General features: G+C 41.6%; 100 protein-coding genes (2 of these 100 only partly in view). 78 read left to right on the forward strand and 22 right to left on the reverse strand.

All coding sequences use genetic code 11. The annotated features are described in order from the left end of the window. The 3 genes in view from ACXAD1_RS08750 to ACXAD1_RS08760 are tightly spaced (at most 19 nt apart) and all read left to right on the forward strand, a layout consistent with a single transcriptional unit that may run on beyond the window. On the forward strand, positions 1–371 hold the final stretch of the coding sequence (locus tag ACXAD1_RS08750) for a GRP family sugar transporter (protein ID WP_206836823.1). The gene continues 484 nt to the left of window position 1, outside the view; the window shows 371 of its 855 coding nt (coding positions 485–855); its start codon lies beyond the left edge, outside the window; it ends in the stop codon at positions 369–371. Positions 372–390: 19 nt separating this feature from the next. Then, a complete protein-coding gene (locus ACXAD1_RS08755) occupies positions 391–1,176 on the forward strand; it encodes a glucose-1-dehydrogenase (protein ID WP_206836826.1) in 786 nt (261 codons plus the stop codon). Continuing rightward, positions 1,173–1,295 carry a hypothetical protein gene (locus ACXAD1_RS08760; protein ID WP_280516057.1) on the forward strand — a complete coding sequence of 41 codons (123 nt, stop codon included), beginning with the start codon at positions 1,173–1,175 and terminating at the stop codon, positions 1,293–1,295. Before ACXAD1_RS08755 ends, ACXAD1_RS08760 begins: the two co-directional genes overlap by 4 nt. A gap of 334 nt (positions 1,296–1,629) precedes the next feature. Here ACXAD1_RS08760 and ACXAD1_RS08765 read toward each other — a convergent pair whose 3' ends face one another. Beyond that, complete coding sequence (locus ACXAD1_RS08765) at positions 1,630–1,755, reverse strand: hypothetical protein (RefSeq protein WP_258549827.1); 126 nt, start codon at positions 1,753–1,755, stop codon at positions 1,630–1,632. A 236-nt stretch (positions 1,756–1,991) separates the two neighbouring features. Here ACXAD1_RS08765 and ACXAD1_RS08770 point away from each other — a divergent pair, with 236 nt between their 5' ends. Together ACXAD1_RS08770 and ACXAD1_RS08775 are read left to right on the forward strand one after the other, a co-directional pair. Continuing rightward, the gene (locus ACXAD1_RS08770; RefSeq protein ID WP_474909834.1) at positions 1,992–3,641 is read left to right on the forward strand and encodes a catalase; all 1,650 of its coding nucleotides are present in this window, start codon (positions 1,992–1,994) and stop codon (positions 3,639–3,641) included. Between the two features lie 149 nt (positions 3,642–3,790). Beyond that, the gene (locus tag ACXAD1_RS08775; RefSeq protein WP_474909835.1) at positions 3,791–4,495 is read left to right on the forward strand and encodes a gamma-glutamyl-gamma-aminobutyrate hydrolase family protein; all 705 of its coding nucleotides are present in this window, start codon (positions 3,791–3,793) and stop codon (positions 4,493–4,495) included. Positions 4,496–4,543: 48 nt separating this feature from the next. On the opposite strand, the gene ACXAD1_RS08780 is transcribed toward ACXAD1_RS08775, so the two are convergent. Continuing rightward, positions 4,544–5,437: a LysR family transcriptional regulator gene (locus tag ACXAD1_RS08780; protein WP_474909836.1), complete on the reverse strand. Its 894-nt coding sequence runs from the start codon at positions 5,435–5,437 to the stop codon at positions 4,544–4,546. Between the two features lie 143 nt (positions 5,438–5,580). On the opposite strand from ACXAD1_RS08780, the gene ystJ reads away from it, so the two are divergent. The 4 genes from ystJ (at position 5,581) to opuFB (ending at position 9,865) form a co-directional block, all read left to right on the forward strand. After that, on the forward strand, positions 5,581–6,786 hold the full coding sequence (ystJ, locus tag ACXAD1_RS08785) for an NADP-dependent malic enzyme (protein ID WP_474909837.1): 1,206 nt from the start codon (positions 5,581–5,583) through the stop codon (positions 6,784–6,786). A 138-nt stretch (positions 6,787–6,924) separates the two neighbouring features. Beyond that, a complete protein-coding gene (locus ACXAD1_RS08790) occupies positions 6,925–7,221 on the forward strand; it encodes a hypothetical protein (RefSeq protein WP_206836841.1) in 297 nt (98 codons plus the stop codon). A 176-nt stretch (positions 7,222–7,397) separates the two neighbouring features. After that, positions 7,398–8,351 (forward strand): ABC transporter ATP-binding protein, encoded by a 954-nt coding sequence (locus ACXAD1_RS08795; RefSeq protein ID WP_474909838.1) that lies wholly within the window; start codon positions 7,398–7,400, stop codon positions 8,349–8,351. Further along, positions 8,348–9,865 (forward strand): ABC transporter permease/substrate-binding protein, encoded by a 1,518-nt coding sequence (opuFB, locus tag ACXAD1_RS08800; protein ID WP_206836846.1) that lies wholly within the window; start codon positions 8,348–8,350, stop codon positions 9,863–9,865. Before ACXAD1_RS08795 ends, opuFB begins: the two co-directional genes overlap by 4 nt. 70 nt (positions 9,866–9,935) lie before the next feature. On the opposite strand, the gene ACXAD1_RS08805 is transcribed toward opuFB, so the two are convergent. The 4 genes from ACXAD1_RS08805 to bglX form a co-directional block, all read right to left on the reverse strand. After that, a complete protein-coding gene (locus ACXAD1_RS08805; protein WP_474909839.1) occupies positions 9,936–10,901 on the reverse strand; it encodes a LacI family DNA-binding transcriptional regulator in 966 nt (321 codons plus the stop codon). A 67-nt stretch (positions 10,902–10,968) separates the two neighbouring features. Next, positions 10,969–12,585 (reverse strand): glycoside hydrolase family 13 protein, encoded by a 1,617-nt coding sequence (locus ACXAD1_RS08810; RefSeq protein ID WP_474909840.1) that lies wholly within the window; start codon positions 12,583–12,585, stop codon positions 10,969–10,971. A gap of 53 nt (positions 12,586–12,638) precedes the next feature. Next, on the reverse strand, positions 12,639–15,977 hold the full coding sequence (locus ACXAD1_RS08815) for a GH36-type glycosyl hydrolase domain-containing protein (RefSeq protein WP_474909841.1): 3,339 nt from the start codon (positions 15,975–15,977) through the stop codon (positions 12,639–12,641). A 91-nt stretch (positions 15,978–16,068) separates the two neighbouring features. Beyond that, positions 16,069–18,240 (reverse strand): beta-glucosidase BglX, encoded by a 2,172-nt coding sequence (gene bglX, locus ACXAD1_RS08820; RefSeq protein ID WP_206837670.1) that lies wholly within the window; start codon positions 18,238–18,240, stop codon positions 16,069–16,071. A 465-nt stretch (positions 18,241–18,705) separates the two neighbouring features. On the opposite strand from bglX, the gene ACXAD1_RS08825 reads away from it, so the two are divergent. The 5 genes from ACXAD1_RS08825 to ACXAD1_RS08845 all read left to right on the forward strand — a co-directional run bounded on the left by ACXAD1_RS08825 (position 18,706) and on the right by ACXAD1_RS08845 (position 23,703). Beyond that, the gene (locus ACXAD1_RS08825) at positions 18,706–19,974 is read left to right on the forward strand and encodes a sugar ABC transporter substrate-binding protein (protein WP_206836856.1); all 1,269 of its coding nucleotides are present in this window, start codon (positions 18,706–18,708) and stop codon (positions 19,972–19,974) included. 87 nt (positions 19,975–20,061) lie between these two features. Further along, on the forward strand, positions 20,062–20,949 hold the full coding sequence (locus ACXAD1_RS08830) for a carbohydrate ABC transporter permease (RefSeq protein ID WP_370224571.1): 888 nt from the start codon (positions 20,062–20,064) through the stop codon (positions 20,947–20,949). A 23-nt stretch (positions 20,950–20,972) separates the two neighbouring features. Next, on the forward strand, positions 20,973–21,833 hold the full coding sequence (locus tag ACXAD1_RS08835) for a carbohydrate ABC transporter permease (protein ID WP_206836861.1): 861 nt from the start codon (positions 20,973–20,975) through the stop codon (positions 21,831–21,833). Between the two features lie 109 nt (positions 21,834–21,942). Next, positions 21,943–22,290, forward strand: coding sequence for a hypothetical protein (locus ACXAD1_RS08840; protein ID WP_474909842.1), 348 nt, complete (start codon positions 21,943–21,945; stop codon positions 22,288–22,290). A 138-nt stretch (positions 22,291–22,428) separates the two neighbouring features. After that, positions 22,429–23,703 carry an L-cysteine desulfidase family protein gene (locus ACXAD1_RS08845; protein ID WP_474909843.1) on the forward strand — a complete coding sequence of 425 codons (1,275 nt, stop codon included), beginning with the start codon at positions 22,429–22,431 and terminating at the stop codon, positions 23,701–23,703. A gap of 64 nt (positions 23,704–23,767) precedes the next feature. Here ACXAD1_RS08845 and ACXAD1_RS08850 read toward each other — a convergent pair whose 3' ends face one another. After that, positions 23,768–24,463, reverse strand: a complete 696-nt coding sequence (locus ACXAD1_RS08850; protein WP_474909844.1) for a response regulator transcription factor — start codon at positions 24,461–24,463, stop codon at positions 23,768–23,770. A 172-nt stretch (positions 24,464–24,635) separates the two neighbouring features. Between ACXAD1_RS08850 and ACXAD1_RS08855 the strand changes: the two genes are divergently transcribed. From ACXAD1_RS08855 to ACXAD1_RS08870, 4 genes are all read left to right on the forward strand, one after another. After that, complete coding sequence (locus ACXAD1_RS08855; RefSeq protein WP_370224568.1) at positions 24,636–26,282, forward strand: flavin-containing monooxygenase; 1,647 nt, start codon at positions 24,636–24,638, stop codon at positions 26,280–26,282. A 66-nt stretch (positions 26,283–26,348) separates the two neighbouring features. Beyond that, positions 26,349–27,293: an alpha/beta hydrolase gene (locus ACXAD1_RS08860; RefSeq protein ID WP_474909845.1), complete on the forward strand. Its 945-nt coding sequence runs from the start codon at positions 26,349–26,351 to the stop codon at positions 27,291–27,293. 469 nt (positions 27,294–27,762) lie between these two features. Further along, positions 27,763–31,947: a S8 family serine peptidase gene (locus ACXAD1_RS08865; RefSeq protein WP_474909846.1), complete on the forward strand. Its 4,185-nt coding sequence runs from the start codon at positions 27,763–27,765 to the stop codon at positions 31,945–31,947. Between the two features lie 110 nt (positions 31,948–32,057). Next, a complete protein-coding gene (locus tag ACXAD1_RS08870) occupies positions 32,058–33,305 on the forward strand; it encodes a helix-turn-helix domain-containing protein (protein ID WP_474909847.1) in 1,248 nt (415 codons plus the stop codon). 34 nt (positions 33,306–33,339) lie between these two features. Here ACXAD1_RS08870 and ACXAD1_RS08875 read toward each other — a convergent pair whose 3' ends face one another. Further along, complete coding sequence (locus ACXAD1_RS08875; protein ID WP_206837672.1) at positions 33,340–34,245, reverse strand: DMT family transporter; 906 nt, start codon at positions 34,243–34,245, stop codon at positions 33,340–33,342. 353 nt (positions 34,246–34,598) lie between these two features. Here ACXAD1_RS08875 and yyaC point away from each other — a divergent pair, with 353 nt between their 5' ends. Together yyaC and ACXAD1_RS08885 are read left to right on the forward strand one after the other, a co-directional pair. Then, complete coding sequence (yyaC, locus tag ACXAD1_RS08880) at positions 34,599–35,219, forward strand: spore protease YyaC (protein WP_370224563.1); 621 nt, start codon at positions 34,599–34,601, stop codon at positions 35,217–35,219. Between the two features lie 91 nt (positions 35,220–35,310). Further along, complete coding sequence (locus tag ACXAD1_RS08885; protein WP_206836886.1) at positions 35,311–35,985, forward strand: GntR family transcriptional regulator; 675 nt, start codon at positions 35,311–35,313, stop codon at positions 35,983–35,985. A gap of 29 nt (positions 35,986–36,014) precedes the next feature. Here the strand turns inward: ACXAD1_RS08885 and nadX are convergent, their stop codons facing one another. Then, positions 36,015–36,821, reverse strand: coding sequence for an aspartate dehydrogenase (nadX, locus tag ACXAD1_RS08890; RefSeq protein ID WP_474909848.1), 807 nt, complete (start codon positions 36,819–36,821; stop codon positions 36,015–36,017). Between the two features lie 557 nt (positions 36,822–37,378). Between nadX and ACXAD1_RS08895 the strand changes: the two genes are divergently transcribed. Next, complete coding sequence (locus tag ACXAD1_RS08895; RefSeq protein WP_474909849.1) at positions 37,379–38,824, forward strand: hypothetical protein; 1,446 nt, start codon at positions 37,379–37,381, stop codon at positions 38,822–38,824. Between the two features lie 95 nt (positions 38,825–38,919). Beyond that, positions 38,920–39,600 carry an NAD(P)-binding domain-containing protein gene (locus ACXAD1_RS08900; RefSeq protein ID WP_474909850.1) on the forward strand — a complete coding sequence of 227 codons (681 nt, stop codon included), beginning with the start codon at positions 38,920–38,922 and terminating at the stop codon, positions 39,598–39,600. A 25-nt stretch (positions 39,601–39,625) separates the two neighbouring features. On the opposite strand, the gene ACXAD1_RS08905 is transcribed toward ACXAD1_RS08900, so the two are convergent. Together ACXAD1_RS08905 and ACXAD1_RS08910 are read right to left on the reverse strand one after the other, a co-directional pair. Next, positions 39,626–41,008 carry a hypothetical protein gene (locus tag ACXAD1_RS08905; RefSeq protein WP_370224560.1) on the reverse strand — a complete coding sequence of 461 codons (1,383 nt, stop codon included), beginning with the start codon at positions 41,006–41,008 and terminating at the stop codon, positions 39,626–39,628. Positions 41,009–41,566: 558 nt separating this feature from the next. Beyond that, positions 41,567–41,902 (reverse strand): hypothetical protein, encoded by a 336-nt coding sequence (locus tag ACXAD1_RS08910; RefSeq protein WP_206836899.1) that lies wholly within the window; start codon positions 41,900–41,902, stop codon positions 41,567–41,569. Positions 41,903–42,525: 623 nt separating this feature from the next. On the opposite strand from ACXAD1_RS08910, the gene ACXAD1_RS08915 reads away from it, so the two are divergent. From ACXAD1_RS08915 to ltaS, 22 genes are all read left to right on the forward strand, one after another. Beyond that, entirely contained in the window at positions 42,526–42,858 is a 333-nt protein-coding gene (locus ACXAD1_RS08915; RefSeq protein ID WP_206836903.1) for a 2Fe-2S iron-sulfur cluster-binding protein, read from the forward strand. 61 nt (positions 42,859–42,919) lie between these two features. After that, on the forward strand, positions 42,920–43,690 hold the full coding sequence (locus ACXAD1_RS08920; protein ID WP_206836905.1) for a creatininase family protein: 771 nt from the start codon (positions 42,920–42,922) through the stop codon (positions 43,688–43,690). Positions 43,691–43,916: 226 nt separating this feature from the next. After that, on the forward strand, positions 43,917–44,648 hold the full coding sequence (locus ACXAD1_RS08925) for a TenA family transcriptional regulator (RefSeq protein WP_474909851.1): 732 nt from the start codon (positions 43,917–43,919) through the stop codon (positions 44,646–44,648). 112 nt (positions 44,649–44,760) lie between these two features. Then, positions 44,761–46,233: an aldehyde dehydrogenase family protein gene (locus tag ACXAD1_RS08930; protein WP_474909852.1), complete on the forward strand. Its 1,473-nt coding sequence runs from the start codon at positions 44,761–44,763 to the stop codon at positions 46,231–46,233. An 18-nt stretch (positions 46,234–46,251) separates the two neighbouring features. Beyond that, positions 46,252–46,731: a GlcG/HbpS family heme-binding protein gene (locus ACXAD1_RS08935; protein ID WP_206836914.1), complete on the forward strand. Its 480-nt coding sequence runs from the start codon at positions 46,252–46,254 to the stop codon at positions 46,729–46,731. 84 nt (positions 46,732–46,815) lie between these two features. Further along, positions 46,816–47,412 carry a chromate transporter gene (locus tag ACXAD1_RS08940; protein ID WP_474909853.1) on the forward strand — a complete coding sequence of 199 codons (597 nt, stop codon included), beginning with the start codon at positions 46,816–46,818 and terminating at the stop codon, positions 47,410–47,412. Continuing rightward, a complete protein-coding gene (locus tag ACXAD1_RS08945) occupies positions 47,409–47,939 on the forward strand; it encodes a chromate transporter (RefSeq protein WP_474909854.1) in 531 nt (176 codons plus the stop codon). Before ACXAD1_RS08940 ends, ACXAD1_RS08945 begins: the two co-directional genes overlap by 4 nt. A gap of 24 nt (positions 47,940–47,963) precedes the next feature. After that, a complete protein-coding gene (locus ACXAD1_RS08950) occupies positions 47,964–48,650 on the forward strand; it encodes a GntR family transcriptional regulator (protein ID WP_206836923.1) in 687 nt (228 codons plus the stop codon). A gap of 93 nt (positions 48,651–48,743) precedes the next feature. Further along, positions 48,744–49,094, forward strand: coding sequence for a 2Fe-2S iron-sulfur cluster-binding protein (locus ACXAD1_RS08955; RefSeq protein WP_206836926.1), 351 nt, complete (start codon positions 48,744–48,746; stop codon positions 49,092–49,094). Between the two features lie 307 nt (positions 49,095–49,401). Further along, positions 49,402–49,875, forward strand: coding sequence for a RidA family protein (locus ACXAD1_RS08960; RefSeq protein WP_206836929.1), 474 nt, complete (start codon positions 49,402–49,404; stop codon positions 49,873–49,875). A gap of 196 nt (positions 49,876–50,071) precedes the next feature. Then, on the forward strand, positions 50,072–51,856 hold the full coding sequence (locus ACXAD1_RS08965; RefSeq protein ID WP_474909855.1) for a sensor histidine kinase: 1,785 nt from the start codon (positions 50,072–50,074) through the stop codon (positions 51,854–51,856). Next, positions 51,825–52,616 carry a response regulator transcription factor gene (locus ACXAD1_RS08970; protein WP_370224553.1) on the forward strand — a complete coding sequence of 264 codons (792 nt, stop codon included), beginning with the start codon at positions 51,825–51,827 and terminating at the stop codon, positions 52,614–52,616. The genes ACXAD1_RS08965 and ACXAD1_RS08970 overlap by 32 nt, the downstream gene beginning before the upstream one ends. A gap of 100 nt (positions 52,617–52,716) precedes the next feature. Next, a complete protein-coding gene (locus ACXAD1_RS08975) occupies positions 52,717–54,030 on the forward strand; it encodes an extracellular solute-binding protein (RefSeq protein ID WP_370224552.1) in 1,314 nt (437 codons plus the stop codon). Between the two features lie 76 nt (positions 54,031–54,106). Beyond that, entirely contained in the window at positions 54,107–54,982 is an 876-nt protein-coding gene (locus ACXAD1_RS08980; protein WP_474909856.1) for a carbohydrate ABC transporter permease, read from the forward strand. 18 nt (positions 54,983–55,000) lie between these two features. Continuing rightward, on the forward strand, positions 55,001–55,900 hold the full coding sequence (locus ACXAD1_RS08985) for a carbohydrate ABC transporter permease (RefSeq protein ID WP_370224550.1): 900 nt from the start codon (positions 55,001–55,003) through the stop codon (positions 55,898–55,900). A 27-nt stretch (positions 55,901–55,927) separates the two neighbouring features. After that, positions 55,928–56,590: a YesL family protein gene (locus ACXAD1_RS08990; protein WP_474909857.1), complete on the forward strand. Its 663-nt coding sequence runs from the start codon at positions 55,928–55,930 to the stop codon at positions 56,588–56,590. A 28-nt stretch (positions 56,591–56,618) separates the two neighbouring features. Next, positions 56,619–58,229, forward strand: a complete 1,611-nt coding sequence (locus ACXAD1_RS08995) for a glycoside hydrolase family 43 protein (RefSeq protein ID WP_474909858.1) — start codon at positions 56,619–56,621, stop codon at positions 58,227–58,229. 109 nt (positions 58,230–58,338) lie between these two features. Beyond that, positions 58,339–59,208, forward strand: coding sequence for an MBL fold metallo-hydrolase (locus ACXAD1_RS09000; RefSeq protein WP_474909859.1), 870 nt, complete (start codon positions 58,339–58,341; stop codon positions 59,206–59,208). Positions 59,209–59,244: 36 nt separating this feature from the next. Further along, positions 59,245–60,006, forward strand: coding sequence for a hydroxypyruvate isomerase family protein (locus tag ACXAD1_RS09005; RefSeq protein ID WP_474909860.1), 762 nt, complete (start codon positions 59,245–59,247; stop codon positions 60,004–60,006). After that, positions 60,003–60,923 (forward strand): NAD(P)-dependent oxidoreductase, encoded by a 921-nt coding sequence (locus ACXAD1_RS09010; protein WP_474909861.1) that lies wholly within the window; start codon positions 60,003–60,005, stop codon positions 60,921–60,923. Before ACXAD1_RS09005 ends, ACXAD1_RS09010 begins: the two co-directional genes overlap by 4 nt. Positions 60,924–61,137: 214 nt before the next feature. Further along, positions 61,138–61,812, forward strand: a complete 675-nt coding sequence (locus tag ACXAD1_RS09015; protein ID WP_474909862.1) for a lysozyme family protein — start codon at positions 61,138–61,140, stop codon at positions 61,810–61,812. Between the two features lie 647 nt (positions 61,813–62,459). After that, complete coding sequence (gene ltaS / locus ACXAD1_RS09020) at positions 62,460–64,466, forward strand: lipoteichoic acid synthase (RefSeq protein WP_206836966.1); 2,007 nt, start codon at positions 62,460–62,462, stop codon at positions 64,464–64,466. Between the two features lie 55 nt (positions 64,467–64,521). On the opposite strand, the gene ACXAD1_RS09025 is transcribed toward ltaS, so the two are convergent. After that, a complete protein-coding gene (locus tag ACXAD1_RS09025; protein ID WP_474909863.1) occupies positions 64,522–66,033 on the reverse strand; it encodes a NarK family nitrate/nitrite MFS transporter in 1,512 nt (503 codons plus the stop codon). A gap of 322 nt (positions 66,034–66,355) precedes the next feature. Here ACXAD1_RS09025 and nirB (ACXAD1_RS09030) point away from each other — a divergent pair, with 322 nt between their 5' ends. The 9 genes from nirB (ACXAD1_RS09030) to ACXAD1_RS09070 all read left to right on the forward strand — a co-directional run bounded on the left by nirB (ACXAD1_RS09030) (position 66,356) and on the right by ACXAD1_RS09070 (position 80,791). Then, a complete protein-coding gene (nirB, locus tag ACXAD1_RS09030; protein ID WP_474909864.1) occupies positions 66,356–68,728 on the forward strand; it encodes a nitrite reductase large subunit NirB in 2,373 nt (790 codons plus the stop codon). Between the two features lie 22 nt (positions 68,729–68,750). Next, positions 68,751–70,886, forward strand: a complete 2,136-nt coding sequence (nasC, locus tag ACXAD1_RS09035; protein WP_474909865.1) for an assimilatory nitrate reductase catalytic subunit NasC — start codon at positions 68,751–68,753, stop codon at positions 70,884–70,886. A gap of 56 nt (positions 70,887–70,942) precedes the next feature. Then, complete coding sequence (nirB, locus tag ACXAD1_RS09040) at positions 70,943–73,357, forward strand: nitrite reductase large subunit NirB (RefSeq protein ID WP_474909866.1); 2,415 nt, start codon at positions 70,943–70,945, stop codon at positions 73,355–73,357. A 15-nt stretch (positions 73,358–73,372) separates the two neighbouring features. Further along, positions 73,373–73,699: a nitrite reductase small subunit NirD gene (nirD, locus tag ACXAD1_RS09045; protein WP_206836978.1), complete on the forward strand. Its 327-nt coding sequence runs from the start codon at positions 73,373–73,375 to the stop codon at positions 73,697–73,699. 24 nt (positions 73,700–73,723) lie between these two features. Further along, the gene (locus tag ACXAD1_RS09050) at positions 73,724–74,539 is read left to right on the forward strand and encodes a uroporphyrinogen-III synthase (RefSeq protein WP_474909867.1); all 816 of its coding nucleotides are present in this window, start codon (positions 73,724–73,726) and stop codon (positions 74,537–74,539) included. 22 nt (positions 74,540–74,561) lie between these two features. After that, on the forward strand, positions 74,562–76,043 hold the full coding sequence (gene cobA, locus ACXAD1_RS09055) for a uroporphyrinogen-III C-methyltransferase (protein WP_474909868.1): 1,482 nt from the start codon (positions 74,562–74,564) through the stop codon (positions 76,041–76,043). 164 nt (positions 76,044–76,207) lie between these two features. Further along, complete coding sequence (locus tag ACXAD1_RS09060; RefSeq protein WP_474909869.1) at positions 76,208–77,215, forward strand: LacI family DNA-binding transcriptional regulator; 1,008 nt, start codon at positions 76,208–76,210, stop codon at positions 77,213–77,215. Between the two features lie 297 nt (positions 77,216–77,512). Next, the gene (locus tag ACXAD1_RS09065) at positions 77,513–79,198 is read left to right on the forward strand and encodes a glycoside hydrolase family 13 protein (RefSeq protein ID WP_474909870.1); all 1,686 of its coding nucleotides are present in this window, start codon (positions 77,513–77,515) and stop codon (positions 79,196–79,198) included. Between the two features lie 507 nt (positions 79,199–79,705). Next, positions 79,706–80,791, forward strand: a complete 1,086-nt coding sequence (locus tag ACXAD1_RS09070) for a nitric oxide synthase oxygenase (RefSeq protein ID WP_474909871.1) — start codon at positions 79,706–79,708, stop codon at positions 80,789–80,791. 35 nt (positions 80,792–80,826) lie between these two features. Here the strand turns inward: ACXAD1_RS09070 and ACXAD1_RS09075 are convergent, their stop codons facing one another. Then, positions 80,827–80,985 carry a hypothetical protein gene (locus ACXAD1_RS09075; protein ID WP_206837721.1) on the reverse strand — a complete coding sequence of 53 codons (159 nt, stop codon included), beginning with the start codon at positions 80,983–80,985 and terminating at the stop codon, positions 80,827–80,829. Between the two features lie 130 nt (positions 80,986–81,115). On the opposite strand from ACXAD1_RS09075, the gene ACXAD1_RS09080 reads away from it, so the two are divergent. Further along, positions 81,116–82,531, forward strand: a complete 1,416-nt coding sequence (locus tag ACXAD1_RS09080; protein WP_206836994.1) for an FMN-binding glutamate synthase family protein — start codon at positions 81,116–81,118, stop codon at positions 82,529–82,531. 25 nt (positions 82,532–82,556) lie between these two features. Here the strand turns inward: ACXAD1_RS09080 and ACXAD1_RS09085 are convergent, their stop codons facing one another. Next, positions 82,557–84,047 (reverse strand): spore germination protein, encoded by a 1,491-nt coding sequence (locus tag ACXAD1_RS09085; protein WP_370224945.1) that lies wholly within the window; start codon positions 84,045–84,047, stop codon positions 82,557–82,559. A 115-nt stretch (positions 84,048–84,162) separates the two neighbouring features. Next, positions 84,163–85,053, reverse strand: coding sequence for a TetR/AcrR family transcriptional regulator (locus tag ACXAD1_RS09090; RefSeq protein WP_206837000.1), 891 nt, complete (start codon positions 85,051–85,053; stop codon positions 84,163–84,165). 188 nt (positions 85,054–85,241) lie between these two features. Here ACXAD1_RS09090 and ACXAD1_RS09095 point away from each other — a divergent pair, with 188 nt between their 5' ends. After that, the gene (locus tag ACXAD1_RS09095) at positions 85,242–86,783 is read left to right on the forward strand and encodes a DHA2 family efflux MFS transporter permease subunit (RefSeq protein WP_206837003.1); all 1,542 of its coding nucleotides are present in this window, start codon (positions 85,242–85,244) and stop codon (positions 86,781–86,783) included. A gap of 94 nt (positions 86,784–86,877) precedes the next feature. Here the strand turns inward: ACXAD1_RS09095 and ACXAD1_RS09100 are convergent, their stop codons facing one another. Then, entirely contained in the window at positions 86,878–87,060 is a 183-nt protein-coding gene (locus tag ACXAD1_RS09100; RefSeq protein WP_076256156.1) for a hypothetical protein, read from the reverse strand. 499 nt (positions 87,061–87,559) lie between these two features. On the opposite strand from ACXAD1_RS09100, the gene ACXAD1_RS09105 reads away from it, so the two are divergent. The 6 genes from ACXAD1_RS09105 (at position 87,560) to ACXAD1_RS09130 (ending at position 91,777) form a co-directional block, all read left to right on the forward strand. Beyond that, the gene (locus ACXAD1_RS09105) at positions 87,560–88,036 is read left to right on the forward strand and encodes a PaaI family thioesterase (protein ID WP_206837006.1); all 477 of its coding nucleotides are present in this window, start codon (positions 87,560–87,562) and stop codon (positions 88,034–88,036) included. Next, positions 88,036–88,416 (forward strand): 4-carboxymuconolactone decarboxylase, encoded by a 381-nt coding sequence (pcaC, locus tag ACXAD1_RS09110; protein WP_474909872.1) that lies wholly within the window; start codon positions 88,036–88,038, stop codon positions 88,414–88,416. Before ACXAD1_RS09105 ends, pcaC begins: the two co-directional genes overlap by 1 nt. Positions 88,417–88,590: 174 nt before the next feature. Next, positions 88,591–89,265 carry a GntR family transcriptional regulator gene (locus ACXAD1_RS09115; protein ID WP_474909873.1) on the forward strand — a complete coding sequence of 225 codons (675 nt, stop codon included), beginning with the start codon at positions 88,591–88,593 and terminating at the stop codon, positions 89,263–89,265. Beyond that, complete coding sequence (locus ACXAD1_RS09120) at positions 89,262–90,104, forward strand: fumarate hydratase (RefSeq protein ID WP_035330509.1); 843 nt, start codon at positions 89,262–89,264, stop codon at positions 90,102–90,104. The genes ACXAD1_RS09115 and ACXAD1_RS09120 overlap by 4 nt, the downstream gene beginning before the upstream one ends. Positions 90,105–90,125: 21 nt before the next feature. Next, positions 90,126–90,707, forward strand: a complete 582-nt coding sequence (locus ACXAD1_RS09125; RefSeq protein WP_474909874.1) for a FumA C-terminus/TtdB family hydratase beta subunit — start codon at positions 90,126–90,128, stop codon at positions 90,705–90,707. Further along, positions 90,704–91,777, forward strand: coding sequence for a tartrate dehydrogenase (locus tag ACXAD1_RS09130; RefSeq protein WP_474909875.1), 1,074 nt, complete (start codon positions 90,704–90,706; stop codon positions 91,775–91,777). The genes ACXAD1_RS09125 and ACXAD1_RS09130 overlap by 4 nt, the downstream gene beginning before the upstream one ends. A 260-nt stretch (positions 91,778–92,037) precedes the next feature. Here the strand turns inward: ACXAD1_RS09130 and ACXAD1_RS09135 are convergent, their stop codons facing one another. From ACXAD1_RS09135 to ACXAD1_RS09145, 3 genes are read right to left on the reverse strand one after another with little or no spacing between them, the layout of a single operon-like run. Further along, positions 92,038–93,075: a DctP family TRAP transporter solute-binding subunit gene (locus tag ACXAD1_RS09135; RefSeq protein WP_206837012.1), complete on the reverse strand. Its 1,038-nt coding sequence runs from the start codon at positions 93,073–93,075 to the stop codon at positions 92,038–92,040. Continuing rightward, entirely contained in the window at positions 92,996–93,976 is a 981-nt protein-coding gene (locus tag ACXAD1_RS09140; RefSeq protein ID WP_474909876.1) for an NAD(P)-dependent oxidoreductase, read from the reverse strand. The genes ACXAD1_RS09135 and ACXAD1_RS09140 overlap by 80 nt, the downstream gene beginning before the upstream one ends. Next, the gene (locus ACXAD1_RS09145) at positions 93,973–94,113 is read right to left on the reverse strand and encodes a hypothetical protein (protein WP_206837017.1); all 141 of its coding nucleotides are present in this window, start codon (positions 94,111–94,113) and stop codon (positions 93,973–93,975) included. The genes ACXAD1_RS09140 and ACXAD1_RS09145 overlap by 4 nt, the downstream gene beginning before the upstream one ends. 215 nt (positions 94,114–94,328) lie before the next feature. Here ACXAD1_RS09145 and ACXAD1_RS09150 point away from each other — a divergent pair, with 215 nt between their 5' ends. The 17 genes from ACXAD1_RS09150 (at position 94,329) to ACXAD1_RS09230 (ending at position 111,559) form a co-directional block, all read left to right on the forward strand. Continuing rightward, entirely contained in the window at positions 94,329–94,886 is a 558-nt protein-coding gene (locus ACXAD1_RS09150) for a TRAP transporter small permease (RefSeq protein ID WP_206837020.1), read from the forward strand. Then, positions 94,883–96,151 carry a TRAP transporter large permease gene (locus ACXAD1_RS09155; RefSeq protein WP_206837024.1) on the forward strand — a complete coding sequence of 423 codons (1,269 nt, stop codon included), beginning with the start codon at positions 94,883–94,885 and terminating at the stop codon, positions 96,149–96,151. Before ACXAD1_RS09150 ends, ACXAD1_RS09155 begins: the two co-directional genes overlap by 4 nt. Before the next feature lie 37 nt (positions 96,152–96,188). Further along, positions 96,189–96,833: a GntR family transcriptional regulator gene (locus tag ACXAD1_RS09160; RefSeq protein ID WP_206837027.1), complete on the forward strand. Its 645-nt coding sequence runs from the start codon at positions 96,189–96,191 to the stop codon at positions 96,831–96,833. Between the two features lie 50 nt (positions 96,834–96,883). Further along, the gene (locus ACXAD1_RS09165) at positions 96,884–97,744 is read left to right on the forward strand and encodes an HpcH/HpaI aldolase/citrate lyase family protein (RefSeq protein ID WP_474909877.1); all 861 of its coding nucleotides are present in this window, start codon (positions 96,884–96,886) and stop codon (positions 97,742–97,744) included. 13 nt (positions 97,745–97,757) lie between these two features. Then, positions 97,758–99,110, forward strand: a complete 1,353-nt coding sequence (locus ACXAD1_RS09170) for an MmgE/PrpD family protein (protein ID WP_474909878.1) — start codon at positions 97,758–97,760, stop codon at positions 99,108–99,110. 23 nt (positions 99,111–99,133) lie between these two features. Next, positions 99,134–100,597, forward strand: coding sequence for an SLC13 family permease (locus ACXAD1_RS09175; protein ID WP_474909879.1), 1,464 nt, complete (start codon positions 99,134–99,136; stop codon positions 100,595–100,597). 89 nt (positions 100,598–100,686) lie between these two features. Next, a complete protein-coding gene (locus tag ACXAD1_RS09180) occupies positions 100,687–101,349 on the forward strand; it encodes a GntR family transcriptional regulator (protein WP_206837038.1) in 663 nt (220 codons plus the stop codon). 51 nt (positions 101,350–101,400) lie between these two features. Further along, a complete protein-coding gene (locus ACXAD1_RS09185; RefSeq protein WP_474909880.1) occupies positions 101,401–102,600 on the forward strand; it encodes an ATP-grasp domain-containing protein in 1,200 nt (399 codons plus the stop codon). Further along, positions 102,601–103,518, forward strand: coding sequence for a succinate--CoA ligase subunit alpha (locus ACXAD1_RS09190; protein ID WP_474909881.1), 918 nt, complete (start codon positions 102,601–102,603; stop codon positions 103,516–103,518). It begins immediately after the preceding gene. Next, positions 103,515–104,873 (forward strand): MmgE/PrpD family protein, encoded by a 1,359-nt coding sequence (locus ACXAD1_RS09195; protein ID WP_474909882.1) that lies wholly within the window; start codon positions 103,515–103,517, stop codon positions 104,871–104,873. Before ACXAD1_RS09190 ends, ACXAD1_RS09195 begins: the two co-directional genes overlap by 4 nt. Further along, positions 104,855–105,493: a succinate dehydrogenase/fumarate reductase transmembrane subunit gene (locus ACXAD1_RS09200; RefSeq protein WP_206837049.1), complete on the forward strand. Its 639-nt coding sequence runs from the start codon at positions 104,855–104,857 to the stop codon at positions 105,491–105,493. The genes ACXAD1_RS09195 and ACXAD1_RS09200 overlap by 19 nt, the downstream gene beginning before the upstream one ends. Before the next feature lie 50 nt (positions 105,494–105,543). After that, positions 105,544–107,319, forward strand: a complete 1,776-nt coding sequence (gene sdhA / locus ACXAD1_RS09205) for a succinate dehydrogenase flavoprotein subunit (RefSeq protein ID WP_206837052.1) — start codon at positions 105,544–105,546, stop codon at positions 107,317–107,319. 18 nt (positions 107,320–107,337) lie between these two features. Then, a complete protein-coding gene (sdhB, locus tag ACXAD1_RS09210) occupies positions 107,338–108,090 on the forward strand; it encodes a succinate dehydrogenase iron-sulfur subunit (protein WP_474909883.1) in 753 nt (250 codons plus the stop codon). Continuing rightward, positions 108,087–109,628, forward strand: a complete 1,542-nt coding sequence (locus tag ACXAD1_RS09215; RefSeq protein WP_206837058.1) for an FAD-dependent oxidoreductase — start codon at positions 108,087–108,089, stop codon at positions 109,626–109,628. Before sdhB ends, ACXAD1_RS09215 begins: the two co-directional genes overlap by 4 nt. A 22-nt stretch (positions 109,629–109,650) precedes the next feature. Continuing rightward, positions 109,651–110,496 (forward strand): fumarate hydratase, encoded by an 846-nt coding sequence (locus ACXAD1_RS09220; protein WP_206837061.1) that lies wholly within the window; start codon positions 109,651–109,653, stop codon positions 110,494–110,496. 11 nt (positions 110,497–110,507) lie between these two features. Next, the gene (locus tag ACXAD1_RS09225; protein WP_206837064.1) at positions 110,508–111,071 is read left to right on the forward strand and encodes a Fe-S-containing hydro-lyase; all 564 of its coding nucleotides are present in this window, start codon (positions 110,508–110,510) and stop codon (positions 111,069–111,071) included. 107 nt (positions 111,072–111,178) lie between these two features. Beyond that, positions 111,179–111,559 (forward strand): VOC family protein, encoded by a 381-nt coding sequence (locus tag ACXAD1_RS09230; protein WP_206837066.1) that lies wholly within the window; start codon positions 111,179–111,181, stop codon positions 111,557–111,559. A gap of 61 nt (positions 111,560–111,620) precedes the next feature. Here ACXAD1_RS09230 and ACXAD1_RS09235 read toward each other — a convergent pair whose 3' ends face one another. The 3 genes in view from ACXAD1_RS09235 to ACXAD1_RS09245 are tightly spaced (at most 28 nt apart) and all read right to left on the reverse strand, a layout consistent with a single transcriptional unit that may run on beyond the window. Beyond that, entirely contained in the window at positions 111,621–113,069 is a 1,449-nt protein-coding gene (locus tag ACXAD1_RS09235) for an NAD-dependent succinate-semialdehyde dehydrogenase (RefSeq protein ID WP_474909884.1), read from the reverse strand. A gap of 18 nt (positions 113,070–113,087) precedes the next feature. Then, positions 113,088–114,194, reverse strand: a complete 1,107-nt coding sequence (locus tag ACXAD1_RS09240) for a zinc-binding dehydrogenase (RefSeq protein WP_206837070.1) — start codon at positions 114,192–114,194, stop codon at positions 113,088–113,090. Positions 114,195–114,222: 28 nt separating this feature from the next. After that, positions 114,223–115,343, reverse strand: partial view of a sodium:solute symporter family protein gene (locus ACXAD1_RS09245; RefSeq protein ID WP_474909885.1) — the 3' portion only. Its footprint extends 394 nt past the window's final position; 1,121 of the gene's 1,515 nt are visible here — the last part of the coding sequence; the start codon falls outside the window, past its right edge; the stop codon is at positions 114,223–114,225.

Genomic DNA, 115,343 nt, shown 5'->3' on the forward strand with positions numbered 1-115,343 from the left:
TTGTAGGGTATGTCGTATTAATCCGCTGGTTTGAAATTGACGGCTGGTCTGCGATTCTGCCGCAAGCGATTGGGATGGTAACAGGAGCCTTCCTCATTACTTTGCGCCACAAGCCATATAACAAATTTGCTGTCCGGAATATCATTACGGGGCTTATTTGGAGTACGGGGAATCTGGGATTGCTGCTTTCACTTCCAAAGATCGGAGTGGCCACCAGTTTTTCACTCTCTCAGACCGGAATTGTGATATCGACCATTGGCGGTCTTTTCTTTTTAAATGAACGCAAAAGCAAAAAGCAGGTGTTTATGGTTCTCCTTGGCTGTTTGTTTATTATCGCAGGGGGAGTTTTGCTGGGATTTACGAAAAAATAAAAATAAGGGAGCGGATTTTATGTATCCAAGTCTTGAAGGAAAAGTTGTCGTTATTACAGGCGGAGCGACCGGGCTCGGGAAGGCGATGGCTGAGCGATTCGGTGCTGAAAAAGCGAAGGTAGTCATCAATTATTTCAATGAGGATCAGGAACTGCAGGGGATTATTGAAACAATTGAAAGAGCAGGCGGAAGTGCCTCAGCCATCAAGGGGGATGTTACAAAGGAAGAGGATATTAAAAGAATGATCGCCCATGCTATTAAAACGTTCGGGTCTCTCGACGTCATGATCAATAACGCGGGAATCGAAAATGAAGTCCCATCTGAAGAACTCACCCTGGAGGATTGGAACAAGGTCATTTCGACGAATTTGACGGGACAATTTTTAGGCTGCCGGGAAGCCATTGATTATATGCTGGAAAACAAAATAAAAGGCTCGATCATTAATATGTCATCTGTTCATCAGGAAATTCCGTGGCCGCATTTTGTTCACTATGCAGCAAGCAAAGGCGGGGTCAAATTGATGACCGAGACTCTTGCTCTTGAATTTGCCCCGCACGGGATCCGCGTGAACTGCATTGCCCCAGGTGCTATTGATACACCGATTAATGCTGAAAAGTTCTCAGATCCTGAATTGAAAAAAGGTGTCCTTGAGCTCATTCCTATGGGCTACATCGGCAAGCCCGAAGAAATCGCAGCTTGTGCAGTGTGGCTGGCTTCCACAGAAGCGAGCTATGTCACCGGACTGACATTATACGCTGACGGGGGCATGACACAATATCCCGGATTCCAGGCGGGAAAAGGATGATGGAAAAGGCCCTTCTCGATTATGAGAGGGGCTTTGAAGTTTTAATTCAAATCAAAAAACACTGTATTACCGACCGGGGAATCATATTCCATTTTGGCATCGTCGCCGGTTTTTACTAAACCGGCTATATACCCTTCCTTCTCGTTTACTTATACATTTCAATAAAAAAATCCGGCACTTAATATGGGCCGGACCTGAAGGGGTAAAGAAAAAGGGCTGTATGATGTTTCGGTACAATTATATTGTAATGCGTAAATATTAACAAACTATGAACAGGATGCAGACAAATTATTAAATATGCAATGTCGCATTTCAGTTGGTCTCACAGGCGGTGCAGTTTGCTTAAAGCAATACCAGAGATTACTTATAGTGATAAAAAGATATACAGCCCAGAATTCTGCCTTTTCCCGGCTAAGCTAAAAAGGCAGGCGAATATTCCTGCCTCTCAGTCATTTATTTTCTTTTTTGAGCTTTCATTTTGTTCGCTTCCAGTTCTGCAGCATACTCTTCGTATGTTTTACCCTGCTTCTGGCTTTCGGATTGAATTTTCTTGAACTTGTTATCATTTAGATTCGGCACGTCTACACCTCCCTTTGGACATGAGTATTTTTTTACAAAGGGAAGAACTTTATTCGAACAAATCAATGAGGGACTTTTTCCGAAAAAAGGTTTAATTTCCATTTAATGGGGTATCGTAACACCGGCAGTATTTTTGTTTTGGAAGAATATCCAGTACATAACATTGCAGGTAAATTCGGGTATAGATTTCTGAAGCAGAGGTAAAATATGGTCATAAAAATTAAGGAGGTTCGATCTTGGAAGAGAACAAAGATCTGAATTCTGCAAATGAGCAAGATGTGAAGCGGGAGACACTGACGACTCGGCAGGGGCATCCTGTTGCTGATAACCAAAACATCCGCACGATTGGCAACCGGGGACCAGCGACCTTGGAGAATTACCATTTCATTGAAAAGATCTCCCATTTTGACAGGGAAGAAGTACCGGAGCGTGTGGTGCACGCAAGAGGAGCCGGGGCATTCGGTTACTTTGAGACTTACGGAAAAGTTGGGGATGAGCCGGCCGAAAAGTATACCCGCGCAAAGGTTTTTTCCGGTGCAGGAAAGAGGACTCCCCTAATGGTTCGTTTTTCTACCGTTGCAGGGGCAAAAGACTCACCGGAAACTGCTCGTGATCCGCGCGGCTTTGCAGTAAAAATGTACACCGAGGATGGAAACTGGGATTTAGTCGGCAATAACCTGAAAATCTTCTTTATCCGGGATGCGATGAAATTCCCAGATATGATTCACGCCTTCAAGCCTGATCCGGTTTCAAACGTGTCAAATCCCGAGCGGATGTTTGATTTTGTCTCCAGGACACCTGAGGCCACACACATGATAACATTCCTGTTTTCACCATGGGGAATACCCGCTACATACCGTCACATGCAGGGATCCGGTGTCAACACGTATAAATGGGTGAATGAAAAAGGAGAAGCGGTACTGGTGAAATATCACTGGGAGCCGAAGCAGGGAATTCGCAATCTGACACAGGAAGAGGCAAGCATTATTCAGGCGAAAAATGTCGGTCATGCCACCCAGGATTTATTTGAGTCGATTAAACGGGGAGATTATCCTGAATGGGAGCTATTTGTACAAATTATGGAGGATGATTACCATCCTGAACTGGATTTTGATCCCCTTGATGATACTAAGCTTTGGCCGGAAGATAAGTTCCCTTGGCTGCCTGTTGGCCGTATGGTTCTTGATCGCAATCCAGAAGATTACCATGCAGAGATTGAGCAGGCTGCCTTTGGTACAGGGGTACTTGTTGACGGAATGGATTTTTCCGATGATAAGATGCTGCAGGGCCGGACTTTCTCATATTCCGATACGCAGCGCTATCGCGTAGGGGCGAACTATCTGAAATTGCCGGTGAACGCACCGAAAGCACCTGTGCGCACAAACCAGCAGCGCGGGCAAATGGATACTCGTGACCCGAAAGAGTCTGGAGAAAATCCGCATATTAACTACGAGCCATCGATGAAGGGCGGCTTCAAGGAAGCACCTGAAGAAGGGCGCACACCGCATCGGCCAACTTATAATGCGGCAGCCATGAGCGCACCTATCGATCGTCCAAACAATTATGGCCAGGCCGGCCATACCTACCGGAGTTTTGAAGACTGGGAGCGCGATGAACTGATCAAAAACCTTTCTGAAGCACTGGCGGTATGTGACAAACGGATTCAGGATGCCATGTTTGAGCATTTTACACAGGCTGATGAAGAATATGGCCGCCGCGTGAAGGTAGGAACCGAGAAAGTCATGAAAGAATTGCTGGCAATGAACGGTGAAGAGCAAGTTCCTGGCCGTGACGCCGGAAGGTCTAAATATGGCCAGGGTTCGATCGCTGAGAACCAGGCAGCAAAAGAAGCCGTTGAGAAAAGCCGTGAAACGGATCCATATTAATTATTAACAAGGGCTGTCCAGAAAGTTAGTGATCCTGACTGCTGGACAGTTTTTTTGTCTTCGCTCTATCATTTTTCTAATGCAGGCAGGTAGGACTTCTTCCCGGCAGTGTAGAATAATCTCCTAAACTATATAGCCAGAGGTGCCAAATGAAACCAATTATAGGGGTTACATCAAATTTAGATGAAAATCAGCTTTCTGTTTCAATGGATAATATCTATTCATTATTAAGCGCTGGGGCCGTTCCGATTGTTGTACCTAATCTGCTGGAAGATGACAAAATTGAAAATTTAGCTGAAGAACTGGATGGGCTTCTTCTTACGGGTGGAGGGGACATCGATCCCACCCTATTTGGTGAAGAACCTCATAAAAACCTGGGAAGCATCTGTCCGGAAAGAGACACGTTTGAAATCAGCATTATTCAAAAAATGCTGGCTCTTGATAAACCAATTTTAGCCATATGCAGAGGGTGCCAAATCCTCAATATTGCTGCTGGAGGCGATATGTATCAGGATATCTATTCCCAGATGAGCGTCCCTCTTTTGCAGCATGGCCAAAAAGCACCCCGGTGGCATGCGTCCCACTTTGTGAATGTAAAAAGAAATTCTCTTCTGCACAGAGCCACTGGAGCGGAAAATTTTAAAGTAAACAGCTATCATCATCAGGCTGTCCGCAAGATGCCTGAAAACTTTGACGTATGTGCTGAAGCAAATGATGGAGTCATTGAGGCTTTTGAGAGTAGGAAGCATAGCTTTGTATTAGGGGTACAGTGGCACCCTGAATGCATGACACAAAAGAATGATGACCCATCTATTGCTATTTTTGAAGCATTTACAAAGGCTTGCAAACAATAAAATTAGAAGGTAAAATCCCATCGCATTCTTTAAATTGCGGCGGTCTTTTCATAGCCCTTTCTCCAAATAAGTCTCTGCACCGGCGATAAACTCCCGGACGGCATACGATAAGTACTTATCCTTTTTCCAGATCATCCCGAGCTCCAAATTTACAGCAGATTCAGAGATTGGCAGAACCACCAGGTCTTTGCAGTTTATATTTTGACAGATTTTGCTTGGGAGCATAGTGATCCCAAGTTTTCCTTCAACCATTCCAAGGAGGAAGTCCTTTTGTGAGCTTTCACAGACGATCTTGGGCTGAAAGCCGTTTTTCGAGCACTCTTCAATAATCAGGTCGTAAAGGGTGAAATCTTTCCGATACAGGATAAAGGGCTCATTACCCAATTGTGAAAAGTGCACCACACTTTTTGAAGCAAGAGGATGTTCACGGTGGACAATAAGCATTAAGGGGTCCTTTAAAACATTAATAATTTCAAAGCTGCTGCCTTGTGCAGGAACTGTGCAAATAAGGCCAATATCCAATGTGCCATCGTCTACTCCCTTTTTTATCTTTTTCGTGCCAACCTCTGTCAATTTAATTTCGATCAATGGAAACTTCTCTTTATATTGGCTGATGAGCTTCGAAAAAAAAGCGGCTCCTACAATAGGAGGGATGCCAATTTTGATTTCGCCGCTCTTTAGCTCCGTCACATCTGTTAACTCCAAAGTCAGGTTTTTAAATGCGTCCAGGACTTTATTTGCATTGATCAGCACCGCTTTTCCCGCGTCTGTTAATTCCAGCTGTTTTGAGGACCGGTAAAAAAGCGGCACTCCCAGTTCGCCTTCGAGGTTTTTTATGGCTTTGCTTATGGAAGGCTGGGTGACATGCAGTGTCTGGGACGCTTTTGTGAAGCTTAAGTGCTGGGCTACTTCAGCAAAATATTCTAAATGCCTTATATCCAAAGATCTCACTCCTGTTATATAACCAAAAGGCATAATGATTATAGATTATATGTATTTCATTTATAGATACCACTCATTATATAATATTCTACAACAGTATAATACTGAAAATTAACAATATTCAATAAGGGGAGATGGTTAGGATGGATTTGCAGAAAGAATCTTTATTGCTTCATGAGAAGTTTCAAGGGAAGTTAACAGTCGATGTGAAAATGCCGCTGAACAGCATGAAAGATTTAAGCTTAGCCTATTCCCCCGGAGTGGCAGAGCCCTGCCGGAAAATTCATGACCAGCCTGAAAAAGTCTATGATTATACGATAAAAGGTAATTTAATCGCCGTTGTTTCTGATGGGACATCGGTGCTCGGTCTTGGCGATATTGGTCCTGAAGCCTCCATGCCCGTCATGGAGGGGAAGGCAGCCCTGTTTAAAGCTTTTGCAGGGATTGATGCTGTTCCGATTTGCCTTGATACGAAGGATCCCGAAGAAATTATTAAAACAGTCAGGCTGCTGCAGCCTTCGTTTGGCGGCATCAACCTGGAAGATATCGCAGCACCGAATTGCTTCTACATTGAAGAACGACTGAAGCAGGAAATGAACATCCCCGTCTTTCATGATGATCAGCATGGAACAGCAATCGTAACGGCTGCCGGTTTAATAAACGCTCTAAAGCTTGTGGATAAAAAAATGAATGATATAAAAGTCGTTATTAACGGCGCTGGTGCCGCAGGAATCGCGATTATTAAGCTGCTCCTTAATATGGGTGTAAAAGATATCATCATGTGTGATACAAAAGGAGCGATTTACGAAGGAAGGCAGGAGCGGATGAACCCTGTCAAAGAGTCTGTGGCGAAGATCACCAATTCAGCCAAACGCCAGGGTCCGCTTGAAGATGCTATCATCGGCGCTGATGTATTTATAGGGGTATCATCTGCAGGAGCCTTAACAAAGGAAATGGTCCAGACAATGAGTCAGGATTCCATTATTTTTGCCATGGCCAATCCGGTTCCTGAAATCATGCCGGAAGAGGCGAAAGCGGCAGGTGCCAAGGTGGTTGGAACAGGCCGTTCCGATTTGCCGAATCAGGTGAATAATGTCCTCGCATTCCCGGGGATTTTCAGAGGAGCTTTGGACGTAAGGGCTACTGAAATTAATGAAGAAATGAAGATGGCAGCTGTCAAGGCCATCGCCGGATTAATCGATGCTACAGACTTATCACCGGATTATGTAATTCCAGGACCGCTTGACAGCAGAGTTGTCCCGGCTGTAAGAGATGCAGTAGTAAAAGCCGCCCAGGAAACCGGTGCTGCCCGGATCGAAATCATAAAGAGCGAGACCATAAGCCAATAGAATAAAATTTTGCATGCGGAGGCATGTTCAAGCAAAGTTAATCATAGTATCCAAAATATAAAGCTGCTGGTTTTGCCATGGGGATTGATTTTATCACTTTCGTCACTCTGAATTCATTAAAAAAGGAGATTGATACCGATGAAAGTATACGAAGTAATTGAGGCGCTGGAAATGTTCCGTGGTGAAATCATTGAAGACTATTACATTATTTATGAGCAAACAGAAAAGAAGGTCTTTGAAAATCGAAATAATCATCTGTTTCAGCAGGAAAGGTTTTTAGAAGAGTCAGTTAATGTCTTTCAAGGCAACCCGCATTCTACCCTGAAAAAAGTAAAAGCCTATCCTGTTTGTCATCTTGCATATGGAGATATCCGCGAAACGATCAGAAAAGACTTTCCTTACCTATTTAAGAACTTGAACCGATCTCTTGCATAATAACAGGCAGCCTCTATTTTTAATGGAGGCTGCCTTTTTTAAGGACCTCATAATGGAAAAGTATCCTATCTATCTGTATGATGGTATAACGGTAAAAAGAAAACTTCGGCATCGCCGTTTTTCAGTAAAATAATTAGGGAATAATCCAGATGTGAACTTATTAGAGGGGTGGAGCAATGATCCAATTTGACAATGTGTCAAAACAGTATGGGGATGGAACAAAGGCTGTTAATTCAATTAACTTACATATAAATGAAGGCGAGTTCTTCGTTATTATTGGTCCGAGCGGCTCTGGAAAAACTACGGTTCTGAAAATGATTAATAGACTGATTCCTTTGACTTCAGGAACGATATCTATTAAAGGCAAACGGATAAGTGACTATGATATTCATGAGCTTCGCTGGGATATTGGTTATGTCCTCCAGCAGATTGCCCTTTTTCCTCACATGACAATTGGGGAAAATATCGCGATCGTACCGGAGCTAAAGAACTGGGAACAGGGGAAAATCAAAGAACGGATTGATGAGTTATTGGAAATGGTCGGTTTGGAGCCTGACATCTACCGCAGCCGAAAGCCGCATGAACTCTCAGGGGGACAGCAGCAAAGAGTGGGTGTAACAAGAGCGCTGGCAGCCAATCCGCCCATCATCCTGATGGACGAGCCTTTTAGTGCGCTGGATCCCCTTAGCAGGGAAAAGCTTCAGGATGACCTAATCCATCTTCAGAAAAAAATAAAGAAAACAATCGTCTTTGTCACACATGATATGAAGGAAGCTTTAAAGCTCGGTGACCGCATTTGCGTCATGAAGTGCGGGGAAATCATCCAAATTGGCACCCCAGAGGAGCTGCTGGCTAACCCGGAGAACGAATTTGTCCGGCAGTTTGTCGGGGAAGACCAGGGACCGTACATAGAGGGATTCAGCCTTCATGATATCCTCCTGCAGAATTCAGAAACCGAACAGAACGGTGTAATCATCTCCGTCTCGGCTTCGCTGGAAGAAACGCTTAGCTTATTGGCTTCTCATGATGAGCTTGCTGTGGAAGAAGGCGGAAGTATCATTGGAATGGTTAACAGGCAGGCTGTTATTCGTAAGCTGGCTGGAAGCAAACAGAAAGAGGTGAGGTCATGAACACCTTCAGCTCTGTTTTTAATGAAAGGAAAGGTCAATTATTAAGTGTACTTATTGAGCATATACAGATTTCGCTTATTGCATTGTTTTTTTCAGTACTGATTGCGATTCCGCTTGGGATTTATTTGACAAAAAAACAAAGAATCGCAGAAGGGATCATTGGAGTGACGGCCGTATTGCAGACTGTTCCGTCATTAGCTTTGCTTGGACTTTTGATTCCTTTATTCGGCATTGGGAAAGTTCCGGCTATTATCGCATTAGTCGTGTATGCACTTTTGCCCATTCTAAGAAATACATATACAGGCATTAAGGAAGTGGATGATTCCATTATCGAAGCGGCTCGGGCGATGGGAATGAACAGGCGGAAAAGGCTCATGAAGGTAGAGCTTCCTCTCGCCATGCCGGTTATTATGGCCGGTATCCGCACGGCTATGGTGTTAATTGTTGGAACGGCTACTCTTGCTGCATTAATTGGAGCAGGAGGCTTGGGAGACCTGATTCTGCTTGGAATTGACCGGAACAACACGGCCTTGATTGTTCTGGGGGCCATACCTGCGGCCTTATTGGCGATCCTTTTTGATATGCTGCTGCGCCGCTTCGAGAATATGTCATTTAAAAGATCCCTCACTGCGCTGGGGGTATTCATCGGGGCGATGATATTGGTTATGGCGCTTCCATTACTGACAAATAAATCGGATGAAAATCTTGTTATTGGAGGAAAGCTTGGTTCAGAACCGGAGATCCTAATCAATATGTACAAATTGCTAATTGAAAATGAAACGGATCTTAATGTGGAATTACAGCCTGGATTAGGGAAAACATCGTTTGTCTTCAATGCGCTGAAGTCAGGTAGTATTGATGTGTATCCTGAGTTTACCGGTACAGCTATTGCGGAGTTTTTAAAAGAGACAGCGGTAAGCACAGACAGTGGAGAGGTTTATGAGCAAGCGAGAAAAGGGATGAAGGACCAATTCAATATGAAGCTGTTAGAACCGATGGCTTACAACAATACGTATGCTTTGGCAGTGCCAGAACAATTGGCTGAGGAATATAGCCTGCAAACCATTTCAGATCTAAAAGCAGTCGAGCAAAACATAAAAGCAGGCTTCACCCTTGAATTCTCTGACCGGGAAGATGGCTATCGAGGCATTCAAAAGCTTTATGGCGTGGATTTTCCAACTGTTTTAACCATGGAGCCAAAGCTGCGCTATGGAGCAATTGAAAATGGTGAAATCAACTTAGTGGACGCATATTCTACTGATAGTGAAATCGCAAGGTACAATCTCACTGTCCTGGAGGATGACAAGAATCTGTTTCCTCCGTATCAGGGTGCCCCATTGCTAAGAGCTGAAACAGCAGAAGAACACCCCGAATTGGTCAAAGTCTTAAACAAACTGAGCGGTAAAATTAGTGACGATGAAATGCGTGAAATGAATTATAAAGTCAATGTTGAAGGAACAAGTGCTGAAGAAACAGCCCGGGACTATTTGCAGAAGGAAGGATTGCTGAAGTAAAGATTAACAAAAATATCAGAACAGCGCCTGAACGAATTCGTGCAGGCGCTGTTCTGATTTACATATGAATCTAAATGGATTGGACTGAATCACCCGAAATGAGTGTTACATAGATACGCTCATTTTCCACTGGTTCGCCAGTAATCAGCTTCAGGAGATGTTCAGCAGACACAGCTCCCCATTTTCGCTCCGAATAATCGATAGTTGCCAATCTGGGCTGGGTGTAGTGAGAAAGCTCAATATTATCGAAACCGATGATGTGAATATGCTTCCCAATCTGATACTGTGTTTTTGCCAAATAATTGTACATACCGATGGCCATTTCATCATTCAGGCAGAAAACCGCAGCGGGATCTGTAAATTCTTTTACGATTTGCGCAGCTGCCTTCTCGCCTGCATGTTTATTAAAATTACCCGGGAGTTCGTGGTAATCGATATACTGATATCTTTTGACTGCCTGCCGGACTGCTTCAATCCGCTGAGCAGCATCATACGAGCCATCCGGCCCATTTACAGCATAAATTTTGCGATGCCCTTTTTCAATCAGAAAATCAATAGCAAGTGTTGCCCCGGAAGTATTATGCAATAAAACCTGGTTAATATTAGGATGGTTTAATTCTCTATCCATCACGACTATCTTATGTCCTGCGTCTGCGTGCTTCAGCAGTTCCTCACTCGAGAAGGAGAAATCCAAAACGATGGCCCCGTCAATCATGCGTTCTGGTATAAAGCGGTGTGACTCTTTACCTCCGCAAACAATCATCTCGTATCCTTTACTGTTAAGGGCGTCCTGAATGCCCTGCAGGAGCTGTCCATAAAAAGCACCGCCAAAATTAGTTAAGAAGACGCCAATTATTTTCGTTTCTCTCTTCTTTAATGATCGTGCTGCAGCATTCGGCACGTAGTTTAGCTCCTTGGCAATGGCCAGGATTTTTGCAGCAGTCTCCTCTGTAACCTTGGGGTTTCCGTTCAGAGCATAGGAAACAGTTGATATGGAGACACCCGCTTTTTTTGCTATGTCTTTAATACTTGTCACGATTCTCTCTCCAGTCTCTGCAGTAGGCTCTCCTTTTATTATACATTGTGAGCGCTTCCAGCTATAGTCAATTTTTCATTTTATAAACAACTGCTTCATAAGGGCGCAGCTTCTGATCGCGGGGAGGGGAAAGATAATTATGGATAAGCAGTTTGCCACTCATACTGCTGAGGAGGAGAGACCTCACTTCTTTTTTTGTAAAATTGCAGATTATCAACCATTTTTCACCCTTATATCTTCTTTCATACGCATAGATTCCCGGCTCACTTTCCAGCAGCCGATAGTCGCCATATAAGATAATGTCATTTGATTTTCTCAATTCTATCAGTTTTTTATAGAAGCGGAAAATCGATTGACGCGCATCTAAATCGCAAGCTGCATTAATTGAAATATAATTTGGATTCACATCAATCCAAGGAACACCGTATGTAAAGCCGGCATTCTTGTCTGCATTCCACTGCATTGGTGTTCTGGCATTATCCCGGCCTTTCACATAGATGGAATTCATTATAGAATCATGAGGATAGCCCGCTGAAATTCGCTCATTATACATATTGAGTGTTTCAATATCGCTGTAAGAGTCCAAATCCGGGAATTTGATATTTGTCATCCCGATTTCTTCCCCCTGGTAAATGTAAGGAGTGCCTTTCATGAGATGTAAAAGGGCGGCAAGCATGGTGGCACTTTCATAGCGGAAGTCAACATCATTGCCCCACCTGGAAACAATGCGCGGCTGATCATGATTGCTCCAGAACAGGCTATTCCATCCTTTATCTGAAAGACCGGTCTGCCAGTTTGATAAAACACGTTTCAGATCTCCTAATTCGAGCGGTTTTAAATCCCATTTCTGCTTTCCTGGCAGCTCATCCAATGCAATATGTTCGAAGGAAAAAACCATATCCAGTTCTTTTCGCGAAGGATCAGTATATAACATTGCCTGATTGAGATCTGCCCCGCCGGTTTCCCCGACAGTAACAACGTTTGTTCCCTCCAGTACTTCCCGATGCATTTCCTGAAGATACTCGTGGAGGAGGGGACCATTTGCTATTACATGTTGATCCAGATCCTTTGCAATCAGATCAATGACATCAAATCGGAATCCTTTAATGCCTTTCTTAATCCAGAAACGCATCACATCATAAATGGCCTGACGGACAGGGGGATGATGCCAATTCAAATCAGGCTGTTTTTTACTGAACATGTGCAGGTAATACTGTGCTGTCGCAGGATCATATTCCCACGCGCTTCCGCTGAAGATCGACTGCAGGCCGCTAGGCGGGCCATCTTCAAGAGCATCTTTCCAAACATAAAAATCCCTGAAAGAATTTTCTTTACTGCTTTTGGATTCAATAAACCAGGGGTGTTCATCCGAGGTATGGTTGGCGACAATATCCATCATGATGCCTATTCCGAGGCTGGCAGCCTCGGAAATAAGCCGATCCATATCATCCATAGAACCATATTCAGTGTTTATGCTGTAATAATCGCTGATGTCATACCCATTATCATCGTTTGGTGAAGCATAGACAGGACAGAGCCAGATTAGATCCGCTCCCAATTCCGCAATATAATCGAGCCTCGTAATAAGCCCTTTTAAATCACCAATGCCATCTCCATCAGAATCTTTGAAACTGCGAGGGTACACCTGATAAATTACACTCTTATGCCACCATTTCATTTCCATATTCAGCCCTCCAGGATAAAAAGGAAGCGGCCAAAGTGGCCGCCGCTCCTTTATTACAAGTAAATTTCGATCGAATTATTGTTTTCTTTCAAATGCTTTTTAAGTTCAGGACTGCTGATTCGATACCCGCCTGTGCGGTAAAGGTTGGATATTTGTTCTGCATCCGCCTTGCTGCCGTTAATCATGACTCCGGCTTTTCCATGATTGCCGAGATGATAGATAAAAGTCACTTCTTTTCCATCTATCCTGAATTGGAAATCCATACCGTCGTTTTCTTCAGGCAGGACCGGATCAATAATTAAATTCTGTCCATCACGCCGGATTCCCAGGGCATTTGAAATCAGCTGATTCATATAAATTCCTGGACCGCTGGAGTAGATTCTCCACCCGCCTTTTACAGGGGCAGAGCCATCGCGCAGCTTATCAAAATCTTCGGCTGCTTCATAGCGGGTATTGAATTTTCCGTCCGAGCTGCTGAAGTAAGAATTGCTTTGACGGAGCTCTGCATTCGGCACCACTTTTTGTATGCCAATCGGATTTATTTTCTGCAGGCCAGTCCAAACCTCGTCTGATTTCCCGAGCTTGGCCATCGCCTCAACAAACCGAATATGGGCATGAACATATTGGAGGCCAATTTCGCGTCCGAAATTAGCTGCCTGCTCGGCACGTTTGAAGTTTGCGCTGACTCCTCCTCTATAGGAAGCAGGGCGGTCCATTAAGCGGACTCCATCTGGGTGATACAGTTTTTGTCTGATAATCTTATAGTGTTCTTCTGCCTGTTCCGGAGTCAGAAGCTCGCCAATCATGCTTCTTGTCATCGGGAGAAGGCGGTATTGTATGCCTGTCTTCGTATCGGAAGGGTGTAACATTAATTCAGGTTTTTCAGGATTTTCCATGTACACAAAACCAGGAATCGTTTCGGAAGAAAGCATGTAAGTGTTGAAATCTTTTTTAATACCCTCAGCCATTTCATTAAGTTCAAGAGACAGCTTTTTATCGCTGTGCTTTAATAATGAGGAGAATTGGCCGATTACCTGGTATGTCAGTGCCACTGTCCAGCTGCTTGCCATATACTGCTTTAATTGCGCGTTTGCCGGCTGAAGTGTATCATCCCAGTCCCCGTCTCCATATGAAGATAAATACGTGTCGTGTAAAAAATGATCCTTCATGTACTGAATCTGTTTTTTAACATGATCCAAAAGAGAGGCTTTCTCTTTCGTAAATTCAAAGCTGCCTTTTTCTGTGAAAGGGAGTGATTCGTTTAATATAGAAAAATCATTCGTTGCCTTCAGATATTCAGCAATCACCTTTAATGGCCAGACAATGATATCCCCATGGCTTTCTTCCTGCTGGAATCTGAAATAGTCATCAAACATAAACCATTGCGGCCAGTTTCCATCATCTGCGTATTGGTGTGAATAGACAGTCAGGATAATATTTTTTACAGAATCATATTTTTGTGTTGCTATAAAATATTCAGTTGGCCCCTGGCAGACATCGCGTGTTCCCCAGGCTGCCCCGCCGTACTGCTCAAGTCCATGCGGTGCAGAGTAGTGGACGAGCATGTTGTGGGTATACCACCATGCAAGAGCATTAATTTTATTTAATTCTTCTGTCGCTGCTCCATTTTTGGCAAGGCGGAAGCCGTTCATTGTTGAAGCTAGAAATCCGTGATACTTTTTCTTTTCAGTTTCAAGATTGGTTTGCTTTATGGCAAGTTCCTTTCCATCAAGCAAACCTTGAATTGCCATACTCCATTCGCTAGTTGTATCCATTTCTAAAACTGCAAGTGAAGCGGCATCATCTTCCAGGTTTTCTCCGAAGAAACTGGAGTCCTTCAATTTGAAATCAGCACCGTTTATCTGCATTCGGTACGTAAGGTCAGGAAAAACCCTTGAACTGTCTGAGTTTTCGCCTGCCTTGAAGATAAGCTCATTTCCTTCATGCTCTATTTTGAATGGCTGAGCGTACTCATTATTATTCATAGATACTTGGTTAGTAACGAGATAGCGGTAAGCTTTTCCTTTATCCGAGCGGACCTGAAGCTCCAACTGGGAAGCATCCGCACAGGTATAAGAAGTTATAACAAGCAAGTCATCTGCTGTTTTATAGTACCATCTGCCGTAATTAAATCCCATTTCAAACATGGAAGGCATAGTCAGCAGCCGGTACTGACCGTCTACTTCCACATAAATCCTTTGTCCCGAGGTTTTCATGATATTTAAAGCATTTCTTGCGTTGGTAAGCATTTTATTAAAGGATGTATTGCCCATAACAATATGAGAGTTAAAAATTCCGTACATATATAAAGTAGAAGTAAGCACGTTTTTGATATTCTCAACATTTTCCCCAGTCATGATGATGTGCCCATGGGGACGTTCAACCAGCAGTTCTTTCTCCTTTAAGACTACATGCTCATGCTGTTCTGTAAAGAAAGATAACAGTGTATCTCCAGAAATCTCTTCCTGATGGCGGCGAGGGAAGAGCACATTGATTTCTGCTTTGGTCATCGAAACCGTTTCAAGCGGCTTTCCGAAAGTAGGGGAGAAGCGGACTGATTCTAACTTCTTTGCTTGTATTTCTGCTGCGTTTGGAACCTTCTCCCAGGCTTCCAATATCTCATTCTCAAATTCCAAATCTGTAATTGCCTCTTGATGATTTTCTTTGAATATACCATAGAATATTACTTGTGCCTTGCCAGTCAGTTCGATTTTTTCTGATTGAAGTGCAGTATAGGCGAATTCGTATTGATAGATCTCGTTTGCAAGGGAGACTCTGTCCAACGCTTCAGGGATGTCTGTTTCTTTGTAGGACAATCCAAAAAATTGGAATCCATCGGTGGAGTAACCAATAGATTTCGTAAGTGACCCCTGCTGTATATAAGGGAAGCGGCCGCCGCTCGTTGGCTGGTTTTGCCTTGAGCAAACGGCATACCCATTTTTTGTGCCGTTATATACTTTATGGTCAATGTATTGAGACATGTAAGCTTCATTCGTTCGGACGGCACCTTTGTCAGCAAGACCTAAATCCTGTCCGTAGATTACGTCAGCCAAATATCCATCTCCATGTAATTCAATATTCCAGAACCAGGTTGCTTTTTCAGTCAATGTAAACGTAACCTGGTAGGAAATCCCGCCGGCTTCACCTTCCCAGACAACCTGGTTATCTGCAGTTCGCATCCTGCTTTGGGACTTGACTCCAAGCAGGGGGAAGGCCCTGATGCCAGTATCGTCGTGAACGCGTAAAAACAAATTATTTAATGAACCATCTATAGGATTGGAAAGCCACTGGTTGATCATAGTAGAATGATGGGCGATTTCGAATATATCGCCGCTATTCAAAAACGTAAATGATAAATCATTAGCCTGAATGGTGAACTTTGACCGGGTCATCGTTGTCAACTCTTTCCTTTTTAGGTTTATTAAAACCTCATACACTGGTTTTAGTTAGCTTAGGAGCATGTTAATAGTTATTATAAGTATTTCAGTCTTTCAACAATTCAAATGGCAGCGAGATAACGTCTCTGCTGTTTGCGCCGACATACGCGATGAATTTCCCGCTATCACTCTTGTATGATAAATCGGTATGATAATAACGCAATTGCTGTTCCTTAATTTCAAAGGTTACAGCTGCCTTTTCGCCTGAATCCAAGGCAATCTTTTTGAAGCCCTTTAGTTCCTTTAAAGGACGGACGACTTCTCCTGAAACGTCCCGGATATAGAGCTGGACAACCTCTTCTCCCGGATAGCTTCCGGTATTGGTTACCTGTACAGAAAGCGAAATCGGCTTTGAAGGGGACAGCATGGAATCTGAAAGTTTCGCTTCAGCATAAGCAAAGGTTGTGTAGCTTAATCCGTACCCAAACGGCAGCAAAGGGTCATTTGGACTATCTAAATATTGGGATACGTATCTTTCCTGTGCATCCGGAGCTCCTTTAGGGCGTCCGGTATTAAAATGATTGTAATAAACAGGCACCTGGCCAACAGAATAAGGGAAAGACATAGTCAGTTTTCCTGATGGATTTGCATCGCCCAGCAATAGATCCGCAATAGCATTTCCGCCTTCCGTACCTGGATACCATGCTTCCAGAATGGCGTCAGCTTCATCCCAGATACCATGTAAATCAAGCGGGCGGCCATTGAAGAGGACGGCGATGAGGGGTTTGCCAAGCTGTTTCACCTTGGCTGCCAGTTTAAGCTGGGCTTCAGGAAGCCGGATATCGGTGCGGCAGCCTGCTTCTCCGCTCATTTCAGAATCTTCCCCAAGTGCCAGGATGATAATGTCTGCATCCTCAGCTGTTTTAAGAGCTTCATTTATTTGTTCTTCTGTGCCGGACTCAATGTCACACCCCTTTGCGGCTGCAAGAAGAGAGGAACCCACTTTTGCTTTTATGCCATCATAAAGCTGAACAGCTTTTTCCTTTGATCCAAGAAACGACCATGGGCCAAGGATATCGCCGCTTTGTGCGAATGGTCCGATCAACGCCAATTTCTTTTCCTTTTGTATAGGAAGTACGCCGTTGTTTTTTAATAATACGGAGGATTTTACTGCAAGCTCTCTGGATGCTTCTCGGTGGGCTTCGCTGAGGACAAGTTCCTTTTCAAGAGCTTCATCAGCACCACGCGTTGGATCTTCAAATAACCCCAGTTTATCCTTCAGACTTAAGATTCTAAGTACCGCTTCATCAATCAGTTCTTCATCCACTTTTCCATTCTGCACGAGTTCTTTTAAGTGATCGATATAGCAGGAAGTCATCATTTCAATGTCCACACCAGCCTGGATGGCTTTTAGTGCAGCCTCTGCTTCGTCCTCGGCAACCCCGTGAGGGATCAGTTCCTTCACTGCACCCCAGTCGGAAATTAGAACTCCATCAAATTTCCATTCGTCTCTAAGCAGTCCGCGCATCAGTGTACGATTGCCGGTTGCGGGGATTCCATCGACCGTGTTGAAAGCTGTCATAACCATTTCGCAGCCTTCATCAAGAGCGGCTTTATAGGCTGGCAGATAGGATTCCCTCAGCTGCCGTTCCGACATATTCACTGTGTTATAATCCCTGCCGCCTTCTGGAGCTCCATACGCTGCAAAATGCTTCACACATGCTGCTACAGATTCCTTATTATTTTTTAAGTCTTTACCCTGGAAACCGCGGACAAAGGACCTGGCAAATTCACTGTTCAAGTATGGATCCTCACCTGTAGATTCCATGACCCGGCCCCATCGTGGGTCACGGACAAGATCAACCATGGGGGCAAAGGTTACATGTACCCCGGATGCAGCCGCTTCTTTAGCGGCAATTTCGGCACTCAATTGTGCACCATCCAGATCCCAAGAACAGCCAATTGCAAGAGGGACTGGAAAAATAGTTTTATATCCGTGAATAATGTCTGCCATGAATAATAAAGGGATGCCCAATCGATTATTTTTTAAGTGAGCCTTCTGTATGCTTATTGCTTCTTTCGCGCCGCCGGAGGCTCCGAGAACCGATCCGGAGCTGCGGATGCTATTTTCAGTGACTTTCATTGAGGCAAGAGGGCCTGTAATTTGCCCTTCATCCTTTGAACCTTCAAAAAATGGCGTGGCCAGCTGCATTAATTGGGCAATTTTTTCATCAAGTGTCATTTCTTCAAGTAATGATTGTAGCTTTTGATTCATTATCAGGGTGACCTCCCCAGTTTTTTATAGTAAAATCATAAAAATTATAGAAACGTTTCGAATTAGGATACAACTGCATTATAAGCGCTTTCTTTTTTTGAGTCAATTTAAAATCGAAACGTTTCTATTTCTGGTTATTCACTTTTGTAAGTTCTATAAGGAATTTTAAATATTTACTGAAAAATTTTACTTGAAAACGATTACACATTGAAATATAATAGCCCTATCGAAACGTTTCAATCAATTTAATTAGGAGATTTGTTATTCTGATTTAATAATGTTGAATCGTTTCTATAGTTTCAGATTAATATTTTTTTATCAAATATCGAAACGTTTCACTGCAAGGGGGAATTCGTTAGCCATTTACCAGATGGCAGATTTTTTGCGTTTGTTCTTAAGGTAGTAATGTTGCAGCACAATAGCGGGAAACTTAAAGCAAAGCCTATTAAATTATTGGGGGTTTTACGTATGAGTCAAAAGTTGTTAAATGTTTTCAGTAAAAAATTTGCAGCAGCTGCAATGGTAGGTACAATGGTGGTTTCAGGGGCATTGGCAGGCTGTTCTTCTGATTCCGGATCTTCTGCGAAGGAAGGGCAAAAAACGATAACGGTTTGGGGCATGGGAGAAGAGGCAAAAACACTTCCAAAGATTGCAGATGAATTTGAAAAAGAAAACCCGGAAATTGATGTGAAAGTTCAAGCCATCCCTTGGGATCAGGCGCATGATAAGCTATTGACAGCAGTCGCTTCTAAAAAAGGTCCTGATGTTGTGCAAATGGGTACGACTTGGATTCCTGAGTTTGCATCTGCGAATGCGTTGCTTGATTTAGCTGAGCATACTGAAGAATACCCTGAGCTTAAAGCCGATAATTTCTTCGAGGGGTCAGTGGAAACAACAAAATATGAAGACAAAGTGGTTGGCGTGCCTTGGTATGTTGATACACGTGTACTTTTTTACCGTACAGATTTATTGGAAGAAGCTGGCTATAAGGAAGCACCTAAGACTTGGGATGAATTAAAGGATGCAGCCAAAAAGTTGGCTGACCGCGGTGATGATAAATATGGAATCAGCATCGATACAAATGAGCAAAGCTTATCATTTATGTTAGCTCGTCAAAACGGATCCAAATTATTAGAAGGCAATCAGTCTTATTTCAATGAACCGGAATTTGTTGAAGCAGTCGAGTATTTAAATGGATTCTTCAAAGATGGATCTGCTCCTGTAGATCTTGGACTTGATATCGTCCAGGCATTCAGAGGCGATGGAATCCTGCCGATGTTTATCAGCGGACCTTGGATGGTCAAGCTAATCAATGACCAGGCACCGGAACTTGAAGGCAAGTGGGCAACAGCAGTCCTTCCGGCTAAGGAAACAAACACATCTACACTGGGCGGATCCAATTTATCCGTATTCCAGCATACTGAAAATAAAGAAGAGGCACTTAAATTTCTTTCTTATATGAGTAAACCTGAAACTCAGGTTAAATGGCTTGAATTGACAAACTCTTTACCAGCAAGCAAAGAGGCTTGGAATGATGATCAGCTTCAGCAAAATGAGTATTATAAAGTATTTGGAGAACAATTAGAAAATGCACAGCCAATGCCTGTCATCAAACCTTTTGAGAAAATTGCACAGGATTTCTTAAGCAGATTTGAAAAGATTTATCGTGGCGGAGCTGATATTCAGGCCGAAATGGACGACTTTGATAAAAAGTCTGAAGAAATTTTAGCCAAGTAATTTTTAACAACAGGTACTGGCCGGCGGGTGTCTGCCAGTTGCCTGCAATAGTCCGGAATAATTGGACTAAGAAGGAAGGGACCTACAATGAAAAGCTTTATGGCAAACAAAACTCCATACTTTTTTATAGCTCCTGCACTTATCTTACTTACATTATTCTCCATTCTTCCTATATTTGTGGCGCTGATCATCAGTTTTACTGACCTGGATCTGGTTGGGATAGCAGACTGGTCATCCATTAGTTTTGTTGGTTTAGAGAATTATAAAGAAGTTGTAAGTGATCCGATATTTGTAAAATCCATTTTTAATACACTGTTTTATGTGGTCTTTGGTGTCCCGCTGGTTATCGTTTGTTCCCTGGGAATTGCGCTCCTGATCAATTTTGGGAAAGCCCGCATCTTTAAAGCTTTCCGGGTTGTTTTCTATATGCCTTCCATCACAAACGTGGTTGCGGTTGCTGTTGTTTGGAGCTATCTTTATAACCCTCAGTTAGGCTTGTTTAACCATCTGCTGGAGTTTCTTAACTTGCCGCCTGTTCCATGGCTGCAGGATCCAACAATGGCAAAGGTTTCGTTAATAGCCCTTGCGCTTTGGAGAGCTATTGGCCTTAATATGATTATTTTTCTTGCTGCGCTTCAGGGGATTCCAAAAACTTACTATGAAGCAGCACAGCTTGATGGAGCCAACAACTGGCAGCAGATGTTCAAGATTACGATTCCTCTTTTGAGATACGCAATCTTTTTTGTTTCAATCACGACTATGATCGGCTGGCTGCAATTTTTCGAAGAACCATTTGTCATGACAAATGGCGGTCCATTAGACAGTACGACTTCAGTTGCACTGTTTATTTACCGGAATGGATTCCAATTCAGCAACTTTGGTTATGCAGCAGCAGGATCTTTCATATTGTTCATTGCCATCATATTCATAACAATGATTCAATTTAGGCTTCAGAAAAAAGGGCAGGATTATTGATGAAAGCTGAGGTGAAAAACAAAATGAAATCCAATGCAGTTCAAAAACAGTCATTAAGCAGCAGTGTTAAGCAGGAAAGAGCTCAGCAATTGGCAGCAGCTATTATTCTTACAATTGGAGGAGTGCTGGTTTCCATTCCATTTATTTGGATGATCCTTTCTGCCTTTAAGCCTGAAAGTGAAGTTATGCAGCTGACACCAACTTTGCTGCCGCAAGATTTCACATTGGAAAACTTCCAGAACCTCTTTGTGAATATGAACTTCGCTCTCTATTTGAAAAATACTCTTATCATCGTTCTTTGGTCGTTTGTAGGCTTATTCTTAAATGCGATGGCCGGTTATGCCTTTGCCAAATTTGAATTTAAAGGACGCAATAAATTGTTCTTTCTCGTACTTGCAACCATGATGATCCCCGGGCAAGTAACCATGATTCCGGTATATCTGATTCTGAATCAGATGCAATTGACAAACACGATGGCGGGCATTGTGCTTCCTGGCCTGGTGGGTGCATTCGGGATTTTCCTGTTCCGGCAATTTATGACTACCATACCGGATGAATTGCTGGAAGCAGCAAGACTGGATGGTGCCAGTGAGTTAAGGGTGTTCTGGCAGATTGTCTTGCCGATGGCTAAACCGGTCATGGCGGTGCAGGGGATTTTAACCTTTATTGCAGGATGGAACAGTTTCCTGTGGCCGCTGATCATTGCCAACGATGAAAGCCTTTATACTCTGTCGGTAGGACTCCAATTATTAAAAGGCCAATATGGCGGAAACTTTGCCCTTCAGATGGCCGGATCAACCTTCATGGTTGTTCCAATTATCATCATCTTCATTCTCTTCCAGCGATATATTATTGATGGTTATACCATTTCGGGGATGAAGTAAATCGCAAAAGGCCAGGAATTTCAGTTTCCTGGCCTTTTGTGGTGTTAAGATAATACTCTCTCTCATAGATTCTTTGTAAGCAGAACTATCTATGAAGGGGAGTATAAATGTGAAACCTGAAATGCAGAAAGCAACTTTACTCGCTGAAAATATTCGGGATTTTCTAACCTTTCTGAATAAGAATCTTGAAAACAATATTTTCTATTTGGACACTGACAAATTAAAACAAATAAAATTGATTGCTGAAGACTATAAATTTCATATCCTCTCAGATGAGCTGTTCAGAATCAATCGTTTTGTCTGGGACCCAAAATACACAAATTATTTGGTGGACCGGTTTGCAAAAGGGCTTACTATTATTGATGAGTATGTACAAAGAAACTATAACAGCCTTTTTATGGTGACTGGAAGGCTATATACATTGAAGAATCTCAGTGCATTATTCAGCAAAGATTAACAGTCAGAACTGCGCCTATTTTCATGATTCCAAAGAGTTTTCGTATCGAAAGGAAATATTGCCTCTCTTCATTTTTCACTATATGAATTATAATAGTTAAAGTTCATTCATTTATTTTAAACAATTAGGGGTATGAAAATGGAGAAGCACAAGATCTTAAGAGTTCTGGAAAAAGAATTAGTGGTTGCCCTTGGATGTACGGAACCTGTTGCAATAGCACTTGCTGCAGCAATGGCAAAGAGCCATGTAAAAGGGGAAATAAAAGAGCTTTGCTTAAAAGCGAGCGGAAACATCATCAAAAATGCAAAATCAGTCGGAATTCCCGGCATGAATTCCTATGGTCTTGATTTCGCAGCTGCAATCGGCGCTGTGGCAGGGAACCCTGCAAGAAAGCTCGAAGTATTAGAGGGAGTGGAGCCAGAAGATGAGCTCCTGGCTCTGAAACTTATTGAAGAAGGAAAAGTAACTTCCCTTCAGGCGGAGACACCAAAAAGGCTTTATATCGAAGCGGTATTAAAAACAGATATGCAGACTGCCAGAGTGGTAATCTCTGATAACCACAGCAATATTACTTTAATAGAGGTTGATGGAGAGATTATCTACCAGGGCGGATTTGAAAATTTAGGAATCCAATCTGAAGAAGATGAATTAATTGCACTCACCATTGAGGAGATATATGAATGGGTGCTTAGTGTGGAAGTCAGCTCCTTATCACTGATAAAAAAGAGTATTGAGCTCAATCGGGTCATTGGAATGGAAGGCCTATCGGGCGAGTATGGCCTAAAGGTAGGGAAAACGATAAAGAGGAATGTGGAAATGGGCATCTTATCGGATGATATTGCTACTGCGGCTATGTCTTTGGCTGCAGCCGGATCAGATGCGAGAATGGCAGGATCTACACTTCCAGTTATGGCAAACACCGGAAGCGGCAACCAGGGAATCGCAGTCACACTTCCAGTTGTTGCAGCTGCAGAAAGACTTAAGGTTGCAGAGGAAAAAATGATTCGGGCAGTTGCACTCAGTCATCTGATAACCATTCATATAAAATCCAAATTTGGCCGGCTCTCGGCTTTATGCGGTGTAACTGCTGCAGGTATGGGCGCAAGTGCAGCCATCGTATATTTGCTGGATGGACAGCTTCAGCAAATCAAAGCAGCCATTCAAAACACAATCGGGAATGTTTCCGGAATGATCTGTGACGGAGCAAAAGCCGGGTGTGCCATGAAAGTATCTACCTGCTCCAATGTAGCAGTGCAGTCTGCCCTCCTTGCTCTCAACGATCAGGAAATCAAATCAACCGATGGATTTATTCACGATGACGTTGAAAAGAGCATCGAGAGTTTCTGTAAACTAGGAAATGAAGGAACCCGTCATACGGATGAGCTCATTTTAAAATTAATGATGGAAAAATAAACTGAAAAAAGGTCCTTTCTTTATGAAAAGGGCCTTTTTGGCGTGCAATATGAATAGGTGAAAATTACGAAATCATTCCTCGTCGAAACATCTCCGCAATTGCCTGTGACCGGTTTTGAGCTCCCACTTTCCTAATAGCTGTTTTAATATACTGGTTGATGGTGACTTCACTGATATACATGGAATCAGCCATTTCTTTAATGCTTTCCCCCCAGGAAATCCTCTTCATGACCTCCATTTCTCTTTTGCTTAATAGCCGGGTATCTTCTTTTCCTTCCGTTTTTTCAAGGGTTTTTCCTACCTGTTGACCAAATTGAGTATAAGAAGAAAGCTGCTGATCAGAAATTTTTATATGATCATCAAATTCGTTCGTGCAAATATAACCGATGGGAACAGCGCCAAAGCAGATGGGGATAGCCAGGAAGGAGTTGACATTGGAAGTTGTAATGTATTTGATGTTTATTTGCTTCAGGTATTCGATCCCCGAACAATATTTTGCTTTCCTTTCATAAAGGGCAGAATAAATAAGCGGCAATGAACGAATATCATCCCTGATATCTCTGATATGTATTAATCCTTGGCCCGTAATAGCGATGATTCCTTCACCAATAAAGCCTAAGGGTGAATACCGGAATAAATAGGCGTTTTGAACAGGAAAAATGTTCATATAAACCTCTAGAATTTTATACAGTTTTTCTTCATGACTCTCGATATCTTCTATATTCTGGATATTATCCAAAATGGTAGATTCTATTGCCATATTAACACCTTCCTTATAGGGATATTATATATAGAAAATTGTGAATATTCAATATAAACGAATGATAGTAAGCTTAAAATAGATTAAAATATATGTCCTGGAGAGGAGGTACTTTTAACAAGAAAAATGTAATCGCTTTCGACTAAATTAATATCATGAGGAGGAAGAAAGTATGTCAACATTTCAAAAATCGAACTCTCTCACGGATTTTGATGCTGTCGTTGTAGGGGCTGGTTTTTCTGGATTGTATATGCTGCATCTTTTGCGGGAAGCCGGTTTTTCCACGAGGGTATTTGAAGCGGGCGATAATGTCGGTGGGACATGGTATTGGAATCGGTATCCAGGCGCAAGATGCGATGTTGAAAGCATCTACTATAATTACACTTTTTCTGAGGAACTATTGAAAGAATGGAGCTGGTCGGCAAAATACGCAGAACAGCCTGAAATACTAAGCTACATAAATTATGTAGCGGATAAGTTTGAACTGCGGCGGGATGTGCAGTTCAATACAAGGGTGCAATCCGCGCAATTTGACGAAAAGAAAAATAGGTGGGACGTTCAATTAAATAACGGTGAAAAGGTTTCTGCCCAATATTTTATTACAGCTGTAGGATGCTTGTCAGCGTCCAATGTACCTAAATTTAAAGGGCTGGAAAACTTTAAGGGCGAATGGCATCATACCGGGCAATGGCCGCATGAAGGAGTGGATTTCCAAGGCAAGAGCGTTGGCATCATTGGCACAGGGTCCAGCGGTATCCAGGCAATCCCTGTCATTGCAAAAGAAGCCAAGCACCTGACCGTATTCCAGCGGACCCCGCAGTACAGCAGTCCAGCCAGGAATACGCCGAATGATCCTGAACACCTGAAAAATATACGGAAAAATTATAGGGAAATCAGAGAGAAAATGCGCCATTCCGTTACAGGCATACCGGAGGAGCCAAGAAACATTTCCGTGTTTGATGAATCTCCTGAAGAACGGCAAAAAGTTTTTGAAGAAGCCTGGCAAAAAGGAGGTCTGCTAAATCTTACTTACACATATAATGACTTGTCCATTACTCCTGAAGCTAATGCCATCGTGGCGGAGTTCATCCGCTCTAAAATCCGCGAAACAGTCGCAAAGACAGAAGTGGCTGAAAAGCTCCTTCCGAGATTCTATTACGGCACCAAACGCACCATCATTGATACAGATTATTTCGAGACCTATAACCGCGATAACGTATCGCTGGTGGATGTGAAAGAAGCGCCGATTCAGGAGATTACCGCAACAGGGGTTAGGACTGCAGATGCTGAATATGACCTTGACATGATCGTGTTTGCCACAGGTTTTGATGCGATGACTGGACCGCTGTTTAAGATCGATATCCGGGGAAAAGACGGCGTCTCCCTGAAAGAGAAATGGACTGGCGGCTCACATACTAGAACCTATTTAGGCTTAGGCACAGCAGGTTTCCCGAACATGTTCATGCTGACAGGACCTGAAAGTCCTTCCGTATTAAGCAATATGATGGTTTCGATTGAGCAGCATGTGGAGTGGGTATTTGATTGCATCAGCTATATGCGCGACCAAAACCAGGCTGTCATTGAAGTAAAAGAAGAGGCGGAAAATACATGGAGCAAGCACTGCCGTGAAATCGCCGATCAGACTTTATTTACCAAAACTGACTCATGGTACATGGGTGCCAATATTGAAGGAAAAGCCCGCGGCTTCCAAATTTATCTAGGCGGTGTTGGAACCTACAGAAGGATTTGTGATGAAGTCGCCGAAAAAGGCTATGAAGGCTTTAGCCTGACAGCCTCTGAAAAAAGTGCTGTGAATTAAGTGGGGATTGATAGGGCAGGCTTACTCCTGCCCTGTCTATAAATATATTATTAGGGGGAAATAATTATGGCATTAGATCCGCAGGCAAAATTTTTATTGGAACAGATGGAGGCAGCAGGAGCTCCGCCGATGAGCCAGCTATCACCGGAGGAAGCCAGACTTACCACAGATTTCAGCGCTCTGGCTGGAGAACCGGAGGAAGTAGGGAAGATTGAAAATAGAAAAATTGCGGGACCTGGAGGAGAGATACCTGTCCGAATTTATACTCCTAAAGGAGAAGGACCTTTTCCAGCACTCATCTATTATCACGGCGGCGGCTGGGTAATCGGTGACCTGGAGACAGTAGAGGTTCCTTGCCGTCTTTTAACGAATCTGGCGAATTGCGTGGTCGTTTCTGTGGATTACAGACTGGCTCCGGAACATAAATTTCCTGCGGCTGCGGATGATTCGTATGCTGCAGTCAAATGGTTGGCTGAAAATGCAGCTTCCATTGGAGTGGATCCGAGCCGCATTGCCGTCGGAGGCGACAGTGCAGGCGGGAACCTTGCAGCCGTTGCTGCCCTCATGGCAAGAGACAAAGGTGAAATCTCACTCGCCTTTCAGATGCTGATTTATCCTGTAACCAACCATTCCTATGCAACAGAATCCTATACTGAAAACGCAGACGGCTATCTGCTTACGAAAGACAGCATGGAATGGTTCTGGAATCATTATTTGCGGAATGAAGAGGATGGGAAAAATCCATATGCCTCTCCACTGCAGGCAAAAGACCTAAGCGGACTGCCGCCGGCATTGGTGTTAACGGGAGAATTTGACCCGCTGCGCGATGAGGGTGAGGCCTATGCTGAGCGTTTAAAGGATGCCGGTGTCCCGGTTGAAGCCAAACGTTATGATGGCATGATCCATGGCTTCTTCTGGATGCCTGGTGTACTGGATCAGGGAAGAAAGTCGATTGAGCAGGCGGCAGATGCTTTAAGGCGTGTCCTCCAGGGCAGTGTTGCTTCGAAGTAATATATATCGCAGATTGGACACTTCTGATTGGGGGAGTGTCCTTTTTTGTTTTTAAATTCATAATAGATTTTCTGAAGAGTCATGGCGATTATAGGGAAGTAATACTGTCGCCAAGGAGTGTTCATGTCGACGAAAATGCAGGCGAGGAAAGATATGAACCCCACGGCAAATAAAGAATTAAGGAATAGAGAAATTCGTCATAAAGCCAATGAAATAAAAGTTTCCCTTCAAAAACCCCCGATCACCCATTTGGGGTAATCAATATCCCATTCTTCCAAATTTATATTTTTCTCTATCCTATCAAGGTGCTCTTTATCCTATTTTCAAGATAAATATCAGCAGAAAACAAGAAATTTAGTAGTAATGTACCTCTTTAATTACCCCAATTTACTGTTCACAACTATCCCCTTTAAGATAAATATAGTAAGTATTCTTACTTTTCCATCAATTAAAGAGCAGGAGGAAAAATATGAAGTCACGCAATAATCTATTAAAAGGGGCACTAGCTGCAAGTTTATTGTTCTCTGCTGCCATTCCATTTAATGTGCTTGCACAGAAGCAGGAAGTCACAGTAGATGAAGCGGAAAAAATCCTAAATGGCCTCTCGAAAGAACAAAGGGAATCTTTAGAACAGCTTGAGATAGGGCCGGGATTTATTATTTCCCCTGAAGTAAATACAACCACTCCTGAGCTGGTCGAAGTCATTGTGGAATTTAACCAGGCTCCTGCAAAGGTGGAGGTAAAGAAAGAAGCTTTGAACGGCAAAAAACTCTCTCTTCACTCAGCTAAAGAAAAAGTAGAAAAATCCCACAGTGAATTCAAAGCCCATATTAGCAAACTGAGGGCTAGGAAAAGCATTTCATTGTATGAAGCCAGTAAAATTGAAGTGAAACGCGAATACAAAAATGCATTCAATGGGGTTTCAATGAAACTGCCGGGTATAGCGGTGGAGGAACTCCTGCAATCAGGCGAAGTAAAGCGGATTTGGAGCAATGCCCAGGTCCAGCTGGATCTTCCTTCAGAAGAGGAAACTAAAATGAAGCCGAAGATGGCAGACAGCATTCCCCAAATCGGTGTGGATAAGCTTCACGATGAAGGGGTTACCGGAAAAGGAATCAAGGTTGGAGTACTGGACACAGGTATTGATTATACCCACCCTGACTTAAAAGATTCTTATAAAGGATACCGTGCTGAAAACGGACAAGATCCAGAAGCAGTCGATCCTGCCTCTGTGAAAGGCTGGGATTTTATCAATAATGATGCTGACCCAATGGAAGCGACCTATGATGAATGGAAAGCAGCGAGTATGCCTGAGTTTCTAAATAGCTCTGCCTATTATACTTCCCATGGTACGCATGTCTCCGGCACAATTGCTGCGCAAAAAGACAATGCAGTTGATTATGCTGTAAAAGGAGTTGCACCTGATGTAGATTTATTTGCATACAGAGTTCTCGGCCCGTATGGTTCAGGTACGACAGATGGAGTGCTTGCAGGCATTGATAAAGCTGTTGAGGATGGCATGGACGTGATTAATTTATCCCTTGGTGCCAGTGTAAACGATCCTTTATACCCTACATCAGTGGCGATAAATAATGCGATGCTATCAGGTGTCGTTTCCGTTGTGGCAGCCGGAAATGCCGGCCCAAGTGAAAAGACTCTTGGGTCGCCAGGTACGAGCGCGTTTGGGATTACAGTAGGTGCGAGTGATGCAGCCATTTCCATTCCGGCTTTTAAAGCCAGTGCAGGCGACAAGGTTTTTGAATCTATGAAATTACTTGCCAAGAATTTTTCTGATGACTTAAAAATTCTGGAAGGCAAATCGTATCCTGTTGTGTTTACTGGATTGGGTAAACCAGGAGATTTTACAGGGAAAGAGTTAGCTGGCAGAATTGCATTAATTGAACGAGGAGAGCTTACATTTGAGGAGAAAGTGAAAAATGCTAAAAATGCAGGCGCAGCAGCTGTCATTATTTTTAATAACACTGAAGGTGAAATACCTGCCTATATAGGAGAAAACGCCAAATATATTCCAACGTTCCAGCTTACGAAAGCAGCTGGAGACTTTTTAAAAGGGAATCCTGAAGCAACTATTACATTTGATCAGCTTACCCAGGTTAAAACAGAAGGAGATTCTCTTGCAGACTTCAGCTCAAGAGGGCCTGTTAACAGTAATTATGATATAAAACCGGATCTTGTGGCACCAGGAGTGTCCATATTCTCCACTTATCCGGAATTCATGAACCACCCGGAAGAGGGGCAGGATTATAGCTCTGCCTACGCGAGACTGAATGGAACCTCTATGGCGACTCCTCATATTGCGGGTGTGGCGGCACTTATGCTTCAGCAAAATCCAGACATGGACCCTTTCACTGTAAAAACATCTCTAATGAACACATCTGATGATTTAAAGAGCGATTACTCAGTATATGAAGTGGGGGCTGGCCGGGTAGATGCCTATCAGGCTGTTCATTCGGACATATCATTCAAAGTAAAGGATCAAACCGATCATATAGAAAACGGAGAATACATCCAAGTAGATGAGATTACAGGCTCCATCAGCTACGGCAGCCATTATCTGGACAATGCAGATATTGAGGACAGCCGAAGCATACAAGTGGCGAATAATAGCAAACAGGATCAATCATTTAGAGTAGAAGTGGAATATCATGCAGCACGGGAAGGCGTACAGGATGGAAATAAAAATAATATTAAAGTCCATATCCCTGAATCGCTGACAATTGGAGCAGGGAAAACAGAGCAAATTGAGGCTGGAATTGTCATTCCAAAATCGGCTGAAATCGGCCGTTATGAAGGCTATATTCATGTGGTTAATCAGGCAAATCCAAATGACCGCTACCAAATTCCTTTTGCTATAAGAGTTACAGACAAAGGGATTTCCTATGCCGAGCCGCTCTCACCTTCTGTTACAACAGATACGCCATTCCATCAATACTATGCACCAGGTTCTCACTTTGTCTTTAAGTTTAAAAGTCCAATGGAAACGTTCGACCTGATTGTCAAAGATGCCAAAACAGGCAAGGCTGTAGGGCTCGTAGGAAGCTATGACGGCAGCCAGGCAGTCCCTGACAAGGAATACCTGATCTTTTTTGGACACAGGGGACTTGTTTATCCATTCACTGGGAATAAGAAGCAGCCAATAGCTGATTACATTCAAAAACTGCCAGAGGGCGATTATGTACTTGATCTGATCAGCCGGGATGCCGAAGGGAAAAGTTATCACTACGAGAGTGTCGGTATCGTAGATAATACCCCGCCGGAAGTGGATCTGGATATTGAACCGGGAGTCATCGAAATAAATGATGGCATGTTAACTGATGAAGATGGCCATCACGCATTCTGGGTACATGGAAATATTACAGATAAAACAGTTGACCTGCTGCAGTCAAAAGGAATGGATTTTACTCAAAAAACCAATACAGCTGCTTACTATGAAAATGGCAGCCCATTTATTAGCGGATTTCTCAAGCTTGAAGATGATGGAGCTTCAAAATTTGGTGTGCTGCCGGAAGAATATGAAGCCAGACCTTATCAGTTAAAGCTGTTCCCTTGGGATATGGGCACAGCGGCAAACACATTTTCAAGTCCTCAATATGTGTTCATGAAGGAAGGCACCGAACATGCAACCAGCCGATTTGATAAGAGCAGTGTAAAGCTGAATGATGAGATTACCATGACCCTTGATTTAAATAATGTGAAGAAATTTGTTTCAGGCTCATTTGAGGTGCAGCCTTTCCTTAATTTCTTTGAATTCCAGGAAGTTAAGGTGAATTCAAAGCTTCAAAAATTTGCTGATGAAGAAGGAATTTCTATAGAATTGGATGAACCTGTTGTTGCCCAATCAGGAGTTAAGGTCGGAGCATCACTTTCAAAAGCTGATTTCGAAGGCATCAATGGGGATATGCCATTCCTAGATGTCACTTTTAAGGTCGCAGATGATACGAATTACTCGAGATACTCTTCCATTGGTTTAAAGGAGTTATCTTATAAAAAACAGGGAGAAAGTGAAGAAAAGAAAATTCCGGCATATAGCTTGAATCATTTTGAATTCAATTCCTCACATTCAAGAATAACCGGGAATATAGCACCGGAAGCTTTCTTAACCTCCGGAGGCTGGATTGATAACAAATACGATTTTACCAAGCTTAAGGCAACAGTCTTCGCTAAAGCTGCAAATGGAAAGATATATGAGGGAACAATGGACAGCAGGGGCCTCTTTGAAGTGATTGTACCAGCAGATAAAAAAGCCTATACCGTCTATGTCGAGGTGCCTGGCCATATGGCTGAATATAAGAATGTAATGGCAAGCATTGAAAAAGAGGGAGAGCAGCAAGGCCTGTATGTGAGAATTAACCCCGAAGATAACCTTGCAGGGGATGTTACCCAGGATCAGATTGTTGATATCCGGGATCTGAAAGAAGCTGTTGATCATTATGGCAAGAAAGCTCCTGAAAATTCCCATCTCGATATTAACCAGGATGGGGTGGTCGATGAAACAGATGTCAGATGGATTGAAAAGAATTTCTTAACGAAAGGCTCATTAGCAGGAAAAGGAAATCAGCCGAAAGAAACAATAGGGAAAAAAGGCCTTGGAGATTTCCTGAAAATGATTGGATTGGAGCCAAAAGAAAAATAAGAATTGCACAGAAAGGCGGGAGAAACGTTCTCCTGCCTGTTTCTATTAACCTATAGAAAATTACTGGTGATTTCACTATAATAATAGAAACTTTAATACCGAGGTGCAGCATGATCATTGGGAAAATAATTAAGTTTTACAGGGAAAGAGAAGGCCTGACTCAGGGTCAGCTGGGGGAAGGGATTTGTTCGGTAACCCATTTGAGTAAAATTGAACGGGGAATTACCGAATACTCGGGAGAAATAACACATCTTCTGGCCAGGAGGCTCGGCATTAATGCCGAAGAGGAAATACTGCGATATCAGCAGCTTGCAAAGAGGCTGAATGAATGGCATGAGAGCATGATCATGCAGCGTGTACAGGAATCTGAACAGATAAAAAAGGAACTGCAGGTTGAAAAACTGATTCATATGCCTGATTTTCAGACTCTATATGGCCTGCTTTCAGCCAGATACTATTTATCTGTAAGTGATTTGGAGTCAGCATCAAAGTTGATTTCGGATCTTAGTAAAACTTCTCCTGCCTTTTCACCTCATGATGCGAATCTGTTGAAGCATATCCAGGGCATCTATTACTTTCTTACAGGCCAATACCGTGACTGTATCAGCTGTTTAGCTTCTATTGACAGAGATCAGTACAGCTATGATGAATACTATTACCATTTAGCAATTGCTTACCATTCCATCCATTCAAATATCACAGCCTATTATTATGGCAAAAAGGCTCTTCAATATTTTCAAAGAACCTTAAATATCCTCCGCATTATCGACACAGAAATGCTGCTGATTGTTCAGCTAAATGCCAAGGAACTGCATGATTTTAATGATACCAAGGAAAAATATGAACAGTTAATTAAGCTATGTGATGCGTGTAATTCAGGTGACCGAAAATCCAAGCTTTATCATAATCTGGCATTTGAATATTTTCGCCGAAAGAAATACAGGGAATCAGCAGGCCTTTATGAGGAAGCACTGAAGCTTACGGCCGAAAATGCTCCTCACTATTTAACTGCTTTAGATGGATACATCCATACCTGTTATAAAGGAAAACTTCAGGCCGGCAGTGCGCTAATAAAATTAGCTGAAGAAGGCATGGAGAGGGCAAAAGCAGCTGATTCATATACCTGGATTTATTTTCAGCTTCATCTCCATCTATTGAAAAAGGAAGAACAGCAATACTATCAATTTATTGAGGAAACAGCCTTGCCGTACTTTAAAAAAATTGGCTATGGCATTTTAATCGACCATTATGAGAAAAAGCTTTTCCACTTTTACTCAGAAAAAGGCGAGGCTCAAAAAGCGATAGAGCTCGCACGTTCTTTTATACATAAACAGAAAAGCTATTATGATCACGAGTAGAATTTTTTTGAGCAAAAAAAAATGAGACTGCATTTTATGCTGTCTCATTTTTCATTGACTGTTTAGGCAGCTTTCTCTGAAACATTTTCGCATTTGTTCCTATATAAACACCAGTCAGAACAAATGCTGCCCCTATTCCATGAGCCATGGTGAACGTTTCACCCAAAAAGACCGTAGCCATTATAACGGCAGATACAGGCATCACATTAATAAAAATGGAGGCCTTGGCCGCACCGACCTCTTTAATCCCGTTATAGTACATCACAAATGAAACCACTGTAACAAAAATGCTCATATGGGCGATCGCGGCCCATGTCGTCATGCTGGCTTGCCGGATATCCATCCACGATGTTTCAGCCGAAGCGAATGGCAATAGAAATAAGGTTCCATAGGCAACTGCATAAGTAGTGGATTCCACTGAGCTGAATTTTTTCAATACCACTTTCCCCACAACACTATAGATGGCCCAGCTGATCACAGCACCCAGCAATACGAAGTCAATCGGTTCAAAGCCGTATTGGAAAAGAGTGAGCAAATGGCCATCTGTAATAATAAACACTACACCTGTCAAAGCAACGGCCATTCCAATGATATGATTCTTTGTAATTTTTTCTTTTAAGAATAATCCTGATAAAAGGACGATCAGCACCGGGTTTGAAGCAATAAATAATGAGCTTTTAATGACTGGCGCATGCTTTGTGGCCAGGAAAAAACAAATATTATACAGCGCAATTCCAGTCAGGCCCAAAAGAGCAAACAATCCATGATCCCTTAAATTCGGTCGTTTCCGGTCTTTCTCCATGATCCACATGAGCGGAAAAAGCAGGATGGCAGCTCCAAAAAACCGCAAAAAAGCAACTGTTGCAGGCTCAAAGCTTTGAACAGCAAACTTGCCGGCAATAAATGCGCTGCCCCATGTAGCAGTAGCCAAAGTCAGCATTCCATAAATAAGCCATAATCTCTTTTTCAAACTACTCGCCTTCATTTCTGTAAAATTTTATAAATAGTATTATAACACCTTTTTCGAAAGGCGAAATAGTTAATTTTTACTGGGATTTTTCAAAAAGTGTGGAAGATAAAAAAGATGAACTTTAGCTTGGGCTTCGATTATGATTGTAGAAAGATAATTAAAAATTTCGGATAAGCCGCCTAATGCAGGGGTAGTACATTTAATATATTCGTTAAATAAATTTACAATTGCCGCTCTAATTGTATACACTAAGAATGATTATCAATTAAAAAATAAATAAGATTCGGAATATAAATATCGATTAACGGAAAGGAGGGACCAAGATGTGGCCATTTTCATCAAGCAAACAGAACAAAAATGTCGTCGATGCAGCCAGTTATATTTCCATTAAAGAAACGACCGAAGAAGCAGAAATCGAAAAGATGGTAACTAAGCTGAAACAGATTTTTTACAGCACATCCAGGGACATTGTTATTTTGTGCATTGGTTCTGACCGCTCAACAGGAGACTCTCTTGGGCCATTGGCAGGAAAAATTCTCAAGGAAAAAAACATTACTTATCCAGTTTATGGGACTTTGCAGGAGCCTGTTCACGCATTGAATATCAAGAAAGTAATTAATGAAATCAAAGAAACCCACCATGATCCGTTTATATTTGGCATAGATGCCTGCCTTGGAGACGAGCGGCAAATCGGCTATCTTTTAATAAGGGAAGGGTCATTTATCCCGGGAAATGCAGTGAATCGGGCTCTTCCAAGTGTGGGTGATTATCATTTGAAGGCAATTGTAAACACGCTGGATCCATTATCACCTGTTCATTCCTTAAATAGCACGAGATTATACATGGTTTTAAAACTGGCTGAAATCATTGCGGAAATCATTTCGCGTGTAGCGGCAAATGACCGTACTTCCAGAGGAATGATTGAAAAAATGAATGTTCCGTAAACATGAAATGGGTAAATCAGCCAAAAAATTGCTGTACCCCGATAGGTAAGTTATAATGAGCTAAGGATACTAAAGAGAAAGAGGGAAAGGGATGGGGAATAACTGGACGGAAGATAATCTGATCTCGATACGCGAGAGGGTTTATCTGCATATTAAGGATCTTATTTTGGACGGAGAATTTAAAGCGGGAGACCGGCTGGTGGAACGAGAACTTGCTGAGAGATTAAACATCAGCAGGACACCCATTCGGGAAGCGCTGTTCCGCCTGGAATCCCAGGGGTTTGTTAAGACAGTCCCAAGAAAAGGCGTAATTGTTGCCGATATTTCTGAAAAGGAAATTATCGAAGTGTTTACCATTTTATCATCACTTGAAGTTCTGGCAGCAAAATTGGCTGTTCAAAAGCTCGATAAAGAAATGGAAAGCAAATTCACTGATAGCATAAGAAAGGTCGAGGAATACCTGAACAATCCTGAAGAGGATGCTTCTGAATTACATAGGGAGCTCAATCATCTCCTATATAGCTCTGCCAAAAATGTGAAGCTTTATGAGATGCTGAGCGGATTATCCGATTACATTCGCGCATTTGCCAAAATCGGGCATAAAAATCCGGGAAGGGCAAAGCAGTCAATGGAGGAGCATTTGAAAATCATGGAAGCAATCGTCAATAAAGAAATGGAAATGGCTGAATATCTGACCAAAATACATATTGAGAATTCAAAAAAAGCATATATTGAAGCGGTGCAGCAAAGTGAAAAGAAAAATTAAGAAAGAGCAGAAGCCCTTTCTTAATTTTTTTACACTCCAATCACAATTGGCGAAGTAAAATTTTTTAAAACCTTGGCCACACTCATGGCGACAATCGGACTGGATTTTGGATTTTCCTCATAAGGAATATTCGAAACGGATATCTCAACTTCGCCAAAATAACCTTTTGCTTTAATAGTATGAGTGTTCGATTGGATAGTTGGATCAGCATACACTTTTACTTTTGTGTCTTCAAAGCCGATTCCTGCAAGGCTGAGGGCCGCTGATACATTCACGCTCTGCGGAAAGAGCTTGGACGACTCGCGTGCATTGCCTTCATAAATACAAAATGGTTCTGTCAGAGTATGTAAATCCACTTTTTCTTCTGCTATCGTACCTTTCCAGCTGCGGGGATGCTTTCTAGTAATTAAGGTAATATCTTCAATTTCCCCCAATGCACCTGCCGCAATCCGGTCCAGGCCCGCGATAGCTGCAGAGGGAATAAAGATCTGCCGGTTCTGCTGCATGGCCACAGTCTGCAGCTGTTCAAAAAAAATGTTGTCTCCCAATGCTCCAACGGAAAGTACTACAAGATGGCTCCCATTTGACAGCACTTTCTCCGCGAACATGTGTAAAGCCTGATGACCCGCTGCCTCTATAATAATATCTAAATCCCCATTAAAAAATTCTGCTTCATTTGATATAAAAGCAAATGTCTGTTTGTCTGCATGTTCTGCACTCTTTTTTCTTCTAACAAGCACAGACTTTAACTCCACTTCACCGGCATGGCCGGCTTCAATTAATTCTGCAATAGTCTTCCCCAGCGTTCCATAACCGATTATTCCAGCTTTAAGCATATTTATCACTCCTTCATGGGATCACCCCTAACAATAGGAGTCTCGAATTTTGGTATACGATATACTTTGTGCAATTTTATTCTAGATTTTAACTTAAATTTATTAAGAGAGCAATATATTTTATAGAAAATATTAAAACATCTAAATTTTCAAAATTATTTGCACAATATTCTTTTTTAGTGTTATTATAGTATACAAGTTAAATATAGTGAAAAAGGGAGGTGGTCAAAATTCTCATGTACCAGAGGAAGAAAGGCTGATCTTTTGGTAAGAACTTCTGAAGGAGCATAAGAAAATAGTATAGTATGATTCGAATGGCGTACATGCAGATAACAAACACATCAGAGATTATCGCTTTTTTGTTTTTCGTTTAGTTTGGTATACAATCCACCAAATGCAGTATGCTTTTTGGAAAAAGTTTCAAAACCTCCTGAATAAGCCAAGTGTTGAGGTATTACATAGTCAGCTGTAGAAAAACAGATCATGCCTCCTGCAATCTGTCTTTTGCAATCTATTTATAAAGAGATTTTTTTATAACGAAAAACGGAGGGGAATATATGGAGTTAACATTTGCTCATTGGGTATATGCAATTGTTACTGTGTCTGTAATCGCAACGATGCTTTTCAGAAGAGGCGTTGTCCTGCCTGTTATCATCGGAACTTTCTTTGTGGCAGTCATCTATAAAGGAAGTCTGATCGCTGGCTTCCAGGCGGTCTTTAACGCTAATCTCCTTGCGGCAAAAGAGCTATTCAGTATATTCTTGATCATCTCCCTCATGATTGCGCTTCTTAATTCTTTGAAAGATCTGGGGGCTGATAAAAGGCTTATCGGACCAATTGAGAAGGTAATGATCAACGGGCATGTGTCCTATTTAGTATTAATGGTTACCACTTATGTTATTTCACTCTTTTTCTGGCCTACTCCTGCTGTCCCGCTTATCTGTGCATTGCTGGTCCCGGCAGCGGTCAGGGCTGGCCTGCCTGTGATGACGGCTGCCATGGTTATAGTCATTGCTGGCCAGGGAATGGCGCTTTCTTCTGATTATATCATGCAGGTAGCACCGATGCTAAGTGCCAAAGCGGCTGGAATTGATAAAGCACTGGTTGCAGATAAGACATTAGTTCTTTCCCTCATTACAGGAGTAAGCGCATTGGCCTATATTTATTTGGCGCATAGAAAATCTATTGTCAAAAATGGCCACCATGACTCCTCGCTAAATCCTGAGGATTCAGCATTTTTTGGTGTAGCCAATGAACTTGCGGCCACTGCTGAAGAAAGTGCTGAAACCATCCAGAGAAAAAACACATGGGGTAAGGTCTTTGCTGTATTAGTGCCTTTATCCATGCTGGCTGTTATGGTGTATATGTTCTCAACAAAGTTAACAGGTGGATCTGGATTTGAAGGAACAGATGGAGCTGCCTTTATCGGCGGGGTAGCGACACTTTTATTAGTGCTTGCCACCGTTGCATTTAATCGCATCCATGCCTTGGATAAAATAAGCGAGCATTTAACCGAAGGGTTTGTATTTGCCTTTAGAGCGATGGCCCCGGTTATTCCAATAGCAGGTTTCTTCTTTATGGGAAGCTCAGACTTCACCGGCACGATACTATCCTTAGATGAAAACGCTTCCAAACCTGCGTTTTTGTTCGATATGATACAGGCAGGCCAGGCTTATATTCCTGAAAATGCCTTTATTGCCGGTTTTGGTCTCTTGATAGTAGGTTTAATTACTGGCTTGGATGGTTCAGGCTTTTCTGGGCTGCCGTTAACAGGTGCCTTATCCGGTGCTTTGGCAAATGGAAGCCATATCGACCCTTCCACATTGGCAGCGATCGGGCAGATGGGCGCCATCTGGGGTGGAGGAACGATTGTTGCCTGGTCCTCCCTTGTGGCAGTAGCAGGGTTCCTCCAGCTTTCACCTTTGGAACTGGCCAGGAAAAACTTTATTCCTGTTGTCGCCAGTCTTTTTATTGCCACATTAATTGCTATATTAATTTGGTAAAACAGTAATCTTGAAAAATAAAAGGCTATCCTGCAAAGTTAGAATATACTAACTTAGGGGATAGTCTTTTTTTCAGACAGAATAGGAGGCACATGATGAAAATAGGTTTAGCAGGGATTGGAAAATTGGGGACTGCCATGATGACTCAATGGCATAAATCTAATCTTTCAATCGGCTTTTATCATCCCGACAGGTCAAAGGCAGAACAGTTTGCTGAAAAATTCCCAAACGGACGCCCTTTAACCGATGACGAGCTGAAGCAAATGGATGTGATTCTGCTCGCTTTACCTGCCGGAAAAGTGATTTCTTTTATAGAAAGTATGTTTCCTGTGGAGTCTTCTATCGATTTCATCAACATGGCGACTGCGCTTTCAACGAACAGTATTAGAGGAAGATTCCCTTCCTGCAAGGTATACGGATTAAAATACATGGGGCATTCGAGAGATTTAATGGAGAATGGAAATGGGTTGTTTATTTCAGAGGACCAGCTGCCGGATCCGATAGTGGATCTTTTCAAGCCTTTGGGGGAAATAGTAAAGGACAGTGAAGACAGATTATCAGAAATAAACAAACTGGCTACATTTTTTGCTGTCAAGACAGCAGTCGAAATCGAGGATGATTTTATCCGCAAAAATTATCCCCCTGCATACATCAAAAGAGCTCTCGCCTCCCTGGCACCTGAAGTTATCCGCTCTTACAGTGAAGGCACCTTGGGGCATTTTGCACAGGAGATTGTCAATGAAATACAAAAGTCCACTAAAAAAGCTGCTGATTAAACTAGTTGATCAGCAGCTTTTTCTATTAGAACAATCTTTCCAGTAAAAACAAATAGAGCATCACACAAGCAACATAAACTGCCGCGAAAGGCATATTCCAGTTGGAGACTTTATAGGAATCTACTTTGATAATGTTGGACATGAGTCCAAGAGTGGCATTATATGGACCCACTAAGAAGGCGGAAACAGCCCCTGACAGCATGGCAACTGTCAGAATGTGAGGGGAAATCCCGATGGCTGCCGGGTTTACGCCTTCAATCATCAATGCAAGTGAGACAGCTGGATGAAGCCCCAGAAAGGCAAGCCCTAAAGGAATCAAAGGCAGGATAATCAGGAAAACTTCGACCCCTGCAACGTTTATAAAAGCTGCAATCCAGCCATAAAGGACTTCATTTGCCTTAGAAAAGTTAATAGCTGAGATAAAAAAGCCAGTTGATAAAAAGATGAAAAATTGATCCTTCATGCTCATGGCGAAGGAATTGAAATGGCTGGCAAGCTGATCGCCAAATTCTCTCCCTTTTTTTAAAATAAGGGACCAGCTGAATGCAAATGGAATAACGATCAAAGAAACAAGGATTAAGAAAGGCAAAGAAAACTGCGTCTCAGCAAGGGAAACAAGAACATTAAAAATAGCGATGGCAAAAAGGATTTGAAAAACTCTGCCCGGCCGGCCGGCATTGTTCACTTCCAGGGCTGCCGCTGTTTCGTGCACAGATTCTTCTCCAGCGTGCTGGAGTTTCATAGGCTGGGATTGACGGGAACCAATAAACCAATCCATTGCTAAGCCCAATATGCTCAGCGGAATGACATAGGGGAGGATGGATACCCAGCTGACTCCCGTCATCGTAATCACTATTCCCACAATAGGCGTTACTGGCGCCCAAATTAAAGGCATGGCAAACCCCCTGGAAATCGCTCTGCTCATGAATCGTTCTTTATTTCTCACGGGAAAGCCCCCGAGTGCCGGCCGGATTGAATAATACGTCATGGGAAGAGTGGCAAGATTCATAAAAATGCTAAAAAAGTAAGAAATCCCCGAAGTCATCATATATAAATGACCAGATGTTTTTATTCGTTTTTGAATGATAGCCTGGATGCCTTCCCCGTACCGCCCAACTTTAATCGGGATGCCCAGGATCGGTATTAACGTAAACATGGTAAGCAAATCAAGCATTGGCCCAAAGGCAAGAATATATTGCTGCCACTCTGAGCCGCTTGTCCAAAGCAGGACAGCACCAAAAGCCAGGAACACGCCACCCAGAATCTGAACAAATTTCTTCGCAAGCCTAAAGGTCAAAACGACTATGATAAAACTCAGGACAGAGAGGAGGGGATCGATATTCCATTGCGGAAGCAAAGTGGACAGCAAATATAAACCAATCACAGTCAAAAATAAAACTCTCAGCATATCAGACACCCTCGCGATCTTTAATGAAGTGAATATTGAATTGTATACCAAATTGCAATAATCTCTTTATTTGTTCAAAATTCAGCCGCGTTTTATATGAAATTTTGGTATTTGGTATACAATTTTGTTGTAAATTTTTAAAATCCATAATATAATAAAAATAACAGGTTAGAGAAAAAAGGAGGCTGCCCCCATGTTCCATTTTTTATTTGGATCCAAATATGCAATTGAGAAAACAGAAAGAAAATTAGCCCGTTTAAGAAGAACATTAAAATTCTAGTCAGGCCGCCATTATTTGGCGGTTTTTTCTATAGAATAAGAAAGTTAGAAACTTTGAACTCAGAAAACTGTATAGCGCAAACACCCTACCCCTCGAGGTGAGGCCACCAGGACAAGGAAGGCTTCGTCAGCCTTAAACATCGCACGACCGAAAGCGGTAGCTTTTGGGAGGAGATGGCGTTCTTAGTCAGCGTTCCTTCTTGGGCAACTCGCTACCCCTTTACATGTGAACAGAAAACCCGGAAGAAGAGCGGCTTCCTCCGGGTTTAGTAATGACATTTATACTGCTGCTTCATCGGTTTTTACCAGTTTGGAATGAATGGAGTCTTCGCTATTGCCTGAAGCTTTTACTATTTCATCCAATTCTTCTCTGGCAGCTTCCAGCGTTTCAAACCGTTCAAAAAATTTAACACCAATATGATTCACATACTCTTTACCTTCATACTCTTCATAAAGCTGGATTTTCATATTCTCATCCAAAACTTCCGCGATTGTGTACTTTGCCTTCAGGTTATCGAAGAAATAAAAATGATATGTCTCAACCGGCTTTAGACCCTCGTTTTCAAGTATCGTCTGGAAAGTATCTTTATTTGTTAATACAATATATTTACCCAATTAAAACACTCCCTTAGTTTTGTTTGAAATTAGTTACAAAATCCAGAATTGATCATATGTAGCTCGTGAGGCAACCTCCTCTTCTTTGGGATATTGTATACCATTCCACTTAAGTTTATTTTATACTATGGTTTTGAAATATTCAATAATATATTCTAAATTTTTTAATAATTCGGTGAAAATTAGTTCTACTTTTCTTTAAAAAGATAGAGGTGAGTAAAAAGAGTGGGAGTCAATCTGGCAGATTAACGACCAAAAATAATGATCTCAAGAAAATGGCAGTTAATCCCGCTGATTAACGACGGAATTAATCGAACTCAAAGAAAAAGGTATTTAATGCGGCCGGATAACGACGAAAATAATAAAACTCAAAGAAAATGGTAGTTAACCGAGCTGATTAACGACGAATTTAATCGCACACAAGGAAAAACGGTACTAATTGGGGCTGGATAACGGCGAAATTAATCGCATTCAAGGAAGAATGGCAGTCAATCCAGTAAAAGACACCTTCCTATATTCGCCAAACACAGAAAAATAAAAAACGAGTTTGCTAATCTTCCCGAAAGGTTGTATACTTTGAAAAAGTATCTAAATTTTTAGAATAAACTGAAAGGGGTAATTTTATGCCGAAGGTTACGCTTCATGTGGATGGGGAGATTGTGGAAAAGCAGGTAAAGGATAATGCTAATTTGGTTGTTCTGGCAGGGATCCGCCAGTTTCCGGAATTAAAATATGGATGCGGCATGGGAAGATGCACAAAATGTACGTGCATTGTATTAAATGGGGGAGATGATCTCGCTCCGCCAAATTGGAAGGAAGAAAAAATGCTTGGCGACAAAGTGAAGGAAGGGTACCGGTTAACCTGTCAAATGACCATCCAAAACGACATTGAAATATCCCAGGAAAACATCTCTATAATGCCGCCAAAGAAAACAACTGCAGCTATTTCAAAGTAGTTTTTTATTTTTATTATTAGATGGTATACAAAATACCTAAAACAAGCGGGGTATCAAGAAAATGAATTGTTTTGATCTTACTAAGATGACATGGAAGGAAGTCGAAAAATCACTGGAAACAGTAGAGTTTGCCATTATTCCTGTGGGAGCACATGAGCAGCATGGTCCACATATGGTGGAAAGCTGTGATGCGGTGCTTGCGGAGAGAATGGCATTTAAGCTGGGGCAGCGAATGTTTCCATATGCTATTGTGGCGCCGGCTGTTAACATGGGGGTTTCCGAGCATCATATCCATTTTCCAGGAACAATTGCACTTCAGCCTGCTACTTTGATTGCAATTCTTACAGACATGGTTTCTTCACTGAAACAGCATGGCATTAAGAGGTTTTTATTTTTGAATTCACATGGCGGAAACCAATCTGCATTGAATCTTGCGGCCATGACCATTACAAAGGAATTGGAAGTAGAAGTCTACTATGCAAAGACCACTGCATCTGCAAAGGAATCTATCGGGAAATATGTAAAATCTCCTTTATTTGGCCACAGCTGCGAACGTGAAGTGTCTGAAGCCCTGTATCTTGCTCCTGAACTGGTAAGAGAGGACCTCTTGGAAAAAGGAGATATCAAGGAAGGGGGAAGATGGGAAAGACTTCGGCCTGGGAGAGCTGTCCAGGGATTTTATTTCTATGAAGAAATGACTGGAAACGGCTGTATTGGTGATGGCCGGCAAGGGAGCAGGGAAATTGGAGAGCAAATCGTTGAAGAAGCCCTGGATAATCTCTCTGAAGAACTTTCCGAACTGCTTGATCTGAAAGAGGAGCTGCTTTATTAATTTATTGGAATCTATCATCAGAGAAAAAATAATCTTTAAAAAATTCTAAAAATTATGTTTACAATTTAAAAAGAATAGGTTATGATTTCCTTAAGGTATACCAAAGACCAAAAAAAACAGAATTAAATAGGGTTGTAAATTAGCAACCTATTATTTTTTAATAAGTTTTGGTATACAAAATATCAAGTGCCAATTGGTTACATAAATTTCGAGGAGGAGTTTACAAATGCCAGAGTTATTATCGAAAGATGAATTTCGCAAAGAACTAGAGGAAGCCATTAAAGGAAACCATAGCCAGAAAGCTCCATTCACTGTAGCATGGGCTGAAGGAAAACTGGAAAGAAAGCACTTTGCCAAATGGGCAGAAAACCATTATCACTATGTTGGACCTTTTGCTGACTACTTAGCGTACATCTATCACAACACTCCAACCGACCCGAAATTCGAAGCAGCAAAAGATTTTACACTTCAAAACATGTATGAAGAAGAAATTGCGGCAGACCGTCATACAGACTTGCTGATTCGCTTTGCTGAAGCATGTGGAACAACCCGCGAACGAGTGATTGACCCAGAAAACATGGCTCCAACCACATTAGGCCTGCAAAGCTGGTGCTATGCAGTAGCTGCCCGTGAAAACTTCGTTGTTGCAACGGCTGCTCTGGTTGTCGGCCTCGAGTCCCAGGTTCCGGACATTTATCGAAAGCAGACTCCAGCTCTCCGTGCACAATACGGATTCACAGATGAAGAAATCGAATTCTTCGATCTGCACATTGTATCTGACGAAATCCATGGAGAACGCGGCTACAAGATTGTTTTGGACCATGCAGATACTCCTGAATTACAGCAGCGCTGCCTTGAAGTAGTCCGCACAGGTGCGAAAATGCGCCGCATGTACATGGATGGCCTATGGAGAGAATATCTTGAACAGGATCTTGGATCTCTAGTAGAAGCAAAATAATAAGTATTATCCAGGCCGTCACACTAAATCTTGTACATCGAGGTCTATGTGGCGGCCCTTTCTATAATAGGAGAAGCTGGAGCAGGAAAGGGAGAATTTAACAGAGAGTAAGGTGATAGGTTTGATTACAACAAAGGTAGAAACATTTAAAAACTATATTAATGGCGAGTGGCAGGAATCCGCGAGCCAGAAGAAGTTTTATAGTGTGAACCCTGCAAATACGGAAGATGTTGTCGGTGTTTTTCAGGCATCCAATGAAAACGATGTGAACGAGGCAATTGAAGCAGCCAGTGAAGCTTTTCCTGGCTGGGCAAAAACCGCTCCATCCAAGCGCGCTGCCATTTTAAACAAGGCCGCAGCACATCTCGAAGAAAATGCGGCCCAGTATGCAGAAGAACTGACAAGGGAAGAAGGAAAGCATGTCAATGATGCGAAAAATGAAGTGCTGCGCTCCGCACAGACACTTCGCTATTATGCGGTCGAGGGACAAAGCTTTACAGGTGAAACCTTCCCGAATGATGATCCAAATATGAAAGTTTCGACGGAAAGAGAGCCGCTTGGGGTGGTAAGTGTGATCACGCCATGGAACTTTCCAATCTCCATTGCTGCGAGAAAAATTGCTCCGGCTTTAATTACTGGAAACACAGTTGTGTTCAAACCTTCTTCAGATACCCCTCTAATTGCCGTTCGGCTTGTTGAAGCGCTGCACGAGGCCGGTATACCAAATGGCGTTTTGAACTTTGTTACTGGGAAAGCATCTGATGTTGGTGATTTACTGGTCACCCATCCTGCAGTCAAGGCTGTCACTTTCACTGGTTCTACAGCTGCAGGAGAGGACATCCATAGTAAATGCTCATTCACCACCCGCACTCAAATGGAACTTGGCGGAAAGAATCCGCTTTTAGTTATGGACGATGCTGACCTTGACCTTGCGGCTACATTAACAGTGAATGGCGGGTTTTCTTTGACTGGGCAGGCATGCACAGGAACAAGCAGAGTGATCGTGATGAAGGAAGTAAAAGAAGCATTTTTGGAGAAATTGATTGAAAAAACCAGCGCCCTTAAAATTGGCAGCGGTTTTGAAGAAGGAGTTAAGATCGGCCCGCTTGCAAATGAAAGACAGCTGAAAAATGTCCTGAATTATATTGAGTTTGGCAAGGAAGACGGTGCTGATCTCGTATATGGCGGTGATCACCTCACATCAGGTGAATATGAAAAAGGATATTATGTGCAGCCAGCCATTTTTACTAATGTTAAACCAAATCACCGCATTGCCAAGGAAGAAATTTTTGGCCCTGTCATTGCCGTGATCGAGGCAGATACATATGGAGAAGCCATTGCGATTGCCAATGACGTTGACTATGGATTATCTGCTTCTATTGTGACAAATAACTTAAAAACAGCCAGCCAGTTTACGAAAGATATTCAGGCAGGCACCGTAAAAGTGAACCGGACAACAACCGGCAACTTAATCAATGCACCGTTTGGAGGATTAAAGCAATCCAGCACGGCTACTTTCCGGGAGTCAGGAAGAGTCGGCCTGGAATTTTTCACTCAGGTGAAAACCGTTTATATTGGCTATTAAATCAAAAGGAGAACGATGATGAAAACTGCTCTAAAACTTGAATTAGAAGAAGCAAAATTGATGATTGAAGCAGCAAAGGAAAAATCTGCGGAAATTAATGTGTTTGAAACCATTGCAATTGTCGATGACGGCGGAAGTGTGATTGCCCTGGAGCGCATGAATGGTGCAAGAATTACCGGGCCTGAAATTGCGATTGCTAAAGCTTACACAGCAGCAGGCCATAAACGCTCCACCCATCTATTCAACAAAGAACCGAATGGGCCTGCTCTTCCAGGCAATGAGGCATTTGGCATCCAGCATATGCTTAATGGCAAATTTGCTGTGTTTGTCGGAGGGTTCCCGATTGTGGTTAATGGTGAAGTCGTTGGCGGAATCGGCATCAGCGGAGGAAATGGCGAGCAGGATACGGCTGTTGGGACCGCTGCATTAAAAGCCCTTCAATCTTATTTGGAGAAAGACGGCTATGAAGTCGTAACCGAGGCAGATATTAAAAAATAATAGAAAGGGACCTCATTCGCTGTTAATAGATAGCGGAATGAGGTCCTTCTTCAGTCAAAAGCACCTAAATAAGGGGAGGAACGCATGAAGCCTTATCTTGAATTGGCGATTGGTTTTGCACGCACCGGTGTGACAGGGTATGGAGGAGGTCCTTCGACAATACCTTTGATTGAATTTGAAGCAGTTAAGAAATATAAATGGATGACGGAGGAGGAATTCGGGGAGATTCTGGCATTAGCTAATACGCTGCCAGGACCTATTGCTACGAAAATGGCTGCCTATATCGGCTATAAAGTGAAAGGCAGCATTGGTGCCGCTGTAGCCATCCTTACGCATATCCTGCCCTCCATTATTGCCATGCTGGCTTTGCTTGGCGTTTTATACTCATTCCGCCAGTCCCCGATTGTAAGCGGAATGGTGCAGGGTGTGACACCTGTCATCGGCTTAATGCTGGCAGAGATGGCATACCGTTTTTACCAGAAAGGAAGCCAGGGCTTAGGGGTGCCGAAAAATCTCATACTGGCTTCCGTATCACTGGTATTTGTTCAGTTCTTGGAATGGCATCCCGGTATTTTAATTGCGATAGTCTTAAGCACTGCATTTTATATTGCCCATCAGAAGGAACAGGCGAATAAAAAGGCAACTGAAGAGTACATGCCAGTAAGGGAGAAAAGTTCATGATATATTGGGAGATCTTTTGGGCATTTTTTGTAGCGAATCTATTAGGTTACGGAGGGGGACCAGCAACGATTCCCCTCATTCAAATTGAAGTAGTGAACAACAATAACTGGATGACACTCTCTGAATTTGGGGATGTTCTCGCCATTGCCAATGCGCTGCCGGGTCCCATAGCAACGAAAATGGCCGGATTCATCGGCTATGAATTAGGCGGGGTTTTAGGAGCGGCAGCAGCTTTAGCAGCTACCATCCTTCCATCCGCTATGGCTGTCATTGCGCTGTTTAAGTTTGTTAATTTATTCAAAGATTCCCCTAAAGTGAAGCTAATGACCAAATCCGTACAGCCGATCATTGCTGTCCTCCTGGCTGTCATGGCCTACCAGTTCTTTTTGACAGCCTTTGAAAACAGCGGAATGCTGCATCTTATACTTCTTGCAGCGGTTAGCTATTTAACATTAATCAAATTCAAGGTTCATCCTTCGCTTGTTATATTTGGAGCTTTATTTTATGGAGGGATCTTTTTATCTTAACCTATAAAAATAGGAGGTGAAAAAATGGATAGAACATGGGAGGAAAACAACTTAATATCCATACGCGAACATGCGTATTTGTACCTGAAAAAACTCATTTTAGAAGGAGAATACCAGGCAGGAGACAGACTGGTAGAAAGAGAGCTTGCAGCCAAGCTCAACATTAGCCGCACACCGATTCGGGAGGCTCTGTTCAGGCTGGAATCTCAAGGTTTCGTGAAAACAGTTCCCAGAAAAGGGGTCGTCATCTCCAATATTTCAGAGGATGAAGTATTGGAGGTATTTACGATTCTTTCTTCCCTGGAAGTACTGGCTGTAAAGCTGGCAGCACAAAGAATGGATACAGCTACTCAAAAAGAACTGGATCTCAAAATTAAGGAACTGATGGAGTTAAGTGAACAGGATGAAGAAAACTTCAATTCCGAACATATTCAAATGAACAGGCTGATTAATAAGGCATCCAAAAGTCCAAAACTATATGAAATCCTATCAGGGTTGATCGATTTTATTCATATGGCGGCCAATATGGGATATGAAACACCAGGAAGAAGGAAGGACTCCTTAAAAGAACATATCGATATAATGAGGGCACTGCGCGATAAAGATGCCGAAATAGCTGAATACCTGATGAGGATTCATATTGAGAATTCGAAAAAGGCGTACATGGCCTATGTGAACCGAATTAAAAAGAGAGGGACTATTAAAAACTAAAAAAATAAAAAGTTTAGTATTGTCTGAATATTAAATTTATGGTATATTGTATACCAAGAACCAAGAAGCGAAATTACAGGGAGGAATTCATTCATGCCGAACATCCATTTTGTCAACAGCAACAAAACTCTGGAAGTGCCTGAGGATTCTAATATATTACGAATGTCGCTCCGCTATGATGGAGATCTGCCAAATCGCTGCGGCGGCGGAATTTGCGGCACTTGTGTTTTTAAAACCGAAGCAGGAGCAGAAAACCTGGACAACGTAAAAATCCAGGAAAGAAGAAAGCTGGGTGAAGAGTGGCTGGAGAAAGGCTATCGTTTAGGCTGCCAGACATTTGTTACAAACGGGGATATCACCATTTCATGGGACGATGAAGTGACAGATCAGGTGAAAAAGAGAAAGCCGGATAAATTAAAGCAAACCGTTACAACAGGAAAATGAGATTACAGATACTGCATTCTGTAATGGACGAAACGAAACCAACGGCGTTAGCCCGTTACAGAATGTAAAGTATATAGAATCCCAATAAAATAGAAGAAGGTGACATTATGTGGGTTTGCAGTACACACTTGAAAGAAGCCATGCAAATATTAAAAACTCCTCATATTCGAAAAGCTCCATATGAAATCAAATGCTCACTTTGTGAAAATCATGCTTTCGCCAAAGTCTATTATACTCACCGCTCATTTAAATTCACTAAACAACTATATTCTTCATTAAAACAAAGTGTTTCCCAGGAGGCATAGCCATGAAAGGGGTAAAAAAGGGAATAGAAGAAAGAATGGAAGAGCTGAATATCCAGCTCCCTGTCTTAGCTGATATCGGAATGCCTTTTGAACCGGGCGTTATCTCTGGCAATATAGTCTTTTTATCCGGACAAACACCAAGAGTAGATGGTGCGCAAAAGTATGCAGGTATTGTCGGGGCAAACATCTCGATCGAAGAAGCAAAGGATGCGGCACGTATTTGTACGCTGAATTTGCTGGCAGCCCTTCAAGGAATCATTGGAGATTTAAATAAAGTAAAAAGAATCATCAAAATGGATGGATACGTTGCCTCAACAAGCGACTTTAATTATCATCCTATGGTCATTAATGCTGCATCAGATTTGCTTCATGACATTTTCGGCAAGGAAAATGGACATGCCCGCAAAGCAGTGGGGCTAGCATCCCTTCCAGGCGGAGCCCCTGTAGAAATTGAAATGATCGTTGAAATAGAATAACTTCCAAACAAGGGCTGCTCATGTATTGAGCAGTTTTTCTATTTATGCTCCATAAATAAAATGCTAGTATGTTTTCAAAAAGGATAAAGGAGGATGTAAGCTCAAATAAATATATGTAAGGGTTTTCATGTTATCCAGCTTTAAATCTGCTATATTTAAATAAATATATAAGATAACCTGAGAATAGGTGATTCATATGAAGAGCTTTCTTTCTTATTTTAAAAAATTCAATACACTCCGGAACCAGATTCTAGCAGTGTTTTTAAGCGTCATGCTGTTTGTCCTGTCATTTGTTTCAATCGTTGTCTATGACCAATTAGGCGGCTTTTTCAGGCAAAATGCAGAACGCCAGGTTCAGCAAACCGCTGCAGAAGCCAACGGAAGAATGGAAACGCTTTATAAACAAATTGATACTCTGACTAATCAGCTCATGACAAATAGTACTGTTCAGCAGATGCTGCTAAAGATGCTTGAAGGGGAAAGCATGGATTATGGAAAATTGGAATCCCTGATAAAAATCATCAATAATACATATGCCTACTCAGATGGAATATCATCAATTGAACTGTATAATGCAGAAGGCAAAAGGATTTATCCATTCGATGGGAAAAATATTTTTAAAGTCGTCGAGTCAAAGTGGGTAAAAGCGGCTGACAAGGAAAAGGGGAAGCTTGTTTGGACAGGGAAGGATCAGGGGAACAGCAGTTATTCTGCTGCCATACGGAGAGTCAGTCTGATGGATCGCTGGTTCACGAATGGAGGTTATCTTGTCGTACGTATTTCCAACAGTTATTTTCAAGTACAGGGAAATAAGGAAGAAAACGGAAAGAATGATTATATGATGCTTCTTGATCGTGACTTAACCCCTATTACCTATGATTATGGACTTGACATAAAAAGCATTATCCAGCAAGAGGAAAAATCGATTATGATCCAGAATCAGGAATATATGGCTGTTACCGAAAAGTCAGCTCTGACAGGCTGGACTTTTGTCATCCTGAAGCCGATGAGTTTTTTGCTGCAGGGCGTTTCAAAAGTTCGTGCTGTAATCATTTTAGCAGTTTCCATTGGATTCTTTTTATTTGTCATTTCCTCCATAGTGCTTGCCACCATGATCACCAGACCGATTAAGAAACTGACTAAAACGATGAAAAATGCCAGAATGGATGAATTAAAACTGAATCCTGAGAGTAATTCCTCACTTGAATTTATTGAATTAAATAACACCTACAATAAAATGGTTGAAAGGACCAACCACTTAATACAAGTTGTATATGAAAAAGAATTGCTCCGGTCCCGAACTGAACTGAAGGCACTGCAGGCCCAAATTGATCCGCATTTTCTTTACAATACTTTAAACGCACTTTACTGGTCCCTGGAGGAGAAAGAGGAAGAGGAATTGGCTGAGATTGTTATTTCAATGTCGGAACTTTTCCGATATACAATCGGGAATCGCAGCTCAGCTGAATGGGTTACCATACATGATGAACTTGATCATATTGAACGGTATATGCGCCTAATGAAAATGCGGCTTGGCGAAAGACTGTTATGGAAAATTGCTGCACCGCCCAAGCTCCTTGGTGTGAAAATACCAAAACTGATTTTACAGCCATTAGTTGAAAATGCTATACAGCATGGAATTGAAAATAAGAGAATACAAGGAACTGTCCTTATCAAATTAGAAGAATCAGCCGGTGGGGACTCAATCAAAATTACGGTGCAGGATAACGGCCCGGGTATTGATCAGACCGAGCTTCATCAGTTAAACGAAGAGATAAAAAAAGAGAATGTTTCTTCATTTAAAGGGATCGGGATGGCGCTGACAAACGTTAACAAAAGGCTTAGCCTTTATTATGATGCCTATTCTCTTGGCGGACTTCATCTGGAAAGTGAGTTGGGTTCAGGCACTAAAGTTGTATTCGAGATACCTGCGGGGGAGGGAAATAAATGTGAATACAAAGATAATCTTAATTGTGGATGATGAAGAAACAACAAGACAGGGGCTGAAAAAGACACTGGAAGGATGGTCAGCAGGGAGATGTGAGATTCTAAGCGCAGCTGATGGGCATGAAGCTTTAGAGTTATTCAGGAGGGCCAAAGTGAACCTGCTTATTACAGATATATGCATGCCAGAAATGACTGGATTGGCACTGCTGAAAAACATTAGAAACCAAGGATACAAGCCGGCTGTCATGATTATTTCAGGCTATCCTGATTTTGAATATGCCCAGGAAGCCATCCGGCTCGGTGTTCTCAACTATCTGGTCAAACCACTGCGGAAGGAAAGTCTTATAAAGGCTATTGAAGAGGCACTTGAAACGGAAGAACATATGGCCAGGGCAGATTATTTGGAGAAAGTCGCAGACCAGGGCCTGTTAGAACTGGAAGCAAAAAAAGAGTATGTAAATTCATCTGTCAAACAGGCCATTGCTTATGTGAACGAAAACCTTCCGGAACAAATTTCTCTTAAAGAAGTCGCTGATGCCGTGCACCTGAATGCCAGTTATTTCAGTGTAATGTTTAAAGAGCAGACAAGCATTACCTTTAGTGAATATTTGACAAGGAAAAGGCTGCAATTGGCGAAAAAGCTGCTCATAACCACGGTTTTGCCGATAGATGAAGTGGCCAGGCAAGCTGGGTATCAAACATCCAAGTACTTTATTAAGCTTTTTAAGGATTCGGAAGGTGTGACCCCAGGAAAATACCGGAAGATGACCGAACTTGATGAAACTCCTATCTAAAAATAGTGGAATTTTTCCCAATCGCGGTTACCTTACCGCGATTTTTTTGTGGTGTTATCATTAGAATTGTTAGAATAATCGAGAAATAGGGGGTTGGGAAATGTTTAAGAAAGCGCATTCATTATTACTTATTGGAGTGCTTATCCTGGCAGCAGCACTGGCAGGATGCAGCGGAAACACCGATACTGCCAGCGGTGATAACGGTTCCAAAAAAACTATTAAATTCATGCACTTGTGGCCGGCAGGAAGCTCCAAGCAGCAAAATCAGATTGTCACAGACATTATTGATCAATATGAAGCTGAGCATGAAGATGTGAAAATTGAAGTCGAAGTTCTGGAAAATGAACAGTACAAAAATAAAATCAAGGTCCTTTCATCTTCTAATGAATTGCCGGATGTAGGGTTTACCTGGGCAGCGGGATATATGACTCCATTTGTAAAGGGCAATCTATTTGCAGAGCTGGATGATGTATTAAATGATGGTTTGAAGGAGTCTTTTGTCAGTGGGACTACGGAAGCCTACGCTCTCGATGGAAAAACCTATGGGTTGCCTCTTGAGCTGAACATTGCACCTATTTACTACAATAAGGAAATTTTTGAGAAATATAATCTTGATGTCCCCCAAACTTACAGTGAATTTGAAGACATTGTTAAGACATTGACAGACAACGGTGTTGCCCCGATTGCACTTGGAAATAAGGACCGCTGGACAGGATCCTTGTGGTACATGTATCTGGCAGACCGAATTGGCGGGGCTGAAGTTCTAAATAAAGCCATTGACCGCTCCGGTTCGTTCGAAGATCTGGCACTGGTATCAGCAGCTGAAGAAATTCAAAACCTTGTCAAAGAGAACGCATTTAATAAAGGCTATAATGGACTTTCAAATGACGAAGGAAAGGCTGAGTTCCTGAACGGCAATGCGGCAATGTATCTTATGGGAACCTGGGAGCTCCCTAATTTTACGACGAATGAAGAAATTCCCCAGGATTTCAGGGATAGCGTTGGATTCTTTAAATTCCCGACCGTTGAAGGCGGCAAAGGAAATATCGACAGCTGGGTGGGCGGCCCGGGAGTAGGGTTATTCGTAGCTGAGAATTCAAAGGTTAAAGATGAATCAAAAGAATTTGTAAAGTTCTTTGTTGAAAAGTGGGGAGAGCAATCTGTTGAAAAAGCGGGTGTAATTCCTGCGACGAAGGTTGATACCGGTAAAGTGGATCTTCCGGACCTGTATATTGATGTCTTAAACGAGTTAAATAAAGCCAGCAGCTTAACCTTATTTGCTGATGTCCAAATGAGTGCTTCGGTTGCAGAAACACATTTAAACCTTATCCAATCACTGTTCGGCAATGAAGTAAAACCAGCTGATTATGCCAAACAGCATGAAGAGGCTCTTAAGGCTGAGGAAGGAAATTAACAGCATTCCCGGAAAAGGATATATCTGCTGATGGGGTATATCCTTTCTAATTTTAACAGGAAGGAGCTGAAATGAAATGAATAAAGTGCTGTCCAATAAAAAAGTCATTGCACTGTACATCACACCTGCCCTTTTCCTGGTCCTTGCGCTGATCTATGTGCCGATTGTGCAGACGGGCTACTATGGTTTAATGAAATGGAATGGCATTGGAGAAATGGACTTCATCGGCTTAAAGAATTACAACTTATTGATGAAAGATGCACTCTTTTGGAAAAGTGCATTGCATTCCTTTTTGCTGGCCCTGTTTTCAGCATTAAGTCTGATTGGTTACTTGTTCATTTCGATTATCCTCGCCTCAAAAATCAAAGGTGCAGATTTATTAAGGAAGATATACCTGATCCCCATGCTGCTGGCATCAGTCGCAATTGCACAGCTTTGGATGAAGATATACCACCCTTCAAATGGCATGCTGAACACAGTGTTAATGGCTATTGGTATTGAAGATCCGCCTGCATGGCTTGCGGACGCCAATCTCGCACTCTATGCCATCATTATACCAATTATATGGCAATACGCCGGTTTTTACATTCTCATTTATTATGCAGCATTAAAAAATATTCCAGAAACACTTGTTGAAGCAGCAAGAATTGACGGGGCTTCTCCCTGGCAGATTGCCCTTAAAATAAAGCTTCCTTTGATTCTAAATGTAATTAAAGTAACAATTGTTTTGGCAGCCGTAGGCTCGCTGAAATACTTTGACCTGATCTATGTCATGACTGGAGGCGGTCCGAATGGAGCAAGCGAAGTAATGGCGTCTTATATGTATCAAAAAGCATTTAAAGGATTTGACTTTGGATATGCAAGTGCCATCGGATTTTTTCTGCTGGTCATTTGTCTTGTTGTTACCTACATCATCCGCAGATTTACAGCTGCTAATGAAGATATCTATTAATGGAAGGGAGGAAAAGGTATGGAAACAGTAAAACCTGATGGCACTCCGCGTTTAGGAAATGGACTTGTCACAAAGCTTGTCTCAAAACCGATCATGAACCGTATAGCATATGGCATTATGTATGTGTTCCTGGTTCTTGTCGCCGTGTTTCAGATTTTCCCGATTATCTGGCTATTTCTTTTTTCCTTGAAAAACAACCAGGAAGTATTCAATAGGTCTCCATTCTCATTGCCTGAAAGCCCTAAATGGGAAAATTACGCAAAGGTTTGGACGGAAGGAAACATCAGCCTCTATTTTATAAATAGTGTAACGTACACCCTTGCAGCTGTCATTCTGACTGTTGTTTTAGCCAGCATGGTCACTTTTGCCATTACAAGAATGCATTGGAAAGGCAGCAGACTGGTGCTGGGACTGTTTATGGTCGGTTTAATGATACCGGTCCATTCAACATTGATTCCTTTATTCAGCACTTTTACCACTATCAATCTGATTGATAATCCGCTATCCATTATTCTAACTTACACAGCTTTTAACCTTCCGATCACCATTATGATTTTATTGGGCTTTTATGAAGCTTTGCCAAGGGAGGTAGAAGAAGCAGCAGTTATGGATGGGGCATCCATTCATCACATTTTCTTTAAAATAACACTGCCTATGACGATGCCGGTAATGGCAACGGCTGCGATTATTAATATGATCTATAACTGGAATGAATTTGTTTTTGTGAATACATTTATCAGTTCGGATAGCTTTAAGACACTCACTGTTGGAATCCAGAATTTCATTGGCCAGTATACTACGGATTGGGGGGCTATCGGTGCCACGCTGGTCATAAGCATCCTGCCAATATTAATCGCCTTTCTGATATTAAGCAATCGCATCGTTGAGGGGATAGCATCTGGCTCGGTTAAAGGCTAATGATTAAAAGCAGAGGAGGTCATAAAAATGCATAATACTCTGGGCAAGCTATTTACAATATGCGAATGGATCATGAAGCTTGCTTATGTTAACTTGCTCTGGCTTTTATTTACGGTGGCGGGGTTAATTGTATTTGGCTTTATGCCGGCAACCGCATCCCTTTTCACTATCGTACGCAAGTGGCAGATGAAACAGACAGAAGTGCCTGTTTGGGATACCTTCCTATCAATCTATAAAAAGGAATTCGCTAAATCTAATTTGCTTGGTTTCATACTTGTCATCTGCGCGGGGATCATTCTTTTGGATTTACTTTTTGTAAATGGATTAGAAGGGGGTCTGCAGCTGCTATTTTTTGTACCGCTGCTGATTATATCTGCTCTCTATTTCATTACTCTGATGTATCTTTTTCCGGTTTATGTACATTACGATTTAAGAGTAACCGAATATATAAAAAATTCATGTCTGTTTGGAATCCTGAACCTGCATCTTACCCTAATTTTAGCAGCCTCTGCCGGATCGATTATTTTTCTGCTGCTGAACAGTCCTGCATTTATTCCCTTCTTTAGCGCTGTTTCCATTACTTGGATTCTGATGTATGGGGGAATGTCCAGTTTTAGGAAAATTGAAGCGAGGCAAAATCACCGGCAGCCTGAACCGTTCAGGTATTCGGGCTTAAGCAGACATATTTAAGCAATTATAAAATGAAAGGTGTGGACAAATGGCACTCATACGCAATCCGATTTTAACAGGATTTAATCCTGATCCGAGCATATGCCGGGTGGGAGAAGATTATTATATTGCTGTTTCCACTTTTGAGTGGTTTCCAGGTGTTGGAATCTATCATTCTAAGGATCTGAAAAATTGGCGTCTGGCTGCAAGGCCATTAAACCGGATAAGCCAGCTGAATATGACAGGAAATCCGGATTCAGGCGGGGTTTGGGCACCTGCTTTATCCTATCATGATGGTCAGTTCTGGCTTATTTATACGGATGTAAAAGTGGTGGATGGCCAGTGGAAGGATTGCCATAATTACCTTTCAGTATGTGATAGCGTTGAAGGGGCATGGTCTGATCCTGTTTATTTAAATAGTTCAGGGTTTGACCCTTCTATGTTCCACGATGAGGACGGGAAAAAATATTTGGTCAACATGGTGTGGGATCACCGTGCCGGCCATCACAATTTTTACGGAATCGCTTTGCAGGAATATGACGAACGGAAGCAAAGGCTGACAGGGAAAGCGGAGGTAATCTTCAAGGGGACTGATATCAAACTGACAGAAGCTCCGCATTTGTATAAAATCAATGGTTATTATTATTTGCTGACTGCTGAAGGCGGAACAAAATATGATCACCAGGCCACCATTGCGAGATCAAAAAATATAAGGGGGCCATATGAAGTACACCCTGAAAATCCGCTTATTTCATCTTTCGGGTCACCGAGGAACCCTCTGCAAAAGGCCGGTCACGCCTCAATGGTACAAACTCACACAGGTGAATGGTTTCTTGTCCATCTTACAGGACGCCCCCTAACAAGAGAGGGTCATCCCTTACTTGACCCGCGCGGTTATTGTCCTCTAGGAAGAGAGACGGCCATACAGAGGCTGGAATGGAAGAATGACTGGCCTTATGTAACTGGCGGGAACGAGCCTTCCCTTGAAATAGAAGGTCCAAAGATTAAGGAAGCAAAGTGGGAAAGAGATTATCCAGAAAAAGACGATTTTGATAGTGAAACTTTAAACCTTCATTTCCAGAATTTAAGGATTCCACTTGGAGACCATATTGTTTCATTGAAGGATAACCCGGGCCATCTTCGGTTATATGGGAAAGAAAGCTTAACATCCAAATTTACACAGGCTTTCATAGCGAGGAGATGGCAGCACTTTTCTTTTACTGCTGAAACTAAGGTGGCATTTGAGCCCCAAACCTTCCAGCAATCTGCCGGGCTCGTCAATTATTATAATACTGAAAACTGGACATCCTGCCAGGTCAGCTGGAATGAAGATAAAGGACGAATCCTTGAATTAGTTTCATGCGATAATTTGACATTCTCTCAGCCGTTAAAACGGAATGAAATAGAAATCCCGGCAGAAGTGAAATATGTTTACCTGCGTGTTAATGTCCATATACATGAATATAATTATTCTTATTCATTCGACGGTGAGAACTGGACCAAACTTGCAGTTCCTTTCCAATCCCATAAGTTATCGGATGATTACATAAAGGGCGGCGGGTTTTTTACAGGCGCATTCGTCGGCATGCAATGTCAGGACAGTTCCGGCCAAAATCAGTTTGCTGATTTTGATTATTTTGTATATAGAGGCGAATCTTAATGTAAATTGGGCTGCTCAGGTATTGAGCAGCTTTTTTCTATATAATAGAGAAAAAGGAATCTTTTCATTTTTACCGAATTAATGTACGAAGAAACATAGGGAGGATTTTATGCAAACATTTAAAAAACTTAATCGCAGGGTTTGGTATCAAACTCCTGTTTCCGAAACAGACCGCCCCATTTTAGGGGCAGTGGTTGGAGATCGAATGACTATGATGATTGATGCAGGCAATTCTGAAGCTCATGCCCAATTGTTTTTAAGCGAGCTGGAGAAGCAGCGAATACCTTCACCCACGATGGTGGTTCTGACTCATTGGCACTGGGATCATATTTTCGGCCTGCCTGCACTGGATATTCCATCTGTTGCTTCGTGCCTCACCAAAGCGGAAATGGAAAAACTAATCCCTTATCGATGGACAGATGATGCATTGGATGAGCGTGTGGAGAGCGGGGCTGAAATAGAATTTTGCGCGAACGCCATTAAAAAAGAGTATGGTAAAGATCGAAGCATTAAAATTAAACTTCCAGATATTACGTTCGAGAAAAAGCTTGAAATAGATCTTGGCGGAGTGACTTGCCAGCTGCAGCAAGTCGGCGGGGACCATTCTTCAGATTCGGTGGTGGTATATATAAAGGAAGAAAAAATATTATTTTTAGGTGATGCGATATACGCGAATCTTTACGCAAGTAAATGGAATTACACAGCAGACCGCGTACTTCAGCTAATGGATGCACTGGATCAGTTTGATGCAGATACATATATTTTATCCCACGGGACTGCCATCTCAAAGTCAGAGTACCAGGAGGAAGCGGCCTTAATGCGGAAGTCTGCACAGCTTACAAAAGAATTCGAAGGGCAGATGGAAGAAATGAAGAATGCCTATCAATCCTATGTCAATCGTGAACTGAATGACAATGAGCTTGAAACGATACAGTACTTTGCAAATGGTTATGATTTGCAAAAAACTTATGCAGATTAATTTTTAAATCAAAAATCCTTTTTAAGGGAGGGTGTCATGAATAATTACTCTGTTAATCTATCAACTGTTTTTACAGAAGTTCCTTTTTTGGATCGGTTCAAAAAAGCCCGTGAAGCTGGTTTTGTTTATGTGGAGTGTCAGTTTCCATATGTATATACAATAGAAGAAATCAGGAATGAGCTTGAGAATAATAATTTATCAATGGTCTTAATAAACCTGCCGGCAGGTCATTGGGAAGATGGTGACAGGGGACTGGCGGCAGACCCGTCGCGCATAAAGGAATTTAGAAAATCAGTTGAAAGAGGAATCTGTTATGCGAATGGCCTTGGAGTTAAAAAGATACATTGCATGGCAGGGATACACCCGGATAATAATTGGGAAGTGTTTGTTGAAAATCTCTTTTATGCGGGCACTGCAATGTCTAAGCACGGGATTACTTTATTAATTGAGCCTATCAATCCATTCGACATGCCTGGTTATTTCTTAAGTGATCTCAAGCAGGCTGCCGGCATTATCCAGCGTGTCGGTTTGCCTAATGTGAAGCTTCAATTCGACTTTTACCATATCGAAAGAATTCATGGCCATTCTCTTTCCGTGTATCAAAAATACGCTGAGATGGTTTCGCATGTGCAAATTGCTGACCATCCGGGCAGACAGCAGCCGGGGACTGGCGAAATAAATTATACCGAAATCCTTCAATATTTGAGTAAACACTACCGAGGCTTGATTGGTCTTGAATATAATCCACAAGGCAGAAGTGAAGGAAGTTTTGCTTGGATGAAAGGGGTGACACCATGAAGATTGGATTTATTGGTACAGGAGTAATGGGTTCGCGGATGGTTAAGCGTCTTCTGGACAATGGCTTTCACGTCATGGTTCATAATCGCACAATTGAAAAAGCACAGCCCCTTATTGAGCTGGGAGCCATATATTCGGAAACGATCAGCTGCCTGGCCAATCAAAGTCAAGTTGTGTGTACATGTCTTTCTATGCCAGACGATGTTCTGAACGTCTATACAGGTAAAGAGGGGATCATTCATAGTGCTCAGCCCGGAACGATATGCATTGACTTTACATCAGTAGGGGCCGACACGAGTAAAACAATCTTTGAGATGTCTTATGCCAAAAAGATCAGTTATCTGGATTGTCCGGTTAGCGGCGGTCCAGAAGGAGCTGAAAGCGGGACATTAACGATCATGGCAGGCGGTAAGAAAGAGGCTTTTCAAAAAGTTAAGCCGGTACTGAAGGTGCTCGGTGACACAATAGAACATCTGGGACCTTCGGGTTCAGGCAGCATTGCCAAGCTGATTAATCAGTATCTTGTTGCTGTACACTCTCTGGCTGCATCAGAGGCAATGGTAGCCGGATCTGCCTATGGACTGGACTCCGAACTGCTCTTGAAAGTCCTGAAGGCAAGCTATGGCGACAGCAAAATCCTGCGCAGGCATATGGAACAATATGTATTCGACCGCCAATTCACACCAGGAGGGGCAGTGAAATATGTCCATAAGGATGTCCGGCTCGCCAACCAGCTTTTAATGGAAGCTGGCCTAAGCAGATTTACAGGTCAGATGGCCGAAAAAGCATTCCAGACAGCAGCTGAGCAAGGCCGCTGCGACCAGGATATGTCGGCAGTAATAAAGGCGCTGGAGGAAGAGACAGGAATTATTGTGAAGAGAAAGTCATCATCGGAGACAGAAAGGCTTGGTTATTAGCATTCATTTGATATGTATAGCAGAATGCACTGTGAACAAACTGAATGCTGGGATGTGCCAAAATTCAGGATGATATAATTTATACCCCGACGATAAAAACCGGAACTTTCCGATTCTTCCGGCCCCCTTAAAAGGAGCTATTTCTATTAAAATATCAGTATTTTCTGCTATAATGATAATCTGAAATAATAATAGTGAAACCGGGAGAGCAGCAATGAAACGCAAAAAATGCAAAAAGCGTACAAAACGCAGATCAAATGTAGCATTCCTGTTATTTTTTTTGGTTCTGATTTTTGTCCTATTTGATCAATTCAAGCAGCTTAATATTAAGGAAACAGCGATTTCCTTACTGCCTAATACTGTTTCAAGGGATGTTCAGAATTATACGCCGATCCTTCAGAAGGAATTGAAGGAAGTTAACCTTGAAGAATATACCCTCGTATTGGCCGCAATCATGCAGCAGGAAAGCAAAGGAAAGGGCGGAGACCCGATGCAGGCTTCGGAATCCGCAGGACTGCCCCCGAATTCCATTCAGGATCCGGAACAAAGCATTAAGCAGGGTGTTAAACATTTTCAGAAAGCATTAAATTATGGCAGTCAAAAAAAGGTGGACTTCCCTTCCGTTATCCAGGCTTACAATATGGGAATCGGATATATTGACTTTGTTGCTGAACAGGGAGGAAAACATAGTGAAGAAATTGCGAAAGAATTCTCTCTCAAACAGGCCAAAAAAAAACCGGAAGTTTATAATTGCGGAGGCGACAAGAATAATTTCCGCTATCCATACTGTTATGGGGATTTCTCGTATACTACAAAGGTAACGAAAAATATTGAGATTCTTACAGCGAGTAACACAGGAAAATCCGGAGAATTTAAATCAGTATGGTGAAGTGAAACATAATAATATTATGGTAAACTAAAACCGCGCTTTTTAAAAAGTGCGGTTTGTTTTTTATTTCCATCATACCGAAGGGAGGTTTGAATAGCCAGATTTTATGGATCCTCTCTCAACCTGGGTATTCGTGGTTATGAATAAAAAGGTTTAAAAATACTTAAAAAGAGGAATGGTTTTAGGTCATAACCGGTCTAAGAGGTGCATAAATTTCCTCCATTATATTCATTTAAATGAATTGGCTTTTATGTATAATTTGATTAAACGAATCATATATATAGGCTGTTGTCTGTTTTTTATCCTTCCTTGAAAATTATAGATCTATAAGTTTTTTACATAAAAAGTGAAACCAAATTGCATTTCATTCGTCTATATAGACGTGCAGCTTTAATTAAGGTGCAACAGCCAGCTAAGGCTGTGAACGGGGCTTACCCTCTGTCCATAGTCATTAAAGAGCATTTTATCTGGACATGCTTGACATTTTGTGAAATGCGAGTATAGTTATATTCTTGTGCAGTGCTTTTTTTGCATGTTCATAGTTTATTAATATTTATCAGGTAAACTAATAATTGGGCTGATTGCCAACATTAGATTTTTAAATTACTAGCGAAATATGTTAAAATAATGTGCTAGAAGGCAGGTGTATGATTTTGAATACTTTACTTCATAAAAGTCAGGATATATTAAATAAATATATTGGCTTTTTCTTTTTAGCAGTAGTTCTGCTCTGGATGAAAACGTATATTACTCAAATGACACAATTTAACCTGGGCATTGAAAGTGCCTTGCAGCAGTTCCTTTTATTCATTAACCCGCTTGGGTCTTCATTGCTGTTTTTAGGAATTGCATTCTTTTTTAAGGGCAGAAGAAAATATATCGCCTTGATGGTTATGTATTTCTTGCTATCGTTCCTGCTGTTTGCCAATGCAGTGTACTATCGTTTCTTTAATGACTTTATTACATTGCCGACCTTGACGCAGACACAGAATTTTGGTGACGTCAGCGGTAGCATCAGCTCATTATTACAGCCGACTGATATCTTTTTCTTCCTTGATTTCATCGTGCTTGCCGGCTTGCTTGTATTTAAAGCCGTAAAAATTGAAACAAAGGATATGACGCGCCGCAGATCAGCAGCTTTAATTTATGCTTCTCTGGCCATTTCCTTTGCTAACCTGGGATTGGCTGAAACAGACCGCCCGGAGCTTTTGACAAGAGGTTTTGACCGCAACTATATTGTTAAGTATTTAGGCATGTACAATTATACGATTTATGATGCAGTACAAAGCACGAAGGCATCCGCGCAAAGAGTTATGGCGGATAGCAGTGATACAACCGAAGTCATCAACTTTACGAAATCGAATTATGCTGAACCGAATCCGAAGTACTTCGGAAAAGCGGAAGGCATGAATGTGATCTACCTTCACCTGGAATCAATTCAGACATTCTTAATGAACTATGAACTGCACGGTGAAGAAGTAACACCATTCTTGAACTCACTGATTGAAGAAGAAAATACAACGTATTTTGATAACTTCTTCCATCAGACTGCACAAGGGAAAACAGCAGATGCTGAGTTTATCCTGGAAAATTCCCTATATGGATTGCCGCAGGGCTCTGCTTTTACCACTAAGGGCATGAATACGTACAATGCTGCGCCTGCAATTCTGAAAGATAAAGGATATACATCTGCAGTCTTTCACGGTAACTCAGGCAGCTTCTGGAACCGTAATGAAATTTATAAATCATTTGGATATGACAACTTTTTTGATGCAGATTACTATGATTTAAAACCTGAAAACATGGCTGATTACGGTCTAATGGATAAACCTTTCTTTGAACAATCCATGCCGTACCTGAAGTCGCTAAAACAGCCGTTCTATTCTAAGTTTATTACCGTATCTCATCACTATCCGTATCATATGGATCAGGAACTGGCGACAATTGAGCCTCATACAACTGGGGACAAATCAGTGGATAATTACTTCCAGACAGCCCGTTATGCTGACGAAGCGCTTAAACAGTTCTTTGAACAGCTTAAAGCTTCCGGCCTGTATGAGAACTCAGTAATTGTCATGTATGGTGACCATTATGGTATTTCCAAGAATCATAATAAAGCTATGGAGCAAGTGCTTGGCAAGGAAATTTCAGCGTTCGATAGTGCCGGTCTGCAGCGTGTGCCTCTGTTCATCCGCGTACCTGGTATGGAAGGCGGAGTAAATCACGAATTTGGCGGACAGATTGACCTGATGCCGACATTGATGCACTTGCTTGGCATCGATACTAAACAGTATCTGCAATTCGGTACTGACTTATTATCAGAAAATCATGATGACCTTGTGCCGTTCCGTAACGGAGATTTCATGAGTCCTACCATTTCATCTGTTGACGGCAAGTTCTATGACTCAACAACTGGTGAACTGCTGGAGGAAAGCCGGTTTGAGGAAGCGAAAAAACTTCAGGAAAGTGCCGAGCAGAAATTGGCGCTATCTGATAAAGTTGTAAACGGAGATCTTCTCCGCTTCTACACCCCGGAAAACTTCGAACCGGTTGACCGTTCGAAATACGATTACAAAGCTGAAAACAATGGAGTAAACAAGAAAAACGAAGTAAATGAAGAAACTGCAGAAGCAGATAAGCCATCAAATGAATAACTAGTAAAGGCTGCCTGGATTGTCCACCAGGCAGCCTTTTTATAGACTGTAGGCCTCATAAAGCCTTTTGTTCGCGGATGCTTTCTTTGGCCTGTGCAGATGTGCTATGCTGATGATCCTGTTGGGATAAATAGTATTCTGAGCTGAACGAGTTTCTTGGCTCTTCAAGCCAGAACACACACATGGAGAAGCTTATCAGAGCACCAGCTGCAAGAATAAAAAAGAATGTCTGCGGTGAAACAAAGGTATAGAGTGTTAAATATATCGTTGCGCCGACATTGCCGTAAGCGCCTGCCATTCCGGCTATCTGGCCAGTTATCCGTTTTTTTATCATTGGTATAACCGCAAAGGTTGCTCCCTCTGCACCCTGTATGAACATGGATGTCAGAATGGTCATGAGAACAGCAGCAGGGAGGGGCCAGCTGGAATCGATAAAGCCCATTCCAAGAAGGCCAGCAGAGATTCCTAGCATATATACAAGCATCACCCGTTTGCGATTTCCCATCCGATCTGAAAGGATCCCGCCAAGAGGCCGGGCTATTAGGTTAATAAAAGCAAATGAAGCTGCGATTAATCCTGCTGTCGATGGAGTCAGGGAAAAGGTCAGCTGAAAAAACATGGGCAGCATGGATACAATGGCGAGCTCTGCTCCAAAATTTGCAAAGTATGTACTGTTCAATGCTGCCACATTTTTAAAATTATATTGATCTTCATCTGGCACTCCTGCTTTCAGGATTGGGATGTTCACTTCCAATATCTTATAAAGCTGTATGATGAAAGCTATGCCAATCAGGCTCCAGACAATATATAAAGTGTTTTCCTCAATAAATCCCAGATTTTCAATCCTCCATGCACTGATTGCCAGAGCACCTCCAAGCGGAATCGACCACAAGATTAGTCTGAACATATCCCCCCAAGTGCTGACTTCCATTGCCCCCGACTTTTTTGGTTTAATAAGGGACTTTCCCTCAGGAGTATCCTTAACTGCACAATAATAGAAGATTCCATAAGCAAAACATATGACACCTGTCAGGGCTATGGCATACCTCCAGCCATTTTCTCCGCCGAAAAGCGTAAGTCCTATAAAGGGCAGTACCATCGCTGCTGCTGCTGAGCCGAAATTTCCCCATCCTCCATATATACCTTCTGCAAACCCTACATCTTTTGGCGGGAACCACTCTGAAACCATGCGTATGCCAATAACGAAGCTTGCTCCTATGCTGCCGAGAACCAAGCGGGAAATCATGAGCTGCAGCCAGTTATCTGCAAACGCAAAAACCAATGCAGGAACGGACATGACAATTAATAAAGAGGAATAGATAATTCGAGGTCCGAACCGATCCAAAAGATTGCCAATAATAATTCTTGCCGGAATGGTTAAGGCTACATTCAAAATTCCTAGCGCGGCCATATGCTCGGCAGTAAGCCAATTCATTTCACTCAGCATCGTCGTGGCTAAAGGTGCCATGTTGTACCAGGTGAAAAATGAAATAAAAAAGGCCATCCATGTTAAATGCAAAATCTTCATTCGCTCATCTTTAAATTTAAAAATGTCAGCTAACTTCAATTAAAATCCCCCTTCAATTACCTGAATATTTTAATATCATTTCATATAATTTAATTGAATGTAACTGTTGTGTTAGGTTTTCTAACATGTAACAAAAGATCTATAATTAATCAAACCTCTTGATATCACCAGGATTAAACGCTTTCATACCAATGTAAATCAGGGTAATAAGAAGGGGTGGTGCCAATTGGAAAAGATAGGGCAAAAGTAGAGGAATACTAAAAATAATCAAAAAGTTATGTTAATTACTATTTTGATGTGATATTATCTAACATAACAAAAATGAAATGAGGAAAGGCGGGTAATAGCATGGGGAGTGAGTATGATGGCTAAAGAAAAGCTAGTTGTCATTGGAAACGGGATGGCAGGCGTACGCTGTGTGGAGGAAATCATTCAGAATGATCCGGACAGATTTTCGATTTCGATTTTCGGAAGTGAAAAGTATCTTAATTATAATCGCATCTTATTGTCCTCTGTCCTGCAAGGGAATTCTTCAATCGAACAGCTGACCATTCGACAATCAGACTGGTACGCCAGAAACCACTTCAATGTCTTTACAAATGAAACCGTATTGGTTATTGACACCGCCAGAAAAACAATAACCACTAACAAAAAAAGAATAGTTTCATATGACAAAATGATTATTGCGACCGGATCAACACCTTTTGTCCCCTCACTGCCAGGAGTCAGCAAAGAAGGAATCCTGACGTTCCGTACGATAGAAGATTGCAGGCGGATTATGAATGAGTCAGAAAAGGGCAAAAAAGCTGCAGTTATTGGGGGAGGTTTGCTTGGGCTTGAAGCTGCTCAGGGCCTGCTCCAAATGGGTATGGACGTTCATGTCGTTCATAATGCTGACAGAATTATGAATAAACAGCTGGATGATAAAGCGGCAAAACTCCTGCAAAACTCACTCGAAGCTCAAGGGATGAACTTTTTGCTGAATAGGAAAACGGGATACTTTGAGGGAAGAGAACGAGTCGAAAAGCTTATTTTTACTGATGGATTGGAACTTGTGGCAGATCTGGTCATTATTGCTGCAGGTGTGATTCCAAATAGTAAGCTAGCCAAATCATCTGGATTAAAAACAAACCGGGGAATTGTTGTCAATGATTTTATGCAGACAAGTAACTCTGCTATTTATGCCGTAGGGGAATGCGCTGAACATAGAGGGGTGATCTATGGGCTGGTAAAACCGCTGTATGAGCAGGGCAAAATACTCGCTGCACATATTTGTGAAAAGGATGTACCGCCATATCAGGGTTCTATTCTATCTTCAAAGCTGAAAATATCAGGAACAAATGTATTTTCTGCAGGCAATATTTTTGAAAAAGGCTTTACTCAAGCCATGACACTTTATGATGAGGATGAAAAAACATATAAAAAAATAGTGTATAAACATAACAAAATTGCAGGATTTTTATTAGTAGGGGACCTAAATGGACATGTGAGGCTTATGGACATGATGGAAAAAAAGCAGAAGGTTTCAGATGAGGAAAAGCTGCTTTTGCTGAATTCCTTCCAGGAAGAATACCCTATCAGCTCAATGGCTAAGACCGGTATCATATGCAGCTGTAATAGTGTGACAAAAAAAGCAATTATTGAAGCTGTTTCAGCAAATGGGCTGGAAACTGCTGAGGAAGTGAAAAAATGCACAAAGGCTTCGGGTACATGTGGTGGCTGCAAACCTTTATTAGAAGAGCTGCTTTCCTATATAAAGAGTGATGATTTCCATGAGGATATTGATCCCTGCGCATTCTGTTCCTGTACAAATTTAAGTGAAGAAGAAGTAATAGAGGAAATTCAACTTCGAGGGCTAGTAAGCATAAACGAAGTCTTTGCTGTTTTGGGATGGCGTAATCAAAATGGCTGCCGCTTTTGTGTGTCTGCTCTACATTATATTCTTCGAATGGCTGTTCCTGGTTATGAAGGAGATGGGCAATCGGTCTACTATGGAGAAACACACAATGCTGTTAAGGAGGAAGATGGTACCTTTACCATAATCCCTCAAATATATGGAAATGAAGTGTCTGGCGGCCTATTAAGGAAGATAGGAGAAGCAGCCGAGCTATACAGCATACCTGAAATTACTTTGAGCCATGATGGACGGATCCTATTAAAAGGGATCATACAAGATAATCTGCCGGCCATTTGGGAGACCCTAAATACGAAATTAATCCCTATTCCCTTTGATAATGCCGTTCGTGTTTTGCTGCTGGCTGGCTTCAAAGACTGCAGCTGCATAAAAGACTGCTCAAGGAATATGGCTTTACAGCTTCAGAAAAAAACGGAATACTTGCTGTTGCCAAACAGGCTCGAGATTGGAATCGCGGCTTGCGTTCATGGAAAAAATAGCATGGCCGGTCATGATATCGGGATAAAGGTGCACGGTGAGGAATGGGAAATCCATATCGGAGGGACTGGAGGAAACCAATTAAGGGGTGAACCTTTGGCTATTGCTTCAACTGTAAAAGAAACGGAAGAAATGGTATGCTCATTGGTTCAGTATTTCAGAGAATCTGCCAGATACCGGGAGACCTTAAAGGAATGGGCAGAACGAATGGGGATTATTCATCTGCGAGAAGTGGTGTTCGACTTAGATCTGAGAAGCATCTTGCTTCGCCGACTTGAAAATGATTCATCTGACAGACAAAGTAGATTGCACGATCCTGTCTTTATCAATGAAACTATATAGAAAAGGCGGAAAGGAATGGACTATGACAGAACTGTTATTAAAATATTTCCGAACAAAGCAGCGGGAAGTTCAGTCAGAAAGAATTTATGATACGCAATGTCCTTTCTGCAGTATGCAATGCAAAAAGCAGGTGATTGAACAGTCCGTCGTAACAAGGAAAAAATATCGGGTTCTAGGAAAAGAGAATCCTGCATCACATGGACGTTTATGCATTAAAGGGATGAATGCCCACCAGCATGCAATGCATCCGGACCGCCTGCAGTATCCATTGCTTAAAGTAAATGGTAAGTTCGAACCGATTTCCTGGGATAAAGCGATGAGAATTATGAAGGAAAAATTCCAATGCATACAAGCTATGCATGGATTTAATGCCTTATCCGTGTATGGAGGGGGATCCTTAACGAATGAGACAGCGTACCTTTTAGGCAAATTTGCTCGAGTGGCATTAAAAACGAAATATATTGATTATAATGGGAGGTTCTGCATGTCTTCAGCAGCGGCTGCTGCTAATCATGCTTTTGGCATGGACCGGGGAATGACGAATGGACTGAATGATATTCCGCTGGCTAAATGCATTATACTGGCCGGCACGAATATAGCCGAATGCCAGCCAACACTTCTTCCTTATTTTGAAAAAGCAAAGGAAAACGGATCCTTAATTATAGTAATAGATCCGCGGGAAACTGCGACAGCGAAAATGGCTGATTTGCATTTAAAACCGAGGCCAGGCACTGATTCAGCATTGGCAAACGGGATATTACAGGTTTTGCTTGCAGAAAACGAGATTGATCTTTCTTTTATTTACGAAAGAACGAACGGCTTTGCAGAGCTTAAGGCTTTTGTTGAAACGATTAAGCTGGAAGACATTGAGGCATTGACCGGAGTGCCATCCAGCCAAATTAGAAAAGCGGCTATCCTGTTTGGCAAAGCTGCAACCGGGATGGTTTTTACAGCAAGGGGCGTTGAACAGCATACGGATGGATACCAAACTGTAAGGAATTTTATAAATATTCTATTAGTTACAGGAAAAATCGGCAAAGCCGGCTGCGGATATGGGGCAATCACCGGCCAGGGAAATGGCCAGGGCGGACGGGAGCATGGCCTGAAAGCAGACCAGCTTCCAGGATACCGTTCCATTGAAAATCCGGAACACCGACGCTATCTCGCACGAGTATGGAATATAGACGAATCGGATTTGCCCGGCAAAGGTGTTTCTGCATATGAAATGATGGAGAAAATCGGCCGGGGTGAAATAAGAGGAATGCTGTTGATGGGCTCAAATCCAATTGTTTCGAATCCCAATGCAGAGTTTGTTAAAAACGCATTGGAAAAACTCGAATTCCTTGTTGCGGCTGATCTATTTATCTCTGAAACTGCCGAGCTGGCAGATCTGATTTTGCCGGTGAGTTCTTATTTGGAGAATGAGGGAACAATGACGAATCTTGAAGGACGTGTTATGCATCGTCCCTGTGCCATGCCCAGCACAGGATTAGTAAAACATGATTGGCAAATACTTTGTGAGATTTCAAGATTTTTAGGGAAGGAAGAGTATTTTTCTTTTTCAGGTCCTGAAGAAATCTTCAATGAACTGAGAGAAACCAGCAGAGGCGGTATTGCAGATTATTATGGAATTGACTATAAGCGTCTTAAAAATGGAGATGGGGTTCTGTGGCCTTGTCCTGATTCTGCCCATCCGGGAACAGATAGGCTTTTTGAAAACAGTTTTGCCCACAAAGACCATAAAGCAGTCATGATTCCTGTACCCAGCAGGGCAGAAGCAGAAAAAGAGACACCTAATAGGAATTATCCCCTTTACCTTACAACAGGCAGAGTCGTTTCACATTATTTGACAGGAGTTCAGACAAGAAAGAGTGCTTCACTGGCAGCCAGGAATGTTGAATCTTTTGCCGAAATACACCCTGAAACTGCCAAACGATTTGGCATTGGGAACAAGACGCTTATCAAGATTGAATCAAAAAGAGGCAGTATTGTGGTTAGGAGCCATTTGACGGCGGCTATTAGGAAGGATACAGTTTTCGTTCCATTTCATTGGGCTGAGACTCAAAACGTCAATCTCCTGGTATCGAATCAGCTCGATCCAGTTTGCCGTATGCCTGGTTTTAAAATAACAGCTGTTAACATAAGCCGTTTAGAATGACCATTAGCAGGACGAGAATGATCCATAAAAAAATCAAATGACCGGGAGGCTTTTTAATGGGAAAAAAGAAATTGGTTCTTGTTGGAAATGGAATGGCTGGCGTCAGGACTGTAGAAGAAATTTTAAAAGCTGCTCCTGAGAAATTTGAGATTACTATATTTGGCAGCGAGCCCCATCCCAATTATAATCGTATTCTGCTATCAAAAGTTTTACAGGGGGATACAGATGTAAAAGATATTACACTGAATGATTGGGAGTGGTATAAAACAAATAACATTACATTATATTCAGGAGAAACGGTGGTAAAGGCAGACCCGGACAGGAAGGTTGTCATCTCTGATAAAGGGAGAATAGAGTCTTATGATGAGCTTATTCTTGCAACAGGCTCCGTTCCATTCATTCTTCCTATACCCGGATCAGATAAGGAAGGGGTAACAGCTTTCAGAGATTTGGAGGATACTGATAAAATGCTTCAAGCATCCAAAAAATATAAAAAGGCGGCGGTCATTGGCGGTGGCTTGCTTGGTTTGGAGGCTGCGAGAGGCTTATTGAATTTAGGTATGGAAGTGTCAGTGATCCATATATCACCTTATTTGATGGAAAGGCAGCTGGACGAAACAGCTGGAAAGCTTTTGCAAAAAGAGCTAGAAGATCAAGGAATGAATTTTTTGCTTGAAAAGCATACAGAGGCCCTCATTGGGAATGAACGAGTAGAAGGATTAACGTTTAGTGATGGCACAATGCTTGAAGCTGATCTGGTAGTCATGGCAGCTGGCATCCGTCCAAATATAAAGCTTGCGCAGGAGATCGGTTTACAGGTCAACCGGGGCATCGTGGTCAATGATTATCTTGAAACGAGCATTTCCCATATTTATTCAGTCGGAGAATGTGCCGAGCATGAAGGAATTCCTTATGGCCTGGTCGCCCCGCTCTATGAACAGGGAAAAGTGCTGGCCAAACATATCTGTGGAAAGAAAACAGATCCCTATAAAGGTTCCGTTCTCTCTACTCAGCTAAAAGTATCGGGAGTAGAAGTATTCTCCGCGGGAGATTTTTTGGAGGATCAAGAGAAAAAAGCATTAAAAATATTCGATGACCATGAAGGAGTTTATAAAAAAGTCGTGTTTCGTGGAAATAAAATCGTTGGTGCCGTTCTGTTTGGCGAGAGCCAGGATGGAAATCGCCTGTTCTCAATGATTAAAAAGCAGGCCGACATTTCTGATACGGCAAAGGTTTCCCTATTGCAGCCGATCGGGAGTGAAGAAGGAGGAAGCCATGCTGGTGAAATGACTCATGAGGAAATTATTTGCGGATGCAACGGTGTTACCAAAGGAATGATCGTTGAAGCCATACAATCGGAAGGCTGCACAACAGCAGATCAAATCAAAGCATGCACAAGTGCTTCCCGTTCATGCGGCAGCTGTAAACCACTTGTAGCTGAACTGCTTCAGCATACTCTTGGCGCGGTTTTCGACGAGAGTGCTCAAAAGGAGGGGATTTGCAGCTGTACTTCCTTTTCGAGAGATGAAGTGGTAGAAGAAATTCGATCGAAGGGACTAACCCATGTAAAAGAAGTAATGAGTGTCCTTGGCTGGGATTCAGAAGAAGGCTGTTCTAAATGTCGTCCTGCCATCAATTATTATTTGGGAATGGTCAACCCAACCAGCTATGATGATGAACGGGAATCTCGCTTTGTTAATGAAAGGATGCATGCCAATATACAAAAAGATGGAACCTATTCGGTTGTTCCAAGAATGTACGGAGGAGTGACAAATTCGAATGATTTGCGCAAGATTGCCGACGTCGTTGATAAATTTGCAATTCCGCTGGTAAAAGTAACAGGGGGCCAAAGGATTGATTTATTCGGTGTAAAAAAAGAGGATTTGCCTAAAGTTTGGTCCGATCTGGATATGCCATCAGGGTATGCATATGGAAAATCACTTCGCACTGTCAAAACATGTGTCGGTGAGCAATTCTGCCGCTTCGGAACACAGGATTCCATGGGCGTTGGGATAGCACTGGAAAAGAAATTTGAAGGACTGCAGACGCCGCATAAAGTGAAAATGGCAGTATCCGCCTGCCCGAGAAGCTGTGCTGAATCAGGCTTTAAAGATATCGGCTTCATTGGAATTGATGGAGGATGGGAAATCTACGTTGGCGGCAATGGAGGCACCCATGTAAGAGGGGGAGATTTACTATATAAGGTAAAAACAGATGACGAATTAATGGAAGTCACAGGCGCTTACCTTCAATACTACAGAGAAACGGCTAATTATTTGGAACGTACCTCCGCGTGGGTGGAACGGGTTGGTTTGACTCACGTCCAGTCTGTTCTGAATGATAAAGAGAAGCGAAAAGAGTTAAATGCACGAATGAATGAGGCCCTGTCAGTTCACAAAGACCCATGGAAAGAGATTATTAATAACAATAAAACAAAAACGGAATTGTTTGAGAATCTCGTAAGAACTTAAAAGGGGGAGTTTCGTTTGGTTAATAAAAGCATCATTAAAGTTCTGGTTGGCTCCATACAAGATTTGCCCGTGAAATTGGGGAAAACAGTGAAGGCTGGCGGAATAGATATCGCTGTGTTCCGTTTATCTAATGGCAAGGTCCGTGCAGTGGAAAACCGCTGTCCACATAAAGGCGGTGTACTGACTGAGGGCTTGGTCAGCGGAGACTCCGTTTTTTGCCCCATGCATGATTGGAAAATCTGTCTGGAAGATGGCAAAGTTCACGCGCCAGATATCGGCTGTGTCCAGACTTATAAAACAATTGTTGAGAATGAGACAGTCTATCTTATAATAGAAGAATAATAAGATCAGGCTGGAGGTATACGGATGAAAAAGCTGGAAGGAAAGAAAATTGCTCTATTGGGGTCTAGAAAAATCGAAGAAATAACAAAAATTGTAGAAAACCTGGGAGGTGCTGCCATCAGCAGGCCAGCGCAAGGAACGTCCCTGCGTATAGACACAAAATTGAAAGAACATATTGGCCTTATTACCTCAGGTGAGTTTGATTGGATTATTTTTACAACTGGAATCGGAGTAGAGACCTTGTATTATACCGCTCAGGAAATAGGAAAGGGAGAAGAATTTATTAAGGTTCTTCAAAATTGCCAAATTGCAGCAAGAGGGTATAAAACAGTTAACATGTTAAAAAAACTGGGTGTCACACCAAAGGTTCGGGATGATGATGGAAGCACGGCAGGACTTATCAGAAGCCTCGGAAGCTATTCACTGGAAAACAAGAAGGTGGCTCTTCAGCTTCACGGTGATCCTGCACCTAAGCTGATTCAATGGCTTGATGTGCAGAAAGCTCAATATGAAGAAATTCTTCCCTATATTCACAATCCGCCGGAAACTAAAGTCATGGAAAAACTTCTTTCGGAGCTGCTGGGAGGGGAACTGGATGCGGCTGTTTTTACCAGCACCCCGCAAGTGAGACATTTATTGCATTTTGCGCGTGAACAGGGTGCTGAAAACCAATTGACAGAGGTTTTCTCGCAAAAAGTAATTGCGCTGGCAGTCGGAAAAGTTACAGCACAAGCGTTATTTGATGAAGGAATTGACCGGGTTATTTATCCGGAACACGAAAGGATGGGCAGCGCAATTGTAGAGCTGTCCAGCTATTATCATAAAAACTCCGAGAGATAATAGGAAGCATAGGGGTGGGATTTTGAAGAAAGGGAAAGTATATCTTGTTGGTGCAGGCCCTGGGGATGAAGGCTTAATTACTGTTAAAGGGTTAGCAGCCATAAAAAAAGCTGATGTAATCTTATATGACCGCCTGATTAATCCAAAATTGCTGGAATCTGCGCCTTCTCATTGTGAGCTGATTTATTGCGGGAAGTTTCCGAAACAGCATTTTCTGAAACAGGAAATCATCAATGAGATTTTAATAGACAAAGCCATTAAGGGATATAATGTAATCCGTTTAAAAGGCGGTGACCCGGGAGTTTTTGGCCGGGTCGGGGAGGAAGCGGAAGCACTGGCGGAACAAGAAATCCCATATGAAATTGTACCAGGCATTTCTTCAGGAGTTGCTGTGCCTTTATATGCAGGAATCCCTGTGACACATCGTGAATATGGAATTTCTTTTGCGCTGGTATCCGCCCATGATAAATCCAATGAAGGGAAACCTGATATTGATTGGAGCGGATTAGTCTCAAGCGTGGACACGATTGGCTTTTACATGGGAGTAACCAATATTTCATATATTGCAGATAACCTCATCCTTCACGGCAAGCCGAAAGAAACTCCAGTGATCCTTATCCAATGGGGAACCTATGGCAGACAGAAAACAGTGCAGGGTACAATAGGGGATATTGCAGAAAAAGTAAAGGAAACAGGAATACAAAATCCGGCAATTACTTTAGTTGGCGGTATTGTTTCTTTAAGAGATAAATTAAAATGGTTTGAAAACAAGCCTCTTTACGGAAGGCAGATTCTTTTAGCACGTACAGGCACTGCAAGAAGCACTTTGGCAGCACAGCTGCAAGAACAGGGGGCAGATGTAATCGAGATTCCGAAATGGACGAAAAAAGATGTTCCTTCAAATGATAAAATACTCAATCAGCTTTTCACGTATAAACGCATTTTATTCACATCCCCGGAATGCACGAATGAGTTCATTGATTTATTGATTAATAGAAATATAGATATAAGAAATGTTCAGGCCGATTTATATTGTTTGTCCAAAAAATCATTGAAAGTCATGAACGAACGGGGATTAACCGGCCGGCTTGCAGCTGAAATGAACTTGGGTGGACCGTTGCTGATCGTGGGGAATCGGAGTTTGAATGTAAAAAAAATCCCTTATATCGAGCCGGATGGAAATCATGATATTCTCCAAACCAGTGATACAATCCTTGATGAATCTTTTATTCCTGTTGTTGGACATATGCTAAGGGAGGCAACTTTAGACACCATCATATTCCCCAGCAGTTCCTCTGTCGATGCCTTTATGGAGAGTGTGGGCTATTATGGCATAGAGCCAGATGACTTGATCAAAAAGCTATCAATCGTATGTATGGGAAAGAGTTCAGGCCAGCAAATAAACGCATACGGTTATACACCTGATTTTGTCCTGTCAGCCCCAAATGAGTTTGAATTAGCTAAGGCTTTAATTCAGGAGAAAGAGCTGGAAAGCATAAAATGATCATAACGGTACTCTAATCCGGCCACCTATTTAGGTGCCGGCTTTTATTTTATTGGGAAGCCTATATTTTAGAAAAATATTGAAAAGGCTTACACAACCTGATAATATTACAGCGTAAACGTTTTCGTAACAAATATAATACAGCAATTTAAAGCAGGTGGGATATGTCCTATACAATCAAAGATGTTGCCAAAAAAGCAAATGTATCCATTGCAACAGTTTCCAGGATATTGAATGGCCAGGGAGGCTATTCGGAAAAAACAAAATTCAAGGTTCTTAGAGTGATTGAAGAGCTGGGATACCAGCCAAACGCAGTGGCAAGAGGATTAATAAACAAAAGAACACATACGATTGGGGTGCTTTTCCCTAAGCTTTCCAGTTCTCTGGTAACCGATCTCCTGGATGGTATTGAAAAGGCAGCAAATGACAACGGTTCCAGTGTGATCGTCTGCCATACAGAATCAAATGGTGAGAAAACGATGAAATATCTCCAGCTGCTTTTCGAAAAAAGGGTAGACGGGATAATTTTCGCAAGTGAAGTATTAAAAGATGAGTATTATCAATTTGTAACCAAAACCAAGATGCCGATGATTCTGCTTTCGACAGAGTCCTATGCGTACCCGGTGCCTTTTGTAAAGGTCAATGATCTTCATGCAGCATATGCTGCAGCTAAGCATTTAATCGACACGGGGCATGCAAAAATTGGAATGATAAGCGGAAACAAGGATGATATCATCGCGGGGATTCCAAGGATTGATGGCTTTAAAAAAGCTCTATTTGATCATGGCATACCACTGGGTTCCGAAAATATTGTGTTCAGCAGGGGGTTTACATTCCTTGATGGGGTTGAAGGCTTTAAAAAGCTTGTCGAACAGTTCCCGGATGTAACGGCGATATTTGCAGCAAGTGATGAAATGGCTATCGGTGCCTTATCAGCAGCTTATCATTTGGGATTTAAGGTACCTGATGAGATATCTGTTATGGGGTACGATAATTTGGACCTTGCTGAGATGTCCATTCCGCCGCTGACCACAGTTGAACAGCCTCTCGCAAAAATGGGTGAGGCTGCTGTGGAAATGCTTTTTACCATAATGGAAACTGGCGAAACTCCTGAAAGCCGCATTATGCCGCATAAAATTATTGAAAGAATGAGTGTGAAAGAGAGGAAATAACAACTCTCTTTTTCTCAGCACAAATTACGTAAACGTATACGTAATTAAGCTAAAAAAAACAGTGGTTGGATTAGTCATATTATATATCGTTTTCAATCTTTCCTTTAATGTGTTTATCTATTTTGACTACATTCGTGCTAATCCGGAAGGTGCAACGGCATGTGGTGTTTTCTGGAAAGTCATTTTCCCGCTGCTTGCGCCAATGATTACTGTGTACATTTTGCCCAGATTTGGATTATCTGCGGTGTGAGGAAGGTTCAATAAAATAAAATTATTCTTTGATCGGAGTTGTAAATATTGAACAAAACATGGTGGAAAGAAAGTATCATTTATCAAATCTACCCAAGAAGCTTTAATGATTCCAATGGGGACGGAATTGGCGATATCAACGGAATTACTGAAAAAATTCCCTATTTAAGCGAACTGGGGATCGATGTCATATGGCTATCCCCCGTTTACCAATCGCCTAATGATGATAATGGCTATGACATCTCAGATTACCGCAATATCATGGACGATTTCGGAACGATGAAGGACTTTGACGGTATGCTGGGTAAAGCCCATGAGCACGGCATCAAAATCATGATGGACCTTGTAGTCAACCACTCTAGCGATGAACACCAGTGGTTCCAGGAATCACGAAAATCTAAAGATAATCCCAGCAGAGATTATTATATCTGGAAAAAAACTGACAACGGGGAACCTCCAACGAATTGGGGCGCTGCGTTTGGCGGAAGTGTATGGGAATATGATGAACAAACAGGCGAATATTATTTGCACCTTTTCAGCAAAAAGCAGCCTGACCTGAATTGGGAAAATCCTGTTTTAAGAAATGAAGTGTATGAAATGATGCGCTTCTGGCTGGACAAAGGCATTGATGGATTCCGCATGGATGTCGTCAATTTCATTTCAAAAGATACCAGCTATCCACAGGGGGAGATTCGTGAAGGACACAAATATGGGGACGGCAGCAAGTATTATATGAATGGACCAAGAATTCATGAATTCCTGCAGGAAATGTACAAAGAAGCCCTTAGCCCATATGACACCATTACGGTTGGCGAGATGCCTGGTGTAACAGTTGAAGAAGGCAAGCTCTATACAGGCAAGGACAGAAATGAATTGAATATGGTCTTCCATTTTGAACATGTCGGGCTTGGCGACGGTCAGTACGGCAAATGGGATCCACGACCTTGGAAACTGACTGAACTGAAAGAGATTTTCAGCAAGTGGCAAAAGGGTCTTGAGGAAGATGGCTGGAACAGCTTGTACTGGAGCAACCATGACCAGCCTCGCGCCATCTCCAGATGGGGAAATGACTCTGACGAATACCGCGTTACTTCTGGTAAGATGATTGCGGCATGCCTGCATATGATGCAGGGGACACCTTATATATATCAGGGCGAAGAAATTGGCATGACAAACGTCAAGTTCAATGATATCAATGATTACCGTGATATTGAAACGTTAAATGCATACCATGATCTTACACCGGATTCCTTAACACATGATGAAATCTTTAAAGGCATTCATGAGAGAGGCAGGGATAATGCGCGAACGCCTGTTCAGTGGGATGCCAGCCCGAATGCAGGCTTTACAGGCGGAACCCCCTGGATCAATGTGAATCCAAATTATGAGGGGATTAACGCCGAAGCAGCTTTAAAAGATGAAGATTCCATCTTCCATTTTTATAAGAAGCTCATTCAGCTTAGAAAGCAAAATGAAGTGATTGTTTATGGAGCATTCGATTTAATCATGGAAGAAGATGAGGATATCTTCGCCTATACAAGAACTCTTGGTGATGACCAGCTTCTTGTGATCTGCAACTTCAGTGAAGAAACTCCTGACTTTAAGCTGCCAGACCATGTCCGGTACTATTCTAAGGAACTGCTGATTTCCAACTTGAATGCAGATGAAAATGAAGAAATTGAGAACCTGCCGCTAAAGCCATATGAAGCTAGAGTGTATCGTTTGAGGAAATAAAGAAGGGCCTGTTTAGGGCCCTATTTTTAAGTAGAAATGTTGAAAAATTGATGCAGAGCATGAAGGATGCCAGCCCAGCAGCTGATTTACCGAATACTGGGAAAAATCGGCAGTAAAAGGAGATAAACTGAAGACAAAAGAGAATCTGGATGAATAACGACGAAAAAGAAGAGGGTGCACTAAGAATGGTAGTTAATCGGAGGAAATAACACCGAAAAAGAAGAGGGTGCACTAAGAATGGTAGTTAATCGGAGGAATAACGCCGAAAAAGAAGGTAGTGCAGTAAGAATGGTAGTTAATCTGAAGGAATAACCACAAAAATAGTAGCCATGCCTCCCAATATGCGAGTCAATTACAATAAAAAATAACAAAAATTAACCCGCTCCCGCTCCTTCTTAAAAAGCATCTTATCCAAAAAAATCCTGCAAACCACAGAACATCATTTCTTTCTCCCCAACCCTCCCTATGCTATCATTAACAAATAGTCTATTCTGGGAGGATTCATCTTTGAAAAAGGACTTACTTGAAAATGCAGCAGAATTTATCAAAATGTTTTATAGTGAACAGAATAAAAGTCCTGCTGAACTAAACAACAGACTAAAGGAAATTGAATATTCAATTGCAGAGCATGGGTTTTATGAACAAACTTTTGAAGAACTGGAATTTGGTGCAAAAGCTGCCTGGAGAAATAGCAATCGCTGCATAGGAAGGCTTTTTTGGGATCAGCTGACGGTTTTGGACAAACGGAATGCGAAACAAGAGGATGAAGTATTTTCTGCTCTGTTTGAACATATACAATTTGCCACGAACAATGGCAGGCTCCGTTCGGCCATCACCATCTTCTCTCCAGACAATTCCGAACACAAAATCAGAATTTGGAATCATCAGCTAATCCGGTATGCAGGCTATGAGACTGCCGATGGAATTATTGGCGATCCCCATTCCATCCCTTTTACCAAGCAATGCATGAAATTGGGCTGGAAGCCGAAGTACGGCAAATTTGATGTGCTTCCATTAGTAATACAAATAAACAATCAAACTCCCCAATTAAGGGAAATACCTGAAGAGCTGATTCTTGAAGTAGGGATTGAGCATCCAGAATATAACTGGTTCAGTGATCTCGGTTTGAAATGGTACGCAGTCCCGATGATATCGGATATGAGACTGGAAATTGGGGGCATTTCTTATAAGTCAGCCCCTTTCAATGGCTGGTATATGGGTACTGAAATCGGTGCACGGAACCTTGCAGACGATTTTCGTTATGATATGCTCCCGCAGATTGCATCATTGATGGGGCTGGATACCAGGACGCATTCTTCGCTTTGGAAGGATCGGGCACTGGTGGAATTGAATGCAGCCGTATTGCATTCCTTTAAAAAAGAAGGGGTCAGCATAGTTGACCATCATACTGCTGCACAGCAATTCAGAAAATTTGAAGAGAACGAAAAGGGTCAGGGAAGGGATCTGACCGGTGATTGGACCTGGCTGATCCCGCCCGTATCCCCTGCTGCTACACAGATTTTTCATAAACAGTATAATAATGAAGTGAAAATGCCTAATTACTTCTATCAAGATACTCCTTATCAAAAATAAAAGCCGGCATCGATCATGCCGGCTTTCTTCATTGGTTACATCATTTCTTCATCACTGGTTCTCCGGTCTGTCTTCTCAGGAGGAATCTTTGAAAGCTGATCTATGGGCTCCATCATTGATTCAAGAAGACCTCCTTTACCTTGATTCTGTTCTTCCGTACTAGCTGGCTGAGTATGCTCGCGTTTGTCCATCATTTCACCTCATTTAATATTTTTCATAGAATTTACTTCCCGCTTCATGATTATTCCAAAAATCGAGAAGTCATAGGTTAAATTCCCTGCCAATGGAAATAATGGAGGCTAAAAGAACTTTTGGAGAAAAAGTATGACAAATATATTATTGATTGCAACTTTGGCTATGATTTTTATATTATTTATCTTTTTAATTTTAATGCTGATCGGCTGGCGCTGGATCATGAAGCGGCTCGTTAAGCAGGCAGGGAAAATAATAATGACAGACAGCTACCAGGAAAATCTGATTGAGCTGATCCCTGGTTTTAAGCATATGGGCATTCAAAATGCACTTGAAAACAACCTGCGTGCCGAAACGGGTGATGTCCTTCACCGCCCATTTGGTTCATCGAAAAAATGGCCTCATTTTGATGAGATTACCTTTATTCCTGCTCAGACCTCGCCATTTCCCATAGACGGGGATGAAGATGTTGATGTGAAGGTGACCATCGGGCCAAAATCGAAAAAACCAATGAAAATCAAAATACCTCTGATGATTAGCGGAATGGCCTATGGAATCGCATTGAGTGAGCAAGTGAAAATTGCCCTGGCAACAGCTGCCAAGAATACAGGTACGGCTGTCAATTCCGGCGAAGGAGGTATTCTTCCTGAAGAGCTTGAAAGTGCAGGAAAATATATCCTTCAATTTTCCAAAACCGAGTGGGGAAAGGAAGAAAAAACCATCAAGCGTGCTGACATGATTGAAATTAAGCTGGGGCAGGGAGCAGTAATGGGGATGGGAGGAAACATATCTCCTGAAAATCTAACCGGCCGTGCAAGGGAAGTAATGGGGTTAAAGGAAAATGAAACTGCCCATATAATGGAACATTTTTTTGATAAACAGACATTGAAGGATTTAAAGGAGCTGGTGGATGAACTCCGCAGTATGACCGGAGGTGTCCCCATTGGTGCAAAAATAGGGGCAGGAGGAAAAATAGAAGAAGACATTGACCATCTAATCGAAATCGGGGTTGATTTTATAGCAGTTGACGGGGGACAGGGAGCTTCTGTGGGTGCGCCGCCTTTATTGGCGGATGATTTTGGAATTCCAACCTTGCATGCTCTCAACCGTGCATCCAATCACCTTGAAAAACGAAAAAAGAAAGGGGAAGTCAGCTTAATTGTATCAGGCGGCCTCTTCACACCAGGACACTTTTTAAAAGTCCTTGCGCTTGGTGCGGATGCTGTCTACCTTGGTTCTGTCATGCTGTTTACTGTCTCCCATAAGCAGACTTTGAATTCGCTGCCTTTTGAACCGCCGACACAATCTGTCTGGAACCAAGGTAAATTCAAGGATACCTTTAAAATCGAAGATGGGACAAAATCTGCAGAAAAGTTTTTAACCGCGAGCACGGAGGAAATCAAAATGGCATTGCGAGCCATGGGGAAAAAGTCTTTAAAAGAATTGTCCAAGAAAGACCTTGTGTCCTATGATGAGCTGACAGCGAAAATGATCGGGATTCCATTTTCCTTTGAACCTTGGGAAGACAAATCAAAGAAAACAGAATAGCAGCCTGGCTTATGGAGCCAGGCTGCTATTCATCAATGTCTCTTTTAACTTTTGTTTTCTTCGGGGGCTGAAACCGATGCGGATTTTGCGTTCTTAAATACACAGGCCTTAAAGGCTGAAAAGGGAATCTCAGAAATGAATCTTTCAAGTCCCGGTATCTTGGCGGGTAGAACGGCTCCAAAAACGGCCTTCCAAGAGAAGTAAGCCTGATCATATGTGTCAACAAGATGCATGAACAGAACAACACACCTACAAAACCCCATAAATTTGCGAAAAATAAAAACGGAAATCTTAGAAATCGAATCGTATTATTCATCTTGTATACAGGTGTAGTAAAAGAGGCAAGAGCTGCCAGTGCGATAATGATTAACAGGACATTACTTGTCAGCCCTGCCTGCACAGATGCAGTCCCAATAACAATCCCTCCTACGATACCGATTGTCTGCCCGACTTTCGTGGGCAATCTGGCTCCAGCTTCTCTTAAAAGCTCAATTACCAGTTCAAGCATTAATGCTTCATAGAAAGGCGGCAGAGGAATATGCTGTCTTGAAGTCACCAGTGTTCCTAACAAATCCGTGGGGATGAGCTCCATATGATAAGTAAGCGTTGCAACATAAATAGACGTGATCTGTATGGAAAAAATAACTGAAAAGGCCCGCAGAATTCTTGCAAAAGACGCGATAGTCCAATTTAAAAAATAATCTTCAAAGGAACTGAAGAATTCAGAAAACGTTGTAGGGGTAATCAGCACATGCGGCGACCCTTCTATGGCGATCACGATTTTTCCTTCAGCAAGGACAGCGGCTGCCCTGTCCGGCCTTTCTGTATCCAGCAGCTGCGGGAATGGAGAGTTCTTATTATCAGAAATGAGCTGTCCAATATATGAACTGTCAGTAATTTCATCAAAATCGATATTTTCGATTCTTTCTTTAACCATGCTGACATAATCTGCATTCGTGATTCCCTCAATATAGAGGACGGCAACCACTGTTCGGGATATACTTCCGATTATATATTCCTCAATGATCAGTTCAGAGATGGGCAGCCGTTTGCGGATTAAGTTCAAATTATTGCCTAAGGACTCAACAAATGCTTCCTTCGGTCCAATCACCGTTTGCTCGACTTCCGGATGAGTCAGCTCCCTTACGTATGAACATTTAGCAGCCATAAAAGCCGCTTTTTGTTTTTCGGCTTCCACTGTAACCATCACATAGCCATTCAAAAGCAAATGTTCTGCTTTAGAAAGATCCTCACAAATTTGTATGCTTGCGGACGGCAAAAGCTTTTTCAAATCATCGATTTCGCTGAACTTACCCTGAAGAAGCTGAGGGAGCAAACTTTTGGTGATCATTTTTTGGTCTGTTAGTGTTTTAAAATAAATAAAAGAAAAACAGAGGCCTGTTTGTCTATTGCTGTAATATACTTTTTGAAAATCATGAGATCGTGAAAATGACTTCTCCAGCTCGTTAAATTCAATCTCGGATATACTTTTCTTCTTTTTTAACTCTTTTTTCATACACAAATCACCAGTTTGTTAAGGCATTATGTGTTAGTGTTACCGTTTTTGGAAGGATTATGAATGAATAATAACTAAAAAAAAGCCTTCCTGATCATGAGGAAGGCCTTGATAACTAAACGGATTCTTCTTCCGGCTGTTTAAAACAGGCAGAAACAAGAATTTCAAGATTCTCAAGTTCTTTAGCATCCAAAAAGGAGATGCAGCTGCGCAAAGTATTCAGTGCGCTATCAATGAGAAATTTTCTTGGTTTTTTCGAATGGACCATTTCTTCTTGAATAAAGTCCAGAAGATCAATGCAATCGTTCTGTTCTTCCTGTTGTATGGACTTTTTTATAGTCAATATGGATTTACAAAGAATATGCACATTTCTATGATCTGTCTGCTTAAATCTGTTTTCAATCAGTTCAGGCTTCAGCAGATACTCATCGGCAGAACTGACCTCTTCAACGACCTTCCTGATTCTTTCTACACTATAACGGACCACAGGATTAATGCTTGAAGAGAACTCAAAGAATTTTGTATAGTATTTTACGTTATGATGGAGGATTCCAAGGAACATCACGGCGCAGTCCAGTAAATATGGTTTCTTGTCTTCTCCAAAAATCTCAATAAACCGGTTGAAAATCCAATCCACCATTCTAAGCTGACCTTCCTTAATGAACTGCTTGAGTTCAGGGTCATTTGAAACAAGCACTTCTTCAAAAAGGGCCACCAATTTATTTGTTCGATTCATATTCATTTGTAATTCTATCTGCTGTGTGAAGACTTCTAAGCTGCTTGGATCCTGGCCAATAAGAAGCTTATTGCGTTCATCTTCCATTTTTTTATGCAATGTTTTAAAAATGGACATAAGCAGCTCATTTTTTGAAGAAAAATAATTATAGAATGTTCCTTTGGAAATGCCGCTGTATTCTAAAATATCCTGAATGGAGGTAGCTTGAAAACCTTTATCCAGGAATAATTGATGTGCTTTATTTATTACATGAAGTTTCCTATCATTCATTTATTATCACCTGTCATTTTATTTGAACTGTGTGTATAATCTAATAGTACATCATTCTGAGATTTTTCACAAACCCTCTATTTAACAAGGATTTTTTTGTTGCATAAATTGTACTCATGGTATATTATATGGTTTGTGTGTAACGCGAGTATAAAAGAATGAACTGATAGTACAGGAGGAAAAATGCAATGGAACAAGCAATAAATAATAAAACAGATCGACCGCCCTATGGGATTCTGGCTGTTTTAATGATTGGGGCATTTATTGCCTTTTTGAATAATACATTGTTAAATATTGCCTTGCCATCTATTATGGCAGATTTGGAAATTGAAGCGGCAACTGTGCAGTGGCTGACCACCGGTTTTATGCTGGTAAATGGTATTTTAATCCCGGCTACTGCATTTTTAATTGAAAAATATACAGTCCGCAGGTTATTTATTGTGGCAATGGGGCTATTTACAATTGGTACCCTTGTAGCGGGGGTTGCTCATGCATTCCCGGTATTGCTTGCAGGCAGGATGCTGCAGGCATCAGGATCGGCTATCATGATGCCATTATTAATGAATGTTATGCTGATCAGCTTCCCGGTGGAAAAACGCGGGGCAGCCATGGGTGTATTTGGCCTGATCTTAATGTTTGCCCCTGCAATTGGGCCGACTCTTTCCGGATGGATTATTGAACACTATGATTGGAGAATGCTATTCCATTTCCTTTCGCCGATTGCCGGAGTCATACTCGTGCTTGGCGCGGTCATGCTGAAAGACAAAAAGGAAAAAGTGAATATTCGTCTGGATCTGTTTTCCCTTATTCTATCAAGTATAGGTTTTGGCGGAATACTTTATGGATTTAGTTCTGCAGGGAATAAAGGCTGGGACAGTCCTCACGTGTATTTGACCATTGCTGTAGGTGTTATCAGCTTAGTATGGTTTATCCTAAAACAATCAAAATCTGATCGTCCAATGCTCAACTTTGGCGTTTATAAGTACCCGATGTTTGCCTTGTCATCAGCTATCAGCATGACGGTTAATATGGCGCTGTTCTCCGGGATGATTCTGATTCCGATTTATGTTCAGACATTAAGGGGAATTTCACCGCTGGATGCAGGATTGATGATGCTTCCAGGAGCCATTGTTATGGCCGTGATGTCGCCATTAACAGGAAAGCTGTTCGATAAAATAGGCGGGCGGATATTGGCGATCATTGGGTTAGCCATTACAGTAGGAACTACTTATGTATTCAGCAGGCTGACTCTGGAAACAACTTATACACAGTTGATTATTCTGAACTCAATCAGGATGTTCGGGATGTCCATGGTTATGATGCCAGTTTCTACGAATGGCTTGAACCAGCTGCCAAGAAGATTATATCCTCATGGAACAGCAATGAACAACACGCTGAACCAGGTGGCAGGTGCCATTGGTACAGCCTTATTGGTAACAGTTATGTCAACAAGGACGGAAACTCATGCTGCGGAAATCGCGAAAGAAGCGATGAAAGGCGGGGCTATGGCTAATGGCGGTCAAATGACTGAAGCCGCTGTGGCGGAAATGCAGCAGCAGGTATTAACGAAAGCCATGCTTGAGGGAATCAACGATGCTTTCTTCGTAGCAACCTTTATCGCTGCAGCTGCACTGGTTCTGTCCTTCTTCATTAAACGTGCAACACCAATGGAAGACGCGGTCGAAGAGTCAAAGCAGGAGAATATGGTGCCTAAATTGGCAAAAAGTTAATTACCAGAGGGGGAATCTTAGGATTCCTTCTTTTTTATATAGGTTTTAAATGAAAAAGCCTGCAATGCTTTCTGAGCATTTGCAGGCCTTCTTATTATCTATTTTTTCCAATTAATTTGATTGATTGATGTCCGCTGTGAGGGTGAGGTGAAAATAGAATATGATCCAGATACAGAGCTTCCAGCTTTCTGTCACTTAAATTAAACAAGCTGTGATTATGCTGGAATTTAGATAGAGATAATAATTTGCTGATTAACGTTTCTCTGTTTAATGGCATGTATTGAACCCTCCCTTTTGTTAGTTATATTTTAATTCATATTTATCCGATTAGTCAAGTAGGGATTAAGCAATTTTAAAACTAGCTGTTTTCGCAAGGTTTGTTGCTTTTGTATATTATTTACTGAGTTGATTGTAGCGGAAGGTGCGAGGTCCTCGAAAATACATTCGCATTTCCTTCGTGCGGTGTTTATACAAGATGCTTATTCAAAGTCCTGAGGGAGTAGCGGGACAGGTGAGACCCCGCAGACGCGCAGCGTAGAGGAGGCTCACCGCCTGCCCCGCGGAAAGCGAGCAGCCTGGAGCGGAAATAAACGGACAAAATTGAAAGGCGAAAAACAACAATTTATACCAAAAGAGCAAAAAATTATAATAATAAATACCGTTACTATTTTTAAATTTAAAAAATTCAGAAAAGTATAGACGTTTTTTGTTGGATCCAGTATCCTAATATTAGATGGCTAAAGTTTTCTTAAGATAGGAGGGTTGGGATTATAAACGTGAATGCAGCTGCCAGCGATATTTTAAAAAAACTTGAGAATTTCTCAAGCGAAGAATTAGATCAGATCTACCACGTTATAAGGGCACTAAAAGAGCCAAAAAAGGAACTGCATTATACAGGGAGGCTTTTAGGAATCGGTTTTGAAGAAAATGGAGAAATGAGCATGGAATTGGGCATGCAGAATGCCAATACATATGATGTTGCCCAAGGTGGAGCTCTCTATACATTGGCAGATGTATCTATTGGATTCCACATAATGACCCAGATACCAAAAGATTCCGAAGTCTACACCTTGGAGTTGAAAATGAATTATATTAGGCCTGGCAAAGGAAAAAAGTTGTATGCCGAACCTACAATAGTTCATCTTGGCCGAAGTACTGTTGTTTCAGAGTGCAAAATTCTGGATGAAAAAGGACAGCCAGTGGCGATCGCATTGGGAACATTTTTTTTAAAACATAAGGAGGGGAATTTATAATGAGTGTAAAATTTGATGACGGAATACAAGTAAGGCGTGAAGTTTTAGGGGCTGAGTATGTTGATAACTCCATAAATAATGCAACCAGTTTCACAAAGCCTCTTCAGGAATTAGTGACAGAGTATTGCTGGGGAGAAATTTGGACTAGAGAAGGTTTGCCTAAAAAGACGAGAAGCATGATTAATTTAGCAATGCTGACTGCACTAAATCGCCCCCATGAATTAAAGCTTCACTTACGAGGCGCCATCAATAATGGTGTTACAAAAGAAGAGATTCAGGAAATATTTTTACAGACTGCCATTTATTGCGGAGTACCAGCATCATTGGACAGTTTTAAGACTGCCCAGGAAATTTTTAAGGAAATGGGAATAGAAGAATAATAGTTTGTCTTAGCCATGCTTCTAGTTAGAAACACCATTCTGCCAGGTTAAAGAAGAATGGTGTTTCCCTATTTATAAATTATTTATTGAATCTTTTGATAATTAATACTATTATAAAATTAAAGCTGTCGACAGCCGACAGATTACCAATTAAAAAGTGAAAGGGGTGGGAATATGAGCCAGAAACCTCTTGAGAAAGCACTTCCATTTTACCTTCAAATTCAGCAAACTATTAAAGATCGAATTTGGCACGGAGAATATAAACCAGGAGACCGGTTATACGAAGCCCAGCTTGCCAAGCAATTCTCCATCAGCCGCAGCCCTGTTAGAGAAGCGATCCGGATATTAATTAATGAGGGCCTTCTGTGTATGGATGAAAAATCTCAAATCACGGTATATAAGCCAACATTGAAAGATGTTAAAGATATCTATGGCTGCAGGATTGCACTGGAATCGGCTGCTGTGGCTCTGGCAGCAGAGAGGGCAACAGAGGCACAAATAGCAGAACTGGGAAGTATCATAGCTGGAACAGAAGCGGCAATCAAAAAAAATGATAAGGAAGAAATTGTAAATTGGAACACGAAGTTTCATGAGAAAATCATTTTAATAAGTGAAAATGAAAGGTTAAAAAAACTAGTGGATGAACTTCATTCATTAATTTATTATTACAGGCTTTTAAATATTGAGGGTGATGAGCGTGGACCTATTATTTTAAAAGGCCACAAGGAAATCTTTAAAGCGATCAGTGAAAGAAATCCAGAAAAAGCAGCACAATGTTTAATGGAACATACCCAGGAGGATTTAAAAAACCTGATATATCTTATTGAGGGAAAAGAGGAGATTAAATGAGGATTGTAGATGCTGAGGTTTTAACTGAAAGCGTTGCCAAGCTTTGCTGGGAAGCATGCTACTATTTGCCTGATGATGTTTTGGCAGGGTTTAAACGAGCCGAAAAAACAGAGGCTTCACCTATCGGGAAGTCCATTCTTCAGCAGCTGATGGAGAATGCAGAGGAAGCTAAAACTAATCATATGCCTTATTGTCATGATACTGGCATGGCTGTTGTTTTTGTTGAGATCGGGCAGGATGTGCATATTATAGGCGGAAATTACTTAGATTGCATTCAAGAAGGAGTTCGGACTGGATACAGGGAAGGGTATCTACGCAAATCTGTTGTAGGTGATCCTTTGCTTCGTGTAAACACAGGAGATAATACCCCAGCAGTCGTACATACGGAAATTGTGCCTGGTGATCAAATTAAGATTACCGTTCTGCCAAAGGGCGGCGGAAGTGAGAATATGAGCGCTATGAAATTTCTGCTTCCAGGGGAAGGTGTCGAAGGTGTTAAGAATTTTGTCCTTCAGACAATTAAAGATGCCGGGGGGAAGGCGTGCCCGCCCGTTGTGGTAGGAGTGGGGATTGGCGGCAGTTTTGATAAAGTAACATCTCTTGCGAAACATGCTGTATTAAGAGAAATTGGTGTTCACCACCCTGACCCACATATTGCAGAGCTTGAAAAGGAATTACTGGAAGCCATTAATAATACAGGGATTGGACCTCAGGGACTTGGCGGGACGAGCACAGCATTATGGGTGCCTATCGAAACATTCGCATGCCATATTACAGCCTTGCCTGTGGCAGTTAATATTCAGTGTCATGCTGCAAGAAAGAAAACAATTGTTATTTAAATGAAAGCTGGGAGGGATTCGATGCCGGAATACAGGCTGCAAACACCTATAAACAAGGAAGATATAAAGAAATTAAAAATTGGCGATACTGTATCGCTGACAGGAACGATTTTCATGGCCAGAGACGCTGCGCATAAAAGAATGGTAGAGCTGCTTGAAAATAATAAGCCTTTGCCAGTGGAACTAAAAGGGGAAGTCATCTTTTACGCAGGTCCTTGCCCTCCAAAACCTGGACAGGTAATAGGACCGGTAGCACCGACTACTGCATTTAGGATGGATCCATACGCACCCGCAATGTACGAATATGGCGTTGTCGGAACGATTGGGAAAGGCCCGAGGAGAGATATGGTGAAGGATGCCTGCAAGAAACATGGCGCAGTTTCATTTGCGGCGATTGGTGGATTGTCAACCATTCTAAGCAGGAGAGTGAAAGCTGTCCAGGTGGTTGCATATGAAGACTTAGGACCAGAAGCGATAAGAAGACTGGAAGTTCAGGATTTCCCTTTGCTTGTAGCATATGATTCAAACGGTGACGATTTATACCAGCAAGAGATTGCAAAATATGAAAATTTCAATCAAAAAACAAATAAGGGAGCTGTATGATGATGAAAAAATTTGAAGTTGCCGTAATACCTGGGGATGGAATTGGAAAAGAAGTAGTACCTGTATCTTTAAAGGTATTAGAAACGGTTGCAGAAGTTCACGGTGGAATAAAATTTGATTTTCAATCTTTCCCTTGGAGCAGCGATTATTATGTGGAACACGGAAAGATGATGCCGGATGATGGCTTACAAACATTAAAAAACTTTGAATCTATTTTTCTTGGTGCCATCGGTAATCCAGCTTTAGTTCAAGACCACATTGCCTTATGGGGTCTGTTAATTAAGATTAGAAGGGAATTTGAACAATCTATTAATATTCGTCCTGCAAAGTATTTTAAAGGGTTAAAGTCGCCGCTGGTCAACCCTAATGATTTTGATTTAATTGTAGTACGGGAAAACAGTGAAGGAGAGTATAGTGAGGTAGGAGGAAGAATTCATAAAGGTGATGATGAACTGGCCATCCAGAATGCTATTTTTACTAAAAAGGGAACAGAAAGAGCGATGCGCTATGCCTTCGAACTAGCAAAGAAAAGAAGAGGCCATGTGACATCAGCTACCAAGTCTAATGGGATTTTTCATTCCATGCCATTCTGGGATGAAGTATTTAACGAAGTCAAGGGAGAGCATCAGGATGTACAGACTGCTTCTTATCATATTGATGCCCTTGCTGCATTTTTTGTAACTCGTCCGCAAATATTCGATGTCATTGTAGCCAGCAACCTATTTGGGGACATATTGACCGACATTGGAGGAGCAATTATGGGAAGCATTGGGATTGCTCCTGCAGCAAATATCAATCTTAACGGAAAGTATCCATCCATGTTTGAACCGGTTCATGGCTCCGCACCAGATATAGTAGGGAAAGGAATTGCTAATCCAATCGGACAAATTTGGACTGCCAAAATGATGCTGGACCACTTCGGTGAAGAGGAATTGGGCAGTAAGCTGCTTGATATTATAGAGGAGGTCACAAATGATGGTATAAAGACTCCGGATATTGGAGGAACTTCATCAACAGAAGAGGTTGGAGATGAGATTTGCAGACGGCTTAAAAAGGCGGTTTCAGTTTAACTCTTAATATCGTAATTGTAGAATCCCAGAATTCGAATCTGGGATTCTTTTTTTAGGGATTGTTATTTTTTTACTTTGGATTGATTCTCATGGCTTTATGCTATAAGGGACGGTCCGGCGATCCTGCTCTTTCTTTTCGAGTGAGAAAGGGAGCCTGTACTTACATGCATAATTGATAGACATGTCTTTAAATAATTAAAAAACAACCGCTCCTTGATTGGTGCGGTTGCCCTTTGCGTCTTACTATTAAAAAAGCAGTTTTATTTGCTTTCAGCGTCCTCAATGATATCCTTGCCGATTTTTTCAGCCCACTCATTGTAAATTGGTTCAAGGGTCTTCTTGAACTCTTCGATTTCAGCATCAGAAAGCTCATTGATTTCAACTTGCCCATTTTCTTTTAATTTTGCCAATGCATCGTCATTAAGCTTTTTAGCAGACTCTCTTGCAAGCTTTGTTCCTTCGTCAACGCCTTTTTGTACAATTGCTTTTGTTTCATCATTTAAGCCTTCCCAGAATTTTGTATTAGTCAGCAAAGCATAATCAACACGGGTATGCCCCATAATCGTCATATACTTTTGCACTTCATCAAACTTCTTGGATTCAATGTTGCTGAAAGTGTTTTCCTGTCCATCAACTGTTCCCTGCTGAAGGGCAGTATATAATTCACCGAAAGGAATAGAAGCAGACCCAGCTCCCAGTTCAGCATAGATTGCTTCAAGCAATTGTCCGCCTTGTGTCCGGATTTTCATCCCATCTAAATCCTCCGGCTTCTTGATTGCCTTTTTATCATTAGTCATGTGCTTTGCACCATTTGGCCACATAGCCTTTCCAAGCACTCCGTCTTTTTCAAGACGCTTAAAGATTTCCTGCCCTTTTTCTCCATCCCAGAACGCATTAGCAGCTTCGTCGCTTTCAAAGAGGAAAGGCATTGCAGGAATATTGAATCCAGGGTCGTTCCCAACAAGCTTAGACATATCAGGTAAAATGAATTGAACATTATTTGCAACAAGGTTCTGATATTCATCCTTATCGCCAAATAAAGAGCTGTTAGGATATACTTGTACTTTAATCTTGCCGTCTGACTCTTTTTCAATGACCTCTTTCATTTTTAGAGCACCTTGATGTTTTGGAGTATTTTCAGCTACAACGTGAGCAATTTTAATTGTTAGTTCTTGTACTCCATCGCTTTCAGCACCGCCGCCTGAACCTTCAGTTTTCTCAGAATTGCCGCACGCCGCCAGGGCGAACATCATTACCAGAGCCAGAGCCGCCAGGAACAACTTTTTCATTTTCTTCATTTATAATCCCCCTTTTTAATAAGTAATTTGATACGAATTTATTTATCTCTGTATGGTCAGCTTCTTTGTCTAAGGCAATGCTTGCTTCACTAAATTTTTGAAATACGATCTCTGGAAGTGAAGTAGCAGCATCTGCATCTTTAAAAAGCTGACTTGCCATGCCAATGTCTTTTTTGATCAATTCAAGAGAAAATCCGGAATTATAAGTTTCTGTCAAAATGAAACTTGGGAACTTATATTCTGTCGAGCCGCTCCTGCCGGTACTTTGATTAATTACATTGATTGCCTTCTCAGGCTCCACACCAAAGTTCTCCAGCAATTGCACAGCCTCACAAGATGCTAAAAGATGGGTGGCTGATAAGTAATTATTAATTGCTTTTATTAAATGGCCGCTTCCGGATGGGCCAACTAAAGAAATATTGCTGCCCAAGGCACACAGCAAACGCTTACATTTTTCGAATTGCTCTGCTGAACCGCCAGCCATGATCGTCAATGTCCCATCAACTGCTTTTTTTACTCCGCCGCTTACTGGAGCATCAACAAAGCATATATTATAAGGTTCCAGTTTTCTGCTATTTTCTTTTGTATCCGCAGGATAAGAACTGCTCATATCAATTATCATGAGAGAATTCTGATCTTGAAGCGGAACCAAAGATCTTGAATCAATGATTTCTTCCACTACCTTGTTAACGATGACAGAGGAAGGGAGCATTAACACAACATACTGTACTTTATGAATCCACTCTTTCATATTGCCGGTAGTGCCACCCAATGCCCGGAGTTCGATTAATGCGTTTTCATTTACATCTGACCCAAAAACATGGTATCCGTTCTTAAGGAGATTCTTTGCCATTGGCAGACCCATTTTCCCCAGTCCGATAAAGCCAATATTTTCTTTCATAAAAGAACATCTCCTTTAAGCCCCTTATGTAAAGAAGGAACCTTTTTTCTTCTTTGGTCAAGAGAATTATTTTCCAGAGTCTCATTGACTAAAGAGGGTTTTTTCTTTAGTGCCAAAGTACTTTCTTCTAATACCACCTTTCGACCTCCTTTTTGGATTTTGGATACAAAGTAAAATTTACGAGGTGCTAATACAGGATGATAAAAATAGTATAACAAATCAGTCGAATATTGTGAATACACTAAAAATAATAAAAAAATAAAATTTTCTGTTTATTTTTATTGCTATTTCTTGTATATTGAAAAAGAAACCAAGCAAGGATTGGATACAATCCAAAAAAGGAGTTGATTGTATGAAGCTCTTTAAATGGCTTGATCACATCGAAGAAGGCGCAGCTGGATTGCTATTTATAGGAGGAGTAGTTGTCAGTTTATATGGTGTATTTACCAGATATGTGTTAAATGCACCACAGGCATGGGTCACTGAGATTTTTGAATTTCTACTCGTATGGTCCATTTTTATCGGGTTTGGAATGGCTTTAAAAGACAATCGTCACATTCAGGTAGAGTTATTGTTTGATATGCTGCCAAAAGGATTAAAAAAGATCGTTGCAGGTATTAGTAATATCATTGGAGCGTGCTTCACCTTTTATCTAGCTTTTTCATCCCTCGAATTGATAACGCTTTCAAAAGAGCAGGGGATCACTACCATCGATGTCGGAATTCCGATTTGGATTACGTATCTGGTTCTGCCAGTGGGAATGAGTTTGCTGGGGGTTTACTTTATTGTGAAGGCTTATCGGGCATTTACAGGTGATAAACGTGAAATTACAGGAGAACTTGAGCACCTTTATGAAGAAATGCAGGAGTTAAATAAGAAAGAATCTGATCAGAAGGGAGTAGGAGCATGAGTCCGGTTCTAGTATTGTTTTTGGTCTTTGCCATTCTTTGCCTTATTAGAGTGCCTATTGCGGTCAGCTTAGGGCTTTCAAGTGTTGTAGCTCTGTCCATGATCGACTTTACTCTATATACTGTCATCCAAAAAATGTTTAACTCCTTAAATTCAGCAACACTAATGGCTATTCCAGGGTTTGTATTTGCTGGAATTATTATGTCGAAAGGCGGTATATCCTTTCATTTGATTGAAGCTCTTAAATCGTGGGTTGGCCATATTCGCGGTGGACTCGCGGTTGTTACCATCCTTGCATGTATGATTTTTGCTGCAATATCTGGTTCAAGTCCCGCTACAGCAGCAGCCATCGGGAGCATTATGATACCAGGAATGGTAAAGGCTGGTTACAGCAAGCGCTATGCAATGGGATTAGTTGCAGCAGCAGGGACACTTGGAATTCTGATTCCACCCTCCATACCATTAATCATCTACGCGTCTGTTGCAGAAGAATCTGTAGGTAAACTATTTGCTGCGGGGATTATCCCGGGTTTATTGCTTGGCGGTATTTTACTTGTTTCTGCAATTGTTAACGCACGCATTCATAATTATGGAAAATTGCCGAAAGAGCCAATGAATGTACGCTGGAAAAAGACCTATAAGGCCATTTGGGGGTTTCTTCTTCCTGTTATTATCCTCGGAGGAATATACTCTGGAATTGTAACCCCAACTGAAGCAGCATTTGTTTCATGTTTCTATGGAATCATTGTTTCAGTATTTATCTATAAAGAAATGTCGTTTCCTAAATTCAGGGAAGTACTTAAGGAATCCATCAATATTACTTCGATGATCTTCCTGGTTATTGCCTCAGCTATGATCTTTGGAATGTTCTTAACGACAGAGCAAGTACCGCAAAGTTTCGCGGCATGGATTGAAGAAAGCACAACGAATAAATGGATTTTTATGATTGGTGTTAATTTAATGTTCTTCGTGCTTGGAATGTTCCTGGAAGCTGTAGCGATTATCTTAATTACCTTGCCAATTTTACTTCCGGTTCTAGTGATGTTTGATATTAATATTATTCACTTTGCGATTATAATGACGATTAATATGGAATTGGCAATGATTACTCCTCCTGTAGGATTGAATCTTTTTGTAGTAAGCGGAATCACTAGGGAAAAAGTAGGGGAAGTAGTAAGGGGAGTCCTGCCTTTCTTCGCTCTTATGGTATTGGCCCTTATATTAATTGTTATTTTCCCGCAGATTTCACTGTTATTAGCAAAATAATTCTTGGCAGTTTTTACAATGCTTAAGGAGTTTTTAAATGAATCAGGTAAAAGAGTTTCATACATTACAAGAAAAAGTTACAGATATGATTAGGGAATCTATTTTCAACCAGGTTTATAAACCGGGGGAAAGATTGATTCAAGATGAATTAGCTTCAAGATTTGGGGTGAGCAGGATGCCTGTAAGAGAGGCTCTCCGCTGTCTCGAGAGGGAAGGACTAGTAGCCTTTCTTCCCCATAAAGGAGCACAGGTAATTGGCTTTAGAAGGGAAGATATAGAAGAGCTGTATTATCTGAGAGCACTCCTGGAGGGCATCACTGTTCAAAAATCAATGAATTTTCTTACAAATGAGGATAAGTCAGACTTACATCTATTTGTAAAAAAAATGGACCAGGATATTGAAAACAATGATATGGATTCCTTTATTAGCCATAATCATCAGTTTCACATGCTGTTGCAAAAGGGATGTGATTGGAAAAAGATTAAATTGCTGACGAAGGAATTTATTGAGGGATACCCAGCTCATGTTCCAAGTCTCATTCCAAAAACAATGTTTGTTTCGAATGAAGAGCATAAACAAATGTTAAGAGCCCTTGAATTAAAGGATCCTATCATGCTGAGACAGCTGGTCGAAAGCCATATCATGAGGGCAGGGAATGCGCTTACTCAAGTAATTGAGTAAGCTATTCTTCCATGAAATTGGATCCAATATCCGCGAAGGAGGAGTTAACAATGGCACCTAAACGATCCTACTTATTTGTACCGGCAGTTTCTGAAAAAATAATGGGAAAAGCATTATCCAGTGCAGCAGACAGTGTTATTTTTGATCTGGAGGATGCCGTTGCCATTAATGAAAAAGAGATTGCTAGAGAAAGGGCAAAAAATTACTTGCTAAATTACCCAGCTGAAAAAGATGTGTATATCAGAATCAATGACTTTACAACTGTGTATTGGAGAAAAGATATCGAGTGTGCAGTTGAATCAGGTGCGAAGGGAATCATTGTCCCGAAAGCTGAAAGCGGCAGCAATATGAAAGTTATCTGCCTAACAGTGCTTGAGCTCCTTGAAAGGGCGGGAAGAAAAGGAGATCATTTTGAGGTGCTGCCACTTATCGAAACAGCTTCAGGTGTTCACTTTGCCTATGAAATTGCAAATTCTCATTCTTTGGTTCCGAGGCTAGTGTTTGGTTCAATTGACTATTCACTTGATATAGATTGCGAGCTAACTGATGGAGGTGAAGAGCTTTATTTTGCAAGGTCACAAATTGTTAATGCATCAAGGGCGGCAGGGATCGGCAGCCCAGTGGATGCGGTATATCCAGATCTATCCAATGAAGAAGGGTTATACAGAGAGGCCGTCCGGGCTAGAATTTCAGGATTTAAATCCAAGCTGTCTATTCATCCAAAACAGATAAATGCCATTCATCAGGTTTTTACTCCGGACGAAAAAGCCTTGGAAGAAGCAAGAGAAATAGTAGAAGCGTTTGAAGAGGCTGAACTTAATGGGAGTGCGTCCATTTCGGTAAGAAATAAATTAGTGGATTATCCAGTATATAAAAAAGCAAAAGGGCTTTTAAACTATTCATGTTTATAAGAGGAGAGATAAAATGGTAACCACCCAAATTGCTAGAAATATCAATCATACAAATTTTGAACAAATAAGCGGAAATGCTGTATATGAAGCTAAGAGAAGTCTATTGAACTGGCTCGGTGTTGCTATGGGAGCAGCCTATCATGAATCAATGGATAAAGTTTTAAATGTTTCAAAATTGATGGAAAGCACCCCGCAGGCGTCTATTCTTGGAAGAAATGAAAAGACTGATATGCTTTTCGCAGCTTTGCTAAACGGCATGTCATCCCATATTTATGACTTTGATGACACACTGCTTGAAACAGTTCTTCACCCTTCTTCCCCTGTTTTTCCTGCTGTATTAGCATATAGCCAATATAAGAAAAAAACCGGTAAAGAGGTTTTAGAGGCTTTCATTTTAGGCTGTGAGGTTCAGGCCAGACTTGCCCTGGCTGTATACCCTTCCCACTACTGGCGGGGCTGGCATATTACCGGAAGCGTTGGAGGAATTGGCGCTGCTGCAGCAATGAGCAAGCTCTTAAGGCTTGACGAGGAGAAAACTTCCTTTGCTATTGGGATAGCCGCAACCGATCCTACCGGATTAAGAGAAATGTTTGGAACAATGACAAAGCCTTATCATCCGGGAAAAGCAGCGATGAATGGGATGCTTGCAGCATTCATTGCAGGCGAAGGGTTTACAAGTTCTAAACAAGCATTGGAAGCAGAGCGCGGATTTATCAATGTTTTATCAGAAGAATCTAAAATGGAACTGCTGACAGATAAATGGGGAGATAAATGGGAAATTGAGAAAAACAGCTATAAGCCATTTGCCAGCGGCATTGTAACCCATCCGTCCATTGAAGGAATCATTGCCATACAGAGAGCACATAACTTAAAAGCAGAAGAAGTAGAAGAAATTCATATTACAGGACATCCTCTAGTTAAAGAACTAACCGGCAAAACAGATTTTAAAACAGGTCTTGAAGGGAAATTTAGTGTTTACCATTGCGTCGCTGCAGGATTCCTTCATTTAAGAGCTGGCGTGAATGAGTTTACTGATGATTTCGTTAATAAACCTGAAGTAAAGGCTTTAAGGACAAAAATACAGCTGAAGATAGATGAGAATATTAAAGAAGACCAGGTCAGATTAACAGTAAAATTGAAAGATGGCAGGGAACTCAGCCATTTCGTTGAACATGCTATTGGCAGTATGGATAAGCCTATGACTGATCAGCAATTGATTGATAAATTCAAGGATGTTACGGGAAATATCATTAGTGAGGAAGCAAAAAAATTACTTATTGATCAGGTATTCCGCCTGGAAGAAATAGAGGATTTGGAAGAATTTTTCCAGATGTGTACACCAGTTGAATCAGCCAGCCGTATTTAAGCAAAAGAAAGAAGGAGAGTAAATTGGGTTCTCCGAATACCAAGGCAAAAGTAAATTTTATGCCAAAGTCATCCTGGGTAAATTCCATTGGGTCTTCAAAAACATTTACCCTAATGCTGGGTGCTGCTCTGTCTGCATCTGTCTACGCTGTTTTGCCTGGAAGCAGTGTTTCTGCCAAAATCATGCTCGCCCTTTTGGTCTTAAGTGTCTTTTACTGGACATTTGAGCCCTTGCCGCTTGGGGTTACTGCTGTACTGCTGCTGGTGTTAATGCTGTTATTTAAAATTGTGACCATGGATATTATCTTCAGCGGTTTTTCCTCACCAGCCATTTTTTTGATAATTGGGGGAATGATGCTGGCAAGAGGAGTTAATGATACCCCACTTGCTAAAAGACTGGCATATTTGATTTTGGCAAAGTGGGCCGGCACAGCAAAAGGTTTATTAGCAAGCATTTTGCTCATCCCTCAGGTGCAGGCTTTTTTTATCCCTGCAGTAGCTGTAAGAGCTACCCTGATATTACCTGTTGCTTTAATGGCGCTCGATCATATAGGTGTTAAGAAGGATGGAAATCTGCGGAAAATGATTCTGCTTGGTGTTGCATTTGGCGGAACAATAAGCGGAACGATTGTCATGACGGCAGCAATCGGAAATATCTTGACGGTAGAATTATTAAAGCAGTTTTTGGGGATTCAAATAACTTATTTACAATGGTTCATGTACACGGTTCCAATATGGCTGCTTTTAATTCCCCTATCCTGGCTGTTATTAATCAAGGTATTTCCCTTGCCAAAAGAAAATGAAGAATTTCATCATTTGAAGGAGGAAATGGACAAAAAGCTGAAAGAGTTAGGTGCTATCAATACAGATGAAAAAAAATGCATCGGTATTTTAATTCTTATTGTATGTTTATGGTTTACCGAACCGCTGCATGGACTTCACCCAAGCATTCCAACCCTGATAGGTGTTATATTAATGGCATTTCCAGGTGTAGGCTGTTCGAAGTGGGATAGTATGGTAAAAATCAATTTTGATACTATTCTCATTATGGGTGTAACTTTATCGCTTGGCTATGCTTTTAATCATTCGGGGGCAGCGGAACTTGTAGGGACTACTTTAAGTGCGGGATGGATTATTGATCTGCTTCGCACACCGCTTACTGCTGTTGCATCCATTTTAATTATCACACAAATCCTGCATTTGGCTGTTGCCAACGTATCGACAGCAGTTGTGACGCTAATTCCTATTTTTATCGGGCTGTCTGGCAAGGCAGGTGCCGATCCGGTATTAATATGTATTACGGCTTCACTAGCCTGCCTCCATGGATATATTCTTGTAGTTGAAGCAACTCCCAATATTATTGTCCATAGCACTGGGCAGATCCAGCAAAAAGAGTTTATTATCCCGGGAATCTATATGACTATTATTATGATGGTCGTTACAATATTAACGGCTGTAACGTGGTGGAACTGGCTCGGTTTTTTGTAAAATAAACTTAAGTGTCAGAAAAGTGTAGACAATAATATTTGGATCCTGTATCCTAAAACTAAAATAGGATAAGGAAAGGTATTTGAAATATGTCTATGAATCAGGACTTACGAATTGAGAATAGGGATACACTCCATTTAAAAGTGTGCAATGTAATAAGAGAAGCGATTATCAGAGGGGATTTCAAGCCGGGTGAAAGGTTAAAGCAATCAGATCTGGCAGAAAAAATGGGCGTTAGCAGGATGCCTGTTCGAGAAGCATTTAGAAAACTGGAGTCAGAGGGACTTATTAAGCTGGAGCCGCATAAAGGTGCCGTAGTGAAATCAATCAGCATTAAGGACATTGAAGAAATTTATGCCTTAAGATCTGAGCTGGAGAAAATGGCTGTTTACCAAAGCGTTGATTTTTTAACAGACGAAGATATCACCCAGCTTTCTTCGCTTGTAGCAGAAATGGAAAAGGCCGATGATGCAGACACTTTTGTACAGTATAACATTGACTTTCACCGTTTGCTTGTAAAAAGATGTAATTGGGAACGTCTTAATTCATTTATTGGCACATTGTGGAATGGCCTTCCGCAGCAAACACCACACCTTCTAACCGGACAAATTGAAACCTCAAATACAGAGCATAGAAAAATCCTTGAAGCAGTTGTAAAAAAAGATAAAGAAACCGCTGCTAATATTGTATCGGAGCATATCTACCGAACAGGAGAATCATTAATAGAAAGCCTGAAGAAAGAAGGGAAGTAAATTCCCTTTCTTTATAAATTGGATCCAATATCCAAAAAGGAGAAATGAAAAATGGGCAGAATGCTGGAGGATGTTAGTAAAACTATTCTAAAAGAACATGGTGTCCCTGTGCCAGGCCATGCAGTTATTTCAGGTAGTGAAGAAATAACTGAACATCATTTATCAAAACCATGTGTTTTAAAAGCTTTGGTTCCCGTAGGAAAAAGAGGAAAAGCCGGGGCTATCAAGTTTGCAGACACTGTTGAAGAGGCAAGGAGCAAAGCAGATGATATTTTCGGTATGACAGTTAGAAATTTTCCTGTAGATAAGGTCTTGTTGGAAGAAAAGATTGATATTGATGAAGAATGGTATGTTTCTATTACAATTGACCCTCAAAAACAGGTTCCGGTAGTTATTGCTACCACAGAAGGTGGAGTTGAAGTAGAAGATCTTGTTAAAGATTCTCCTGAGAAAGTTGTAATTTATCATGTTGAACCTTTTGCCGAGCTTCAGCCATACCAGTCAAAGGAAATTTGGAGCAAACTCGGAGTTACGGGCAAGCCTTTAGTAAAAGCTGCAGCAATCCTATGCAAATTATATAATATCTTTCTTAGGTATGACTGTTATATATTGGAAATTAACCCGTTGGTACTTACAAGGGACGAAGAAGTAATGGCAGCGGCTTCGGTAATGGGTATGGATGATTCAGCGCTATATCGCCACCCGGAACTTGAAGGCAAGGTGGAATCAGGCAGTGAACGTTCCTGGAGGCCTTTAACCCAGCTTGAGAAGGATATGGTAAAAGTTAATGACGCAGATTATCGCGGAACAGCACGCTATACTGAAATGGATGGCGGTGAAATTGGTTTTATGTGCGGAGGCGGAGGAGGAAGCTTATTAAGTTTTGACGCCCTTATTAATTTAGGAGCCTCTCCTGCAAATTACACAGAAACGGGAGGTAATCCGCCAGAAGAAAAAGTAACGGGATTAACAAAAGGAATTCTCTCCAAGGAAGGAGTAAAGGGCCTGTTTGTGGCACACAACATAACCAATAATACACAAATCGATGTCTTTGCCCGGGGAATTGTAAAGGCCATTGAAGAATTAGGCGTAGACCCTGCAGAGTTTCCCATAGTTGTGAGGGAAGCAGGAGTTAATGACGAAGAGGGAAAAAGAATTTTTCTTGAAGCAGGTATTACTTATTTCGGAGAAGATTTAACAATTGAAGAAGCAGCAGCAGAAATGGTTAAAAAGATGAGAGGGGTATCCTAAATGTCAATTCTAATCAATCAAAACACTCGATTAGCTGTACAAGGAATTACAGGCCGGGAAGCTTCTATGATTGTCAGCCATACTCTTGCCTATGGTACTAATATTTTTGCAGGCATTACACCAGGTAAAGGAGGACAGCATGTACAAGGAGTACCAGTTTACGACACGGTTGCAGAAGCTGTTAAAAAGCATGATATAAATGCATCTCTGATTGTTGTGCCTCCTGCGTTTGCATTGGATGCTGTTCTCGAAGCAATTTCAAGTGGAATTAAGCTGATTGTTGTTACAACAGAAAATATACCTCAGCATGATGCAGTAAAATTGCTATACGCTGCGCGAAAACAAAATGTTACGATCATCGGTCCTAATACGGTTGGCATGATCAATCCAAAGGACCGCATAAAGATGGGATCAATAGGTGGAGATCGGCCTGAACGATGTTTCGTTCCTGGAAATGTCGGAGTGATTTCAAGAAGCGGTGGGATGACTGCTGAAACCTCCTGGATGGTTAAGAGGGCCGGGTATGGTGTTACAACAAGTATAGGAATTGGCGGAGATAGTTTGATCGGAACCACTATTAAAGACCTTCTTGTTCTGTTTGAAAAAGACGATGAAACAGAAGCTGTTGTTACTTTTTCAGAGCCTGGAACCTCATTTGAAGAGGACGCTGCCCAATTATTAAAGGAAGGCGGTTTTACAAAGCCGTTAATATCTTTTGTTGCCGGGAAGTTTACAGAATCCATGCCGGAAGGGACAGTTTTTGGCCATGCCGGTGCAATGATTTCCGGAAACTCAGGACGTCCCTCATTAAAGATGAAAGCGCTTAAAGATTCAGGTGCACATGTTGTGGAGAAGTATGATGATATCATTAGCGTTTTAAAAGCGGTATTAGGTGCAAAAGTAGGTGAGGTAAAATGACATTAACCCGAATGTTAGCTGAATATGCGAGTAATGTTAGATTTGAAGATTTGCCTGATGAAGTTGTTGAGTATACCAAACTATGTATTTTGGATTGGTATGGCTCAGCACTTGCGGGAAAAGATGAAAAACCGATTCTATCCATATTGGAATTGACTCAAGAATGGGGCGGGAATGAACAAGCAACGCTTATTACCGGGGGAAAGTCTTCGATTGGCAATGCCTGCTTAGTCAACGCAGCTGCCAGCCATATTGTAGAGTTGGATGATATTCATAAATCATCCATTATCCATGCAGGCACGGTGGTCATTCCAGCAGCTGCAGCTGTTGCTGAAGCATATGGATTAAGCGGAAAAGACCTTATTACTGCCGTAGCTGTGGGTTATGAAATTTGCTACAGAATTGGAGAGGCTGTTTCTCCTTCCCATTATTATTACTGGCATAACACAGCAACCTGCGGGACTTTTGGTTCTGCTGCAGCAGCAGCTAAGCTTCTTAACTTAAATGTAGGGCAAATTATGTATGCTCTCGGAAATGCTGGCACACAAGCAGCCGGTTTATGGGAGTTTATTGAGGATGGAGCTAACACAAAACAGCTGCATACTGCAAAAGCAGCTTATAATGGCGCACTTGCTGCCTTGCTTGCAAAAAAAGATTTCACTTCAGCATCCAAAATTCTGGAAGGCAGAAGGGGCTTTTTTAATGCCATGTCAGAGAAATATGATGCAGATAAAATTACAAGGAATCTTGGCAAAGAATTTAAAATTATAGAAAATAGTTTTAAAATCCATGCCTCCTGCCGCCACACACATCCAGCGATGGATTGTATATTAAACATCATGAAGGAAAACGCCCTCACCCATCAGCAAATACAGAGCATCTCAATTAAAACCTATCAAACTGTCCTGAATATAACAGATAACCCAAACCCTGATACAGTGTATGCTTCTAAATTTAGCAGCCAGTTTTGCGCGGCTCTAATTGCAACGAAGGGTTCTGCCTCATTAATCGATTATAATAATGAAATTTTACAATCACCAGAGTTAAGAAATCTGATGGAAAAAGTCAGTGTTGAAGCCGATCCCTATTACGAAAATGCTTATCCTGAAAAATGGGGGGCAAAGGTAGTCATTAAAATGAAGGATGGCAGAACATTCAGTGAAGGAACAGATTATCCAAAGGGTGATCCGGAAAAACCTGCGGATAAGGAAGAACTGATTCAAAAATTTATAACTATGACTTTAGACAAAGTATGGAACGCTGAAGAAAAGGTTCAGGCAATTTTACAATTAGAAGAAATTAGCGCAGCTGAAATGATGGAAGCGGGGGAAGAGTCGTGCAAACAAATACAGTAGCGCCTCTTTCAAATTCAAGAAGATTTGTTCTTACAAGACTGCATTCACTAGCGGGGCTTATCCCGCTAGGCCTTTTTTTAATACAGCACTTAATGGGGAATGCATTGGCTATCCTAGGAAGCGAGAAATATGACGAACATATTCAATTTATGCTCAATCTCCCATTTTTGCTCTTGCTTGAAATTGGATTAATAGCCATTCCCCTATTATTTCACGCTATCTACGGAATCTATCTATCTTTCATTTCCAAACCGAATGCACATGTATATAAATACAAGCGAAATATAAGTTTTCTTCTCCAAAGGGTTACAGGAATTATTACCTTTATTTTTGTTATCTATCATGTCTGGTCACTTAGAATTAGTCCTGTAATCAGTGGAAATGAGGTTAATCATCAGGTGGTTGGGGAACATTTGGCAAACCCTGTTATGATGATTTTTTATATGGCAGGTGTATTAAGCACAACCTATCATTTTACAAATGGAATTTCCACTGCTCTCATAACTTGGGGGTTAACAATTGGTCCTTCATCCCAAAAAACGGTCAGAAATCTGTGCTTTGGATTGTTTATTATTTTAACTGTCTTGGGATTGGGAAGTCTAATTTCATTTGTTAGTTAACGTCACCTAGGATAGTAAGTTTTATGCTTTCAGACGGAAAGGGGGATATTATGAAAAACCAGGAAATTATTGTGATTGGCGGCGGCCTGGCAGGATTGATGGCCACTATTAAAATAGCAGAAGCCAAAAAGAAAGTGAAATTGTTTTCTCTTGTCCCGGTTCGCCGTTCCCACTCGGTGTGTGCGCAAGGTGGCATCAATGGGGCTGTAAATACAAAGGGAGAAGGGGACTCTGTATGGGAGCACTTTGATGATACGATTTATGGCGGTGACTTTTTAGCCAATCAGCCTCCTGTAAAAGCAATGTGCGAAGCTGCACCGGACATTATTTATTTATTGGCTAGAATTGGTGTGCAATTTAACCGTACAGAAGAAGGCCATATTGATTTTAGAAGGCTAGGAGGTGCTAAATATTCCAGGACGGCTTTTGCTGGATCGACAACAGGTCAGCAAATTCTTTATGCGCTGGATGAACAAGTTCGCAAATATGAAGCTGAGGGTCTTGTTGAAAAATTTGAATACTGGGAATTAGTATCGCTTATTAAAGATGATGAAGGAAGATGCAGAGGCATTTCTGCTCAGAATTTAAAATCGATGGCAATTCAGACATTTAAATCAGATGCAGTCATTTTAGCATCAGGCGGCATAGGCAACATCTTTAGAAAAAGTACAAATTCGATCATCAATACAGGAAGTGCACATAGCATTGCATACCAGCAAGGTGCGAGATATGCAAATGGCGAATTTATTCAGATTCATCCAACTGCAATTCCAGGGGATGACAAACTTCGGCTGATGTCAGAGTCAGCCCGCGGTGAGGGTGGAAGAGTATGGGTCTATAAAGAGGGTAAACCATGGTATTTTCTCGAGGAGAAGTATCCTGCTTACGGAAATCTCGTGCCAAGAGATATTGCAACAAGGGAAATCTTCCATGTATGCGTTGACCTCAAGCTTGGCATCAACGGAGAAAATATGGTTTACCTTGATCTTTCCCACCTGCCTGCAGAATTACTGCAGAAAAAGCTTGGCGGAATACTTGATATCTACGAAAAATTTGTGGGCGATGATCCAAGAAAACTCCCGATGAAAATATTCCCAGCTATGCATTACTCAATGGGCGGCCTCTGGGTTGATTATGATCAGATGACAAATATACCCGGCCTTTTTGCATGCGGAGAATGTGATTACCAATTTCACGGCGGAAACCGTCTTGGAGCTAATTCCTTAGTTTCTGCTATATATGGCGGGATGGTGGCAGGCCCTAATGCTGTCAGCTATATAAATAGCCTTGAAAAATCTTGTGAAGACCTTGCACCATTCATTTTTGAAAAGGAAAAGAAAAAGCAAGAAGAAGAAGTTGAAAAAATCTGCAAAATGAACGGGCATGAAAATCCATATCAGCTGCACGTCGAGATGAGTGACTGGATGGTGGATAATGTGACTGTTGTCAGATATAATGACCGCCTTCAAAAAACAGATGAGAAACTCCAGGAACTTCAAACGCGTTTCAGAAACATTGGAATTGATGATGCATCAAGGTGGCATAACAGAACCGTACCGTTTGTCCGTCAGCTTAAAAATATGCTTGAGCTTGCCAGAGTCATTACGCTTGGCGCTCTTAACCGGAATGAGAGCAGGGGTGCTCACTATAAACCTGAGTTCCCAAATAGGGATGATGAAAATTGGCTAAAAACTACTATTGCTACATATACCCCGTTTGGTCCAAGCCTTTCTTATGAACCAGTTGATCTTAAATATATTGCTCCAAGGCCAAGGAGATATGACATTGTAACATCAGGACAAAAAGAAGAGGAATCAAAAGTATAAGGAAAAGAAGGTGAAAAGATGGGTGCTGCAGTAGATATCAAGCTTAAAATAAAGCGAAAAGACTCTTCTGATTCTCCCTTTTACTGGGAGGAATTTAACATACCTTTCCGGAAGAATATGAATGTAATATCTGCCTTAATGGAGATACAGAAAAATCCGGTTAACGCAAAGGGAGAAAAAGTAAGATCAGTAGCTTGGGAATATAACTGTCTGGAGGAAGTCTGCGGAGCTTGCAGTATGAGAATAAATGGAAAAGTTCGCCAGGCGTGCTCTACCTTGGTGGATCGGCTGGAACAGCCAATCCAATTAGAGCCAATGGAAACATTTCCTGTAGAAAAGGATCTGGTTGTAAACAGAGACCGCATGTTTAGTGCTCTCAAAAAAATAAAAGGCTGGATCCCTATAGATGGAACCTATGCATTGGGGGCTGGTCCTCTAATTTCCTCAGATGTTCAGCAAGAAGCTTATAAGTATTCAACCTGTATGACATGCGGATGCTGCCTGGATGCATGCCCAAATGTTAATAGCAGTTCACCATTTATTGGCCCGCAGGTATTAGGGCAGACTAAATATTTTAATATGCACCCTACTGGAGCACAGCAGAAGAATGATAGATTATCAGTAATGATTGGGGAGGAAGGGTTAGCTAACTGCGGAAACTCCCAGAACTGTGTTCAGGTTTGCCCTAAGGAAATCCCATTAACAACTGCCATTGCTGAACTAAATAAAGATGCAAATAAATTTGCATTATGGAGCTGGTTAAAGAGATGAGGGCAATTCAATATAAACAATATGACGTATTGGTAATTGGCGGGGGAGAGGCTGCTTTGGCTGCTGCCATTTCTGCTAAAGAAGAGGGTGCGTCAGTGGTTCTGGTTACAAAAGGAAAAGCAGGGCTTGGGGGTTCATCTGTTATTTCAGATAGTGTGCATTCCGCCATTTTTTCTCCAGGAGATTCACCTGATATGTTCTTAAAGGATCTATTAGAAGGAGGCAGGCATTTATCAGATAAAAGGTTAGCTAGAATTTTAGCTGAAGAGTGTACTGTCAGAGTCAATGAATTAGAAAGCAAATTTGGAATTCATTTAGAAAGGGAAAAGGTGGTTAATACTCCTGGCCATTCTCATCCAAGAAGAGTTTATGCCGGAACAGGACTTGGAAAAAATATTACAAAGCCGATGCGTGATTATGCAATAGAAATAGGTATTGATTTTCATGAACAATCTGCAGTTGTTGATTTAATAAAAGATAATAATGAAGTAAAAGGTGCGCTGTTCCAAAAAGACAAGAAGTTTTATATTATTTATTCACCGGCTGTTATATTGGCAACCGGGGGTTTTGGAGGACTCTATCAATCTTCGGATAATCCAAGGGATGTATCGGGTGAAGGAATTGGCATGGCATGGAGACATGGCGCTATTCTTGTTGATATGGAGTTTGTGCAATTTTATCCATACCGTTTGCAGCATCCGGGAAATATTGATATCATGACAAAAATTTTTGCGAAAGGAGCTTTTCTTGTAAACGAAAGAGGGGAACGGTTTATGGAAAAGTATCCTAAAAAAGAGCTTGAAACAAGAGATAAACTCAGTTATGCGATGTTTAAGGAAAATAAAGTACTTCTGGATTTTTCTGCGGTGGCGGGGAATGTTCTTCAGCTTGACAGTCCATATCTGTATCGTCTGTATCAAAAAGGGCATGAGGGAGAATGGGTTATGAGTCCTGTACAGCATTATTGTATGGGTGGAATCCAGACTGATGAATGGGGAAGAACAAACATTCCAGGTCTATACGCTTGCGGAGAAGTGACGGGCGGACTACATGGGGCGAATCGTTTAGGCGGGGGCTCTTTAACTGAATCACTGGTTTTTGGATACCGTGCGGGAAAGATGGCTGTACAGGAAAAATCGATGGAGAGCATTGCCGGCATTATGGCCTCAGGAACAGAAGAATTAATAGATAACTCTCCAATAATTGGGGAATCTGAAATGATCAAAAAAGTAAAAGACGTTATGTGGCAGAAGGTGGGGATTGAAAGAACCTCCCTTTCTTTGAAGGAAGCTGCAGATGAATTAAATTTAATCGCGTTAAATTTGGAGAATGAAAATAGTATTCAGGCTCTCCAGATTTGTGATAAAGTACGATCCGCATGGGCATCAGCAATCTCCGCAGCTGCAAGGAAAGAAAGCCGCGGAGCACATAAAATTCAGGATGTTAAAGAAGAAAAGAAGGAGTGGCAGGGCAAAAACAGAATACACAAAACTAGCCTGCAATTTACTCCGTTATCTTCCAAAGTTGAGATGCCTTAAAGATGAAAAAGGAGAAGATCGTATGAGAACAATTACTTATGAGGAAATTGTTGAACGAGTTTCGAAAATGTGTCAGGAAGCAAATTTTGATTTAGGGCAGGACGTAGTGGAAGCTTTTCAATCAGCATTAAAAAATGAATCTTCTGAAACCGGCAAAGACATACTGGAACAGCTAATCTTAAATGCTGATATTGCAAAAAGCGAACGGGTTCCAATGTGCCAGGACACTGGAGTATCAGTATTTATCGTTGAGGTTGGACAGGACTGCCATATTGCTGGAGGCAGCATTTATAATGCTATAAATGAAGGCGTTAAAAAAGGTTATGAAGAAGGGTATTTGAGACATTCAATCGTGGATCACCCTATTACCCGGGAAAAAAGCAAGGGCTATAACACTCCTTCCATAATCCACATTGAACTTGTACCTGGGGATCAAATCGTCATCCATATGTCTGCAAAAGGGGGCGGAAGTGAAAACATGAGCAGTCTAAAAATGCTCAAGCCATCAGATGGTCTTGAAGGCATTAAGAAGTATATCCTTGATACGGTTGCAATGGCAGGGCCAAATGCCTGTCCTCCTCTTGTGGTGGGAGTTGGAATTGGAGGCAATTTTGAAAGATGTGCCTATTTAGCGAAGAAATCACTGTTCAGACCAATTGGCCACCGAAGCGAACGCCCAGAGCTTGCCCAATTAGAAAACGAGTTAATGGAAGAAATCAATAAACTGGGTATTGGGCCACAGGGCATGGGAGGAAATACAACTGCACTTGATGTGAAAATTGAGATAGAGCCTTGCCACATTGCTGCATTGCCTGTAGCTGTTAATTTAAACTGCCATGCAAGCAGACATAAAGAAGTCAGATTGTAGGAGGAATTCATTTGTGTGCTAATATAGTTAGCAGCCCAATAGATGAACAAGTATTGATCAGTTTAAAAGCTGGTGACCGTGTCTTGATCAGCGGAACGATATTTACAGCGAGAGATGCAGCTCATAAAAGAATGTCAGAAGCCCTCCAAAAAGGGGAAGACCTTCCTTTCAAAATTAAAGGCCAAACCATTTATTATGTTGGACCAACCCCAGCAAAGCCAGGACAGATTATTGGATCAGCCGGGCCGACTACAAGCGGAAGAATGGATAAATATACACCCTCACTGCTGGATCGGGGCTTAAAAGGGATGATCGGAAAAGGCTACCGGAGCCAGGAAGTAATCGATTCAATGAAGAAAAATAAAGCGGTCTATTTTGCAGCAATTGGCGGTTCTGGAGCATTGATCGCCAGATCTATTAAATCAATGGAAGTAATTGCTTATGAGGATTTAGGACCTGAAGCGATTTATAAACTGACTGTAGAGAACTTCCCGGCAGTCGTAATTATTGATAGCGAAGGAACAGACTGGTATCAAGTGGGGAAAGAGCAATTTAAGCAGCAGGCAGATCAGTAAAATGCAGCAGGAAGATTGCTGATAAAACAAAACCTCTGAAGTGTTTGTCCGGGGTTTTGTTTTTTTAGTTATTAAAGGCATTTTTTATAATTAAGGAGGGGATTTGAATGAAAATAGAAAGATTGGACCATTTAGTGCTGACGGTACAAAGTATTGAAAAGACTTGTGACTATTATAATAAAGTATTGGGAATGGAGATAATAACATTTGGTGAAGGCAGAAAAGCCTTGAGGTTTGGAATCCAGAAAATAAATCTTCACCAAAAAGGGAATGAATATGAGCCCAAAGCCCTTAATCCAGCAGCTGGATCAGGAGATTTATGCTTCATTACAAAAACTGGTATGAATGAAGTGATAAAACATTTAGAGTGTTGCAATATTGCAATAGAAGAAGGGCCAGTTGAAAGAACGGGGGCTCTTGGAGCAATTACTTCAGTCTATATTAGAGATCCGGATGGAAATCTTATCGAACTATCAAACTCCAATTAATACCGCATTTATAGCATTCACTAAAAGAAATCCCAAAGCCATCATAGCTTTGGGATTTCTTTTATAGCTTTATTGAAACATATTTTACTTCCAAAAATTCATCAAGACCATGGTGTCCGCCTTCTCGGCCCAGCCCGCTTTCCTTTAATCCTCCAAATGGTGCCTGTGCAGTAGAAGGGACCCCATCATTAATTCCGACTATGCCAAATTCCAATTTCTCATATGCTGTAATCGCTGTCTTTAAGTTTTCGGTAAAGGCATAGGCAGCAAGGCCATAACGGGAGCTATTTGCCTTTTCAATTACTTCCTCTATACTCGTAAATTCAATGATCGGGGCAACTGGGCCGAAGGTTTCCTCCTGCATAATCACCATCTCCTCATGAACCCCGCTCAAGATGGTAGGTTCAAAGAAATAGCCATTGCTATATTCCTTAATCCTGTTCCCTCCATGCTCGATAACTGCACCTTTTTCAACTGCATCATCGATATGCTTCTTTACTTTCGTATAGGCTGCTTCATTAATTAAAGGTCCAATTTCCGCATCTGGTTCATAGCCCAAACCTACTTTAATTTTCGCCACTTCCTCTTTAAGCTTAGCTGTAAATTTAGGAAGAATTGATTTTTCGACATAAATTCGATTTGCACATACACAAGTTTGGCCGCAGTTTCTAAATTTTGATCCGATTACTCCGCTGACCGCTTTATCCAAATCTGCATCGCCAAAAACGATGACAGGTGCATGACCTCCAAGTTCAAGTGAAACCTTCTTAACAGTTTCTGCAGCCCCACGCATCAGAAGCTTGCCTACTTCTGTTGATCCGGTAAATGTAATCTTGGCAACACGCTCATCCTGAAGCCAGGTTTGCCCGATTTGTTGGGCATCCCCGGTGATAACATTGATAACGCCTTTTGGGATGCCTGCCTTTTCTGCAAGTTCAGCTAGTTTTATGGCTGTCAAAGGAGTTAATTCTGCTGGTTTGATTACGGCTGTACAGCCAGCAGCCAGGGCAGGAGCCACCTTTCTGGTAATCATGGCTGCCGGAAAGTTCCATGGTGTTATTGCTGCTACAACACCAACTGGCTGTTTAATCAATAGGATTCTCTTATCATGAAAAGAAGCGGGTACTGTCTCACCGTAAATTCTTTTTGCTTCTTCTGCATACCAGGAAATGAAACTGGCTGCATATCCCACTTCACCCAGGGCCTCGGACAAAGGCTTCCCTTGCTCTTCCACTAAGACTCTTGCAACTTCTTCTTTATTTTCAATAAGAAGATCATGCCACTTTTTAAGCAAGGAGCTTCTTTCATAAGAGGTTGTCTGGGACCAGCTTTTTAATGCTTCATGAGCGGCATCAACAGCAAGTTTCGCTTCTTTTTCTCCGCCCTTTGGAACTGGGCTGACAATTTCTCCGGTAGCCGGATTGATAACATCAAAGCTTTTCCCTGATTCGGCCTGAACCCACTTTCCATTTATATACAACTTATTAAGATCTGCAACTTTACTGCTCAAAATAATCAACCCTTTCAATTAGTCTACTATAATAGAAGCCCGAGTAACTTCGCGTGCTGAGGATTTATCTAAGGCTTCCTGTATTTGATCAAGCGTAAACTCGGCATCAAGCATTTGATCAAATGGGTATTTTTCAATTGACGCAGATAAGAATTCAAGTGATTTTCTTAAGTACCATGGATTATACCTAACTATCGGCAGTATTTTAATAGATTTTCTTGTTAATAAGCCTGGATCAAATTCAACAAATTTGCCAATGGAAACGTTTCCGATTGTAACATATTTTCCGCCTGGGCGAATTAAATGTATACCTTCAGCAAACGCAGCCGGCACACCGGCGAGCTCCATGCCTATGTCTGCTCCCTTGCCGTTAGTAAGCTGGAGAATGGCATTCTCCCTGGACTCAAGAGTGGAATACTCATTCATGTCTATAACATGGTCTGCACCAAACTTTTTCGCTTGCTCAAGCCTGTTCTTAATGCTATCTATAACAATCACTTTTGCACCTTTTTCTTTTGCGATTGCAGAAGCGTATAAGCCTAATCCGCCAGCACCCTGAATTACAATGGTCTGATTATATCGAAGCTCAGCCTCTTCAATGCCAAAGTATACCTGGGAAAGGGCACAGTTGGCACTTGCTGCAGCAACATCTGATACATTTTCTGGTACTTTATAAAAGTATTGATTTTCGTGAATATAATAGTGAGTAGCAAATGAACCATGAAAATGAGGTTCAATTTCCGGCTGTTTTGTCCAGAACTCATAGGCATTTTCACAAAGGTGAAACCTGCCTTCCTGGCAAGGGCTGCATTTACGGCATGTGAGGAAATATGTTGAAACAATCCGATCCCCGACATTTACGGGATTACCAGCGTAATCCTTTGTTACCCCTTCTCCAAGCTCATGAATAGTTCCAATCATTTCATGTCCAAGAACTCCCCGTTTAATACTGGGATGATGCCCTCTCCAAATGTGCAATTCAGATCCGCAAACATTTGTCCTGGTTACCTTAACTACAAGTGAACCTGGCTGTGGAGAAGGGATGCTGTATTCCTGGTATTTGAGATTCAAAGGTTCGGTCATTACGGCTACTTTGCCAGTTTTTACGGCTGTTTTTTCTGACATTTTTAACACTCTCCTATCATCTTAATATTTATGCCGAGATATCATTGCTCCCGAATACTCTTTCAATTTCTTTCTCACTAGGTTTTGCAGTTGCTAAAGTAACTATATACATAGTTGCCATGCCAATTAACACGGAGATACCTGCTGCACCAAACGGATTAGTAAAGCCGAAGCCGATTGGCAGGTAGATAACCCAATAAGATATGGAACCCGCAAGCATCGATGAAATGGCAGCTGTCTTTGTTGATCTTTTCCATAAAGTTCCCACACATAATGGTCCTGCTGTCGCTGAAACAATTCCTCCAATGCCTATCCAAAGGAAGACTGAAAGTGATTGAGGAGGGTTCCATGCCATCAAAATAGCAACTCCTAATACAACAAATGTCCCATAACGGCTGATTATCATTTCTACTTTCTCTGCTTTCTCCGGGTCAATTCCTTTTCTGGGCACGATTGTTTTACGGTAGATGTCGTTAGCCAGAATTTGAGTCAGAGAAACAATTAGTCCATCAGAGGTTGACATAATGGCTGAAAGAACAGCTACTGCAAAAAGTCCGGCAATGATTGGAGGAAACAGTTCGTTGAACAGAACAGGGATTACCTGGTCAGCTGCAATATTGGCACCGGGGTCAATTAAGGCAATACCGAGCAAACCTCCTAGTGTCATAGCCGGCAAAGTAGTTGCCACAATTGTGCAGAACATAATTAGTCTTTTAAGTTCTTTCCCTGATTTAATGGCCATGAATTTATTTCCGATGTGCGGAAGGATGCTGAATGGGATATGTGCCACAAATAACAGGAACACAAGCCATGCACTGCCATAAGTAATATCGCCGGGCTTAAATAATACATCTAAGGAGCCTTCTGGTCTTCTTTCCTTAATTAGGTCCATCATGCCTGAAAAACCGCCTTCGACCCCGCCTCCAGTAAGGAAAGTCACTATAACGACAACGGCGATTACAAGCATTAAAAAGCCCTGCACTGCATCAGTCATTATATCTGAGTGCGACCCTCCCATAAACACATATGCTGCTAACACAATGCCTGTTAAAAACAGCCCTAAGTTATAATCAAGCCCCAACATGGTTTGGAACATAGTTGCAGCAGCAACAAATTGGGAGACTACGTAGAAAATTAACAAAACTGAAA

It is taken from the genome of Cytobacillus sp. ABV4_503 (assembly GCF_056158445.1).

Bases quoted from the DNA above. Each gene is read 5' to 3' on its own strand.
- ACXAD1_RS09240 (WP_206837070.1), bottom strand. From the start codon at position 114,194: ATGTCAGAAAAAACAGCCGTAAAAACTGGCAAAGTAGCCGTAATGACC.
- ACXAD1_RS09060 (WP_474909869.1), top strand. From the start codon at position 76,208: ATGTCCTATACAATCAAAGATGTTGCCAAAAAAGCAAATGTATCCATT.
- ACXAD1_RS09190 (WP_474909881.1), top strand. From the start codon at position 102,601: ATGTCAATTCTAATCAATCAAAACACTCGATTAGCTGTACAAGGAATT.
- ACXAD1_RS08875 (WP_206837672.1), bottom strand. From the start codon at position 34,245: ATGCTGACTTTGGCTACTGCTACATGGGGCAGCGCATTTATTGCCGGC.
- ACXAD1_RS08920 (WP_206836905.1), top strand. From the start codon at position 42,920: ATGAATTGTTTTGATCTTACTAAGATGACATGGAAGGAAGTCGAAAAA.
- ACXAD1_RS08755 (WP_206836826.1), top strand. From the start codon at position 391: ATGTATCCAAGTCTTGAAGGAAAAGTTGTCGTTATTACAGGCGGAGCG.
- ACXAD1_RS08955 (WP_206836926.1), top strand. From the start codon at position 48,744: ATGCCGAACATCCATTTTGTCAACAGCAACAAAACTCTGGAAGTGCCT.
- ACXAD1_RS09215 (WP_206837058.1), top strand. From the start codon at position 108,087: ATGAGGGCAATTCAATATAAACAATATGACGTATTGGTAATTGGCGGG.
- ACXAD1_RS09075 (WP_206837721.1), bottom strand. From the start codon at position 80,985: ATGATGGACAAACGCGAGCATACTCAGCCAGCTAGTACGGAAGAACAG.
- ACXAD1_RS08870 (WP_474909847.1), top strand. From the start codon at position 32,058: ATGATCATTGGGAAAATAATTAAGTTTTACAGGGAAAGAGAAGGCCTG.
- ACXAD1_RS09230 (WP_206837066.1), top strand. From the start codon at position 111,179: ATGAAAATAGAAAGATTGGACCATTTAGTGCTGACGGTACAAAGTATT.
- ACXAD1_RS08885 (WP_206836886.1), top strand. From the start codon at position 35,311: ATGGGGAATAACTGGACGGAAGATAATCTGATCTCGATACGCGAGAGG.
- nirB (WP_474909864.1), top strand. From the start codon at position 66,356: ATGATGGCTAAAGAAAAGCTAGTTGTCATTGGAAACGGGATGGCAGGC.
- ACXAD1_RS08960 (WP_206836929.1), top strand. From the start codon at position 49,402: ATGAAAGGGGTAAAAAAGGGAATAGAAGAAAGAATGGAAGAGCTGAAT.
- ACXAD1_RS09015 (WP_474909862.1), top strand. From the start codon at position 61,138: ATGAAACGCAAAAAATGCAAAAAGCGTACAAAACGCAGATCAAATGTA.
- ACXAD1_RS09130 (WP_474909875.1), top strand. From the start codon at position 90,704: ATGATGATGAAAAAATTTGAAGTTGCCGTAATACCTGGGGATGGAATT.
- ACXAD1_RS08935 (WP_206836914.1), top strand. From the start codon at position 46,252: ATGAAAACTGCTCTAAAACTTGAATTAGAAGAAGCAAAATTGATGATT.
- ACXAD1_RS08895 (WP_474909849.1), top strand. From the start codon at position 37,379: ATGGAGTTAACATTTGCTCATTGGGTATATGCAATTGTTACTGTGTCT.
- ACXAD1_RS08990 (WP_474909857.1), top strand. From the start codon at position 55,928: ATGCATAATACTCTGGGCAAGCTATTTACAATATGCGAATGGATCATG.
- ACXAD1_RS08855 (WP_370224568.1), top strand. From the start codon at position 24,636: ATGTCAACATTTCAAAAATCGAACTCTCTCACGGATTTTGATGCTGTC.
- ACXAD1_RS09150 (WP_206837020.1), top strand. From the start codon at position 94,329: ATGAAGCTCTTTAAATGGCTTGATCACATCGAAGAAGGCGCAGCTGGA.
- ACXAD1_RS08975 (WP_370224552.1), top strand. From the start codon at position 52,717: ATGTTTAAGAAAGCGCATTCATTATTACTTATTGGAGTGCTTATCCTG.
- ACXAD1_RS08965 (WP_474909855.1), top strand. From the start codon at position 50,072: ATGAAGAGCTTTCTTTCTTATTTTAAAAAATTCAATACACTCCGGAAC.
- yyaC (WP_370224563.1), top strand. From the start codon at position 34,599: ATGTGGCCATTTTCATCAAGCAAACAGAACAAAAATGTCGTCGATGCA.
- ACXAD1_RS08940 (WP_474909853.1), top strand. From the start codon at position 46,816: ATGAAGCCTTATCTTGAATTGGCGATTGGTTTTGCACGCACCGGTGTG.
- ACXAD1_RS09000 (WP_474909859.1), top strand. From the start codon at position 58,339: ATGCAAACATTTAAAAAACTTAATCGCAGGGTTTGGTATCAAACTCCT.
- ACXAD1_RS08980 (WP_474909856.1), top strand. From the start codon at position 54,107: ATGAATAAAGTGCTGTCCAATAAAAAAGTCATTGCACTGTACATCACA.
- ACXAD1_RS09180 (WP_206837038.1), top strand. From the start codon at position 100,687: ATGTCTATGAATCAGGACTTACGAATTGAGAATAGGGATACACTCCAT.
- ACXAD1_RS08825 (WP_206836856.1), top strand. From the start codon at position 18,706: ATGAGTCAAAAGTTGTTAAATGTTTTCAGTAAAAAATTTGCAGCAGCT.
- ACXAD1_RS09050 (WP_474909867.1), top strand. From the start codon at position 73,724: ATGAAAAAGCTGGAAGGAAAGAAAATTGCTCTATTGGGGTCTAGAAAA.
- ACXAD1_RS08845 (WP_474909843.1), top strand. From the start codon at position 22,429: ATGGAGAAGCACAAGATCTTAAGAGTTCTGGAAAAAGAATTAGTGGTT.
- ACXAD1_RS08985 (WP_370224550.1), top strand. From the start codon at position 55,001: ATGGAAACAGTAAAACCTGATGGCACTCCGCGTTTAGGAAATGGACTT.
- ACXAD1_RS09010 (WP_474909861.1), top strand. From the start codon at position 60,003: ATGAAGATTGGATTTATTGGTACAGGAGTAATGGGTTCGCGGATGGTT.
- ACXAD1_RS08950 (WP_206836923.1), top strand. From the start codon at position 47,964: ATGGATAGAACATGGGAGGAAAACAACTTAATATCCATACGCGAACAT.
- ACXAD1_RS08900 (WP_474909850.1), top strand. From the start codon at position 38,920: ATGAAAATAGGTTTAGCAGGGATTGGAAAATTGGGGACTGCCATGATG.
- nasC (WP_474909865.1), top strand. From the start codon at position 68,751: ATGACAGAACTGTTATTAAAATATTTCCGAACAAAGCAGCGGGAAGTT.
- ACXAD1_RS09080 (WP_206836994.1), top strand. From the start codon at position 81,116: ATGACAAATATATTATTGATTGCAACTTTGGCTATGATTTTTATATTA.
- ACXAD1_RS09165 (WP_474909877.1), top strand. From the start codon at position 96,884: ATGGCACCTAAACGATCCTACTTATTTGTACCGGCAGTTTCTGAAAAA.
- ACXAD1_RS09090 (WP_206837000.1), bottom strand. From the start codon at position 85,053: ATGAATGATAGGAAACTTCATGTAATAAATAAAGCACATCAATTATTC.
- ACXAD1_RS08860 (WP_474909845.1), top strand. From the start codon at position 26,349: ATGGCATTAGATCCGCAGGCAAAATTTTTATTGGAACAGATGGAGGCA.
- ACXAD1_RS09220 (WP_206837061.1), top strand. From the start codon at position 109,651: ATGAGAACAATTACTTATGAGGAAATTGTTGAACGAGTTTCGAAAATG.
- nadX (WP_474909848.1), bottom strand. From the start codon at position 36,821: ATGCTTAAAGCTGGAATAATCGGTTATGGAACGCTGGGGAAGACTATT.
- ACXAD1_RS09185 (WP_474909880.1), top strand. From the start codon at position 101,401: ATGGGCAGAATGCTGGAGGATGTTAGTAAAACTATTCTAAAAGAACAT.
- ACXAD1_RS08795 (WP_474909838.1), top strand. From the start codon at position 7,398: ATGATCCAATTTGACAATGTGTCAAAACAGTATGGGGATGGAACAAAG.
- ACXAD1_RS08905 (WP_370224560.1), bottom strand. From the start codon at position 41,008: ATGCTGAGAGTTTTATTTTTGACTGTGATTGGTTTATATTTGCTGTCC.
- ystJ (WP_474909837.1), top strand. From the start codon at position 5,581: ATGGATTTGCAGAAAGAATCTTTATTGCTTCATGAGAAGTTTCAAGGG.
- ACXAD1_RS09115 (WP_474909873.1), top strand. From the start codon at position 88,591: ATGAGCCAGAAACCTCTTGAGAAAGCACTTCCATTTTACCTTCAAATT.
- ACXAD1_RS09125 (WP_474909874.1), top strand. From the start codon at position 90,126: ATGCCGGAATACAGGCTGCAAACACCTATAAACAAGGAAGATATAAAG.
- ACXAD1_RS08925 (WP_474909851.1), top strand. From the start codon at position 43,917: ATGCCAGAGTTATTATCGAAAGATGAATTTCGCAAAGAACTAGAGGAA.
- ACXAD1_RS08760 (WP_280516057.1), top strand. From the start codon at position 1,173: ATGATGGAAAAGGCCCTTCTCGATTATGAGAGGGGCTTTGAAGTTTTA.
- ACXAD1_RS08995 (WP_474909858.1), top strand. From the start codon at position 56,619: ATGGCACTCATACGCAATCCGATTTTAACAGGATTTAATCCTGATCCG.
- ACXAD1_RS09155 (WP_206837024.1), top strand. From the start codon at position 94,883: ATGAGTCCGGTTCTAGTATTGTTTTTGGTCTTTGCCATTCTTTGCCTT.
- sdhB (WP_474909883.1), top strand. From the start codon at position 107,338: ATGGGTGCTGCAGTAGATATCAAGCTTAAAATAAAGCGAAAAGACTCT.
- ACXAD1_RS09100 (WP_076256156.1), bottom strand. From the start codon at position 87,060: ATGCCATTAAACAGAGAAACGTTAATCAGCAAATTATTATCTCTATCT.
- ACXAD1_RS09140 (WP_474909876.1), bottom strand. From the start codon at position 93,976: ATGAAAGAAAATATTGGCTTTATCGGACTGGGGAAAATGGGTCTGCCA.
- ACXAD1_RS09085 (WP_370224945.1), bottom strand. From the start codon at position 84,047: ATGAAAAAAGAGTTAAAAAAGAAGAAAAGTATATCCGAGATTGAATTT.
- ltaS (WP_206836966.1), top strand. From the start codon at position 62,460: ATGATTTTGAATACTTTACTTCATAAAAGTCAGGATATATTAAATAAA.
- ACXAD1_RS09135 (WP_206837012.1), bottom strand. From the start codon at position 93,075: ATGAAGAAAATGAAAAAGTTGTTCCTGGCGGCTCTGGCTCTGGTAATG.
- ACXAD1_RS09120 (WP_035330509.1), top strand. From the start codon at position 89,262: ATGAGGATTGTAGATGCTGAGGTTTTAACTGAAAGCGTTGCCAAGCTT.
- ACXAD1_RS09160 (WP_206837027.1), top strand. From the start codon at position 96,189: ATGAATCAGGTAAAAGAGTTTCATACATTACAAGAAAAAGTTACAGAT.
- opuFB (WP_206836846.1), top strand. From the start codon at position 8,348: ATGAACACCTTCAGCTCTGTTTTTAATGAAAGGAAAGGTCAATTATTA.
- ACXAD1_RS08915 (WP_206836903.1), top strand. From the start codon at position 42,526: ATGCCGAAGGTTACGCTTCATGTGGATGGGGAGATTGTGGAAAAGCAG.
- ACXAD1_RS08815 (WP_474909841.1), bottom strand. From the start codon at position 15,977: ATGACCCGGTCAAAGTTCACCATTCAGGCTAATGATTTATCATTTACG.
- ACXAD1_RS08810 (WP_474909840.1), bottom strand. From the start codon at position 12,585: ATGGAAATGAAATGGTGGCATAAGAGTGTAATTTATCAGGTGTACCCT.
- ACXAD1_RS09195 (WP_474909882.1), top strand. From the start codon at position 103,515: ATGACATTAACCCGAATGTTAGCTGAATATGCGAGTAATGTTAGATTT.
- ACXAD1_RS08945 (WP_474909854.1), top strand. From the start codon at position 47,409: ATGATATATTGGGAGATCTTTTGGGCATTTTTTGTAGCGAATCTATTA.
- ACXAD1_RS08790 (WP_206836841.1), top strand. From the start codon at position 6,925: ATGAAAGTATACGAAGTAATTGAGGCGCTGGAAATGTTCCGTGGTGAA.
- ACXAD1_RS08830 (WP_370224571.1), top strand. From the start codon at position 20,062: ATGAAAAGCTTTATGGCAAACAAAACTCCATACTTTTTTATAGCTCCT.
- ACXAD1_RS09170 (WP_474909878.1), top strand. From the start codon at position 97,758: ATGGTAACCACCCAAATTGCTAGAAATATCAATCATACAAATTTTGAA.
- pcaC (WP_474909872.1), top strand. From the start codon at position 88,036: ATGAGTGTAAAATTTGATGACGGAATACAAGTAAGGCGTGAAGTTTTA.
- ACXAD1_RS08775 (WP_474909835.1), top strand. From the start codon at position 3,791: ATGAAACCAATTATAGGGGTTACATCAAATTTAGATGAAAATCAGCTT.
- nirB (WP_474909866.1), top strand. From the start codon at position 70,943: ATGGGAAAAAAGAAATTGGTTCTTGTTGGAAATGGAATGGCTGGCGTC.
- sdhA (WP_206837052.1), top strand. From the start codon at position 105,544: ATGAAAAACCAGGAAATTATTGTGATTGGCGGCGGCCTGGCAGGATTG.
- ACXAD1_RS08865 (WP_474909846.1), top strand. From the start codon at position 27,763: ATGAAGTCACGCAATAATCTATTAAAAGGGGCACTAGCTGCAAGTTTA.
- ACXAD1_RS08835 (WP_206836861.1), top strand. From the start codon at position 20,973: ATGAAATCCAATGCAGTTCAAAAACAGTCATTAAGCAGCAGTGTTAAG.
- ACXAD1_RS09095 (WP_206837003.1), top strand. From the start codon at position 85,242: ATGGAACAAGCAATAAATAATAAAACAGATCGACCGCCCTATGGGATT.
- ACXAD1_RS08850 (WP_474909844.1), bottom strand. From the start codon at position 24,463: ATGGCAATAGAATCTACCATTTTGGATAATATCCAGAATATAGAAGAT.
- ACXAD1_RS09005 (WP_474909860.1), top strand. From the start codon at position 59,245: ATGAATAATTACTCTGTTAATCTATCAACTGTTTTTACAGAAGTTCCT.